Origin of the sequence: Actinomadura sp. 6K520, assembly GCF_004349245.1 — a bacterium.
Classification (GTDB): domain Bacteria; phylum Actinomycetota; class Actinomycetes; order Streptosporangiales; family Streptosporangiaceae; genus Spirillospora.
This window is the reverse complement of record NZ_SMLC01000008.1, coordinates 1-90,163: the sequence shown is the minus strand read 5'-3', so window position 1 is coordinate 90,163 and position 90,163 is coordinate 1. Positions and strand designations below refer to the sequence as shown.

Sequence of the window (90,163 nt, the reverse complement as noted above, 5' to 3'; positions counted from 1 at the left end):
GGACGGCGGGGGCGGGCGAGCCCAGGACGGAGCTGCGTTCGCGCAGGTCCATGCGGGCGTGCAGGCCCGCGAGGAAGCCCGGCAGCCACCAGTTGGCGGCGCCCATGAACCGCATGGTGGCCGGGACCAGCAGGGAGCGGACGAGCAGGGCGTCCACGACGACCGCGACGAACATGCCGACGCCGATGAGCTTGACGACGGTGATGCCCGCCGTGCTGAACGCGCCGATGACGACGAGGAAGAGCAGGGCGGCGCTGGTGATGATGCTGCCGGTGTGCTGCATGCCGCGGGCGACCGCGGCGCGGTTGTCGTGGGTGAGGTCCCATTCCTCGCGGATGCGGCTGAGGAGGAAGACCTCGTAGTCCATGGAGAGGCCGAACACGACCGCGAGGATGAGGATCATGCTGGTGGCCTCGACGCCGCCGGTGGGGGTGAAGTCGAGGATCCCGGCGAGGTGGCCGTACTGGAAGCCCCACACGATCGCGCCGAACGAGGCGCCGATCGACAGGACGTTCATCGCGATGGCCTTCAGCGGCAGGACGATCGAGCCGAAGAACATGAACAGCAGGACGAACGTGGCGAGGCCCACGACGAGCGCCATCTTCGGCAGGGACTCCATCAGGCTGGACATCAGGTCCATCTGCGCGGCCGTGCTGCCACCGACGTCGATGTGCATCGGGTAGCCGTCCTTGGCCAGGTGCATACCGCGGATCTCTGTGACGAGGTCCTGGGCGCCCTGCTCCATCGGCTCGTACTTGTGCGTGACGGAGATGCGCACACCGCCGTACGTGCCGGAGTAGCCGGTGAACTGCGCCTCCGACACACCGGGGAGCGACCCCAGCTTCTGCCTGAACTCTTCCAGGTAGGGAGGGATGGGGTCGTTGCCGCTGGGCGTCCAGTCACGCGGGATGAGGTCGCCGGAGACGACGACGTCGATGGGCTCGGCGGACCCGTTGGGGAAGTTCTCCTTGATGGTCTCCACCACGGCGCGGGTGGGACTGTCCTTGGGGAGGACGCGGGCGTCCACGCTGCCGAACTGGACGTTGAGGAACGGCACGAACATCACGCCCAGGATGACGATGACGATCGTGAAGTACGGCAGCGGATGCTTCATCACGCTCTGGCCGAGGCGGTACCAGAAGCCGCTGTGGGGGTCTCGCTGCGCGCGCTTGGCCGTGGGCCGCCGCCACGGCATCCGGCCGAATTCGACACGCGGGCCCAGGAGCGCCAGGAGGGTCGGCAGCAGGACGGTGGCGCCGAACACCGCGACCATGACGGTGGCGATGCCCGCAAGCCCGATCGTCCGGAGGAACATCTGCGGGAAGAGCAGGAGGCCCGCGAGGGCGGCCGAGACGGTGATGCCGCTGACCACGATGGTGCGGCCCGCGGTGGCCATGGTGGCGGACAGGGCGCTCTGCCTGACGGGACGCAGGGCCGCTGTGTACTCCTTCTTCGAGGCCTTGCGCGACTTCCGGTCGCGTTCCTGTTTCCAGGGTTTGCCTGGCGCGATCCCCTGCGCGGCCATGCCGCGGCCCAGTTCCTCACGGAAACGGCTGATGATGAACAGCGAGTAGTCGATCGCCAGACCGACACCCATCATCGTGACGACTTCCAAGGCGAAGGACGTCACGTCCGTGGTGTAGGTGACCAGGTGCAGGACGGCCAGTCCGCCGACCATCGAGAACAGGGCCACGATGAGCGGCAGGAACGAGGCGGTCAGGGCCCCGAACAGGATGACGAGGAGGATGAGCAGGGGCAGCGCGGTCATCATCTCCGCGCGGATGATGTCGTTGACGACCTGCTTACCGAACTCCTCGCCGAGGGGGACGCTGCCGCCGAACTCGACGGTGAGCCCTGGCGCCTCCAAGCGCTCCTTGATGGCGTGGTAGTTCTCGATCTGGGCGGCGCCGTCGTCGCCCTTCAGTTTCACCGCGACGAACGTGGAACGGCGGTCGCGGGAGGCGAACGTCTCGGCGGCCTTACCGTCGAACGACCAGTAAGAGATGATCTCTTCGACGTTGGCCTTGGGGAGGCGCGCGACGGTGGTGACCACGCTCGCCTGGTAGCGCGGGTCGTCCACCGTCATGGTGTCGCTGGTGTAGAGGACGAGGACGTCGGGGTTGGTGCTGCCGAAGTAGGTGGCGCCGAGCTTTGCGACGAGCGTCGAGGATGCGTCGGGGTCCTCGAAGCCGCCCTCCTTGAACTTGGCGAACACGCCGAGGCCCCAGACGCCCGCGATGCACGTCATGATCAGGATGAGCGCAAGGCTGGTCCAGCGTCGCCGGTGGATGAGACGCCCCAGCCCCGAAAGCATGATCCTCCTGTGTCGTCACGGCCGCGCGGGGCCGCGTCGCCCCGGCGGCCCGTCGCTCGCCCTGGACCGCCGACCGTCGACCGTCGACGTCGCCGCCGATCGTCCGTCCAGAACGGCACGTTCGTCCAGGATGGTACGTGCGCCCATCCCGGACGGGTGCGCCCTTCGCGCCCTTTGGCGCCTACTTACGAGACGCCAGACGAGCCTCTGTCGTTGGCAGCTCGCCGTCAAGGTAGCGCTGACGCGTGGCCGCACGAGCGATCTTTCCGCTCGACGTACGGGACACGCCACCCGGTTCGATCAACACGAACTCGTGGACGCTCATCTCGTGCTCGATGTTGATGGCGCCCCTTACCGCCGACTCCACCTCGTGGAGGTCCAGCCGTCCGAGCGGGACGCGGCGGTTGCGCTCGGCGACGACCACCAGTCGCTCGGTCTCCTCCCCAGGCAGCGCGAACGCGGCGACGTGATCGGGGCGGATCGCCGGGTGCCCCTCCTGTGCGGTGACCTCGATGTCCTGCGGGTAGTGGTTGCGGCCGTCCACGATGATGAGGTCCTTGATGCGGCCTGTGACGTACAGCTCGCCCTCGTGGACGACGCCATAGTCACCGGTCTTCATCCAAGGCCCGGACGGCAGGTCCCCCGGCTCGGACAGTTCGCCGCCGAACGTGTCCTGGCTGCGTTCGGAGTTGCGCCAGTAGCCGGGGGCGGTGTTGGGGCCGTGCACCCAGATCTCGCCGACCTTGCCGTCCGGCTGCTCGACGCGGGCGTCCGGGTCGACGATCGCCACGATCTGCCCGTAGGGCCGCCCGCACGACACCAGGGCGCTGGCCCGCTCGGAGTCCTCCCCGCAGAGCCGCAGCTCGCCCTTGGTGAGCGCCTCCCTGTCCACGGAGATGACCTTCGGCGGCGCGTCCTCGGCCGCCGCGGAGACGAACACGGTCGCCTCCGCCAGCCCGTACCCGGGCGCCTGCACGCCCGGACGCAGGCCGGCGGGCGCGAACGCGTCCGCGAACATCGTCAGCGTGGACGTGCGGATCGGCTCCGCGCCGTTCAGGCACGTCGTCAGCCCGGACAGGTCCAGCTGAGCGATCTTCTCCGGCGTCGCCTGCGACGCGACGTACTCGTAGGCGAAGTTGGGTCCCGCGGTGTAGACGTTCTTGCTCGGACGCTCCGCGATGAGTTCGAGCCACCGCATCGGGTTCATGATGAACGAGACGGGGTCGGTGTAGATGGCGTGGTCGCCGCGCACCAAGGGCAGTGCCATGGTGGCGATGAGGCCCATGTCGTGGAACAGGGGCAGCCAGCTCACCAGCTCTGGGTTGGGCTTGTCCGGCGCCCATCCGGCCCAGAGCTGAGCGGCGTTCGCCGTCACGTTCCCGTGGGTGATCTCCACTCCGGCCGGACGGCGCGTAGAGCCGGACGTGTACTGCAGGTAGGCGAGGTCGTCGAACGCGATCGGCTCGTCCTCCCACCGGTCCGCGAGGGAGAGGTCGATCTCGTCCGCGAAGACGATCTCCTTCGGGTTCGGGACGTCGTGGTCGGCGAGGAACTTCTCCACGTGCGGCAGCGCGTTCCGCGTCGTGACGATGACCGCGGGCTCCGCGTCGGCGTAGGCGCCGATCAGCCGGTCGGCGTGGCCGGGCAGGTCGGGCGAGAACAGCGGTACCGCGATGACGTGCGCGTGCATGGCGCCGAGCATGGTCATCATGTATTCGAGGGTCTGCGGCAGCAGCAGCGCGGCCCGCTCGCCCGGTCCGGTGACCTGGCGGAGCGTCACGGCCATGGCCCGTGCGTGCCGTTCCGTCTCGGCCCAGGTCAACGTGACATGGGCGCCGGACGGGTCGGTCGAGTAGTCGACGAAGGTGTAGGCCGGGGCGTCCGGCTTCTCCTTCGCCCACCTCGCGACCCGCTCGATCAGCGGGGTGCGGCCGGAACCTCCGGGCAGGAGGTCGGGAAGCAGCGAGCCCAATGCCATTGATCAATCTCCCGAGGGGACGAGCCGGGCGGGGCCGAGGGGGGATGCTACGGCCGGTCTGCTGCGCCGGCCGGACGACCGTGTCCGGCACCCCGGCGACCGGCGATGATCGTCAAGCTACCCGATGGTAGTCAGTGCGCGATATTAGCCCGCGGTCACATTCGCCAAAGCGGGGTTTGTCACCGCCGTGACAAGAGGAAAACACCTCTAACAGGGCGGCATCCGCCCGGTCACCGACCGTGCCCGCGGCCTAAAGGTCGCCGGAGAAGAGCTGCTGCATGATGCCCCTGCGGTGGCGTCCCTGGTACGTCGTCTCCGGGTTGACGTCGTCCGGAAGGGCGGCGAGGTAGCGGCTCTCGGCGTCGATCAGCTGTTCGAGTTCTCCGCGATCAAGAAAGACGCCCCTGCATCCCGGACATTCCTCGATCACGACCCCGTTGCGTTCATGTGTGCCGAGCACGGATTCGCACTTCGGGCAGCGCAGCGTCGCGTCTGACATACCGGATCCCCTGTCCGTCACGACCGCGTTTACTGGTCAGGCGGTTAGCCTACTGACAGAGCCCCCTAATTGGGATGGTACGGGGACAAACGTCCACGGATTCGGTTGCCCTGATCCGGCGAGGCCCCGTTCGGCTCGTCCGCGGGCCGCGGGAGAGACGATCATGTCAGCGCGCCCTCGGGGTCCGCGGCCGCGGCGCGGTACAGCGTGATCCGCCGCCGCCACAGCCCGACGCAGGCGATGCCCCACAGCAGGCCGATCTCGGCCACGAGCGCGATGCCGACGACGATCGCCCAGTCCGTCTCCTCCTGCTCGCTCATCGCGCTCGGAGACATCAGCGTCATCCGGCCCTTGCCGCCCCCCGCCGGTCCGGCCTGCTCAGGGGCGGTCAGGGGCGGCGGCAGGGAGACGTCGCCCGGTCCCGGCGCGGACGGCGCGGGGACGGACGGTGCGCCCGTCGGCAGCTCGGGCAGGAACGGCTCCGCCGCGCCCGGCGCTTCGGGCCCGGTCCCCGGTCCCGCCCCACCGGCACCGCCGGGCGGCAGCGGCAACGCGGCGCAGTCCTCACCGGGCCGGCATCCGTCACCGCCGAAGGACGTCTCGGGGCCCGCACTCGCCGTCCCGTGCCCATCGGGCTCATCGGCCGTCCTGGGTTTCACCCCGCCGCCGGGCGACGGCTTGCCGGTGGCCGCACCGCTCCCGCCAGGCCGCTTTCCCGGCTTCGCCGCACCAGCCCCGGACTGCCCACCGGCCTTCGGGCTCTCACCCGGTTTCGGCTTCCCGCTCACCTTCGGGTGGCCACCAGCCTTCGGGTGGCTACCAGCCTTCGGGGTCCCGCCGGCCTTCGGGCTCCCGCCCGACTTCGGCTGCCCACCGGCCTTCGGGGCACCACCGGTTTTCGGATTTCCACCGGTCTTCGGATTCCCACTGGCCTTCGGGTGTCCGCCAGACTTCGGGCTCTCACCAGCCTTCGGCTTGCCGCTCACCTTCGGGTCCCCACTCACCTTCGGGTTTCCACCGGCCTTCGGGTTTCCACCGGCCTTCGGGGTCCCGCCGGCCTTCGGGCTCTCGACCGGCTTCGGGTGTCCGCCAGACTTCGGGCTCTCGCTGGTCGTCGGCTCCCCGTTCGCCTTCGGCTCTCCGCTCGCCTTCGGCTTTCCGCTCGTCTTCGGCTTTCCGCCGCTGGGCATCCCTGCGTGGCACGGCCGACCGCCCTCACACGTCTCGCCGCCCCCACCGGTGGCTGGCTCAGAGCCGGACGCGCCGCCACCGGGCTTGCCCGAGTGGTCGGCCGGGCTCGGCTTGGGGCCGCTGGGTGTGCCCGCGTCGCAGGGGCGCAGGCCCGCGTCCTCCCGGCAGGGCTCGTCGTCCTTGCTCGGGCCAGGAGCGCCGGGCCGGTCGATCACCGCGCGGGTCGAGCGGCTGCCGGTGTTCGCGGCGTCCGCGACGGCGAAGACGCTCAGCGGCAGCCTGGGCAGCCCCGACTCCGTCCCCGACCCCGTCCCGCGCGGCACCTGGACGGTGGCCGTCCGTTCGACCACCTCCGTACCGACGTCGCCCAACGCGCATCGCAACTCGTCCGAAGCGGCCTTGACGCAGGCCGACGAGAAGTTCGTCCAGGACAGCGGCCGCTCGGCGGTCAGGCGCAGCGTCGCGTCCTTGGCGATGCCGCCCTGGGCGTGCACGCGGATCGTGTACGTCAGCGCAGGGCCCTTGCCCGTGGTGGTGTGTCCGGTCGCCGCCATGTCCATCAGCAACCGGACGCCGGACGAGCGCTCACCGAGTCCCGCGGCGGCGGTCGGGCCGGCGAGCAGCAGCGACGGTACGGCCAGTGCGATCGCAGCCCAGAGTGTCCTTCGGCCCCCCGTATGCAACCCGATCCCCTCTCGCGTTCCGCTGTCCCTATGGGTGCCAGGGGGGCGGCGATACGGCGCCGGGCACAGAGGGTTATTGCCAGGTTCGACGCGCGTGTAACGTGCATCACCCTGACGAGCACACTTCTTCCGCATAGCGAAATCGATTCTCCGTAGAATCGGGTGGATCGTCGGGGAGAGGAGACGCGGGGTGGCGGAGGCCGTTCGGTCGCTGGAGCGTGCGTTCGATCTGCTGGAGCATCTGGCGGACGCCGGAGGCGAGATGGCGCTGTCGGAGCTGACGGAGGTCTCCGGGCTGCCGATGCCGACGATCTACCGGCTGATGCGGACGCTGGTGAACCAGGGCTACGTGCGCCAGGAGCCGTCCAAGCGCTACGCCCTGGGCCCGCGCCTGGTCCGGCTCGGCGAGGGCGCCAGCCGCCTGCTGGGCACGTGGGCGCGCCCGGTGCTGTCCCGCCTCGTGGACGAGGTCGGCGAGACGGCCAACATGGCGGTGCTGGAGGGCGACGAGGCCGTGTACGTCGCGCAGGTGCCGTCCAGGCACTCCATGCGGATGTTCACCGAAGTGGGGCGGCGCGTCCAGCCGCACTGCACCGGCGTGGGGAAGGCGCTGCTGTCCCAGTTGCCCGACCAGCGCGTCACGGAGATCCTCGCCCGGACGGGCATGGCGGCGCACACGCCCAACACGCTCACCTCCCCGGACGCCCTGCTGTCCGAGCTGGCGCGGATCCGCGAGCAGGGGTACGCGCTGGACGACGAGGAGCAGGAGCTCGGGGTCCGCTGCGTCGCGGTGCCGCTGCGGGGCGCGCCGGCGCTGACGGCGATCTCCGTGTCCGGCCCGTCCGGGCGCATGACGCGCGAGGCCGTCCCGAACGTCGTGCCCATCATGCGGGAGGCCGCCGACCGCTTCGCCAAGGAACTCGGCCCGAGCACATGAGAAGGCGAGACCGCCGCACGGACGGTCTCGCCTTCCTGGAAGCCTTTGTCAGTCGACGGGCTCGCCCACGAGTACGGTCGGGCGCCCGCCGCGCTCCCAGGCGACGAAGTCGCCGGCGGACTTGACGAGGACCGTCGCCATCCACAGGGCGAGGCCCGTGTCGTCGGCGATGCCCACCACGGGGATCATGTCGGGGATGGCGTCGATCGGGGAGATGATGTAGACGAGACCCAGGGCGAGCAGCCCGAGCGTCCCGAAGGACATGCCCTTGTACTGGCCGCGGAGGACCGCCTTGAGCATCCGGGGGACGGCCCGAGCCCGCTCCCACAGACCAGGGGCGTCGGGTTCCAGGGTCTCGCGATAGACCTGCCAGGCCTGCCCTGCGGCGGCCGCACTGCGCTTCCTGTCCACGAGCACTCCTCAGACGGGCGTTCAGGAGGGCGCGCCCCCGCGGCGCCCACGTATGACTACGACGCCACGAATGCCGGAAATGTTCCCCTCGACCGGTCCTGCGGCGGAGCTCACAGCCGGCCCGTCCGAACCAGCGCCGGAATGATCCTGACATCGCCGGACGAAACACCGCCGGGCGCGTGAGAAGGCTCACTCTCGCCGCCCACGTGCGGCGGTTCACGGCGTGTTGCCCGGCGTTCACTGGAAGCATGTCGCCCGCCGGAGGAGCGCCGCCTCCCCCGGCACGACCGGCATCGCCCGTCGACCACCGCAGGAGCCGAAGACCGACATGAGCGGCGACGATACGCATAAACCCGTCCACGGCACCGCGGCGGGCGACCCCTACGTCGCGCTGCCCCCGACCGCGGTCGACGCGTCCGCCACCGGCCCGACCCGATTGATCGTGGCCTGGCCCGGCTTCGACCCGCCGCGCACGGCGCGAGCGCTGGCGGCGGCGATCCCGATGACGGGCGTCCCGGTGTGGCGCGTCTACCTCGACCTGCCCCGGAGCTCGCCCGGCGGGCTCGAATCGGGCGCGATCCTGCAGACCGCGACGATCGAGGCGTACTGCGAGGCGGTGGAGGAAGCCGTCCAGCGTCTCCCCTCGGCCCTGGCGGACCTCCGCCGCGACCTCGCGCTGCCCGACGGCCCGGTCGGCCTGGCGGGGTTCAGCGTCGGAGGCGCCGCCGCGTTCCTCGCCGCGGCGCGCGGCGTCGTGCCGGTGAGCACCCTCGCGCTCGTGGCGCCCGTCGTCGCGCCCTCGCATGCCGCGCGGGAGGTGGAGAAGCGCTCCGCTTCCGACCGTTCCTGGACGGACGACGTCCACCGGCTCGCCGACGCGCTGGACCTCGGCGCCGTCGCCGCGGAACTGGCCGGACGGGACGTCCCGACCCTGCTCATCGGCGGAGCCGCCGACCGGGTCGTCCCCGCCCGGGAGATCACCGCGCTGCGCGACATGCTGCGCCGGCATGACACCGGGCCCGTGGAGTCCACCACGTTCCGCATGGGGCACGCGCTCGCCGCGGAGCCCGGCACCGAGGCGCGTCCGCCCATCACCGAGGCCGTGCGGGTGGACGGCGTCCTCACCGACTGGTTCCGCGAACGCCTCGCCACCCCGGCGGACGACGCGCCCGCGGAGACGTCGCGGGCATCCGGGAACACGGACGCGCCGCCCGCCGAACCGGTGGACGCGGAGAACGGCGCATGGTCGCTCGATTCGGGCGGCGACCCGCCCGAGGCCCGGGAAACCGCCGAACCCTGGAGTGCGGGCGCCGGGAGCGGACGCTGAAAACCGCCCGGCGGGCACACTGGCGCGCCCGCCGGGCGGGTCGTGATCGATCGATCTATCGCGGGATCAGCCGCGCGCGAGGACCTCGTACCGGACCGGGATCACACCCGAGCCGGTGCCGCGGACCTTCTTCATCGCGGCCCTGGACAGGTCCAGGCAGCGGCCGCTCACGAACGGGCCGCGGTCGTTGATGCGGACGGTGACGGAACGGTCGTTGTTCTTGTTCGTCACGCGGACCTTGGAGCCCATCGGCAGCGTCTTGTGCGCGGCCGTCAGGTCGCTCGGGTCGAAGCGCTCGCCGCTGGCGGTCATCTGCCCCTGCCAGTAGTACGAGGCTTCACAGGACCCCGACTTCAGGACCTTCCGCTTCTTCTTCTTTCTGGCCTTCGGCTTCGGCCCCTGGCCGGCCTTCGCGTCGGACTTGCTCTTCGGAGTCCTCGTCTTCTTCCGGGACGGCTCCGGCGAGCGGGTCCCGCGGCGGGCCGCACGCGTCGGTTCGGCGCGCGGTTCGTCCGGGAGCGGTTCCGTGGCCTTCGGCTCCGTTTGCGCGACCCGCGTCGTCTTCGCTGGACCGTCGTTCTTGACCAGGGCGAACGCGCCCAGGGTGAGGACGGCTGCCGCGGCACCGGAGATGATCAGAATCGTTCGTAGGCGTGCTCGAAGAAGACGCCTGACAGGGCTACCCACAGAGGTGTCCTTTGATCGGGAACAGGTCCCCGGACGCCCGGCGTGTCGGCACGCCGTGCTCGCGGCGCGTTCAGGCGACGTCGACCGTCCCCGAATCCCCCGCCGCCGGCGGGCTCCTGGGCCCGCACGCGCCGATCTCAAGGCGCGTCCGCGTCATCGCGGTCTGGCGTCCGGCAGGTGCGGCTGGAAAGGCATCTTCTTTTTTGATCACTCAGACGCCGCACCGAGCGACCTCTTTCGCCCTTGACGGCCTCCGCCAGATGACCTCTCTGGCGTGCCGGCCGGACGAAAGCGGTCCGTGGATGACGGTACGTCGCGCCCCGCGGTAATCAAGACGCAGAGCCCTGGTTTGTGGGCTTTGTCACCCGACCTTTTGCCGTGCGGAGTCACTCACAAGCGGTCGGTAACCGGGCAAGATGATCGCCTTTACCCGCACGAGAACCGTGATCTCGGACATATAACTAGCAGCGCGCGGAAAATGAAAACGGAGCGTCCCGCAGATGTTACGACATCCGCGAAACGCCCCGTTTTGATCAGTGCCGGGGTCAGCCGAGACCGGGCACGGCGGGCAGCTCCAGACCGGACGAGTCCAGCAGGGAGACCGCGTCGTCCCCCTTGGTCGCGGCGCGCTCGCGTGCCTTCAGCACATGCACGACCTTGCCGACGCTGTTCCCGGCCCCGTCGAGCTCGCCGCCGGCCTGGTCGACCACGCCGTCGGCCTGCCCGAGGAGGTCGTCCGCCGGGCCCGGCTGCGCGGCCCGCTCGTTCGGCGGGAAGAGCGTCGTGCCCACCGGCAGGCCGGCCGGGCTGGCCGCGCCGAGCATGGACGGGACGTCCGTCATCAGCAGGCTCACCGGCGACTCCGCCCGGCGGGCTTCGCGGAGGCCGAGACCGCCGCCGCCCAGGGCCTGGCCGAGGCCGACGTTCCCGAGGACCGACTGCGACAGGCCGCCGAGGTCGCCGGTGGGCAGCGCGTTCCCGAGCGGGTCGGGGTTGGCGCGGAGGCCGGGCCCGGCCCCGGTGCTCCGGAGCACGCCGTCGACCTTGTGCGTGGCCTGCTCGGCGGTCTGCCCGGCGGTCCGGGTCACGGGCTCCGGGAGCGCCCGGGCGACCGGCGCGGCCGCGGCGTAGCTCTCGTAGAGGAGTGCGGTGGACGGGCCTGTCGCGGCGTTCGCGGGCACGGCCGCGACGGCGAGCGCGGCGGCCGGAACGAGGACGGAGACGCTCAGCAGACTCTTGACGGATCGGTTCATGCTTCCCCCCGGGAATTTCGGATGTGACCCTGCACGTGTGATGTGCGCCCGCGCGGTCGGCAGTTTCCGGCGCACCGTCGACCGGCGACGTTAGTACAGCCGGAAGACGCGCATGGCCATTTGGAGAAGCGATTGGTAAACACCATATAGATCTACGGAAGCCGGTGACCGAAAACCCAGGGCCGCCAAATGGCGACAAGCTCCGACAAAACAATCCGGGAAACGAGAACGGGGACGCCCCGCAGGGCGTCCCCGTCCGGCACGTACCGGCTACTCCGCGCTGCCGCCGAGCGCGATGGCCGTGTCCACCTCGTCCTTGCGCGCGGCGAGTTCGGCCGCGTAGCGCTCCTCGTCGACCTTCTCGGCGATCTCCTCGTCCTGCTTCATGAGCGCTTCGAGGTCGGCCTTGGCGTTGTCGAGCACGCCCATGTCGTCGTAGGCCGCCTGCACCTTGTCGCCCCACAGCCCGACGTCCCGGACGCACGGCACGATGCGGCTGAACAGCAGCGACTGATAAAGCGTGTACATATCCGAGTTGTCGACGTATTCCATGCACTTGTCGACCGGCATGTCGAGCTGCTCGAAGATCTCGCGCCCCTTGAAGCGGTCCCGCATCAGGTAGCAGCCCTCGACGACGAACTCCTCGCGCTCGGCCCGCTCCTTGTCGGTGAGCTCGGCGTAATAGTCCTTGAGCGCGAGCCGGCCGAACGCCACGTGCCGCGCCTCGTCCTGCATGACGTAGGCCAGGAGCTGCTTGACCAGCGGGTTCGTCGACATGTCGCGGTAGAGGCCGAACGCGGCGAGCGCGAGGCCCTCGATCAGGACCTGCATCCCGAGGTACGGCAGGTCCCACCGGCTGTCCTCCAGCGACTCGGCGAGCAGCTTCGCCAGGTCCTGGTTGATCGGGTAGTACATGCCGATCTTCTCGTGCACGAACTTCGTGTACAGCTCGACGTGGCGCGCCTCGTCCATCGTCTGGGTGGCGGCGTAGAACTTGGAGTCGAGGTCCGGCACGGACTGCACGATCCGCGCCGACACGTTGAGCGCGCCCTGCTCACCGTGCAGGAACTGGCTGAACAGCCACGACCCCTGGTGCCGCCCGAACTCGTCGCGCTCCTGCTGCGACATCTTGTCCCAGATGTCGGAGCCGAAGAGCGGGTTGAAGTTCTCCGGCAGGCCGGCGACGTTGATCGGATCGACCTCGAGATCCCAGTCGATGCGCTTCTGCGCGTCCCACTGCTTGTCCTTGCCCTTCTGGTACAGGCTCAGCAGCCGGTCGCGTCCATCGTCGTATTCCCAGGTGAAGCGGGTGTCACCGGCCATGGGGACGTCCCACGTCTCCGTAGGGACCGGTGTGGAGTAGAGCTCGTAGGAACTCACTGGGGATCCTCCTCGGGGGGATGACGCCGCGCGATCGCGACGCAAGTGTGCTCCGCCCACGGCTTTACATACCTTCGTAACATGTAAAGCTCCGAGAAACCAGACCCGCCGAGAACCCCACCCCTCAACCGACCACCCCTGCCTCCCTCAACTCAACGGGACTGGAGGGCGTCCAGGCCGACGGCTTGGGCTATCACCAGGCGGCGGTCCAGGCGCGGGTCGTGGATTTCGACGACGTAGCGGTCGCGGATGCCGAACTTCTTGTCGACGGAGAAGACGAGCTGGTCACCGGCGTAGAAGTCGAAGTGGTACGGCCACGCGAACGGAAGCGCCTCCACCCAGGGGATGAACTGCCAGACGCGCCGCAGCACGGCGAGGGCCTTGTTGCGTTCGCTGCCCGTCGTCACGCCGAGGCCGGGCTGTTCGAGGTGCCAGGTGGAGGCCAGGAGCGACTTCTTGAAGTCCTTGCGGAAGACGCCGATCGCCCGCCCGTCCGCGTCCGTGATGTCGTACGCGGAGGCGAGGTCGATGCGCTTGCGGGCTTTGAAGCCGAGGATCGGCCGGGACTTCGTGTCGTCCGTGTAGAGGGTGACCTGCTCCTTGAACGCCATGCGCTTCTGCTGGGCGAAGGCGAGCAGTTCGCCCTCCTTCCCGCCCGGCGCCTCGGCGCGCACTTCGTACTGGTTCACCATCAGGCGTATCCGCTGCCTGATCAGCAGCCTGTCGTGCGCCTGGAGCCCTTGTGCGTCCAGCGGACTCACCCGTTCCTCAGCATTCGCGAAATCTGTCACGGATGAGTGTGACAGGTCAGGAATCTTCGATGTGCGATGCGAGGTAGCTGTGGATGAGCCGCTCCGCCTCGGCGACGATCACCGGGTCGCCGGCGGGATCGCTGCGGAACGCCATCTTCAGGACGGCGTCGCCGGCCTCCACCGAGATGGCGAGGGCGGTGGCCAGGCCGGGGGTGTCCCGCAGGTCGAAGGTCTCGACGATCATCCGGCGGAGCGTCTCGGCCACGACCGCGTTGTTGTCGGCGTCGGAGTCGAGCAGGTTGACGTCCGCGACGTCGCCGAACCGCAGGACGCGGAAGCCGGGCACGGTCCGGTGCATCTCGACGAAGATCTCGATGATCGCGCCGACCGTGTCGGACCATTCGGCGAAGTCGTCCTCGGCCAGCCGCGCCGAGATCCGCTCCCCGAAGACCTCCAGGTTGCGCAGGGCGAGGGCCTGCGCGACCGCGCGCTTGTCGGGGAAGAACTGGTACACCGAGCCGATCGCCACGTCGGCGCGCTGGGCGATGCGCGTCGTGGTGAGGCCGTCGTAGCCGTCCTCGTCGAGGATGTCCGCGCAGGCGTCGAGCATCCGCTGGACGCGTTCGGCGCTGCGGCGCTGGGCTGGAAGGCGGCGGAGCGGAGTCCGGATCTCGGTCACCCCACCATTGTGACCCCGAACACGGTGGACCTCGGCGTCCGCGGACCGGCGGTCACTTACGGTGGACCAACCGAGTCTTCCGCGCACACCGTCCGAGCCCCTAATATCCGAAGGCTATTCGCGTTTTTCGCGCGGGTCAGGTGGAGGAGGGCGCGATGGGGCTGCCGGAAGCCGGGTTCCGCTGGGGTGTCGCCACCGCCGCGTACCAGGTCGAGGGCGCGGTGGACGAGGACGGGCGGGGCCCGTCCATCTGGGACACGTTCTCCCACACGCCGGGACGCGTCCGCGACGGCCACACCGGCGACGTCGCCTGTGACCACTATCACCGGTGGCCCGCGGACATCGCGCTCATGAAGGACCTCGGTGTCGGCTCCTACCGGTTCTCGATCGCGTGGCCGCGCGTCCAACCCGCCGGGATCGGTCCCGTCAACACCAGGGGGCTCGACTTCTACGACCGGCTGGTGGACGGGCTGCTCGCCGCCGGCATCGCCCCCGCCGCGACGCTCTACCACTGGGACCTCCCTCAGCCGCTCGAAGACGCGGGCGGCTGGATGGAACGTGACACCGCCTACCGGTTCGCCGAATTCTCCTACCTGGCCGCCGAGCGGCTCGCCGACCGCGTCGACATGTGGATAACCCTCAACGAGCCGGTGGTCGTGACGGCCTACGGGTACGCGTTCGGCGTCTACGCCCCCGGCCGGACGCTCATGCTCGACGCGCTCCCCACCGCGCACCACCAGCTGCTCGCCCACGGCTTGGCCGTGCACGCCCTGCGCAGCAGGAACGCCCGCAAGGTCGGCCTGACGAACCACTACTCCCCGGCGTGGGCGGCGACCCCCGAGGACCAGCCCGCCGCGGACGCCTTCGACGCCTTCATGAACCGGCTGTTCACCGACCCCGTGCTGACCGGCCGCTACCCCGATCTCCTGGACGGGGCACCGTTCGTCCGTCCCGAGGACCTCTCCGTCATCGCCGCCCCCCTCGACTTCCTCGGCGTGAACTACTACCAGCCGACCCGGCTGGCGACGCCGTCCGAAGGGCCGCTTCCCTTCGACATCGTGGACATCACCGAGTACCCGACGACCGGGATGGGCTGGCCGATCGTCCCCGACGCGTTCCTCTCACTGCTGCGTACGCTCCACTCCAGGTACGACCTGCCCCCGCTCTACATCACCGAGAACGGCTGCTCCTACCCGGACGAGATCGGCCCGGACGGCACCGTGGACGACTCCGCCCGCATCGACTTCCTGGACGCCCACATCAAGGCCGTGCGGACCGCCATCGACGAGGGCATCGACATCCGCGGCTACTACGCCTGGTCCCTCCTGGACAACTTCGAATGGTCGGAGGGCTACCACCCGCGGTTCGGCCTCGTCCACGTGGACTACGAGACCCAGAAGCGCACGCCGAAGAAGTCCTTCACCTGGTACCGCGACCTCATCGCGTCCTCCCGCGGGCCAGTCGGGTCGCGCTGACCTCGCGGACGGCGCCGCCCGGGTGCTCGCCGGTGGCCTGCTCACGCCCGCTTGCGCCCGGGAGGTCCGAATGCCCGGCATCCGCCCGCTGCGCCCGGCGGCGGTAGCAGTAGTGGACGGTCAGGACCGCCAGCAGCGGCCCCCAGGCGAGGCAGGGCGCGTAGGCGGCGGTCATCACGGTCTCCGCGAACCCGTCCGGGCTCCCGGGCAGCGCCATGGCCTCGCTCCAGACGAACGCCGTGTCCACGCTGAGGTACGTGACCGCGGCGGCGCCGAGCGAGGCCGCCCCGACGGCGAACGAGACGGGCACCCGGCGCTCGGCGACCAGCGGGAACCAGCGCGGGAAGACCTCGCCCCAGGGACGCACCAGCCCGATCGCGAGCAGCGCGAAGAGCTCCGCGAGGATGCTCAGGGAGAAGACGTAGGGCGTCCCGATCGGGTGCGGGAAGTCGGTGAGCTCGCTCCCCTCGGTGAATCCCACCGGCACCCCGAGGCCGAGCGCGATGCGCCACAGTCCGGACGGCAGCACGGTGAGCGGGATGATGTGGGCTACGACGTCGGCCCATCGGGGAACCGGGCGGGCGGTGGTCATGGCGTCCTCCTTCGTGTGAACGCCTTCATGCTCTGCGGCGCGCCCCTGCCGGGACCTCCCTCCCGGGACCGGCACCGATCCCCCGCGGGGGTGAATCGAGGTCAGCGGCCCAGCGTGCCCACGGGGTCCGCCAGCAGTGCGGCGAAGCCCAGCTCGGCCGCGCCCGCGAGGGTCGAGTCGTAGCCGAGGGCCGCCGTCCGGAGCGCGACGCGCTCCCGGGAGACGGGCAGGACGCCCGCCTGCACGCGGGCGTCCACCTGGGCCGCGGCGCCGCGGTAGATCTCGCTCAGCATGCCGCCGAAGACCACGACGCCGGGGTTGAACAGGTTGATCAGGTTGACGACGCCGATGCCGAGCCAGTCGCCGACCCGGTCCAGCGCCGCGCGGGCGGCCGCGTCGCCGTGCCGCGCCGCCCGCACGGCGGCCCGGACGCCTTCGCGGCCGAGCGGCCCGCCGGTGCGTCCGGCCGCCTCCAGCAGCGCCGCCTCGCCGACCTCCGCCTCCAGGCAGCCGCGCGAACCGCAGTTGCAGGGCCGCCCGCCGTAGGGGTTGACGATCATGTGCCCGAGTTCGGCGGCGTAGCCCTCGTCACCGTCCAGCAGCCTGCCGCCGACGATGATGCCGCCGCCCACGCCCACGTCGCCGTGGAGGTAGACGAGGTTCCGGCTGCCGGCGCCCGCGCCGCGCTCGTGCTCGGCCAGCGCCCCCAGGTGGCCCTCGTTGCCGACGGCCACGGGCAGCCCGAGCCCCAGGCGCCGGCCGAGCGCCGGACCGAAGTCGAGGTCGGTCCAGCCGATGGTGGGCACCAGCCGCACCTTCCCGTCCGCGGCCCTGATCAGGCCGCAGTAGGACGCGCCGACACCGACGCACTTCGCGTCCGGCGGCGCGGCGGCCACCAGCGCGGCGCCGAAGCCGGCGAGGACGGCGACGATCTCGTCGAGGTCGTCGTCACCGCGGCGCCGTGCCGCCTCCCTGCGCTCCAGCACCGTGCCGCCGAGCCCGACCCTGGCGGCGACGAGCCGGTCCACCGCGACGTCGAAGGCCAGCACGTACACCCGGCGGGTCTCGGGACGGACCACCAGCGACGGCCGCCCGGCGCGGCCCGTCGTCGCCGACGTCTCCTCGCGCACCAGGCCGGTGCCCGCGAGCTTGCTGATCAGCGTGAGGATCGTGCTCCGGTTGACGCCCATCCGGTCGGCGAGCTCGGTCCGCGACACGGCCCCGTCGCGGTGCACCTCCCGCAGCACCACCCCGAGGTTGCGCCGCCGTGCCGCCTGCGGAGCCCGCCGTCCCGTGCCGATGGCCCCCGACACGGTCGAGGACGACATGGCTCCTCCTCTCCCGACGTGACACCGCCAAGTTACCCAAGGGGACCCGTTCCGTCGCCCGCCCGGTCCGGCTTCGGCCCCCGCCGCGCAACGATCGGACACCGGACGTTCCGGTGATTCGCCTGCCCGTCCGGGCACGCCAGGTGGCGCGGGAAGGCGGCCGTAAAGATCCCGTAAACGGGTTCCGCCAGTGTGCGGGCCTGGGGAGGCGGGTCGGCCCGCCGCCCCGACCGGACTCGAAAGGACGAAACCCATGCGCAGGCTCAAGCTCCAGGTCCAGACCTCCCTCGACGGCTACATGGCCGCCCCGAACGGCGAGATGGACTGGATGACCTTCCCCTGGACCGACGACATCAGCGCCCACGTCAACGCGCTCACCGACTCGGTCGACACCATCGTGCTGGGCCGCAAGCTCGCCGAGGGCTTCATCCCCGCCTGGGAGTCCGAGCCGGAGGGCGAGGACCAGGCGTCCATCGACTGGATGAACAACACCCCCAAGGTCGTCGTCTCCGACTCGCTCACCGAGTCGCCGTGGAAGAACGCGACCATCGCGGGAGGCGACCTCACCGAGCTCGTGAACGGGCTGAAGGCGCGGCCCGGCGGCGACCTCATCGTCTACGGGGGCAGCACGCTCGTGACGGACCTGATCGCGCGGGAGCTGATCGACGAACTCCACCTGTTCGTCAACCCGTCCTCGCTGGGCGCGGGGCTGCCCGTGTTCCCCGGCCTGGACGGCCACCAGCGGTTCCAGCTCGTCACGGCACGCCCGTTCGACTGCGGGATCACCGCCCTGCACCTCGAACCGAAGCGCTCCTGACCGCGGCGCACCGCTCGCCGCGGCCGCAGGGGGGCGGTCGGGCCGGGATCAGGCGGCGGACGCGGCGGACAGGCGGTAGGTGGTGCCGCTGCTGCCCTGCACCCAGGCGTCGGGCAGGGCGGCGGCCAGCGCGTGCTGGGCCCGCCAGCCCGTGCAGTGGCCGGGGACCACGAGGCTCGGGGCGAACTCGGTCAGCGCCTGGACGGTGGGCGGGATGATCGGTTCGAAAGCGGGGCCGCCCAGGTGGAACCCGCCGAGGAGGGCGTGCAGCCGGTCGACGCCGGTCAGCCGCCGCGCGTGCCGCACGATGTTGACCGCGCCCGCGTGACCGCAGCCCGTCAGCACGACGAGGCCACGGTCGCGGACGTTCACGATGAGGGCCTGGTCGTCGGTCACCAGCGGGTCGTGCACCCACTCGCCGCCCGTCCACGCCTGGTGCGGGGGCGGCATGCCGCGCTCGAACTCGGTGGTGCGGTCGACCTCGCCGGTGATCAGCACGCTGCCGTCCAGGAGGAGCGAGGGCACCCGGCGTTCGACCACCGCGAAGCCCTCCCCCTCCAGGGCACGCTTGCTCAGCGTGGGGAGCTCCTCCACCTCCTTGCCGGGGACCGCCAGCCGGCGCCTCGTCCACACCAGGGGGTGCAGCACCATCGGCAGCGACCGGACGCCGCGGGAGCCCGCCAGCCCGGCCAGCCCGCCCGCGTGGTCGAAGTGCCCGTGGCTGAGCACCACGGCCTCGATGCCGCCGAGGTCGATGCCCAGCCGGTCGGCGTTGGTCACCATCGCGTCCGGGGACAGGCCCGTGTCGAACAGCAGCGTGTGGGAGCGGCCCGCCCGGCGCACGGTGACCAGCGCGGCGAACCCGTGCTCCGCGATCATCCCGGTGAAGGTCCGGTCGCCGTCGAACTGCCGCGCGGTCACCGCACCGGCGCCGAAGCCCGCGCGGCGGGTGCGCTCGTCGCCGGTGAGCAGGGCGTCGTACACGTTGTCGACCAGGGTCAGGATCTCGACCTCGTCCACCGGTTCCAGCGCGATCGGATCGACCGCCGTCCCCGCCGCCGGGCGCGGCATGGCCGCCGACGCCTCCCCGGGTGTCCCTGCCGTCTCGCACATACCGGCAGCCTAAACCCCGGGGAGGCGGGTCGACGATCATGACCGGCCGCGGCCCTACCCGGCCGCGCGGGTGGGGGCCGTGCCGCCACCCGTGCCGGTGGCGGTGATGGTGGCCTCTATGCCGTAGTGGTCGGACAGATACGTCTCGGTGCCATCGGGCAGGCGGATGCGGTCCTTGAAGACCACGCGGGCGGTGGCGTCCATGCCCGGCCTGATGAGCATCTGGTCAATGGGCCCGATCGAGGCATAGTCGGGGTTGAAAGTGGTGGCGGTGTCGCCGGCGAGGGCGTCCTTCAAACCGGCGGTGGACGCGAAGTCCCGGAAAAGGCGATGGTCGCGGGGGACGTTGAAGTCGCCCATGACGACCATGGTTTCCGCCGCGTCCATCCTGCCGATGTGTGCGGCGAGTTCGCGCAGTTCGGATTCCTCGGTCTTCGTGTACACGTTGGACGGGGCCCAGTCCATGTCCATGTTCGCGGACAGGTGCGTGTTCACGACCGTCAGGAAACCGCCGGGGCCGGGCAGGCGGACGCGCGTGAAAAGGGCGCCCTTGCGCATCAGCCATTCCGGGCGCGCCGGGCGGGTGGGGGTGAACGCGCGGTAGGTCCGGCGGACGATCGGCAGGCGGGAGAGGGTCACCAGACCGCCGCGCACCACCGGGAAGGCCGACGCGTGCGCGACATGCGGGTACGACTTCACGGCGCGCCGCAAACGGGTCAGGTTCAGCGGCGAAATGACCTCCTGGAGGCAGACCACGTCGTAGTCGGCGCTCTCCAGAATTCCGGCCAGCACGCCGAGGCGGGCTCGGGAATGGCCCTGGAACAGCGTGTTCAGGGTGAGAACGCGCACCCTCACGCCCGCTCCCTCCTCGTCCGGCGCGGCGTCGTCCCATGTGGCCATGCACGCACTCTACGGGGGCCCGCCAGCCGGGCTTGTTCTCCCCGAATACCGAATCGGGGCTTGCACGCGCAGTCGTTCACGTCCGAGATACTGCCCCGCTCGGCCGGGTCAGCCGTGGCGGCGTCCCACGTCCGCCAGGAACCGGTCTCCCGCGCGGCGGCCGATGCGGCCGATCGCCCGGTTCGCGGTCGGCGACACGCGAGATAGGGCGCGGCCCAGGCGGGCTTCTGCGGCGACGTAGACGACCGGGGTGTCCTGCCGGACCGCCCGCAAGACGGCCCGTGCGACCTTCTCTGGAGGGAATCCCCGCCGCTCTACCGCGCGTCCCATCCGCTCACGCAGTTCGTCGTCCACGCCGGGCGCCATGCCAATGAAGCGGGTCCGGCCGGTGATGGGCGTGTCGATCGCTCCGGGGCAGATGGCGGTTACGCCGACGCCGTAGCGGTCCATATCCAGGCGGAAGCACTCGGTCATCTGGAGCACCGCCGCCTTGGTCGCCCCGTAGGCGGGCAGTTCGGGGTTCGGCAGGTACGCCACCATCGACGAGATGTTGACGATGTGGCCGCCCTCGCCGCGCTCCATCATCTGCCGCCCGAACAGGCGGCACCCCCGGTACATGCCGTCCACGTTGATGGCGCGGATGCGCGCCCAGTCCTCCTCCGGTGTGTCGAGGAGTGAGCCGGCCATGGCGATGCCCGCGTTGTTGACGACGACGTCCGGTACGCCGAAGGAGTCGCGGACGTAGTCGGCGAACCGTTCCATCGCGTCCGCGTCGGCGACATCGACGCTGTACGGGTGGGCCTCGCCACCGGCCGCGGTGATCTCGTCCACGGTGCGCTTGGCCGCGCCCTCATCGATGTCTGCGACGACCACCCGTCCCCCTTCTGCGGCGAAGGCTTGGGCGGTGGCGCGGCCGATACCGCTGCCCGCACCGGTGACGACGACGAGATCGCCCCCGAAGTCCCTGCCGGGCACTCCCGCCGCGCGCGCTTGGGCGAGAGCCGGTGTCTCCGGTCCGCCCTCGATGTGCTCCACGAACTCGGTGACCCAGCGGGCGATGAGGTCCGGGTGGCTGCGCGCCACCCAGTGCCCGGCGGGCGCGCGCCGCACGTACAGCCGCGCCACCGGGCCGCGGGCCGACAGCAGCAGCGACCGCGACCCGTACCTGTCCTTGGTCGGCACGATGAGCTGCACGGGCACGTCCGTCCGGCCCTGGTCGGCACGTCCGGACCCGCCCGCACCGCGCCCACCGCGGCGGCCCATGTTCGCCCGGTACAGGCCGAGCCCGTTGCGCGCGTCCGCCGCCAGGGTGGCCGCCGGGTGACCGGACCGCGGCTCGGCGCCCTCGCGCAGCCCCAGCAGGCGCGGGAAGCCCGTGGCCAGGACGCGCGCCGCGGCCTCCCCCAGCTTCGGCGCCATCAGCACCGGCATGTAGACGCTCCGCCGCGCCTGCCCGACGACCTCCGCCACCCCGCGCGGCCCGGACCGGACGGCCTCCCGCGCCCAGCGCGCCATGTGCCGCCGGTCCGGGCCGGAGATCGAGGTGAAGGACGCGATGCGGCCCCGCAACCGGTCCCCGATGACGGCCTCCCAGCCCTGCACCGAGCCCCAGTCATGCCCCACCAGATGCACCGGCTCATCGGCACCGACCCCGTCGAGCACCGCCTTCAGGTCGCCCATCAGCGCGTCGAGCCGGTAGTCGAGCGGGTCGGCGGGGGTGCTCGACGCGCCGGCGCCCCGCACGTCGTAGGCGACGACGCGGAACCGCCCGCCGAGCCGCTCGGCCACCTCGTCCCACATCGCGCTCGTGTCCGGGTAGCCGTGGACGAGGACGACCGTCGGCCGGTGCTCCGCGCCGCGCACCCGCACCGCCAGCTCGATCTCGCCCGACTTCACCCGCAGGTCACCCATGACGCCGCCCACCCCGGTCCGTAAGAGCTCGTTCCCCGTGAAACTACGCCCGTCCGGGAGGCCGCCGACAGCGCGCGGTCCCGCCTACCGGACGGGCTGGCGGAGGATCGTGCGCATCTTCTCCGGGTCGGTCTCGCCGGGATCCGACAGGTAGATCTCGTGGTGCAGGCCGTTCCGGGTGCGGCCCTCCGCCTCGATGAGCGCGGCCATGCGGGCGAGGGACGCAGGCTCGTCCGAGTACGGCCCCCGGTGAAGCATCTGGACGCACAACCCGTCGGTGAACGTGACGTGCTGGACGCGGCACGCCGCGGGCATCCCTGGCCGTACCTGCTCGCAGGCCCGGTCGACCGGCATGGGGCCGTCCGGGAGCCGGAGGAACAGGTGCCACCACCACTCGTCGCGCGGCACATCGAACGGTGAGCGCTCGTCCTCGACCCACCAGCGTCCTTCCAGCGGCACCATCGGCGCATCGAGCGCACCCATGACGGCATAGAGCGCGCCCACGCTCTGGCTGTAGGCCGCGCCTCCCGGCTCACCTCGTCCGGTAACGGCCAGGCCCGACACGGGGCCGTGCTCCACCAGTTCCGGTTCTTCCGCCGCCTCGTACCAACTCACTGGGAGTCCTCCACTCGTATCTGCACCCGGGTCTCCAGGCGCTCGGGCGGCGTGGTCGCGGGGTCGCTGAGGTACACCTCGCGGACGGGCCCCGCGGGCGTGTGCCCGTGGTCGCCGAACCACGCGAGCACGCCATGGACGGTGAGCGGAATCTCCTCGTACGGGCCGACATGGAGGGCCGAGGCGAACGCACCGCCGGGCAGGAGGTCGTCGCCGTCCGCCGCCTCGACGGTCACCCGGACGTCGAACTCCTCCGCCATGTCCAGCGGGAACAGCCCGACCAGCAGGCCGCCGCGCGACATCCGGGGCAGCAGCCGGGCCACGCACGCCCCCGTCGCGTCCGGGATCGTCGCGGGCGTCGCGGGCTCGCGGGCGGCGAACACCCGCCGCGCCGGTTCCCGGACGACCGACACCTCGTGCTCCGGCAGCCCCTCGGCGAGCACCCGGTCCAGGAGCCGCAGCCCGCGCTGCCGCCTGGCGACATCGGCCTCGATGCGGTCCCGCGCCGCCTTCAGCTCGTCGCGCTCGTCCCCGGACAGGACGCGCGCCACGACCGGCAACGGGACGTCCATGGCCCGCAGCAGGCCGATCATCAGCGCGTCCCGCGCCTGGGCCGGCCGGTAGTAGCGGTAGCCGGACGCGGGGTCCGTCCACGCCGGGGCGAGCAGCCCCAGGTCGTCGTAGTGCCGGAGTTGCTTGACGCTCAGCCGGCACAGCCGGGCGAAGCGTCCGATCGGCAGGAGATTCTTGCTCACGGGCACCACCCTGACGTCTCCCCCGGTGGGAGAGTCCAGCTCAGCCCGCGGTCGGGCGAGCGTTGAGCCCGGTGCAGGCCCGCAGGTTGTCCCACCGCTGGACGGCCGCCTTCGCCTGGGCGCCCTTCAGCGGGATCGGGATGCCGCCGGAGATCTGGGCGGGGTCCCACTTGTCCTTGGTGACCTTGCCGTTCTCCACCTTCAGGTACAGCACACCGGACTCCGCCGTCTTGCCGTTCGCGGAGTAGAACACGAAGTTCCCCATGCCGTAGTGGACGTACGCGCCGTTCTGGTAACCGCCGCCGGCCAGGATGTGCTGGTGACCGCCAACGAGGATGTCGGCGCCCGCCGCGATGAGCTTCTCGGCGAGTTCCTTCTGCCGCGGCAGCGGGCAGGGCTCCAGCTCCGCACCCCAGTGCAGGTGGACGATGACGACGTCGGAACCCTTGCTGGCCTCCTTCACCGCCTGGACCATCCGCGGGACGTCCTTGGCAGAGGCAAGCCCGCCCTGGGTGTCCGTGGCCGTCCACGCCTGGATCAGGTGGTCATCCAGCACCTGTGTCGCCCCAACAATGGCGAGCTTGTTGCCCTTAACGGTCACCCGGTAGGGACGGTAAGCCTCGTCAGCGTTCTTGCCGATCCCAACGGTCGGGAGCCGGGCGCGCTTGATGGCGGCCAAGGAATCGCGTAGCCCGCCCTCCATGTAGTCCATGCCGTGGTTGTTGGCCATGGACGTGACGTCCACGCCGGCGGCCTTGAGCGCGGTGAGCGCGGTCGCCGGGGCGCGGAAGGTGAACTGCTTGCCGGGCGCGGGCGTACCGCCCGTCGTGATGGCCGTCTCCAGGTTGACCATGGCGAGGTCGGCGACGCGCAGCTTCTTGGCGATCGGCCCGAGCGCGGTCTTGGGGTTGCCGAGGCGGGGCCGCAGGATGCCCTCGAAGTGCACATCGCCGCCGAACGCGAGGATGATCGGCTCCTTGGCGGGCGGCGCCGGCCGCGCCCCGCCCGAGGGTGCGCCGGACTTCGCGGGCGGCGACGTCGCACCCGACGCCTCGGAGTCGCCCGAACTGCCGCACGCCGCCGCCGTCAGCGCCAGCGTCCCCGCCATGGCCGCGGCCACGGCCGTCCTTCCGCGCATGCTCATCGCCTCACCTGCGTCGTCCCGGCCCCCTTGGACCTCCCGGGTCGGACGCCCAAGCATGCCATGCGCACCCGGCACACTCACAAAGACATGCGTTTCAAAAACTTGAAGCGTTCAGGTACTTGGGGTTAGGTGGAGCCGAGCCCCAAGCCTTCTCCGGAGGGACGGCCCACTGCCTCGGGGCCTCCCTCACGGGGCGTGTCCTCTGCGGGGACACGCCCCCGAAGCGGCCGGGCGGCCTCCCCCGCCCGGCCGCTTCCCGTCCCCCACGAGCCCTGACGTGGCGCTATAGGCTCTGGCCAGGTACCGGACCGAGTGCTAGGAGCCGCACATGCCCCTCCCCGCCTGGGCAACGGACCCCTCGATCTTCTTCATCACCGAAGAGGAGTACGAGGCCCTGCCTTCCGAGGTCTGCAAGACCATCGAGGTCGTCGGCGGCAGGGTCGTCTTCTGCGAGTCCCCGAGCCTGGAACACCAGTATGTTTCCCTCAACCTGGCGATGGCGTTGAAGGCCGCTCGTCCGCCGAAGCCGTGTATCAGCGTCGTCCAGGACGCAGACATGCGCTACCGGTACTCAAATCCGCACGCAAGTCGACGAAACAGGCGTTTCACCCTGCGGCGGCCTGACATCAGTGTCATGCACTGCGTCGAGCGTGGCGCGAAGCTCTGGTCGGACGACGTCATTACCGCCATCGAGATCACATCGAGCGACGACGAGGTCGACTTCAACGACAAGCGCGCAGAATACGCGGCGCAACGCATCCCCGCCTACCTGATCGTCATCATGGAGGACGGGCAGATCGTAGCGATCGAAGAACACCGGCTCGACTGGAGTGCCCGGAACTACCAGCTCGTCGCCGTCCACCGCGGGGCCCTCGAAACCGAACTCCCAGAGGGCATGAAGGTGAGTGTGACGTTCTCCGACCTGGAAACCGCCTGACTCCGGCCTCCCCCCGCCCGGCCGCTTCCCGTCCCCACGCCGAGTTGGAGAGCGTCTGATCGGCCGGTCAGTGTTCTGCTTTCTGGCGGTTTCCCCGGGGTAGTTCGTAGGGGGCTTCGGGGTCGGGCAGTTCTTTGGGGTCGGTCTGGGCCGTGGTCTTTTCCAGCGCGGATGCGGCCTCGTCCAGGGAGCCGCCGAAGGCGCCGGAGACGGCCTTCAGCGCGGTCGTGACCTCGCTGGGGATGACCCAGAAGGTGCTGCCCTTGCCTTCGGCCAGTTTCGGGAGGGTCTGCAGGTACTGGTAGGCGAGGAGCTTCGGGTCCGGGTCGGCCTCGTGGATCGTGCTGAAGACCCGTTCGATCGCGGCGGCCTCGCCCTCGGCCTCCAGGATCGCGGCCTCCCGGGAGCCCTCGGCGCGCAGGATCGTCGACTGCTTCTCGCCCTCCGCGGTGAGGATCTTGGACGCGCGGGCGCCCTCGGCGGTCAGGATCGCGGCGCGCTTCTCCCGCTCGGCGCGCATCTGCTTCTCCATCGCGTCCTTGATGGACGGCGGCGGCTCGATCGCCTTGATCTCCACGCGGGTGACGCGGATGCCCCATTTGCCGGACGCGTCGTCCAGCACCCCGCGCAGCGCCGTGTTGATCCGGTCGCGGGAGGTCAGCGTGGCCTCCAGGTCCAGGGTGCCGATGACGTTGCGGAGGGTCGTCGCGGTGAGCTGCTCGATCGCCTTGATGTAGTCGACGATCTCGTAGTCGGCGGCGCGCGGGTCGGTCACCTGGAAGAACAGCACGGTGTCGATGTGGACGACGACGTTGTCCTCGGTGATGACCGGCTGCGCCCCGAACGAGACCACCTGCTCGCGCAGGTCGATGCTGGTCTTCACCCGGTCGACGAACGGGATGACGAAGCTGATGCCCGGTTCGAGCGTGCGGTGGTAGCGGCCGAGGCGCTCCACGTTGCGGGCCCGCGCCTGCGGGATGATCCACACGGCCCGCATCATCGCGCTGACGAGCAGGGCCAGCCCGGCGGCCAGGGCGATGAGGACGGTGACGGCGATGTCGGTCATGGCTGCCCCTCATTCGAGGACGAGACCGGATAGAGCAGTGCGGTCGCCCCTTCGATGGCGAGGACGTCGGCGACGGCGTCGGCCGGGATGACCAGGTCGGGGTCGTAGGGGCGGGCCGTCCACTCCTCACCGCCGATCAGGGCGCGCCCGCCGCGGCGGTTCACCTCGGTGAGGGTGAGCGCCTCGCGGCCGACGAGCGCGGCGGTGCCCGAGCGCAGCGGCGGCGGCCGGGTGATATGGCGGTGCGCGATGGGCCGGACGACGGCGAGCCCCGCGACGGAACCGATGGCGAACACCGCGACCTGGGCGGCGAAGGGGAGACCGAGCGCGCCGGCGAGGCCGGCCGCCAGGGCGGCGGCGGCCAGCAGGCCCAGCACGAACGTGAGCGTGAAGATCTCGGCGATTCCGAGCAGCGCGGCGACGACCAGCCAGACGACCCACGACTCCATAGCAGCTCCTCACGGCTGCCCGAAAGCCCTCCCCGCAAAGGTAACTCCAAAATCCACGTCTCGGCCATGCCCGGTCATGACGTCTCGCGTCATGGCGCCCCCAGGCCAGGACAGGCCATGATGGAAAGGAACTATTTACGAGGAGTGTCCCGATGGGCGACCGCACGGCTTTCCGCACCTGTCCCCTCTGCGAAGCCCTGTGCGGCCTCGAACTCACCCTTGACGACGCGGGAACCGTGACCCGCGTACGGGGCGACGGGAAGGACCCGTTCAGCCAGGGGTTCATCTGCCCCAAGGGCGCGACTCTCGGCAGTCTCGACGGCGACCCCGACCGGCTGGCCGCGCCACTCGTCCGGAGCGCCGCGGCGGACTGGGACGAGGTGGGCTGGGACGAGGCGTTCGAGACCGTCCGGCGCGAGCTGTCCGCCGTCATCGCGAAGCACGGCCGGGACTCCGTCGCCGTCTACATCGGCAACCCGACCGCGCATTCGCTTGCCGGTCCCCTCTACGCGGGCGCGATCGTCAAGGCCATCGGCACCCGCAACCTGTTCACGGCCAGCACCGCCGACCAGATGCCGAAGCACGTGTCGTGCGGGCACATGTTCGGCGACCCCCTCGCGATCCCCGTGCCGGACCTGGACCGCACCGACCATCTCCTCATGCTCGGCGCGAACCCCCTCGAATCGAACGGCAGCCTGTGCTCGGCGCCGGACTTCCCGGGCCGGCTCAAGGCGATCCGGGCGCGCGGCGGGAAGGTCGTCGTGGTCGACCCCCGCCGCACGCGGACGGCCGCCCTCGCCGACGAGCACCTGTTCCTCCGCCCCGGGACGGACGCGTTCCTGCTGATGGCGCTCGTCCACACGCTGTTCGCCGAGGACCTGACCGCGTCCCCGGAACACCTGGCCGGGCGCGTCAACGGCCTGGACGACCTGCGCGCCCTCGCCGTCGACTTCGCCCCCGAGCGCGTCGCGGAGATCACGGGCGTCCCCGCCGGCACGATCCGCCGGACGGCCCGCGAGCTGGCCGCGGCCGGGCGCGCCGCCGTCTACGGGCGCATCGGCACCTGCACCCAGGCATACGGGACGCTCAACAGCTGGCTCGTGGACGCCCTCAACGTCCTCACGGGGAACCTCGACCGGCCCGGCGGCGCGATGTTCCCGCGTCCCGCCCACGCGCCCGTGTACCGGCGCAAGAGGCCGTTCACGACCGGCCGGTGGCGCAGCCGCGCCCGCGGGCTGCCCGAGGTCAACGGGGAACTGCCCGTCGCGACCCTCGTCGACGAGCTGGAGACGCCCGGCGAGGGCCAGGTCAAGGCACTGATCACGATCGGCGGCAACCCGGCGCTGTCGGCCCCCAACTCCGCCCGGCTCGACCGCGCGCTCGCCGGCCTGGAGTTCATGGTCAGCGTCGACCCCTACCTGAACGAGACGACCCGGCACGCGCACGTGGTCCTGCCGCCGCCGCGTCCCGTGCAGACGCCGCACTACGACCTCGCGCTGGTCGGCCTCGCCGTCCGCAACTACGCGCGCTTCTCCCCGCCGGCGGTGCCGCTGCCGGACGGGCGGCCCAGCGAGTCGGAGATCCTGGCCCGCCTCGCCATGCTCGCCTCCGGCACGGACGGCGATCCCGCCGCCCTCGACGAGCTGGTCATCAACACGACGCTCACGAAGGCCGCCGCCGCCGAGGGCTCGCCCGTCCACGGCCGCGACCCCGGCGAACTGCGCAAGATGCTCGACGGCGGCACCCCGACCGAGCAGCGCCTCGACATGATGCTGCGCCTCGGCCCGTACGGCGACGGTTTCGGGGCCGAACCGTCCGGCCTCACGCTCACCCGGCTGCGCACCGAACACCCGCACGGCCTCGACCTCGGCGCCCTGGAACCGCGCCTGGACGAGGTCCTCTGCACCACCTCGGGACGCGTTGAGCTGTGCCCGTCCACGTTCGCCGCCGACGTGGACCGCCTCCACTCGGCCCTGCGCGACCCCGCGCCCACCGGAATGCTCCTGATCGGGCGCCGCCACCTGCGTTCCAACAACAGCTGGCTGCACAACGTCCCCGAACTCGTGCGCGGCTCCAACACGTGCACGCTCCAGCTCAACCCCGCCGACGCCGACCGCCTCGGCATCTCCACCGGCGACTGCGTCCGCGTCACGTCCCGCACCGGCACCGTCGAGGCCGTCGCCGAACCCACCGACACCGTCATGCCCGGCGTCGTCAGCCTCCCGCACGGCTGGGGCCACGACCGTCCCGGCACCCGCACGGAGGTCGCCCACCGCCACGCGGGCGTCAACGTGAACGCCGTCACCGACGACCAGGAGATCGACCCCCTGTCCGGCAACGCCGTGTTCAACGGCGTGCCCGTGACGCTTGAGCCCGTGACGCGCTGACCCCGTGGTTTAGCCCCATCCGCCATCAGGTAGGAATGACTGGCCACATACATACGCAGCAGACCACTGTCGCGACAGGCGTCTCACGCGGAGGAGGGGCATGAACCGCAGGACGGGCATCTTCCGGCGCATGTCCCGGCCGCAGGGCTCGGCACGGCTGGCGGACGCCACCGAGAGCCTCGAACAGGCCCGCGGCCTCGACCGCACGATCCGCGCCCTCTCCACGGCCGTCCGGCGGACGCTGCGCACCGGCCCGGTCAAGGACACTCTGCACGGCGTCCCGATCGGGCACCCCGCGCACCCGCCGCTGACCGACCTGCCCATGGGCCTCTGGATGTCCGCCGCCGTCCTGGACCTCATGCCGGGCACCCGCCGCGCGTCACAGACCCTCGTCGCCGCCGGGCTCGCCGGCGCCGTCCCGACCGTCCTCACCGGCATAGCCGACTGGTCGGCGATGCACCGCGAACAGCAGCGCGTCGGCCTGGTCCACGCGGCGGGGATGGCGACCGCGAGCGGCCTGTACTCGGCGTCCTTCATAGCCCGCTACCAGGGCCGCGACGCCGCCGGCCGCGCCTTCGGCTTCGCCGGCCTCACCGCCCTCCTGGCGGGCGGCTACCTGGGCGGCCACCTGGCCTTCCGCCAGGCCGGCGGCGCCAGCCATGCCGACCAGACCGCCCACCTGGTCAGCCTCGGCTGGCACGACCTGTGCAGCACCGAAGACCTCCCGGACGGCTGGCCGGTACACCGCCGCCTCGGCTACATCAGCCTGTTCGTCCTGCGCACCGGCGACGAGGTCCACGTCCTGACCGACCGCTGCAGCCACCTCGCCGGCCCCCTCCACCAGGGCCGCATCGTCACCGACGACAACGCCGACACCTGCGTGATCTGCCCCTGGCACGGCAGCACCTTCCGCGTCCGCGACGGCGCGGTCGTCCACGGCCCCGCCACGGCCCGCCAACCGTCCTTCGAAACCCGCGTAACCGAATCGGGAACGATCCAAGTCCGCCCCCTCGGCTAACCGTCCCGCAAGCTCAAGGCCACCCGACCACGCTCAGCCTCTACGCACCGGGCTCGGCCCCACCGCATAGACGACAAACGGGTAAAACGTCGTCCGCGGGTGTCGGCCGAGCCGATGGGTAGACCTGCCAGATGAGGGTGCCGCGGCTCGGAGACAGGCATACTTGGAGGATGCGAGCCCCCCGTCGTCGCCGTCCCCTTCGAAGGAGCGTGGTGGCTGTGCCAGAAGGTGTGAGCCTGGCTGCTCTCGCCGCGCGGGCATCGTACGTGGGGAGCAGCGAACACAAATCGTTCCCGTCGTTCGCCGGTCCGCCGAGGCTACGCGCAGATGCGAGCAAGTGCGATCCGGCATTTGCCGACCCGGACGAAATAACGGGATGGCTCCGTACCGCCATGGAAGCCGGTCGCATCGGAGCACCCTGGGAAGGAGACTTCCCGCGATACGTTTGGCATCGACTCGACACAGTGATCTATGAGGCGAGGCTTGTAAATCAAGAGCTTGGACAGTACAAGGGCTACCCACTTCAGCCCAGCGAACTGCCAGAGGGGCTGTCATGAGCTCACGCCCAGAACTGATGATCAAATGGGAATGGGAACCATCCGGGGCGGTGCGCGCACAAGAGCACGCCGCCACTTGGGCGCGCATTGAGATCTGGGTAGGCTCCGAATGTGTCACCCTGGTTGAGGATAGGGAATCCGGCAGTTCTCGTCGCTCTATCTACTGTCCGCTGTACCCACTGGCCGAGTGGATTGCCTATAACTGGTGGTTCATTCAGTCTGACGCCAGGCCCGCAAGCGGCCTTGCGCTCCGCTGGTCCTCTGATCAAACACAGGCCTCCAAGCTGCTACGCAGGCACTCAATTCGCGGAAGTGGGGACGGGTTCTTGTGGCCCAATCTCCTGATAGTCCCCGAAGGAAACCAAACACGCCTGGCCTGGCAACGCGACAGGTCAACGCCCACTGATCGAGTAATCAGCTACTTGAATCAAGGCGATGCCCTCGCCGATCCCGCCGCCGTGCTACGGGAACTCGCGTCCGTAGTATCGGAAGTGCTGACGAGGCTGGCAGAGAAGGGTATTCACGATACACCCCTGCACAAGGAGTGGGCGGCGGTCCAGCAGGCACATCCGGACGAGGTAGAATTCTGTCATGCCGCCGCAAGACTCGGCCTCGATCCTTACTCCGAAGCAGAGCCGTATCAGGAATCCATCCTGCACGCCTCTGAACTCTTCTCGGGAAACTTGCTAACTGACTTCCTAGATGCGGTTGATCCGAAGGGAATAGGTACGGCCATAGCTTGGATCGAGTCCGCAAGTGAACTCATCAGAGCAGGCCATAAGCGCGACACAAAAGTTCGGGATCTTCGACGGGAATTGCGCCGGGACCTCAATCCTCAATCTACCTTCCCCTGGGAAGTCGGGTGGGCGCAAGCAAGACGAGTCCGCCGTACACTGGAGATGCCCGACACGAATGCGTTTGAGCTCAAAGCATATATATCGGGCGTTGAACACATTTCTGCGGATCGAGGGCTTCTCGCTGCCGGAGGGCCAGTGGAGCAACATGGTCCTGCCGTCGTGACCGGCCAGTCTCAACCTGCGTCGGCACGTAGATTCACGCTTGCTCGCGCACTTTGGCACCACCTCTGGGAGGAGCAGAACACCCTTTTCCTCGTCACCACTGCTTACACTGATCGACAGAAGGTCGAACGCGCATTTGCGGCAGAGCTGCTAGCTCCTGCCGCTGGCGTATCTCAGGTGCTGGAGAGTGATCCAGAGACGGCGACCGTGGAGGATCTGGAGCGGGTAGCCGCTGCCTTCAAGGTTTCCCCGCTGGTCGTTCGCCACCAACTCCAGAACCAACTCCTATCGGATGCGGCGTAACAGCGGGCCACAGCAGGCCGTGACGCGCTCGGACGCGCTGAGAACGTCCATCTTGATCAACGTCGACACCAGGTTGTACCACCCCCGGCCACTACCGCCTGCCGACGCCGGCGGCCCACCCGCTGAGCGCGCCGCCCATCCTTCCATAGGCGCTCCGCTGCACCTGGCCACCATCGTCAGGCCAGAACGCTCGACACACAGCAATGAGCCCTCGCCCCCATCGGCCGAGGGCTCACACAGAGCTGTGACAGATTAGTTCAGGTCGTACTCACCGCGTTTCACACGGCGGACGAACACACGCCAGTCGGCGGCACCGAACGCCACGTGGGGAGCCGCGAGGGCTTTGGAGTCCCGCTCTCCGATGTTTGCTCCGAGGCACGCAACGTCCCACGCCATCGCTCGTTCCAGCGTCGGCTCCTCTTTGGCTGGAATTGCACCAGACGGGAGTCATCAGAAGCCTTCCATCACTTGCTGGATCAACTCGGCGGACGCGTCCACCGGAAGGCCCGATCTACAGAACCCGCGTGCCGTGCTCCAACTTCATGCCCTCGAATAGGACAGCCAGCTCACCAGGTGCCGGGGAACAACCGCTGCTTGAGAAAGCGGTCCACGCGTTCCGCCGCCGCTTTCGCGTCACCGCAGGGGGCCAGGAAGCCGTACCGACCCCACCGGGCGTCGTGATAACCCCACGTCCCCCCGGACGTCGCCAGGACGCTCACCAATACTCCGGCGTCGTCCGTCACGCCGCTGGCGTACACCCACAACAGGGGCACCGGAACCGCGAACTCTCCGCTCCCGTAGAGCCGGACATATCGCCAGCCGCGCGCTTTGAGTGCGACGGCCAGCAGATCCAGATGCCGCACCGCGACTTCGTGCCCACAACGCGTCCGCCACCGAAGGACCGGTTGCCACCGGCCCACGGCCCTGCGCAGCCCGCGAACCATCCGCCTCTCCTCCCGGCTCCACCGGCCACCGCACCACTCATGGCTCACGCGCCGACCCTCGCCCATACCCATTTCCCGCGTGGCTCCGTAGGCGTGACCCCGCACTCCAGCGACAACGCCTCTACGATCGGCAGGCCACGCCCGCCCAGGCCGTCGCCGTGGCCCGGGTCGAGCGACGCGGCGTCCGGAGCCACGTCACCCGCCACTACCTCCAGCCCGCGCTTGCGGACCGGCCGCGCATCCGAGCAGTCCCATACCGACAGCAGCACCGCGTTCAGCTCCCGCGTGAGAGTCACCCGGATCTTTCCGTCCGGGACGTGCAAGACCGCGTTGGTGACGAGCTCACTGGCGATCAACGAGACATCGTCGGTGAGCTTGGACAGCCCCCAGCCGGCCAGCCGCAGTTCGACGAGCATCCGCACCTCCCCCACGGCGGTCTTGGCCGCGAGGAAGGTCACGTCAAGGGCGCCCTGTGCGCTGGGTGTCGCCATCGTTGCCGCCTCCACTACGAATCCTTTACTCTTCGCACAGGTTCACACACTCACCGCTACCTTTGCTTTGTCTCGGGATGGATTCGAGAGTCACGGAGGAGTCATGGCCAGCACCGCTGAGTCGATCAACCCGATGGACGGCCTCTGGTCACTTCTGGCCTACATGCTGCGGAAACTCCGTCAGCAGCACCGCCAATCCCAGGCCGATGTCGGACGGCTCGTGGCGGCCGACCACAAGACGGTCTCGAATTGGGAGGCCGGGAGAAACCACCCACCTGTCGAAGCCCTCCGGGTCCTCGACCTTGAGTGGAAGGCAGGCGGGCTCCTGGAAGCCCTGCGCCACTACGCCAAGACCATGCAGGCCCCGGCACAGTTCCTCGCGTTCGTCGAGTACGAGTCACTGGCCGACGTGATCCGCATGAACGGCGTCGCTTTTGTGCCGGGCCTTCTCCAGACACCCGAATACGCGCGTGAAGCGTTCACCCTTGCGGGGGAGCCGGATATAGAAGACCAGGTCAGGCTACGGATGGAAAGACAGGCGGTCCTCACCCGAGCCGATCCGCCCTACGTCTCGATCCTCCTGTCGGAGATTGCTCTCACGGTCATCCCACCCACCCTCCTACCAGGCCAAATCGCAAGGCTCACAGAGGTGGCGGAGCTCCCTAACGTCACGCTTCGGCTGGTGTCCGCCGATGTCGGCCTGCAAGTGGGGCTTGGAGGGGCTTTTCATATCTTCACCACACCAGAGCGAGAGGTCGGGTTCGTGGAGACTCCTGCTCGTGGAAGACTGGTGACCGAGGTGGAAGACCTGCGCAAGCTCACCGTCGCGTTCGACCGAACCAGCGGGCGCGCCCTCTCGCCCGAGGTCACCCGCACCAGGCTCCGAGAAATAATGGAGGCTCACCAGTGACCCAGTGGAAAAAGTCAAGCCGCAGCGCCGACACCGGCCAGACAGACTGCGTTGAGGTGGCCCGTCTTACCCGGAAGGTCGCCATGCGGGACTCCAAGGCTCCCCAGGCAGGACACCTCACACTGTCCCCAGGGTGCTTCTCCGAACTGGTTGCTCGCATCAAGCGGGGCGAACTGAACCCGTGATCCGCAATGCGTGGCCAGCCTCGGAGGGGGTCTCACGCTCGCCGGGGAAGCTTCGCGCATGCCCATCGAACCCCTGAAGCGGAGCGACGCCTGTGACCATTTGGAGAAAATCCAGCCGCAGCGCCAGTTCCGGCCAGACAGACTGCGTCGAGGTCGCCCGGCTTGACGGGGTTGTCGGCCTTCGCGACAGCAAGTCCCCGGACTCCGGTCACCTCAGCCTGTCGCCTGCCGCCTTCGCTGAACTCGTCGCGGGCGTGAAGCGGAACGACCTGGACAGCTGACCCCTCACGCGATGGACCCCGGCTAGTGCCGCGTCAGGCAACGTTTGCGACGTTCGTCGTTGACCCTGAGCCGACGGCTAGGTGACGTGGCACCGTGCATCGAAGTCGAGCGTTATGGGCGCCGTCCCGTTGCGAACCTGAACACCCCGAGCGCCGAATCGGTCGCGCGCTCGGTCTGCGGTCTGGTTCGCATCACGGCGGTGTTGAGTGGGTGGGATCGGGCGCCGATGAGAAACGGCGCCGACAGGGGTCTAAGTACCGTCCAGTGAAAACGCGCTGCGCGCATCAGGGGAGAGCAACGAGATGAGACCACTTCGATACTCGATCAACGTCACGCTCGACGGCTGCTGCCATCACGAGGCAGGGCTCCCCCCGGACGAGGAGTCGATGCGCTACTGGACCGCTGAGATGAAGCGAGCCGATGCCCTGCTATTCGGCCGGGTGACCTACGAGATGATGGAGTCGGCGTGGCGGAAGCCGGCCACGGACACGTGGCCTGCCTGGATGGACGAGTGGCAGATCCCGTTCGCCGAGACCATCGACCGGGCGAAGAAGTACGTCGTGTCGAGCACGCTGAGCGGGGTCGATTGGAATGCCGAGCTGGTGCGAGGCGACTTGGGGCAAGCGGTGCAGCGGCTCAAGCAGGAGTCAGGCGAGGGCCTGTGGGTGGGTGGCGTGACGCTCCCCCTGGCGTTGGCAGATCTGGGACTGATCGACGAGTACGAGTTCCTTGTGCATCCGGTCCTTGCCGGACACGGGCCGACGTTGTTCGCCGGTCTGCGTGAGCGCATCCAGCTCGAGCCCGTGGCCCGCCATGAGTTCCGGTCGGGCGCGGTCGCCCTGCGATACCAGCCCACGCGAGTTGCGGCTTGACGTGATTTGTCCTGGCACGTTGGCCGCTCCCGCGCGACGGAACGACGGCTCGGGTCGCGTTGGCCGCGCGGGCCGTGCCCCCGAACGCGCGGACATATCGACGGGGGACATCGCCCCGAGGTGCCGGTAGCGGACAGGGCAAACGTTGCCTGACGCGGTACTGGCTAGTGACCCGGTGCCCTCCATCAGGGCCGCATAGTCACCGAGGACAATGCCGAGACCTGCGTGGTCCGCTCCCGGCACGGCAGCATCTTCCGCGACGGCGCGGTCGTCCATGGCCACGCCGCCGCCCGCCGACCGTCCTTCGAGACCGGCGGAATCAGGCTTCGGTGCCGACGCCCCGGTCGGGGGCGCTCATGTCTCCCGTTCCGGGGGTGCCGTCGGCGAGGCCGTAGCGCAGGTAGACGGTGCCCGTCGGGCTGGCCACCGGGGGTTCGAGGAGCTTGACGTTCGTGGGCACCGCGCCTCCGTCGAACACCTTCTTCCCGACGCCGAGCATGATGGGGTGCACCCAAAGGTCGAGACGGTCGAAGAGTTTCTCGCGCAGGAGGGTCTGCACCAGGTTCAGGCTCCCGACGACCTTGATGTTCTCGTGCCGGTCACGGATCTCGCGCACCTCGGCGGCCAGGTCCGGGCCGAGCTGAGTCGAACCTGCCCACGAGAGGTCGGGCTTTCCGCGGGAGGCCACGTACTTCGGGATGCTGTTGAAGAGCGCGGCGATCTCGCCGTCCTCGCCGCCCTTCTGGTGCGGCCAGTAGGCGGCGAAGATGTCGTACGTCCGCCGGCCGAGCAGCAGGGCGTCCGTGCCCTCGTACGCGGCACCGACCTGCCCCCCGGAGACCTCGTCCAGCAGGGGCGCCTGCCAGCCGCCGAACGGGAACCCCACCGGGTCCTCGTCGGGCCCGCCGGGCGACTGCCCGACGAGGTCGAGGGTCGCGAACATCTCGATCTGGATGAGGCCCATGTCTACTCCCGAGAATCAGTTGTCCTGGTCAGGAGGTTGACCTGGGGGCACCCGGATACTCATCGCTGCCACGGCACTTCCCATTGCCGGACAGCCCTGGCCGGCCGGGCCACGAGTCTGATGATCTTCGACCTGGGCATACCCGCTCAGCCGGTCGGCAGGCCAGAGATCATGCGCAGCCAGATCGCCTACCGCGGCACCACCGACACCCACGTGGTCTGCCCTGGGACGGGCGGGTTTCAGCGGGGTGCGGGGCGGTTGTTCGTGACCATGATGAGGCCGCCGATGACGGAGGCGAGCAGGGCGATGATCGTCGGCGGCACGGATATCACGAAAGCCAGCCGCCACCCGAACGACCTCGCCAGCGCCAGGCCGACGACGTGGCCGAGGACGGCGGCGAGCGCGCCGGCTCCGGCCGCCACTGCGATCCTCCGTCCCCGCAGGTGTCCGGCGCGCAGCGCGAGCACCACCGTGCTCGCGGCGAGCACGCCCGCGCCCAGGCCCGAGGCGATCCGGCCGACGGTCAGGAGCGAGAAGTTCGGCGTCAGGGAGTGCAGAGTCACCCCTACGAGGACCAAGCGCGACTGGGCTTGCGCCGAAGGCTACCTGGACTGCATGAACTTCCCTCCCGACTGATCTCCCCATTCCCACACTCGGACCGAGCCGTCATCGGAGCCGGTGGCAACCAGCAATTGCCCGTCCGATTGCAACGTGAAAGTCAATGATCGTACTGGCCCGGGATGGGAGATCACGCCGGCCGGTTCTCCGGTGGCCGCGTCCCACAACCGCACCGTCCTGTCATCCGACCCGGAGGCCAGCAGCAAGCGCCCCTCTACCGGACTCGGCGCGAACGCCACCGACCTCACCGCCCTGGTGTGGCCGGTCAAAGGCCGGCCGACGGGTTCTCCGGTGGCCGCATCCCACAACCGCACCGTCCCATCGACCGACCCGGAGGCCAGCAGCAACCGCCTGTCCACCGGACTCGGCGCGAACGCCACCGACCTCACCAGTCTGGTGTGGCCGGTCAAAGGCCGGCCGACGGGTTCTCCGGTGGCCGCATCCCACAACCGCACCGTCTCATCGACCGACCCGGAGGCCAGCAGCCAGCGCCCGCCGCACGGTCGGGACGCGAATGTCACCGAATGCACCGGCTCGGTATGGCCGGTCAATGGGTGGCCGACCGGCCGTCCCGTGGCCGCATCCCACAACCGCACCGTCTTGTCATCCGACCCGGAAGCCAGCAGCGACCGCGCACGGAACGACTTCGGAGCGAACGCCACCGACCGCACTGCCCTCGTGTGACCGGTCAAAGGCCGGCCGACGGGTTCTCCGGTGGCCGCATCCCACAACCGCACCGTCTTGTCATCCGACCCGGAAGCCAGCAGCGACCGCGCACGGAACGACTTCGGAGCGAACGCCACCGACCGCACCGCCCTCGTGTGACCGGTCAAAGGCCCACCGACCGGCCGACCGGTGGCCGCGCCCCAAAACCGCCCCAGCGCGCCGCGGTCGGTCCGGGCGGCCGGTTCTCCCGTGGCCGCGTCCCACAACCGGACCGTCTTGTCGTGGGAGGCGGAGGCCAGCACCGGCGGCTCGTCGTTTCCCTCCGGCCTGAACGCCGCCGCCTGCACCGAACCACTCTGGCCGTCCTTGTTCGGCGCCGGCCGGCCGACCCACCGGAGCCGCCAGGCGGGTTCCCGGCCGGTGACCGGAGGCCGGTGGCGCACCAGCGGACAGGGCGCGGACGCCCGCTGCCCGACGGCGCGGAGGCGATCGGCCACCGCAGACGCGGATGCGGGCCTGTGTGCGGGGTCCTCGGCAAGGAGATCGCGGATGAGGTCGTCAAGGGCGGGGCTGACGCCGGGCCGATGAGCGCTGGGCGGATCCACGGTCCTGGCCCCGCCGGTCAGGAGCCGGTAGAGCGTCGCGCCGAACGCGTACAGGTCGGCTCGGTGATCGACGGTGCGGCCCTGACGCTGCTCCGGAGCCATGTACGCGGGCGTCCCCACGGACGCCCCGAGTCCGGTCAGACCGGCGGTGGCCTCACGGATGAGGGCGATCCCGAAGTCGCAGATCTTGATGATGCCGCCGGACACGAGCATCAGGTTGGCGGGCTTGATGTCACGGTGCACCACACCGGCCTCGTGGGCCGCGGCCAGGCCCTCACATGTCTGGATGCCGTACCCGAGAACCTGGTCGACCGGCAGACCGCCTGCGGCCTTGCCCGGTAGCGAGTCCAGGTCATCGCCCTCCAGGAATTCGAGGATCAGGAACGGCAGGCCATGGGCTCCGTCGGCCGCGTCAGGCCGCCGGTGCTCACCGAAGTCGTGCACCGTGGCGATGTTGCGATGGTTCAGCCGGGCGGTGGCCTCTCCCTCGCGCCGGAACCGAGCCAGCACCTGCTCGGCGAGCCAGGGATCACCTCGCAGATCGGCACGGATCAGCTTGACCGCCACCCGGCGGCGCAGGGTCTGGTCGAAGCCCTCCCACACCTCACCCATCCCGCCGCCGCCAAGCCGCCGGACCAGCCGGTACCGATCCGCCAACACGGTTCCCTGCTCCATGCGGATCAACGTATCCGGGCTCCCGGAAGCACGCCGGTCGAACGATCGGGCCTGTCCGCCGCTAGCGTTGGACGCTGCTGTTCAGGACCTCTCTGGGGGCGGTGGTGTCCGTGCTGGGCTGCGAGGTCCGGAGGTAGGGGGCGGGGCCGCGGTCGGCTATGCGGGCCGACGTGATGGTCAGGTCGTAGTGAGCCCACGCCATGGCGGCGCCGGCCAGGCGGCGGGGCGTGGCGCGGATGAGATGGACGTCCGGTGAACCGGTGACGATCAGCAGGACGGGCTCGCCGCGGTCCAGGTCGTCCACGGTGGGGTCGTCGGGCCAAATCGCGACGCGCAGGCATCGGTCCTCGATCACCCGCAGCTCGCCGCAGTCCGGGACGCAGACCCAGGGCAGGCCGTCCGCGGCACAGGTGATCATGACGATGGGACGCTGCCGCGCCTGGGAGCTCCTGATCGCGTCGATGGAGGTTGCGAGGACGTCGGGTGAGGCCGCCATCGGGACGTCCGCCGGACGTCGAAGAGTCGGCCGCCGCCGTTCGGGTGTGGACCATTCCTGAACCCACTTGAACATACGTTCGATTTTAGGTGATGCCAGTGACTTCGCGCCCTACCTCGGGGGTGACATGAACGGGCGGCGGGCCGCTTGGCGACAGCAATACGAGATGGTGTCTCGCTTGACGGGATCTGGGAGGTTGGCTTACGGTTTGCGGGAGATCCTCCACAGTCGGGAGCACGCCATGAGCCGAGTCGCCTCGCGGGGCCTTGGGTCGGCTGTGCGCGCCTACTCTGAGCCGCTGCGCGTGCGTCCGCCGCGTACCGGCATGCGTCCCGGCACGGCGGCCGGCCTTCCGCAGACGCCCTTCTAACGCACGACGTCCGCCGCCCTGTCTCCCGGGCCGCGGCGTTCCGTCCGCGGTCCTGCCCTCCTTTCTGAAGTGCGAGGCATCATGTCCACGACCATTGGCCTGTCCCCGATTTCCGGGCCGTCCGCCTGGCGCGGCGACGAACTGGCCGGCTCCACCGAGTGGATCTACCACCTGTCCGACGCCGAGCGGGACGAGCTGGAGGCCGTCGGCCGCCGGTTCGTCGCCGACGACCCCGACCTGCGCACCGTCACCGCCGCCGACTACCCGCTGGACGCCTCCACCGGCCTCATCGAGGAGTGCGCCCAGCAGATGGACTCGGGCCGCGGGTTCATCCTCGTCCGCGGGCTCCGGACGGAGGAGTACGGCGACGCGGTCGCGGGAGCGATCTTCTACCTGATGGGCCTGCACCTCGGCTCACCCATGCCGCAGAACCAGTACGGCGACGTCCTCGACCACGTCATCGCCACCTCGAACAAGACCATGGACGACCCGACCGCGCTGCCGTCGCGGGTCCGGGACCGGCTGCCGTTCCACTCCGACAGCTCCGACGTCGTCGCCCTGATGTGCCTGCGCGGCGCCCGCGAGGGCGGCGCGAGCAGCCTGGTCAGCGGCACCACGATCTACAACGAGATCCTGCGCCGCCGCCCCGACCTCGCGCCGCTGCTGTTCGAGCCCTGGCACTGGGACTGGCGCCGGCAGGACCCCGACGCCCCGGCCAACACCTACCAGTCGCCGATCTGCAGCTACGTCGACGGTGTCTTCAGCACCTACGCCGGAGCCCAGATGATCTTCACGGCGCAGGAGTACCCGGAGGTGCCGCGGCTGACCGAGGCGCAGATCGAGGTGCTGCACCTGTTCGACGAGATCGCGCAGGAGCCCGGCCTTCCGCTGGACATGGACTTCCAGCCCGGCGACGTCCAGTGGCTCCTGAACTACGCCGCGCTGCACTCGCGCACCGAGTACGTCGACCACCCCGAGCCCGAGCGGCGCCGCCACCTGCTGCGGCTCTGGCTGCGCCGGGCAGTCGGCCGCCCGATGGTGCCCGGCTTCGGCAAGAACGTCATCAACACGCCGGACGGCAAGGCGAAGGAGCCCCTGCCCGGCGGCCGCTTCCAGATCGCGGACGCGGTCGTCCCCAACGAGACCTGGGGGCTGTGACCGTCCGCCCTGAAGCTCGTGGCCCCGTTCCAAGAGCGGTGTGAACGGGGCCACGACACCCCTGGCCGAAGCAGGCCGATCGGGTCGCGGCGGGATGCGGTCAGCGGGCCCGGTCGTAGACCATGGCCATCTCGCCCAGCTTGCCGGTCTCCTGGTGGGCGAGCGCCCAGCGCGTGGCCGGCAGGCCGTCCTCGAACAGGCGCCGCCCGCCGCCCGCGATCTCCGGGAAGATCATGAGGTACAGCCGGTCGACCATGTCCGCCGCCAGGAGCGGCTTGATGAGGCTGGCGCTGCTGTTGACGAGGATGTCGCCCGCACCGGTGCTCCTGAGCTCGGTGACGACGTCCGTGACGGGTGCGTTCACCAGGCGGGTCCGTTCCCATGGCGCTTCGGTCAGGGTGGTCGAGAACACCACCTTCTCCGTCTCGGTCAGCCACCGGGCGTACCCGCGGTCACGCGGGTCGGCGTCCTCGTCCGCGGCGACCGGGGGCCAATAGCCCATGAACCCTTCGGCGTTGATCCGGCCGAGCACCGCCGTCGTCGCGTCCTTCCAGATGCGTGCCAGCTGGTCTCGCGCGACCTCGGTGGTCACGTACGGGGCGAACGCCGCGAAATCGCCAGGCCCGCCAGGGCCGTGGTAGCGCCCGTCGAGGGTGAGGCCCAGGTTGGCGGTCACCCTGCGGCCACTGCTCTGCTCGCTCATTTCACGTGCTCCTTGTTTCAGTGTCGTGATCGGTGTCGTGCGGGTCGGCGGCGAGGACGGCCGCGAGCCTGTCGAGGCTCTGGCCGAAGCCGATCTCGATGCCCGCGATGAAGTCCGCGGAGTCGACCGTGCTGTCGGTGATCCGGTAGTGGACGTGCAGGTCGGTGCCGTCCGCGGCGCGCTGGAGATCGATGCCGACGTGGGCGGTGAAGGCCGTACCGCCATCGGGAAGCAGCGGGGCGAGCCGGTAGCCGAGGTGCTCGGCCGGGCGCACGTCCTCGACGACCCCCTCCGCGCGGCCCGCGACCGGCTCGGAGCCGTCGGCGTCCTCGGCGTCGCGGTACTCCTGGACGATCCGCCCGCCCGGCCGCGCCTCGAAGACGAGCTCGGAGACGCGCAGGCCGTCGGGCGTCCACCACCGGGCCAGCAGCCCGGCCTCGGTCAGGTGGCGCCACACCAGCGCGGGGCGCCCCGCCAGTGACCGGGAGAACCGGAAAGAGCGGTCGTCGGCCCACCCCGGCCGCTGCGCGGCGAGCCGCTCCGCACGGAGGCTGAGCCCGTACCGGTCGAAGGTCTCGCGCGGACCGCCGACCTCGTCGGCGGTGTCGGCGAGCCGCCCGAGTGCGGCCGCCAGCTCCCGCAGCGGGGCGGGCTGCAGCGCGTAGATGCGGCGCTGGCCGGTGCGCTGGGAAATGACCACGCCGGCCCGTTCCAGCGTCTGCAGATGCTTGGTCGTCTGCGGCTGGCGCGCCCCGGCGAGCCGCGCGAGCACCCCGACCGAGCGCGGCCGCTCGGCCAGCAGGCACACGAGCCGCCAGCGTGCGGGATCGGCCAGTGCGGCCAGCACGTCGTCCATGCGGCAAAGCATTCCTCATCACGAATATTCGTGTCAAGGAATAATTAGGGGCCAGCGACGGCGAAGTACAGGTCGGAGCCCACCGTCCGGAAGTCCTTCAGGAGAGGAGGCGGGCGTAGAGGCGGGCGTAGGCGGCCAGGGACGCGACGTCCAGGACGTCGCAGCGGGGGTCTTCCGGGGACGGGCGTGATGCGGGCCCGAGGCGGACGGTGTCGATTCCGTGGGCTCTGAGGACGACCCCGTCCGTCGAGCCGGTCCAGCCGGTGATCGGGGGCGGGGAGGCGCCGAACTCCGTTTGCCAGGCCGCGCGGGCGGCGCGGACGATCGGTGCGTCGGCGGCGGTCGCGGCGGCGGGGTGAATCTCGTCCACGTCCACTTCGACCGTGCAGGTGGCCAGGGGGCCGTTCGCGCAGGCCGTTTCGACATCGTGTCGCAGAGCGTCGGCTATTGCCTGCGGGTCGGCTCCCGGGACCGTCACGACGTAGATACCGGCCTCCAGCAGGGCCGGGAAGAGGTCGGGTTTGTCGGGGCGGCCCGCCGTGAGCGAGCCGATTCCGGCGGCGGCGCCCACCTGCGTGCCCGGGGCCTGGCCGGCGGCGACGTAGGCCGCGCGCCAGCGTTCGACGGCCTCGATGACCGGGGCCGCGTGGGCGATGACGCCGCCGGGCGGGTCGGCGGACTCGCGGGCCAGGACGGCGCCGTGCCGGCCGGCGACGCGCAGCCGCAGGTAGAGGGCGCCCGGCTCCTCCCAGAGGATCGTCGGCGGGCCGCCCTTGGCGACGATGGCGGCGGGCGGCCGGGGCGCCGTGGCGAGGTAGTGGTCGAGGCCGGTCCTGCGGGGCCTGCCGCCGGGGCCGTGCAGGGTGCTCCGGTGCGTGCCCGAGCCGGCCAGGAGGAGCCGTGCGGGTATGCCTCGGGACGCGGCGGAGACGAAACCGATCAGGGCGGCGGCGGCAGGAGCCCTTGCCACGCCCAGGCCGAAGCCCTCGGCCTCGGACGCCGTGACCTTCAGCGGGGGTGGCGCGTCGGCGCGGGCGGTGATCGGGCGGTCCTCGGACGGGTCGCCGCTGAGCGACGTGTCCAGGTGCGAGTAGAGCAGCACACCCCGCGGGTCGCCCGCCTGGAGGTTGGCGCCGCCCTTGCCGTACCGCTGGACGTCCCAGTCGAGCCACGGCCACCGCGCCGTGCACCAGGAGGCGAGGCGCACGGCGGCGGCGGCTTCGTGCCCGTACGGCGACGGGACGCCGTCCAGGACCTGGAGTACGCGGACGATGTCCGCGTACTCCGGTGCCGTACTCAGAAGCGGCCCCAGTCGTCGGAGGCCGGGCGCCACACGTCGATGTTGCGCGGGTCCGGCGGCATCCGGCGGGGACGGTGCGTCTCGTGCTCCTCCGGCGTGAACACGCGGTGCCGGTCGCACAGCTCGAACCGGGGGCCGTGCAGCGGCTCGTGCATGTAGAACGCGATGGACGTCGACGCCGAGTGGTTCACCAGGTCCGACGCGATCGGCTCGCCCTTGTACAGGGCGCGGGCCCGGAAGCGCATGACGTGGTCGAGGCTCTTCGTCGCGAAGCACAGGTGCGCGACGTAGTGCTCCTTGTTGTTCTGCAGGGCGAGGCTGTGGTGGTAGCGGTCCTCGCAGCGCAGGAACGTGGTGGAGCCCACGATCTCGTCCGACGGCAGGAAGCCCAGCACCTTGGTGTAGAACTCCAGCGACTCCTCGTACTTCGTCGTCGCGATGAACGGGTGGACGAGGTCGACCGGGCGCAGGTCCGTGACCGGCGGCTCGGCGTACTCCAGGAAGCCGGTGAACAGCTCCACGATCAGCCCGTCGGGGTCGCGGACCGCGAAGCCGTCCGCGCACAGGTCCTTCTGCCGGTCCTGCAGTTCGAGGATCTCCAGGCCGGCGTCGGCGACCCGCTTGCGCAGGTCGGCGAGGACCTCGTCGCTCTCCACGCTGTAGCCGATCGCGACGGTGTGCCCCACCTCGTGCCCGGGTGCGCTGATCAGCTCGATCGAGTGGTGCTCGATGTCGGTCCGCAGGTAGGCGTACTCGTCGGTGCGCTGTTCGAGCTGGAGCCCCACGTGGTACTGGAGGAAGTCGATCGTGCGGTCCATGTCGGGGACCTCGATGCGGGCGTACTCCATCCCGTACGGGCCGCGCGGCCGCCCCGGCCTACCGGGGATCTCGTAGGTGACGATGATGTGGTCGTCGATGACCGGACGCCAACGCTCCCGGACGAACCGCTCGTGCGACTCGCTCTCCAGGTAGGCGTTCAGGTCCGCCTGGGTTTCGAACTTCACCGAGAAGGCGTGGGTGTACCGGTCGCTGCGGGTGCTGATGTTGGGCCCGAGCGAGAAGTCGCGCATGGCCGGGTAGCGCTTCGGGAACGTGCGCAGCTCCGCGAGGATGGACTCGACGGCCTCCGCCGGCGCGTCCTCGCGGAACCGGAACGCGAGGTTGTGTTGGATCATCAGGGTTTCCTCAGAGGATGAAGCTCAGCCGGGCGCCGGCGGACAGGTGTTCGTGGCCGAGGATCGCCCGGCGCCGCCGGAAGCGCAGGCCCTCGGCGCCCGGGACGAGCAGGTGGTCGTAGCGCCCCACGTAGGCGTCGAACTCGCCGTCGCGGGCCCGGTGGACGATGAAGGACGCCGTGACCCGGAGCAGGCCCGGCTCGTCGTGCTCGCGCAGCCGGACGTTGGAGATCATCCGGTGCGTGCGGGACGGCGGGTTCTCCGCGTGCGCCTTGCGCGACTTGAGCCGCTTGACGCGCGCGCGCAGCAGGTCCCAGTCGTCGGTGACGAACGACCCGGACTCGAAGAACGACTCGCCCTTCCAGTCGGTGGCGGGCACCTCGAAGCGGGCGCCGGGCTCGAACAGCGCGAGCCAGTCGTCGTACTTCCAGGCGTCCAGGATCTCCGCCTCGGCGTAGAGGAAGTCCTCCACGTCGGCGCGGGTGATCTCACGGCCGCCGATGAGCGCGGTGCCGTCGGTGGGCGCGGTCATCGCACGTTCCTCCCCTCAAGGAAGCGCTCGGGACGGTGTCCGCCGACCACCAGGCCGTCCACGGCGCCGAGCGCGCCGACCCAGTGCCGCCAGAAGCCGCGCATCGCGCCCTCGTCGATGGAGCGGCCCTGGACGCCCTTGACCTCGTCGACCATGCCGCGGGACATGTCGCTGTAGTCCATCCCGTCGCGGATGTCGGCGGCGGTGGCCTCGATGCCCCGCTGCACCGCCTCGTACGCCTCGATGTCGTCGGGCGTGGCGAGCCCGCCGGGGCCGACGAAGCTGACCATCGTCTTCATCCGCAACGCGCGGGTGTCGGCGTCCTCGCCGCGGGGGGCGAGCTGCCAGGCGCGCACGTCGGTGCGGTCGGCCGCGACCGGTTCGAGCTGGCGGATCGACAGCCCTTCGAGGTCGAAGAGCAGCAGGTTCGGCCAGACGAACAGGATGTGGCTCTCGTCGGCGACGTACTTGGCGCGCTCGGGGCCGAGACGGCTGTCCATCTCGGCGCGGTGCGCCTCGGTGCGGACCTTCTCGTCCTCGCCGAAGCGCGGCTCCCACAGCATGCTGATGCGGCCGCCGTGCCCGGTGAGGACGAGGAGGCTGTGCCCGTTGCCGAGGTTGTAGGCGTACTGGTCGTCGTCGGTGACGGCGAAGCCGGTCTCGCGCAGGTACCCGACGAAGGTGTTGTGCGTGGGCGAGAAGTGGTAGCCGTCCATGGCGTTCTCGACGCCGAGCTTCCAGTTGCCGCGCACCCCGTACAGCTGCGTGCCGGGCAGGACCTCCATGCCGGCCTCGTGCTGCTCGGAGATCATCGTCATGTAGTCGGCGGCGTCCCCGAGGTAGTCCAGCAGCGGCGGGGCGTCCGGGTCGAACGAGACGAACACGAACCCCTCGTGGCTCTCCAGCCGGGGGACGGCGCGGAGCCGCATCGAGTCGAGGAAGCCCTCGCCCGCGGCCTCGTAGGCGTCCTTGCCGGGGATCGCCGCCACGTCACCGCTGTTGCGGAACGTCCACGCGTGGTAGAAGCACTGGAACAGCTTGGTGGACCCCTCGCGCTCGCGGCACAGGATGGTGCCGCGGTGCGGACAGGAGTTGAGCCACGCCTGGATGTCGCCCTCGGTGTCCCGGCAGAAGATCAGCGGCCGGCCGCCGAGCGTTCGCGTCTTGAAGTCGTTGGGCGTGGCGACTTCCGTCTCATGGCCCAGGTACAGCCATGTACGCGCCCATATCCGGTCGCGCTCCGCCTGGAAGATCTCCTCCGAGCGGTACGCGACCCGATTCACGCGGAAAGTCAGCGCGTCCCAGTCCTCGACGACCAGCCGCCCCGGAAGTCCCGCGCCATCCGGTCCGGGCATCGGGCTCCACCCCCTTCCACGCCGCTTCCTCAGCAGCATCGTTCAATAATTCGAGATACCATCTCGCATCGTGTACAGACTTCCCCAGTGCCGCTCGTCATGTCAAGGGGTTGTACGGAGGGATCCCAACCGGCTTGACTAGGAGCGTCACGTTCATCATGATTGCGTCTCGCAGTGAGAGATGGCATGCGGTAAGGCTACCGATACGTTATGCACTGGGCGCTTTACCCTTCGGTGTGGTGAATGACCCGCCATGACGCTCTCGCTCATGATGAGATGGCGTGTCATGCCGCCACGGAGCCGCCGCACGGCACGGGACGCGGCCGGTGGCCCAGGCAGAAGCGAGGAACGGATGGCGACGAGGACCGCACGAGACACGACGGCCGAGAGCTCCTCTTCGATCCAGACGGTGCAGCGCGCCGCGCTCATCCTGGACTCGTTCACGGTGAGTCGGCCGCATCTGAGCCTGAACGAGATCACCGCCCGGCTCGGCGCCAGCAAGGCGACCGCCCACCGGTACACCAAGGCGCTCCGGGCCGCGAACCTGCTCCGGTACGACGACCGCACCGCCCTGTACTCCCTCGGCCCGCAGGTGCTCACGCTCGCCGCCGCCGCCCGCGCCGCGCTGCCGATCGTGACCGCCGCCGAACCGTACATGGACCGGCTCGTCCAGCTCGCCGGGCAGACCGTCGTGCTGAGCATCTGGGACGGCGAGTCCCCGACGGTCGTGCGCTCGGCCGACAACACCGACCACCTGATCCGCATCAGCGTCCGCGTCGGGTCGCGGCTCGACCTGGCGACCTCCGCGCAGGGCCGGGTGTTCTGCGCGTACCTCCCGCCCGACCAGGTGCCGGCGCTGGGCAAGCTGCTGCGCCGCGCCCCGGAGCTGCGCGCGGAGCTCGACTGGATCCGCGAGCACGGGCTGTCGGTCAACTCGCCGTCCGAGAACGGCCTGCACACCATCGCGGCGCCCGTCTTCGAGGGGGACGCCATCATCGCGACGATGGCGATCGTCGGGACCTCCGTGGACGTCCCGCGCCAGGCCGACTCGCCGATGGCCGAGGCGCTGCTGGAGATCACCCGGAACCTGTCGCAGCGGCTCGGCAACAACGGCGCCCCGCACGCCGAGGCCGTCGGCTGACTCGGCACCGGACGTCGCGCCGGACGACCGGGACCGGGACCGCCGGGTCGCGGCGCACCGCCCCGGGCGGGTGCCTCGCGGGGGCGGCACGCCGCGGTCGGACCACTCAGGACAGGTCGTCCAGGTAGGTCAGCGACTTCGCGAAGTCCGCACGCGGCGGCACGAAGATGTCGATGTTGACGCACGGCTCTTCCAGCGGCTCGATGTAGTGCTCGGCCCCCGCGGGCACGAGCAGGAACGTCCCGGCCGTCATCTCGTGCGGGACGCCCTCGACGTAGTAGTTGCAGCGCCCCTCGGAGATGTAGACGAGCTGGTCGAAGTCGTCGTGGCTGTGCGGGTTGAGGTCCATGCCGACGTCGAGGGTGTGGTGGGCGACCATCACCTCGTCGGTGGAGTAGACCCGGCGCCGCACCCCCTTGCGCAGCTCGGTCTCCGGCATGTCGGCCCAGCCGATCACCCTGTTGTAGAGCTTGGCGTTGCGGCCCTCGTCGGTCATCTGTTCCCCTCTCGGCCGGCCGCCGCTTCCAGTCCGGCGGCCAGAATCTGCAGGTCAGAGCCCGTCACCAGGTAGCGCGCGGCGGCCAGCCCGTGGCCGTCCGCGGCGGTGGTGGACGGGACCCAGCCGCCGAACGCGATGCCCCGCCGTCCGGCGGCCTCCTCGATCTCGGTGACGGCCGCGCGCAGCTCGCCGCCGCCGGGGGCGGCGCCCAGGCTCACCGCGAGGTCGGTGCCGCCGACGAAGACGACGTCCAGGTCGCCGGTCACCGCGTCCCAGGAGTCGCCTCCCCGCCACCAGGGGGTCTCGATCTGGCCGACCAGCAGCGGCGGGTCGGCGCGTTCGGCGGCCAGGAACGCCGCCAGGCCGCCGGACGAGCGCAGCCCGAACCCGGCGGCCCGGTTGGCGAGGCTGACCGACCGGGCCCCCTCGGGCGCGAACCGCGTGGCCCGGACGAGCGCGCGGGCCTGCGCCGCCGAGCCCAGCATGGACAGCTGCAGCCCGGCGGCGCCGTTCTCCAGCAGGCGGCAGATCAGCGGCGCGTCGACCTCGGGGATCCGGACGAGCGCCGGCAGCCCGCAGCGTTCAGCGTGCCGGACGAGCCCGATGGCGTCGGCCTCGGTCAGCGTGGAGTGCTCCAGGTCGACGACGACGAAGTCGAAGCCGGCGAGGCCGCACACCTCGACCACGTCCGGCGCGGGCAGCTTGACGAAGGTCCCGGTGACCCGGGTGCCCTCCAGCAGCGCCGCCCGCAGCCGGGCCCGTGGTGATGCATTCCGCGGCGACGGGCCGCCCCCGGACGTCATAGGCCGCGCCACGGGACGGTCTCGACCTCCGCACCGCCGTGCAGGACCAGCGCGGGCTGCAGGAGGGGCGCGGTGATGGAGTTGCCCGCGGCGTCCGGGAGGACGACCGGGCCGGTCTCCTCGACCACGGTGACGTGGGCCGGGCCGCCGGCCTCCAGGCGCCCGTAGCCCTCGGCCTCCAGGCCGAGCAGCCGCGCCGGGTGCACGGTGGCGCGGGCGACCGCCTCGGTGAGCGGGAGGCCGAGCGCGACGAGCTTGGACATGCTGGTCAGCAGGTCGAACACCGGTCCGCGCCAGTTGCGGGCGCTGGTGTCGGAGCTGAGGACGTCGGGGTAGAAGCCCTTCTCGATCGCGGGACGCGCGACCTCGAAGCTGAGGTTGCTCTTGCCGTGCGCCGAGTCGAACAGGACGCCGCGCTCGCGGGCCGCCAGCACCGCGGGGTGCACGGCGTCGCCGTCCAGGATGCCGTGCTCCTTGCCCGTGTAGCAGTGCGCGACGACGTCGCCGGGGCGGAGGTGGTCCAGGACGACCGGGAGCGGCTCGGACGTCTCGCCGATGTGCACCATCAGCGGCAGGCCGGCCCGCTCGGACAGGTCGAGGGACTTCTTCAGCAGCATCTGCCAGTTGTCGCCGACCACGTCCTCCGACAGCCGGATCTTGAAGCCGCGCACCACGTCGGGGTTCTCGGCGGCGGTGGCGAGGGCGTCGTCCGGGACGAGCGTGTCGGGGTTCATCAGCTCGCCGAAGCGGAAGTCGATGAGGCCGAGCACCGAGACGTTCAGGAAGTTCACGATCCGCATCGGCGACGGCTCGACCACCAGCTTGCGGAAGGCGGCGAACGTGGCGGCGCCGGCCGTCCCGGCGTCCGCGGCGGCGACGACGCCGCGGCGCAGGTGCGCCTCGTCGGGGGGCGCGCCGACCGCGGACACGTACTGGAAGATGTGGGTGTGCCCCTCGACCAGGCCGGGCAGCACCCAGCGTCCGGTGCAGTCGATGACCTCCGCCGCCTCCGCGGCGAGCCCCGCGCCGACGGCCGCGATCGTGCCGCCGTCGACGGCGACGTCGAGCACGGCGTTCGTGCCGGACGCGGGATCGATGACCGTCCCGCCCCGGAGCACGCGATCGTAGCCGGGCTTCTTGTCTTCGGTCATCGGGGTTCTCCCTGTTCTGTGCGGGTGGTGAGGGAAACGTGGGTCCGCCGCCGCAGGCGAGGCGGCGCGGAGCGCGGGGTCACGCCCGGACCCGGGTGGTCAGTGGCAGCACGCCGTCGATCTCGACCCGGACGGTGTCGCCGGGCCGCAGGAAGTCGCCGCGGTCCTGGCCGGTCCCGGCGGGCGTGCCGGTCAGCACGACGTCGCCCGGGTGGAGGACGGCGTACCGGGAGATCCGGGCCAGCAGCTCGGGGATCGGGAAGATCATGTCGGCGCTGCTGGAGTCCTGGCGCCGCTCGCCGCCGACCCAGGAGCGGACGCCGATCGCGTCCGGGCCGGCGAGCCGGTCCCGGCTCAGCAGCGACGCGCCCAGCGGGGTGAAGCCGGGGAAGCTCTTGGCCAGGACGGGCCACCCGGTGCGCTTCATGACGTCGCGGCAGGTCATGTCGTTGGCCGCGGTGACCGCCGCGACGGCCGCCCAGGCGTCGGCCTCGGCGGCGTGGTCGAGGGTGCGGCCGATCACGACGGCGATCTCGGCCTCGTAGTCCATCTCGGCGGTCTGCTCGGCCGGCAGCCGGACGGCGGCACCGGGACCGCTCACCGACGACGGCGCGGCCAGGTAGAGCACCGGCTCGGCCGGGACGTCGCGTCCGGTCAGCCGCGCCTTCGAGTGGTAGTTCATGCCGATGCCCCACAGGGCGCGCGGGCGGAGGGGCGCGAGCAGCGGCCCGGGGCCGGCGGCGGCACCGGTGGCGCCGTCACCGTCGGCGCCGTCGCCGGTGACATCGGCGAGCGGGATCCGCCGGACGACCTCGGCCGCGGCGAGGGCGTCCAGCGAGCCGGTCGCCTCGATGAGGGCGCCCGCGTCGGCGTACGGGGTGTCGAGGAGGGCGATCGCGCCGTCCTCGATCCGGCCGAGGCCCTGCGAAGTCATTGCAACATGCACAACGTCATCTTTCGATGTGAGATGGACGGCTGTCAAGCAATGAGAGACGGTATCTCACAATGCAACACGACATCATCCGGGCAGCACCGTCCCGCCGCCTGGCGCGACCGGGCGGCGGCCGGGCGGCTGGACGACGCGCGGTCAGGCGTCCGCTTTGGGCGCCGCGGAGAGCTGCCGTGCCACGTCGGACCCGTCCCAGTAGTCGACGCGGCGCGCCACCAGACCCTCCGCGTCCACCCACAGGCGGAACACGCCGCGGACCCGTACCGGCGCGTATCCGGCCGAGACGAGCCGGAACGACATCGAGTACGCCAGCACCGCCCGCACGTCCCGGACGACCAGGTCCTCCATGACGTACTTCAGGTCGGCGAAGTCGGCCAGGAAGCCGTCCAGCCGTTCCCGGTACGCGGCACGGCCGACGACGCCCCGCCCCGTCGCCGCGGTGTGCTCGCTGACGAAGCCCTCGGCCACGCACGCGGCGACGGCGTCGGCGTCATGGCGGTTGAGGGCCGCGAGGTACCTGAGCACCGCCGCGCGGGTCCGCTCCTCGACCCGCGCGGCGGCCCCGGGTTCCGCCGGCCGGGGCCACCCGGTCAGGACCGTCCCCACTTGGCCCTGACGGTGTCGAACACCCGCTGGTCGTGGGAGATCTCGATGACGTTGCCGTCCGGGTCCTTGAGCGCGCAGATGTAGCCGACCGGGTCGGGCATGTCGCGCGGCTCCCAGTGCAGGCAGCCCAGCTCGCGGGCGCGCTCGGCCAGCTCGTCCACGTCGCCGCGCGCGGGCACCTCGATGCCGATGTGGGCGAACGGGTGCAGCAGCCCCAGCTGGTTGCCCCTGTCCTTGTTGAACGACACCAGCACCAGCACGAACGGCGTCTCCACCTGGCCCTCGTTGGACAGCCAGACGCTCTCGCCGTCGGCGTCCTTGAAGCGCTCGACCACCACCAGCGGGGTGAGCGAGGTGTAGAAGTCGATCGACTTGTCCAGGTCACCGCTGGGCAGCGCGACGTGCGTCCAGCGTGCGGCGGTCAGTCCGGTCACGTAGTCCTCCTCGGATTCGTCCGGGCCGGGATTCCCCTGGCCCGCTTGCTCTTCCAGGTCACGCCGTACCCCGCTGGAACGCCTTGCCCAGGGCCCGCGGCTCGCGGTCCTTGGCGGCGAACAGCAGCATGGCCACCAGCGCCAGCAGGTAGGGGGCGACGATCAGCAGCTGCGAGTTCAGCGAGATGCCCAGCGCGGGCAGCGCCAGCCGCATCGCGTCGGCGAGCCCGAACAGCGCGCAGCCGAGCAGCGTGCGGCCCAGCCGCCACGCCCCGAAGATCACCGCGGCGATCACGATGAAGCCGCGGCCCGCGGTCATGTTCTGGCTGAACGAGCCGACCTCGCCCACCGCCAGGTAGGCGCCGCCGAGCCCGGCCAGCAGCCCGCACCACAGCAGCGCCTGGCGGCGCCGCGCGTTCACGTCGATGCCGGTCACGTCCGCGGCCTGCGGATCCTCGCCGACCGCCCGCAGCTCCAGGCCCCACCGGCTGCGCTCGACCAGCCACCACGTCAGCGGGACCACCGCGATCAGCAGGTAGACCGGCCACCGCTCGACGAACAGCACCTGCCCCACGATCGGGATGTCGCGCAGCACCGGCACGCTCACCTGCCACACCTGGTGGCCGGTGAACGACCCGGTCACGACCAGGTAGCTGGTCAGCCCCAGCACCAGCGTGTTGAGGACGAGGCCGACCACGAACGTGTTCACCGCCGCGCGGTGCGACAGGTTGCCGTGCACGAACCCGATGAGCAGGCCGACCAGCATCCCGACGACCAGCCCCGACGAGGCGCTGCCGGTCACGGACGCGCCGGCGATCGCGCCGAACGCGCCGCCCAGCATCATCGCCTCGACGGAGATGTTCACCGTCCCGGCCCGCTCCGCGAGGTACTCCCCGCAGGCCGCGAACGCGAGCGGCACCGTCAGCCGGGCGCCGCTGGCGAGGATCGTGGAGATGTTGTCCGCGGCGCTCATGACGCCACCGCCTCCTTGGGCTCGGGTGCCGGGACGTCCGCGTCGGTCCCCGTCCCGCGGCCCGCGCGCCGGCGGCGCAGCGCCTCGGTCAGCACGGGCGGGACGACGAACGCGAGCACCAGCAGCGACTTCACCACGTCCACGAGGAAGTGCGGGACACCGGTCGACGCCAGGAACCCGCCCCCCGAACGCAGCACACCGAACAGCAGCGCGACGGGGATCGCCGCCAGCGGGCGGTTGCGGGCGACCAGCGCCACCAGCAGGCCGTCCCAGCCGATGTTGTTGGACAGGCCCTGCTGCAGCCGGTTGGTGCCGACCGGGCTGGTCAGCAGGACCGCCCCGGCCACGCCCGCGAACGCGCCGGACAGCGCGAGCGCCATCCCGCTGAGCGCCGCGACCCGCACCCCGGCGTGCCGCGCCGCCCGCGGGTTCAGGCCGAGCATCGTCAGCCGGAAACCCCACCGGCTCCGCGCGATCAGCACCGCGATGACCACGGCCGCGAGCAGCGCGATGAGCAGCCCGCCGTTGACTTGGAGCCCCGGGTACTCGCCGAACGAGCCCAGCAGGCCGTTCTCCGGCAGCCGGTTGGACTGCGGCGAGACCGTCGCGCCACCGCGCCGCGTCTCCTGCAGCAGCCACTCGGTGTTGACCGCGTACGAGACGAGCTGCTGCGCGAGGAACGTCATCAGCAGCGTGCTCACCACGATGTTGACGCCGCGGAACCGGTGCATCAGCGAGCTGATCCCGGCCCACGCCCCGCCCGCCAGCGCCGCCGCGACCAGCGCGATCACCAGCAGCGCCGGTCCCGGCACGGCCAGCCGCAGCCCGACCGCGGCCCCGGCCAGCGCGCCGATGAGCACCTGGCCCTCCTGGCCCAGGTTGAACACGCCGGCGCGGACGCACACGCACGTCCCGACCGCGACCAGCAGCAGCGGCGCCGCGTACAGCAGCGTCGAGCTGATCGCCGACGAGTTCGCCAGGCTGCCGTCGTACAGCGCCCTCACGGCCCCGCCCGGCGACCCCCCGGTCAGCGCCACCAGCACCGACGACAGCGCCAGTGCCAGTGCGACCGCGACCGCCGTGGCCAGCGCCACCTGGACCCCGCCGGGCCCGGGATTCAGGGCGGCGGCGAGCCGCCGCCCCATCCGGTCGGCGTCACTCGCGCCGTGCCCTCCGGTCACGCGGCCACTCCCCCCACGAGCATGCCGAGGCGTTCGGCGGTGGCCTCCGCGGTGGGGAGGAGTCCCGTGATGCGGCCGCGGGAGATGACCGCGATGCGCGAGGACAGGGCCATGACCTCCTCCAGCTCGGTGCTGATGAGCAGGACCGCCACCCCGCCGGACGCGGCCTTGCGCAGGCGCAGGTACATGTCCTCGATGGCTCCGACGTCCAGGCCGTGGGTGGGCTGGGCGGCGACCAGGACCGACGGGTTCGCCGACATCTCCCGGGCGAGGACCACCCGCTGCTGGTTGCCGCCCGACAGGCTGCGGACGGGGGTGTCCAGCGACGAGGTGATGATGTTGAACTCGGTCGCCAGCCGCCGGGCCAGCTCGTGGGTCTTCCGGCGGTCGATGAGGAACCGGCCGCTGACGCCGTCGAGGGACTTCATCACCAGGTTGTCCGCGACGCTCATGTCGAGGACGACGCCGGAGCCGTGCCGGTCCTCGGGGATGATGCCGAGGCCGGCCTGGTGCAGCGCGCCCGGCCTGGCCGGGTCGACCGGCGTCCCGCCGACCTCGATCGTCCCGGTGGCGGGCTCGACCAGGCCGGACAGCAGGTCGCCCAGCGTCGCCTGGCCGTTGCCCTCCACGCCGTACAGCCCGAGGATCTCGCCCGGCGCGACCTCAAGGCCGAAGTCGTCGAGGAGCGGGACGCCGTCGGTCTGGACGGTGATGCCGGACAGCCGGAGCGCGGGCTCGACGTCGGGTTCCGGCGCCTCCTCCCGCTTCCGGCCGCCGCGCCGCTCCACCGGGAGCATGCCGAGGGCGGCGGCCTCGGCGCGCAGCGAGACGTCCCGGCCGACCATCTGCCGGGCCAGCTCCTGCGCGCTGGTCTCCGCGGTCACGCTGTGGAACGCGACCCGCCCCCGGCGCAGCACGGTCACCCGGTCGGTGGCCGTGGTGATCTCCGCCAGCTTGTGGCTGATCAGGACCACCGCGCGGTCCTCGCCGGCGACGACCTCGCGCAGCACGCCGAACAGCTCCGCCGACTCGGCCTGGGTGAGCACCGAGGTGGGCTCGTCCAGGACGAGGACGGACGGGTCGCGGCGCAGGCACTTGATCAGCTCGACCCGCTGCCGCTCCCCGGCCGACAGCCGGGACACGGGCGCGAGCGGGTCGATCGGCAGCCCGTACCGGCCACCGACCTCCGCGACCTGCTCGCACGCCCGCGCCCGGTCGACCTTGCCGGTGTCGCCGAGCGTGACGTTCTCCCAGACGGTGAGCGGCTCGACGAGGCTGAAGTGCTGGTGCACCATGCCGATGCCGAGCGCGATCGCCGCCTGCGGCCCGTCGACCTCGACCGGCCTGCCGTCGTGGCCGATCGTTCCCCCGTCCCGCCGGACCAGGCCGAGCAGGATCTTCATCAGCGTGGACTTGCCCGCGCCGTTCTCGCCGAGCAGGCCGTGGATCTCCCCGCGGTGGACGGTCAGGTCCACCGCGTCGCAGGCCACGACCGGCCCGTACGACTTGCAGATCCCGCGCAGCTCCAGCGCGGGCGCCCGTGCCCCGCCGCGGTGACCGAGGCCGTCGCCGGGGAGGCCGTCACGATCGGTCATGTCACTTACCGAGCCTCTCCACTTCCGCGGAGGCGTTGATCTTCCCGCTCGCGATGTCCTGCATGAACGCGTCGATCTTCTGCTTCGCCTCGGGGTTGTCGCCGCACAGCTTGACCGTGGGGTACGGGTCCTTGCCGATCGTCCAGACCTTCTGCACGCCCATTTCGAGCTTGCCGTCGGCGAACAGCTTCAGCGCCTCGGTGAAGTAGTCGCCGGGGCTGAACAGCACCGACACGTCGAACTTCGGGTCGGTGGAGTCGCACCGGTCGGTGCCCGGGGTCAGCGTGATGAGCTTCTTGGTGTTGGCGAGCTTGGTGGCGGCGTCGGTGGAGCCGCCGAGGTACGGGTACACGGCCCCGACGCCCTGGTCGATCTGGGCCTGCACCGCCTCCTTGGCCTTGGCGGCGTCGTCCTGGTCACCCGCGTAGGTGGTGGTGACGTTCGCGTCCGGGATCACCGAGCGGATGCCGGCCTGGAACGCCTTGGAGGCGTTGATGTTGAAGTCGACCTCCATGCCGGCCACGAAGGCGGCCTTCTTGGTGTTGCGCTGCTGCATCAGGACGCCGGTCGCGTACCCGGCCGACAGGATGCTCTGCGCGGGGTCGTCGGTGGACAGCATGATCCGGGGGGTCTGCTCGACGTTGCCGGAGCTCGGGACGTACCAGGCGGTCTTCTCGCACACCGCCTCCTCCGAGGCGGGGATCGCGTCCTTGAGCTCGGAGGCGCCGAGGGCGACCATGTCGACCTTCTGCTGGCACAGCGCGCGGGCGGCGCTCAGCGCCTCGCTCTCCGGGACGCTGCCGCGCTTGATGATCTCCCAGCCCTTCTCCTTGGCGAAGGTCTCGGCACCGGTCACGAAGCTCTCGTAGTAGCCGTTGTCGTTGATGTCGCCGGGGCTGAGCACGCCGATGACGACCTTGCCGTCGCCGTTGACGTCGGGGTTCGGCACGACGCCGCCCCCGGCTCCGGAGGAGGAGTTCTGGTTGGCGGTGGCGTCGCCGTCGGCGCAGCCGGCGAGGGCGAGGAGGGTGGCGCACGCGACGGCCGCGCTCGCCATCCGCACCGTTTTACGGTTCTTCACCTCGGGGGTCCTTTCGATCGGACGGTGAGACGAGCAGGTTGCGGGAGCTCGGTGGGCCGGCGGTCGCGGTGACCACCGGCCAGCGGCGGGGGATCCGCAGTCCGGCCGCGCGCAGCAGCGCGGCCGATCTCGACTCCGCCTCCCGGCGGAGTTCCGCGGTGTCGACGGTCGTGATCCGGCGGTCGCGGACGACCGCCTTCCCGTCGACCAGGACGTCGCGGACGGTGTGGCCGGGTGCACCCCACACCAGGTGCGTGGCCAGGTCGCCGGGAGGCGTCCAGGCCGGGTCGTGCGTGTCGAGCACGACGAGGTCGGCGGCCTTGCCGACCTCTATCGACCCGATCAGGTCGCCGAGGCCGACGGCCTCGGCACCGGCGCACGTGGCCAGTGCGAACGCCTCGTCGGCGCGCAGCGGCCAGGTGCCCCGGTCGTTCTCCAGGCCGGCCAGCAGCCCGGCCGTGCGCAGCACGTCGGGTGCGTCGCCGGCGTTGTGGGCGTCGCAGCCGAGCGCGACGCGGCCGCCGCGGCGGACGAGTTCGCCGTGCCGCCCGGCCCGGGTGTACCCCTGGCCGAGCCGCAGGTACGCGCCCGGGCACGACGCCACCGCCGTGCGGGTCGCGAGGACGGCCTCGACCTCCGCGTCGTCCAGCCACACGGCGTGGCCGAGGAGCAGCCGCGGCCCCAGCACGCCCAGCTCGCGCAGGTGGACGAGCGGGCGGACGCCGGTGCGCCGCAGGTACGACTCGGCGTCGCCGGGGCCGGGCGACATGTGGCAGGTCAGGCCGGTGCCGAGGCGCTCGGCGAGCTCGGCGGCGCCGGTGAACAGCTCGTCGCTGACCAGGTCGTGGCCGACCAGCGTGACCCATCCGGTCACCGGGCCCGCGGCGGGGAGGCTCCGGACGATCTCCTCCTGGCGGGCGAGGGCCTCGGCGGCGGGCAGCGAGTGCGGCACGCCCGGGGCGTCCCAGCCCCAGCCGCCGACCCGGCCCCGGATCCCGGCCGCGGCCAGCCCCGCGGCGACCCGGCCGGGGTGCGCCACGGTGCCCGCCTCCAGGACGGTGGTGACCCCGCGCAGCAGCGACTCCGCGGCGGTCAGCGTCGCCGACAGCTCGTCGTCGTCGCCGGTCACGCGCTCGTGCAGGGGCACGGCCCAGCCGAAGATCGCCTCCTGGGCGTCGATGTCGTCGGGGATCACGCTGCGGATCAGCGGGTCCACGGTGCAGTGCTGGTGGGCGTTGACGAGGCCGGGGATCACGACGCAGCCGGTCGCGTCGAGTTCCGCGGCGCCGGGGTGGGCCGCGCGGAGCGTTCCATAGGCGCCGACTCCGGCGATGCGCCCGGCCGCGACCGCGACGGTGGCGCCGGTGACGACCTCGCGTCCGGGCGCCATCGTCACGACCGTCCCGCCGGTGACCAGGAGCGGTGACCCGTTCGACCCGGTCATGTTCGGCTCGGTCATGTTCGGCCCGGTCATGGGCGGACCAGGACCTTGCCGATGGCCGCCCGCGACTCGGCGGCGGCGAACGCGGCGGGCAGCTCGGCCATCCCGTACTCGGCCATCCGGACGGTCCGCAGGCCGCCGCCGAAGTAGGCGTCCAGCATCGCGGCGAACTCGGGCTCCGTGTAGGCGCCCGTGCCCAGCACCCGCAGGCCGCGGTGGTACACGCCCGCGAGGGAGATCGTGACCTCGTCGCCGGTGGTGTTGCCGAACGTCACCAGGCGCCCGCCCGCGCGCAGGCAGTCCAGGGAGGTCTGCCAGGTCGCCGCGCCCACGTGATCGAGCGCGAGGTCGGCGCCCTCGCCGCCGGTGAAGCGGCGCACGGCCGCGACGACGTCGGCGTCGTTGTGCAGCAGCAGGTCGGCGCCGAGGTCGGCGGCGAGCGCGAGCTTGGCGTCGCTGCCCGCGACCGCGACGACCCGCGCCCCGGCGCGCTTGGCGAGCTGCACCGCGGCGATGCTGACGCCGCTGGCCGCGGCCTGCACCAGCACGGTCTCGCCCGCGGCGACGGCGCCGACGGTGACCGTGGCGCGCCAGGCGGTGCTCCACGCCGACGGCAGCGCGGCGGCCTCGTCCAGCTCGATGTGCTCGGGGACGCGGTGGACGAGCCGGGCCGGCACCCGCACGTACTCGGCGAAGCCGCCGGCGGTGTTCCCGCCGACGACGCGGACGGCGGGGCAGTGGCCGGGGTCCCCGGCTCCGCAGCGCGCGCACGTCCCGCAGCCGTGCGTCGGGTCGATCACCACGCGGTCGCCGGGCGCGTACCCGGCCACCTCGTCCCCGGCCGCCGCGACGTGGCCGGCCACGTCCATGCCGGCGATGTGCGGGAGGCGGAAGCCGGGCAGCACCGCGGGGCCGCGGCGCTGCAGGACGTCGAGCCGGTTCAGCGCGCAGGCCCGTACCCGGACCAGCACGTCACGGGGACCGGGGACCGGGTCGGCGATGTGCCGCAGCGACACCACCTCCGGGCCACCGAACCCCGTCTGGACCAGCGCTTTCACCAGGGACCTCCGCCCTCAGCCGATTCAAGCCATCTCGCATTGTGAGTCACCGACTCGCAATGTGAGGGCAACTCTGAACCCCGCTCACGGGGCGTGTCAACACCCGCGCCGGAAATCGCGGCGCGGGCGGCTCAGCGGTCGAGCAGCCGCACCGCGACCGCCTTCTCCTGCGTGTACTCGCGCAGCGCCGCGTATCCGCCGCCCGCGCTGAACCCGCTGTCCTTCTGCATGTTGAACGGGAAGCCGATGACGCCCGCGTCGTGGAACTGGTTCACGGCGACCTGCCCGGACCGCACCTCCTTGGCCGCGCGCAGCGCCCGCGACACGTCGCCGGTCCAGATGCAGGCCAGCAGCCCGAAGTCGGTGTCGTTCATCATCTCGACGGCCTGCGCGGTCCCGGTGAAGCCCTGGATCGCGAGCACCGGCCCGAAGACCTCCTCGCGCACGACCCGCATCCCCCGGTCCACCCGGTCCAGGACGGTCGGTGCCACGAACCAGCCGTCGTCCGGCACCTCGGCCTTCGCCCCGCCCGTGACGACGCGCGCGCCCTCGCCGGGCGCCTCCTCCAGGAAGCCGAGCACGCGCTCGCGCTGCTCCCGGCTGACCAGCGGCCCCATGTCGAGGTCCTGGTCCCACGTCCCGAGCCGGACGGCGCGCATGCCCGCCACGACGCGCTCGGTCACCTCGTCGCGGATCGACTCCTCGACCAGGAGCCGCGAGCCCGCGTAGCAGTTCTGGCCCGCGTTCTCGGTGATCGAGCCGACGATCGCCGGGATCGCCGCGTCGAGATCGGCGTCGGCGAACACGACGTTGGGCGACTTGCCGCCCAGCTCCAGCTTGACCGGCACGAGGTTCTCGGACGCGGCGCGCATCACCGCGCGCCCGGTCGCGGTGGAGCCGACGAAGCTGATGTGGTCGATGCCCGGGTGGGAGGTGAGTGCCACGCCCGCCTCCGCGCCGAGCCCGGTCACGACGTTGAACACCCCGGGCGGCAGACCGGCCTGGCGGGCCAGCTCGGCCAGCGCCAGCGGGCCGAGCGGGGCGACCTCCGACGGCTTGAGCACGACCGTGTTGCCGGCCGCGAGCGCGGGCGCGACGTTGGCGGCCGACAGCAGGGTCGGAACGTTCCACGGAAGTGTCACCGCGCACACCCCGTACGGCTCCGGGATCGTGAAACCGAGGTAGTCGGGCGTGCGGGTCGGCAGCGTGACGCCGGTGAGCTTGTCGGCGGCGCCGGCGAAGTACTCGATGATCCCCTGCGCGATGAACGCGTTCATCCGCCCGCCGGACAGCGGCTTGCCGACGTCGCGCGCCTCGAACCGGGCGAGGTCCTCGACGCGCTCCATGACCAGTGCGGCCCAGCGGCCCAGCAGCGCGCCGCGCTCGGCGGGCGAGGTGGCGGCCCAGCCGGGAAAGGCGCGCCGGGCCGCGGCGACCGCGGCGTCGACGTCGGCCTGGCCGCCGCGCGCGATTTGCTGGATAACCTTACTGTTCGCCGGGTCCAGAACGGGAAGTTCGCCCTGGTCACGGGCCGGAACCCAGGCTCCGTCGAGCAGCTGGCGGGCGACCGGAATCTCAAGTGCGGACATACCGGAATCCTTGACCGGAACTATCCCACATGTCAAGATGCCGTATCTCTTTATGAAATGACCTTGGAGGCCGCATGCGGGTCACCGCCGCCGTACTGGACCGACCGGGAGAGCCCCTGGCCCTGCGGGACGTGGAACTCGGCCCGCCCCGCCCGGACGAGGTCCTGGTCCGGCTCAGCGCGGTCGGCATCTGCGCGACCGACCTGGAGTTCGCGACGTTCTTCGAGGCGCCCGCCGTGCTCGGGCACGAGGGCGCCGGCATCGTGGAGCGGGCCGGCGACCGGGTCACGTCCGTCGCGCCCGGCGACCACGTGGCGCTGTCCTTCACCTCGTGCGGGCGGTGCCGGCCCTGCCTGACCGGTTCGCCCGGCTACTGCCTGCGGTTCGACGCGCTCAACTTCAGCGGCCGGCGCCCCGACGGGTCCTCGGCCGTCTCGCTCGGCGGCACCGAGATCAACGCGCACTTCCTCGGGCAGTCGGCGTTCGCCGACCACGTCGTCGCGCCGGAGCGGGCCGTCGTGCCGATCGGCAAGGACGCGGACCTCACCCTGGCCGGGCCGTTCGGCTGCGGCTTCCAGACCGGTGCGGGCGGCGTGCTCAACGTGCTGCGGCCCGCCCCCGGCTCGTCGATCGCGATCTTCGGGGCGGGGTCGGTGGGCATCGCCTCCGTCCTCGCGGCGGCGCTCAGCGGATGCACGACCGTCGCGGTCGTGGACCTCAACGCCGAACGGCTGGCCACGGCCCGGTCCCTCGGCGCCACCCACGGCGTGACCGGGGGCGAGGGCGCCGCCGAAGAACTGCGCTCGATCGCCCCGGACGGGTTCGACTTCGTCCTGGAGACCACCGGCCGCGCGGACGTCCTCCGCACCGGCGTGGAGGCCCTCGCCCCGCTCGGCCGCTGCGGCGTGATCGGCGTCGGGCCGAGCGCGGAGATGAGCTTCGACTGGCGCAGCGTCCTCAACGGCCGCACGATCACCGGCATCATCGGCGGCGGCGCGATCCCGCAGGTCTTCGTGCCCGAACTGCTGCGGCTGCACGCCGCGGGCCGGTTCCCGGTGCACGAGGTCGTCGGGCACTTCCCGTTCGAGCGGATCGGCGAGGCCGTCGACGCGGCCAGGCGCGGGACGGTCGGCAAGGCCGTCCTGACCTTCTGACCCCGCGAAGCCGACCCCGAAGTTCCCAGAGGCGCGGCTGGGCAACACCGCGCGGAAACCATGCGGCACCTGGAGTCGCGCACATGACACAGCAGCAGATGACACAGCAGGAGCAGTTCGACCACCACTCGGACGAATGCAACGCCGACCCGGTCGCGTACTACGCCGCGTACCGGGAGGGCTGCCCCGTCGGGCGCACCTCGGCGCACGGCGGGTTCGTCTACACGACGCGGTACGCCGACGTCGCGCGGATCGCCCGGGACGACGCGGCGTTCTCCTCGTCGCGCGAGGCGACCGGCGTGGACGGCGTCGCCATCGTCATCCCGAGCGGGCCGGGCCTGGAGCAGTACCCGATCGAACTCGACCCGCCCCGCGCCACCGGCTACCGCGACCTGATCAACCCGCTGCTCACCCCGGCGGCGGTCGAGCGGCTGCGCCCGATGATCGCCCGGCACGCCGCGCGGGCCGTGGACGCGTTCATCGAGCTGGGCTCGGCGGACCTCGTCCGCGACCTGACCAACCCGGTCCCGGCCGCCGTCACCCTCGACTGGCTGGGCTTCCCCGAGGAGGACTGGGCGAAGCTCGCCGGGCCGGTGCACGACATCTTCGCCGCCCCCGCCGGCAGCGAACGCGCGCGGCGGGGCGCCGAGGGCCTCGCCTACATGGAGCGGCGCATCCGCGAGCTGATCCGGGACCGCCGCGCCGAGCCCGCCGAGGACGCGGTCAGCGCCCTGGTCACCGCACGCGACGAGCACGGGAACCCGTTCGGCGAGGACGAGCTCGTCTCGGTGATCGGGCTGCTCATCGCGGGCGGCGTCGACACCACGACCTCGCTGACCGGGTCGACGCTCGTCCACCTGAGCCGCGACCCCGGCCAGCGGCAGCGCCTCATCGACTCCCCCGACCTGCTGGAGCGCGCCACCGAGGAGTTCCTGCGGGCGTTCGCGCCGTCCCAGTCGATGGCTCGCACGGCGCTGGCCGACGCCGAGGTCGGCGGCTGCCCGGTCCGGGCCGGTGAGCGCGTCCTGATCCCGTGGGTGGCCGCCAACCACGACCCCGCCGTGTTCCCCGAGCCGGCGGAGATCCGGCTCGACCGCGACGCGTCCCGGCACCTCAGCTTCGGGATCGGCTCGCACCGCTGCGCCGGAGCCCACCTGGCCAGGGCGATGTTCCGGGAGATGATGACGCAGGTGCTGACCCGCCTCCCGGACTTCCGGGTGCTGGAGGACGGCCTCGTCGGGTATCCGACCAACGGCAACCAGAAGGGCTGGGACGCGATCCCGGCCGTCTTCACCCCGGGCCCGCGCGCCACCGGCACGTCCATGGCGGCGTCCCCGCTCGGCGCCGCCTACGACCTGACCGTGACGCGCGCCGAGACCGCGGCCGACGGCGTGCTCGCCCTGACGCTGGCGCGGGCCGACGGGGCGCAAACGCCCGCGTGGGAGCCCGGCGCGCACCTTGAGCTGCGGCTTCCGTCCGGCCGCGTGCGCCAGTACTCGCTGTGCGGCGACCCGGACGACCGCACGCGCTACCGCATCGCCGTGCTGCGCGAGCCGGACGGCCGGGGCGGCTCCGAGGAGGTGCACGCGCTCGCCCGCGACGGCGTCACGTTCGGCGTGCGGGGCCCGCGCAACCACTTCCCGCTCGTGGACGCCGCGTCCTACCTGTTCCTCGCGGGCGGGATCGGCGTCACGCCCATCCTGGCCATGGTGCGAGCGGCGGCCGCGCGGGGAGCCGACTTCCGCGTCGTGTACGGGGGCCGCAGCCGCGCAACGATGGCGTTCCGGGACGAGCTCGCCGGCCTCGCCGGCGACCGGCTGCGGGTGCTGCCCCAGGACGAGGCCGGCGTCCCGGACCTGAAGGCGATCCTCGCGGAGGCCGGACCGGACACCGCCGTCTACTGCTGCGGCCCCACCGGGATGATCGCCGCGGCGGAGGGGGTCTGCGACGAGCTGGGCATCCGTCCCCGCCTGCACGTCGAGCGCTTCACCGGCGACGACTCGCTGGAGGTGGCGTTCGACCCGGCGCTCAACACCGAGTTCGACGTCCACCTCGCGCGGACGGGCGCCACGCTGCGCGTCCCCGCCGACCGGCGGCTCATCGAGGTGGTCCAGGAGGCGGTGCCCGGCCTGTCGTACGACTGCGAGAAGGGCTACTGCGGCGCGTGCGAGACCCGCGTGCTGGCGGGCGAGCCCGAGCACCGCGACTCGCTGCTCACCGAGGAGGAACGGGCCGCGGGCAAGACCATGATGATCTGCGTGGGCCGCTGCACCTCGTCCCGCCTGGTGCTCGATCTGTAGCGCTAATACGAGACACCATCTCGTATAGTGCAGGTTTTACACGCGGTTAACGGTCTCGGAACGGTGCCGCACCACCGGGCGGCGAGCATGCGGCCATGCTTCAGCCCAAAGAAGGCCGGATCGACGGCGCGCACTACCTCCCGACCACCCCCGAGACCTGCCTGTGGGGCCGGCTCCCCAACCGGGACCGGCCCCCGGTGCTGCGGATCGCCTCCGGCGACACCGTCACCATCGACACGCTCAGCCACGAGGGCATCCTGGAGGACCAGGGCCGCGACCCGGCCGCGTACCTCGCGCGGTTCGGCGTTCCCGCCGACGGGGTCCTCGCCGACGCCCGCGACCTCGCCGCGTCCGCGGTCGCCCACGACTACGACACCGACGGCCCGCACGTGGTCACCGGCCCGATCGAGGTGGCCGGCGCGGAGCCCGGCGACGTGCTGCGGGTCGAGACGCTGAGCCTGCTGATCCGGGCGCCGTACGGCTTCATCAGCAGCAGGCACGGCTACGGGGCGCTGCCCGGCGAGTTCCCCGAGACCGCCCCCGACAGCGGCCCCCACAGCGGCCCCCACAGTGGCGCCGCCGGGGACGGCGTCCGCGCCTACAACAGCGTGTGCGAGTTCGTGGAGGTCATCGAGGAGGCCGGGCGCCTGCACGGGACGCTCCCGTACGGCGGCGGGCGCGCCGCGCGCTTCCCGCTCGCGCCCTTCCTCGGGCTGATGGGCGTGGCGGCCGACACCGCCGACCCCGTCCACTCGGTCCCCCCGGGAAGCCACGGCGGCAACCTCGACATCAAGGAACTCCAGGTCGGCTCGTCGCTCTACCTGCCCGTCCATGTTCCCGGCGCCGGCTTCTACACCGGTGACCCGCACTACGCCCAGGGGAACGGGGAGGTCGCGCTCACCGCCCTGGAGGCGCCGCTACGCGCGACACTGCGGCTGACCGTGCTCCCGCGGGCGGAGGCGTCCGCCCTCCTCGGCATGCTGGGCGAGCCGTTCGCCGAGACCGGGACCCACTGGCTGCCGCTGGGACTGCACGAGGACCTGGACGAGGCCGTGCGCCGCGCCGTGCGGGCCGCGGTCGGCTTCCTGTCGGCGACCCAGGGGATGCCGCGGCACACGGCCCTCGCCTATCTCAGCGGCGCCGCCGACTTCGAGATCAGCCAGGTGGTCGACGGGATCAAGGGAGTCCACTGCATGATCCGCAAGGCCGACTTCCGCTAGCCGCGCCCCTCCCCGCGCCCGTCTCCGGGGCGCTCGTCCTTCTCGTCGGCCACGGGATGCTCCACCAGGGCCAGGACCCGGTTGGACATGAAGCGGGCCGTGCGGATCGTGGTGCCCGTGCGGGTCACCTCGCTGACCTCCACCACCCCGCGCCGGTTGCCGATCTCCACGCGGCGCCCGGCGCGGGTGGCGGCGACCTCGTACGTCTTGGTCGCGGATCCGCCGACGTCCACCACGATCTCGACCCAGTCGCCCTTCATCGGGACCCCCTCGAACATCCGAACGGATGTTCGATATGTACCCGGGAACAAACGTCGGCAACCCCGCCGGAAGCCCGGATCAGCCGAAGAGCAACTGGGCGATCGCGGCCAGCCCCACGGCCACGATCACCCCGCGCAGCACCGCCGGCGGGATCCTGCGCGCGAGCCGGGCGCCGAGCAGCCCGCCGACCGTCGAGCCGACCGCGATCAGCAGCACCGCCCACCAGCTGATCTCGGTCTGGCCGAGCAGCCACATCGTGATGAACAGCAGCGCGGCCGTGCCGTTGACGATGGACACCATCGCGTTCTTGGCGCCGTTGAGCCGCTGCAGGTCGTCGTCCAGCGCGATCCCCAGCAGCGCGATGAGCACGATCCCCTGCGCGGCGCCGAAGTAGCCGCCGTACATGCCGGTGCCGAAGACACCGACCCACAGCCCGGGACCGCCCTCCGGACGGTGCCGCTCCCGCCCGTCGCGGCGCTCCCGCATCCACGCCTGGAGCCTCGGCTGGACGACCACCAGCACCAGCGCGACGAGGATCAGCACCGGCACGATGACGGCGAACGCCTCGGGCGGCAGCGTCAGCAGCAGGAGGCCGCCCGTGAGCGCGCCGGCGAACGAGGCGCTGCCCATCCGCACCAGCCGGCGGCGCTGCCCCCGCAACTCCTCGCGGTACCCGTACGTACCGCTGACGTTGCCGGTCACCAGGCCGAGGTTGTTGGACACGTTCGCCACGACCGGCGGGTAGCCGAGCGCGAGGAGGGTCGGGAAGGTGATCAGCGTGCCGGAGCCCACGACCGCGTTGATCCCGCCGGCGGCGATCCCGGCGGCCAGCACCGCGATCGCGTCCAGGACGTCCAAACCGCACCTACTCGTTCACAAGGCTAACAATGGCCTCACGATGGTAGAGAACCGTGCAGGTCAGGCTGTGAACCGGGGTACCCGGAACGGGCGACCCGGCCTGCCGCTCCCGATCTTCCGCCCCCGGCCTTCCGCTCCGGCTCACCGGACGGCGCGGGCGTACCACCGGCCGTTCTGGCGCTCCACGGTGAGCGGGAGCCCGAAGGTGTCCGACAGGTGCTCGGAGGTGAACACCTCGTCCACCTTCCCCTGCGCGACGAGCTCGCCGCCGCGGAGCAGCAGGGCGTGGGTGAAGCCCTCCGGGACCTCCTCCACGTGGTGTGTGACCATCGCCATCGTGGGTGCGGCGGGGTCGTCGGCGAAGGTGGACAGCCGGGCGACGAGGTCCTCGCGGCCGCCGAGGTCGAGGCCCGCGGCGGGCTCGTCCAGCAGCAGCAGCTCGGGGTCGGGCATGAGCGCGCGGGCGATCTGGACGCGCTTGCGCTCGCCCTCGGACAGCGTGCCGAACGTGCGCCGCATCAGGTCCGCGCAGCCGAGGGCCTCCAGCAGCGCGACCGCACGGCTCACGTCGGTCGAGTCGTACTCCTCCTGCCAGCGCCCCAGGATCGCGTACGAGCCCGTCAGCACCAGGTCGACGACGCGTTCCTGGGTGGGTATCTTCTCCGCGACCGACGAGCTGGCCAGCCCGATACGGGGACGCAGCTCGAAGACGTCCGTGCGGCCCAGCTCCTCCTCAAGGACCACCACCTCGCCCTCGGTGGGATGCAGCATCGCGCCGGCGATCTGGAGCAGCGTGGTCTTCCCGGCTCCGTTCGGACCCAGGACGACCCAGCGCTCGCCCTCGTTCACCGTCCATGTGACATCGCGCAGCAGGGTCGCCCCGCCGCGCCTGACCCCGACTCCGCGGAGCTGAAGCACCTCGCCGGCCATCGCGCGCCTTCGTCTCCCATCCCGGTGGTCCCGATCCTCAGACAAGAACCTATGTGATCCGGGGCGGCGGGCGCCTCCCCGCGCCCCACCGGAAACGACGGTTCCGCGATGCACCCCGGACGCAAGAGCTTGCTTACGTTCGGCGGCATCGGCCTCGCGAACGCTTATGGTGGATCGCATGCTCGTACGGGAGTGTTGGGAAAGCGAATGAGCAAGAACGTATGAGAGCGGCCGCCGCGACAGCGCTGGTCTCCTGGGGCAACGCCTGGCTGACCGGGCACGTCGGCCTGGACGAGGCGGTGGACGCCGTCGAGGAGAACGCGGGCCCGCAGATCCTGGGCGGCGAGCCCGCCGAGGTGACGCTGCGCCGCGGGCTCGGCGACCTGCGCGTCGGCGGGATGACGGCGCTGCGGCTGGCACTGCCCGAGCCGGGCGACCCGCTGGGCCTGGCCGGCCCGCCCCCGCTGAACCGCGCGGCGATCGAGGCGGGCGCCGCCGTCGTCGCCGCGCTGGGCGACCGGGCGATCGGCCTCGTCCCCGCCGAGGACCGGCGCGGATCGTCGTACGTCGGCGTCCGCTGGGCGGCGCACGACGCCTCCCCGGGGCTGCCCGACGTCCCGTCCCTCGCGGACGCCGACCGGCAGCTCACCCTCGCGATGCGGGACGCCACCGAGGCGCTGCTGACCGTGGACGACTTCGCCGGCGTGCCGCCCGAGATCGCCGACGCGCTCGTCGACCTGCGCGACCCGGAGCGCGGCGGCCACCCGCTCGCCCCCGGCTACCCGCCCCGCGCCCACCGCGTCGCCGCGCTCGCGGGCCGGCTGTCCCTCGTCGTGGAACTCGCCCGGCAGATGGACGACCGCGGCCTGGGCGCCGACCAGATGCGGCGCCGGACCGAGGCGCTGCGGCTGCTGGACAGGGCCGTCCGGCGGGCGCTCGTGGCCGCGTGCAACAGCGCGTTCGACACCGTCCCGTAGCCGAGGCCCGGACGCATCCCGGGAAACGGAAGCGGGGCGCCCCCGAAGGGACGCCCCGCTCTCATGGACCGATGATCAGGCGCGGACCACGATGGTGTTGCAGACCTTGTCGGCGAACGTCTGCTTGCGGTCGTCCCACAGCGGCCAGAGGAAGCCGAGGTAGCACAGCGCACTGTCGAGGAAGTGCGCGATCTTGCGGACGATGGCCATGCCGAAGCCGATCGGCTGCCCGGTCTGCGCGCCGACCAGGCGGATGCCCATCTGCCGCTTGCCGATCGACTGGCCGGTCGTGCCCTCCTGGTGGCAGATCCACAGGAAGAGGCCGAGCCAGACGGCGAGGCCGATCAGCATGAACAGCACGCCGATCGCGGCCGCGCCGCCGCTGCCGGACCCGCTGAGCAGGCTGCCGATCAGGTACAGCACGAAGAACGGGGCGACGACGATGAGGTAGTCGATGATGTAGCCACCGGCACGCGAGCCCCACTCGGCCAGCTGGCCGGTCGAGCCGTAGTGGTGGTGGTGCACCTCCTGCTGGTAGCCCTGGGCGGGGGGCGCCGCCTGGGGGGCGCCGTAGCCGTGCTGCGCGGGGGGCTGCTGGCCGTACCCCGGCTGGGCCGGGGGCTGCTGGCCGTACCCCGGCTGCGCGGGCGGCTGCTGGCCGTACCCGGGCTGCTGGCCGTAGCCGGGCTGCGCGGGGGGCTGCTGGCCGTACCCGGGCTGCGCCGGGGGCTGCTGGCCGTACCCGGGCTGTTGCTGCCCGTAGCCCGGCTGCTGACCGTACGGGTCGTAGGGGTTACCCACACTTGCTCCTTATTGATTGACCCTGTGGTTATGTGACGCCCGCCGGACCCGGTGGGCTCCGCAAGTCTGACCGAGGATCGACCGCGGCTCAAACGCGCAGAACACCGAACCGGACGAGCTGCCACAGCTCCGACCCCAGTAGGGCGGTGCCGAGCATCCAGGCACGGGTCTTCGGCTGGAGTGCCCACCACCGTCCTCCCAGCCCCAGCGGTGCGAACGCCATCGCGATCGCGCCGGTGAGGGCCACCGGGTTCGCCAGCACGGCCTGGGCGGGACGGCCCGAGCCGAGCTCGATGAACACGGTGGTGCTCCCGCATAGGGGGCACGGGATTCCGGTGAGCGCCCGAAGGGGACAGAGCACGCCGGGGTCGTTGACACGGTGGATCCAAGACGCGCCGATGGCCGCAACGGCCATCGCCGCGACACGCAGCACCACACCCTTGGGTCCATGCCGTGCCGCGGTGAGGGTCCGGCTCACGGTCCCGCCGAGCACACCGTTCGGTGCACCGGCGGCCGCCGCCCCGGGCGCTTCCCCCACGAATCCTCCGCCTCGATGACTGAACTGAGTGACCCGTATACCGGGTTCACCCCAAGGCGGGTCAAGCCCGGCAAACGATCCGCGATCGGACCGTTACCCAGGGCTCAGCGACACCACCTCACGGCAAGAGTAGGACAAATCGCCACCTGCGTGAGCACACTTTCACCCGACGAGTTCCATGAATCGTCTGGAAATTCGCGGCGGACGAAGCAAACGAGCGATGAACGGGACGGACGCGCATGGAGCGGAGCGGCGTCCCAGTAGGGCGTGCGGGCCGGAACGGGAGTCGTGCGAGGTGGGACGAGGTGTGATCAAAGGCATGCGCGGGCGCGCCGGACGGGCCGGTGCGCGCGGATGTGCGGGCGCGGGCGGAGTGAGCGGCGGGCCGGGTGCGAGGAGGACGGGGGTTGATGCGGCGTCGCCGGGTGGATGACCGGTGGCTCGGACGTGCCGGGCCGTGCCGTGCGTCATCGGCGGGATGGCAGGGTGGACGGGGTGGCGAGAGGTGGGGCGTGGCGTGGCGTCAGGCGTTGCCGGCCGCGCCCACGACGACGGGGGCACCGGGGCCGCTGACGTGCTCGGACTCGACGACGTCGGCGACGACCGCGGTGATGTTGTCGGGGCCGCCGTTCTCGCGGGCCAGCTCGATCAGGCGATCGACGGCCCGCTGCGGGTCGGCCTCCGCGGACAGCACCTCGTAGATCTTCTGCGCGTCGACCGGGCCGCTCAGGCCGTCCGAGCACAGCAGGTAGCGGTCGCCGAGCTGGGCGTCGCGCAGGCGCAGGTCGGGCTCGCGGTCCTCGCGTCCGTCCAGGACCCGGTAGAGGACGTGCGACAGCCGCGACGTCTCCGCCGGGTCGGCCTGCTGGCCGGCCTGCTCGGCCTCCGCCTTGAGCAGCTCGTCCATCGTGTGGTCCTGGGTCATCTGGTACAGCTCGCCGTCGCGCAGCATGTAGCCGCGCGAGTCGCCGACGTGTGCCAGCGCCACGGACTCCCCGTCCCAGAGCATGGCGGTGAGCGTGGTACCCATCCGGCTCAGGTCGGGACGTTCCTCCCGGACGATCCGCAATTTCTCGTTGGCCTCGGCCACCGCGCGGCCCAGCACGTCAACAAGATCGTCTTTGTGGGCGTCGGTGTCCAGCGAGCGCAGTGAGCCGATCACGGTGGAACTCGCGACCTCGCCACCCGCGTAGCCGCCCATGCCGTCCGCGACAGCGATCAACCGCGCACCGGCGTAACCCGAGTCCTCGTTGTTCTCGCGGTTGCAGCCGATGTCGCTGCCTGCTGCGTATCTGATTGCTACGTTCATACCAATTTCGATGACGATCCTGTCAGAGGAGTTGTATCAGCCGCGGGCCGTGGCTTCACCGGTTTCCCCGGCTGCGCCGACGCCGTGCCGGACGGCGTACAAGGCCGCCTGCGTCCGATCCTGGACTCCCAGTTTCATGAGCAGATTACTGACGTGCGTCTTGACCGTCTTTTCGGACACCACGAGCGCGCGGGCGATCTCCCTGTTGGACCTCCCCCGCGCGATGTGCACGAGCACCTCCCGTTCCCGTTCGGTCAGCGCGGCCAGGCCGCGGTCGTCTCGGTCGGCCCCGCCCCCCGGGCCGCCCGCCAGCATCGCCTCGGCCGCGTCGGGCGCGAACAGCACGTGCCCGTCCCGGACCGCCCGGATCGCCTGCACCAGCGCCTGCGGATCGACGTCCTTGTACAGATACCCGGCCGCCCCCGCCTGCACCGCCGGCAGCACGTGCCCGCGCTCGGTGACGCTGGTGAGGACCAGCACCCGTGCCGCCACCCCCCGAGCCCGCAGTTCCGTCAGCGCGGCCAAGCCGTCGGCGCCCGGCATCTTGAGGTCCATGAGCACGATATCGGGCTCCAGCGATTCGGCCAGTGTCACGGCCGACACGCCGTCCTCGGCCTCACCGACGACCTCGATGTCGTCCTGGATGCCGAGGAAGGTGCGCAGCCCCTGCCGGACGACCGGATGGTCGTCGGCGATCAGGACCCTGATCGTGCCATCGCGCGGGGCCGCGCCGTTCCCGGTCACAGCGGCACCTCCAGCCGGACGGTCGTGCCCTTCCCCGGCCGGGCGTCGATCGTGAGGCCCCCGCCGATGGAGTACGCCCTGTCCCGCATGGACGCGAGCCCCAGCCCGTTCTGGGGTTCGGCCGTGTCGGACGCGTCGAACCCCGAACCGTCGTCGGCGACCTCCAGGACGGCGTTCCCGTCGCTGGTCGCCAGGCGCACCTCGACCGTCTGCGCCCTGGCGTGTCGCAACGCGTTGTAGAGAGCCTCCTGGGTGATGCGGAAGGCGACGGCCTCGTGCTCCTCCGGCAGCACGACCGCCTCGTCTGCGGCGATGCGCACGCTGGCCTCGTGCGCCCGGTCGAGGACCTCGACGTGCTTGCGCAGCGAGGGGACCAGCCCGTCGGCGAGGTCGGCCGGGCGCAGCTCGAAGATCACGGCGCGGAGCTCGTTGAGCGCCTCGGCGGCCAGCCGCTCGACCTGCTCCAGCTCCCGGACGGTGCGGGCCGGGTCGCGCTCGGCCAGCGTCGCCGCGGTGCGGGCGGTGAGGCGCAGCGAGAACAGCTTCTGGGCGACGGCGTCGTGGAGTTCGCGGGCCATGCGGTTGCGTTCGGCGACGACCGTCAGCTCGCGGTTGTGCTCGTAGAGCCGCGCGTTCGTGATGGCGATCGCGGCGTGCGCGGCGAACAGGGTGAGGAGTTCCTCGTCGTTCCCGGTGAACCCGCCGGGGCTGCGCTTGTTGGCGAGGAACAGGATGCCGAGGACGTCCTCGCCGTCCGGGATCGGCACGCCCAGGAAGTCCTTCAGGACGGGATGCGCGGCCGGCCAGCCCTCGAACTCGGGCTCCTTGCGGATGTCGTCGAGCCGCTTCGGCGCGTCCCCGTGCAGCATCGCGGCGAGCATCCCGTGCTGGCGGGGCAGCGGCCCGATCCGCTCCCACTCCTGCTCGGAGATGCCCTCGACGACGAACTCCGCGAACGAGCCCTCGTCGTCCGGCACGCCGAGCGCGGCGTAGCGGGCGTCCAGCAGCTGCGCGGCCGCCCGGACGATCACCTGGAGCACCTCGTGCACGGACAGGTGCCGGGTCACCGCGAGCACCGCCGAACTCACGGCGTGCAGGGTCGCGCCCTGGTCGCCGCAGCCGCCGCCCTCGGTCTCCATCCCGGCCTCTCGTCACCCGTGGTACGAGCGCCTTCCGGCACTCACTGTGAAGACGGTACTCGGTGCCCGGGTCTTCTCGCTTCCCCCATGAAAGGCGAGCCTGCGGACGGTTCCACCCCATCTGGAACGCCGGCCCGCGACGGGACGCCTCCGGACGGGTCGTACAGGGGTCGCGGACCAGGGTCCTAGGACCATCTGACCATCGTGCGGGGACCCGTCGGCCGATGCCCTGAACTGCGCAGATTCGTAGCGTCGGTGGCATGGCAACAGCACTGATCACCGGGGCCTCCCGGGGGCTCGGCCGGGCCCTGGCCCGCGCACTCGCCCGGGACGGCTGGCACCTCGTCGTCGACGCGCGCGACGCAGACGCCCTGTCGGCCGCCGTCCGGGAGATCGGCGGCAGCGTCACGGCCGTCGCCGGGGACGTCACCGATCCCGCGCACCGCGCCGACCTCGTCCGGGCGGTGGACGGCGGCCTCGACCTGCTCGTCAACAACGCGAGCACCCTCGGCCCGACGCCGATGCCGCGGCTGGCCGAGCTGCCCGTCGCCGACCTCGCGGACACCTTCGCGACGAACGTCCTGGCGCCGCTCGCGCTCATCCAGGACTTCCTGCCCGGCCTCCGCGAACGCCGAGGCGCGATCCTGAACATCACCTCGGACGCGGCCACGGAGGGCTACGAGACGTGGGGCGGCTACGGGTCGTCCAAGGCGGCCCTGGAGCAGCTCTCCAACATCCTGGCCGCCGAGGAGCCCGGCGTAGCCGTGTGGTGGGCGGACCCGGGCGAGATGAACACCGCCATGCTGCGCGCGGCAGGCGAGGACGCCGACTCCGCCCCGCCTCCCGAGCGGACCGCCGCCGTGCTGCGGAGGCTGGTCACGGATCGTCCGCCCAGCGGCCGCTACCGGGCCGCCGACCTCCCCGCCGACCCCGACACCGCGCGATGACCACCGCCGTCGACCCCGATCACGTGCCCGGCCGGGCCCCCGAACACGCGAAGGCCGCGCCGGGCGCCGGCCGCGGCCTGCTGGGCGCCGGGTTCCGGGGCGCGACGTTCGGCATCGTCACGGTCGTCACGCTGCTGGCGTTCGAGAGCATGGCCGTCGGCACGGTCATGCCGGTGGTCGCCGGCGACCTGGACGGGCTGGCGCTGTACGCGTGGGGGTTCAGCTCGACCCTGATCACGAGCCTGCTGTCCACCGTCCTGGCGGGCGGCTGGGTCGACCGGTCCGGTCCGGCCCGGCCGTTCATGATCGGGCTCGGCACGTTCGTCGCGGGCCTGGTCGTCGCGGGCGTCGCCCCGTCCATGTGGCTGTTCGTCGTGGGCCGCGCGGTGCAGGGCCTCGGTTCGGGCATCGCGCTGGTCTCCCTGTACGTCGTGATCGCCCGCGTCTATCCGGAGGAGCTCCGCCCCCGGGTGTTCGGGGCGCTCTCGGCGGCCTGGGTCCTCCCGTCGCTGGTCGGCCCGGCGGTGGGCGGCGCCGTCGCCGAGCACGCGGGCTGGCGGTGGGTGTTCCTCGGGCTGGTCCCGCTGGTGGTCCCGCCGGTGCTGCTGCTCGTCCCGGCGCTGCGCGGCGTCGGGCCCGCGGGCACCGGCTCCGCGGCGGCCCGGAACCGGTATCTGGCCGCGATCACGGTCTCGGCGGGGGCCGGGATCTTCCTGTACGGCCTGGACAGGCCCGGCTGGACGATGGCGGCGGCCGCGGTCGCCGGCCTCGCGGGACTCGGCTACGGGCTGCCCAGGCTGCTGCCCGCCGGGACGCTCCGGTTCCGGCGCGGGCTGCCGAGCGTCGTCCTCGTCCGGGGGCTGCTGGCCGGCGCGTTCTTCGGCACCAGCGTGTTCATTCCGCTGGCGCTCACCCGGCTGCACGGCTTCAGCGCGGCGCAGGCGGGGATCGTCCTCACGGTCGGCGCCCTCGGCTGGTCGGGGTCCGCGCAGATCCAGAGCAGGTCGAAGCGGTCCCGCGTGTTCTTCGCCCGGCTCGGCGCCGGGCTCGTCACCGCCGGGATCGTCCTCTCCGCCGGCGCGCTCCAGTTCTCCGGCTGGCTCACCGCCCCCGCGTGGGTGATCGGCGGTGCCGGGATGGGCTTCGCGATCAGCAGCCTCTCCGTCCTGCTGCTGAACCTGTCGCCCGCGGCAGAGCAGGGCGTCAACTCGTCCGCGCTCCAGATCAGCGACACCCTCGGCTCGTCCCTCGTGGTCGGCGTCGCGGGCGCGCTGGTCACCGGCCTCGGCGGCGCCCGGCTCGACACCGGGCTCGCCGTCGCCGGGACGCTGTTCGCCGCGATCGCCGCCCTCGGCGTGGTCGCCGCACTCCGGCTGGAGGCCCGCACATGACCGTCGAATTCACCCTCCCCGCGGCCCTGGAGGCGCACGAACCTCCCGAAGCGCGCGGCCGGGCCCGGGACGGCGTCCGGCTCCTCGTCTCGCGCCGCGCCACCGGAGAGGTCTCCCATCACGAGTTCCGCGACCTTCCCTCGCTGCTCGCCCCCGGGGACCTCCTCGTCGTCAACACCTCGGCCACGCTGCCCGCCGCCGTCCGGCTCGACCGGATCAGCGTCCACTTCTCCACGCCCGTGCCCGGCGGGGACGACCGGCTGTGGATCGTGGAGCTGCGGCGCCGCGCCGGGAAGGCCGACCTGCCCTACTCGGGCGGCTGCTGCGGCGAATGGATCCCAATGCCGGGCGGCGCCACGCTCACCCTGGTCAGGCGGCACGCGAGCGGGCGTGCCGGGTCGTCGCCCCGGCGGGAGTCCGACCGGCTCTGGGAGGCCAGGCTCAGCACCGACGTCGTCCCGTACCTGCGGGGGCACGGGACGGCGATCCGGTACGGGTACGTGCGCCGCGACTGGCCGGTCGCCGCGTACCAGACGGTGTTCGCCCACGACCGGACGGCGGGCGGCGCCGAGATGCCGAGCGCCGGACGCCCCTTCACCCCCGAACTCGTCACCCGGCTCGTCTCGGGCGGCGTGCTCGTCGCGCCGATCACGCTGCACACGGGCGTGGCGTCCCCCGAGGCCCACGAACCCCCGTACGCCGAACGCTACGAGGTCCCGGAGCCGACGGCCGCGCTGGTCGAGCACGTCCGTTCCCGGGGCGGGCGGGTGATCGCCGTGGGCACGACCGTCGTCCGCGCCCTGGAGACGTCCGTGGACGCCTCAGGACGCGTCCAGGCGTCCGCGGGGTGGACCGAGCACGTCGTGACACCAGAACACGGCGTCACGGCCGTCGACGGCCTTCTCACCGGGCTGCACGAGCCCAGGTCGTCTCACCTGATGATGCTGACCGCCATCGCGGGCACCCGCCTGCTCGCCGCCACCTACGAGGCCGCCCTGGCCGAGGGCTATCTCTGGCACGAGTTCGGGGACGCCAACCTCCTGCTGCCCGCCTAGCGCCGCGTCTCGCATGGCGGACCTGACGCACGGGCCGCACGTCACGGCCGGTACCGTTGGGAACAGCTATGGACGGGTCAGGACAGCGCACGCTCCTCATCACACTCACCGGCCGCGACCGCCCCGGCGTGACGTCGCGTCTCTTCAGGACACTCGCGGAGTTCCCGCTCACCGTCGCCGACGTGGAGCAGGTCGTCATCCGCGGCCGCCTCATCCTCGGCGTCCTGCTCGCCTACAGCGAGGGCGCCGACATCGGCCGCGTGTGGAACGCCGCCGAACGCGTCGCCAACGACCTCGACATGGAGATCGAGCTGTCGACGGGTCGCAACAAGCGGATGCCGAAGCGCCGCGGCCGCCTCCACGTCACCGTCCTCGGCGCGCCGCTGAAGCCCGCCGCCATGGCGGGCATCGCGGGACGCATCTCCGCGCACGGCGCCAACATCGACCGCATCGAGCGGCTCGCGCAGAACCCCGTGACCTGCATCGAGATGGACGTCTCCGGCGCCGACCCCGACGCGCTCCGCGCCGCCCTCACCGCCGAGGCCGCCGAACAGCAGGTGGACGTCGCCGTCCAGCACAGCGGCCTGCACCGGCGCGCCAAGCGGCTGATCGTGATGGACGTCGACTCCACCCTCATCCAGGGCGAGGTCATCGAGCTGCTCGCCGAGCACGCCGGCTGCCTCGGCGAGGTCGCCAAGGTCACCGAGGCCGCCATGCGCGGCGAACTCGACTTCGAGGGCTCGCTGCGCGAGCGGGTCGCGCTCCTCGCCGGGCTCGACGCGTCCGCCATCGACGACGTCCGCGACAAGGTCCGCCTGGCCGCGGGCGCCCGCACCATGGTCCGCACCCTCAAGCGCCTCGACTACAAGTTCGCCATCGTCAGCGGCGGCTTCACCCAGGTCACCGACGCCCTCGTCGAGGACCTCGGCATCGACTACTCCGCCGCCAACACGCTGGAGATCGAGAACGGCAAGATCACCGGGCGGGTGCACGGCCCGGTCGTCGACCGCGCCGGCAAGGCCGCCGCCCTGGAACGCTTCGCCCGCGAGGCCGGCATCCCCATCAGCCAGACCGTCGCCATCGGCGACGGCGCCAACGACCTCGACATGCTCCAGGCGGCCGGCCTCGGCATCGCCTACAACGCCAAGCCCGTCGTCCGCGAGGCCGCCGACACCGCCGTCAACGTCCCCTACCTCGACACGATCGTCTTCCTCCTGGGGATCTCGCGCGAAGAGGTCGAGGCCGCCGACGCCCTCGACGCCCGGGGAGACGATCCCCCGGCCGCACGGTAGGCATCGGAGACGCCCCGTGCACCCGCAGGCCGCGCGGCACACGCCAGCCGCCTCGTGGGGCTGCGGGGACAGATGGCGTTGAGGGTGCGGCCCCGGCTGCGGGCCGCGCTGCGGCGGGGCCGGGCGGCCCTGCGAAGCCCGGCTGACGGCGAGCGGTCCCCGGTCCTGCAGCGGGCACGGGACGCCTACGCCCAAGCCCATGGGCACGCGACGCCCATGTACGGGGTGGCCGCGGCGCTCGCCATGGCGGTGCCGCTGTTCCTCGGGACGATCACCGGGCACGCCGCCCAGGGGTCGATGATCGCGCTCGGCGCCTACCTGGTCGCGCTGCGCGCACCCGAGGGACCCTACGGGACGCGGGCCCGGGACCTCGCGGTCGGCGTCCTGGTCGTCGCGGTGGGATCGGGGATCGGCGGGCTGCTGAGCGAGCGGACGTGGCTGCCCGTCCTCGTGGTGCCGCCGCTGGTCGCCCTGGGCACCGCCATCCCGCGGATCGGGGCGACGGCCGGGCTCGCGGTCCTGCTCAGCGCGGTCCGGCCGCCGTCCGACGTCATCCTCATCGGGGTGCTGGAGCTCATCGGCGGGCTGCTCGTCGCCGTCCTGCTGCTGGCGCCGTGGCCCGCGCGGCGGCTGCGCCCCCTGCACACCGCGCTGAGCGAAACCGCGGACGCGGTCGCCGAGGCACTAGACGCCGTCGCGCAGGAGGTCGGGGCACCCGACCCCGCCCCCCTCGACGAGGTCGACATCACGAACCCCGACCTGCTCGCCATCACCCGCATCCCCGACTGGGAGGCCAAGCGGCGGGCGGCGTCGGAGGCGCTCACCGCGGCACGCGCCACGTACGGGCTCTACAGGTCCGGGCGGGGACGCCAGGACCCCACCCGGCCCGAACGGCTCATCGAGGCCCTGGCCCGCGTGCTGCACGAGACGGTGACGCTGCAGGCCGTCCTGGAGGCCACCAGGAACTACCCGCCCGACCGCGCGTGGCAGGAGGAGACGCAGACGGCGATCTGGGCGCTGGCGGCGCGGCTGCGGCTGATCTCCGGCGCGATCGCCAGCGGCGGCCAGGCACCGCTGGGCCGGGAGGAGTCCGCCGCCGTCCGGCGCATGGGCCGCGCCGCCGAGCACATCAGGCGCGCCGGGCTCGCCGGGGACGAGGACCTCGTCGCGGTCGCGCTGATCGGCCAGGTCCGCCGGTCCGTCGACCGCATCGCCGGCGAGGTCGCCCGCACCCGCCGCATCACCGCGGGCGGGCTGCGGATCGGGGTGGCGCCGCCCCGGCTGCCCGAGACCCTCGACCCGACACCGGCGCTGAACCGGGTCCGCGGCGCCGTCCGCACCCGCTCCCCCCGCTTCCGGCAGGTGTCGCGCGTCTACCTGACGGCGCTGGTCACCATGGCGCTGGCCGCCGCGCTGCACCTCGAATTCGGGCACTGGATGACCATCACCGCGATGCTGAGCCTGCGCGCCACCTACGGCGAGACCGTCGAACACCTCGTCCAGCGCTTCGGCGGCACCGCCGCCGGATCGGCCATCGCCGCGGTCATCCTCGCGATCGCGCCCGGCCAGTCCACCCTCGCGGTGATCGTCTTCTGCTTCGCCGTCGCCGGCTACGCGATGCGCGCCGTGAACTACACGTACTGGGCCCTGTTCGGGACGCCCTTGGCGATGATGCTGCTGGAGTTCAGCACGCCCTCCGACTGGCTCACCGCGGGCCAGCGCATCGTCCTGACCCTCGGCGGGACGGTCATCGCGTACCTCGCCGTCCGGCTGCTGTGGCCCGCCGGGCACCTCGAACGCCTGCCCGTGCTCCTCGGCCGCCTCCTCGACCGGCACGCCGACCTCGTCCGCGCCACCGCCGACGTCCTCGCCGGGGAACGCACCCGCCTGCCGCACGACAAGATCGTGGCCGCCGAACGGTCCGCGGAGGCCGTCGCCGAGACCCGCACCCGCCTCGGCCAGGAGCGGCTGCCCGACACCGCGCTGACCACCGAGCTGGGCACCGCCGTCGACGCCGCGCACCGCGTCCGCGACCACCTCATCACCGTCGCGAAGCTGTCCCGCGAGGAGGCCGTGGACACCGGCCCGATCCCCGAGATCCTCGACCGCCTCGCCGACCAGTTCGAGGAGACCGCGGAACTGCTGGAGGAGGACGAACACGCCCCCGAGGCCGCGACGCCCGCCGAAGAGCTGAACGAGGAACTCGCCGACCTCGACACCCACCTGTCCAAGCTCACCAAGCGCCGCCGCGCCGAACTCGGCTCCGGTGTCGACCGGGACGAGTTCACCCCGCTCCGGCACGCCCTCCTGCAGGTCTCCGGCACCCGCCACGTGATCCGCCTGCTCCGCGAGGACACCGGGACGGTCATCCACTCGTCGCTCCGGGCCGCCGAACCGCGTCCCTGACGTCAGTCCTTCGGAGTACGGGTGGCGCGGAGCGTCCCCGAACCGGGATGCACGTCCGCCCACGCGCCCGACAGCTCGATCACGGCGAACGCACACGTTGGAAAGAGGGCCGGCGCGCTCCCGGCGAGATCGTAGACGAGCTGGTGCACCGACGGGTTGTGCCCCACGAGCAGCAGCCTCCCGACCTCGTCCGGCGTCCGGCTCACCAGTTCGAGAAGCTCACGGGGGTCGTTGTCATAGATCCCGGACTCGAAACTCACCTCGGCGTCGACATCCAGCAGCGCCAGCGTCTCCCGCGTCCGCGCCGCCGTGGAACACAGCACCAGATCCGGGACGAGACCGTTCGCCCGCAGCCACTCCCCGGCCGCCACGGCATCCCGCCGCCCACGATCGTTGAGCGTCCGGTCGATGTCCGCGACCCCCAACCCGGCAACGGCCTTGGCATGACGAAGCACGACAAGCGCCGGCGTACCCACTTCCATCTCTCTCCTTTCTCATTGCATTGCCCTTGGCGGTCAGGCGCCAGAGCGCCTTCCCTTCGGCGGGGCAATGCGCGCGATCGCTGCATCGCTCCGGCTCGCCCAGGGGCTCGCTGCGCGATCAGGTTTCTCGCTTCGCTCGCCACCTGCCTTCGGACGCGATCGCAAGCCTTCAGGTTGTTGCGGGGTCGGGGTGGTGGCTGGGGTCGGCGGCCCATTACCGAACCGCGCCCCAGGCGCTGAAGCGCCTTCCTGCGGCGGGCACCGCGGTGCGAACGCCGCATCGCTCCGACTCGCCCAGGGGGCTCGCTGCGCGATCAGGTTTCTCGCAAGCTCGAAACCTGCCTCCGGGCGCCGAGATTGCAGTGGTTGTGGTCGCCGGGTGGCTGGGGTTCTCGTGTCTCGCGTTCGGGTCGGGTGCCTCGCGTTTCCAGGCTCCTGTGGCGAGGGCTTGAGGGGGCCTGAAGCAACGGCGGTGGCCGGGAAGGACGGTTGGTGCCGTGCGGTCGCGGGTGATGCCGGGAACGCCTGGGAGTGCCGCAAGGGCGTGCGGGCTTGTTGTGCCGTGCCGGTGGGGGCCACGGTCGCGGGGTTACGGCGCGACGAGAGCCGCGAGAGCCCAGAGCAGGAGGATGATCCCCAGCATGCCGCCGAGCACGATGGCGAAGCCCTTGGCACCCGACATGGTCGACTTACCGTCGCCGCTCGCCACAACGCCTCCCGAGTTGATCTCATTTCGCCTGACCGGCACGTACAGCGTATGACCGATTACGGGAGTTCCATGCACGACCCCCGGCGTGCGGAGGGGCCGGCGACTGAGCGCCGCCGGCCCCCGCGCGTTACCGGTCAGTTCTTCTTGGTGGACGACTCGTCTTTGCCGGACTCGGCCTTGGCGGAGTCGGCACCGACCGCGGCCTCCTCCGGGGTGCCCTCCTCGACGGCGCCGCCCTTGGCCTCGCCGCCCTCCGTGGCGGCCGGGCCGGGCGAGGCGCCTTGGATGGCGGGGTCGGCGATCGGGTCGGCACGCCGCTTGGAGATCACGATGGCGGCCACCACGATCCCGACGGACAGCACGGTCACCACGACGCGCAGCAGGGTGTTGCCCGCGTACGTCACGACCGCGGGCGCGATCAGCAGCGCGACCAGGTTCATCACCTTGATCAGCGGGTTGATCGCGGGGCCGGCGGTGTCCTTGAACGGGTCGCCGACCGTGTCACCGATGATCGTGGCCTCGTGCGCGTCGCTGCCCTTGCCGCCGAGCTGGCCCTCCTCGACGAGCTTCTTGGCGTTGTCCCAGGCGCCGCCGGAGTTGGCGAGGAACACCGCCATCAGCACGCCCGCCGCGATCGCACCGCCCAGGTAGGCGCCCAGCGGCGCGTACCCGAGCGCGAAGCCGACCGCGATCGGAGTCATGATCGCGAGCAGTCCGGGGGTGGCGAGCTCGCGCTGCGCGTCCCGGGTGCAGATGTCCACGACCCGGTCGTAGTCGGGCTTCTCGGTGTAGTCCATGATCCCGGGCTTGGTGCGGAACTGCTCGCGCACCTCGACCACGACCCGTCCGGCCGCCCGGCCGACCGCCATGATGGCCAGCCCGGAGAACATGAACACCACGGCCGCACCGATGATCAGCCCGATCAGCACGTTCGGGTTGTCGATCGACAGGCTGAAGGTGCTGAACCCGCCGAGCGCGTCCCTGGCCTCGTCGGACGCGTCGTTCAGCGCCGAGATCACCGTCGTGCGGAACGAGCCGAACAGCGCGGTCGCGGCGAGCACCGCCGTCGCGATCGCGATGCCCTTGGTGATGGCCTTGGTGGTGTTGCCGACCGCGTCCAGCCGCTCCAGGATGGCCGCGCCCTCGCCCTGCACGTCCCCGGACATCTCGGCGATGCCCTGGGCGTTGTCGGAGACGGGCCCGAACGTGTCCATCGAGACGATCACGCCGACGGTCGTCAGGAGGCCGGTACCGGCCATCGCCACCGCGAACAGCGCGACGGTGGTGTTGCCGAAGCCGAGCAGGAACGCCCCGTACACCGCGCCGCAGATGACGAGGGCCGTGTAGACGGCCGACTCCAGGCCGAGCGAGATACCGGACAGGATGACGGTCGCCGGGCCCGTCCGGGCGCTTCCGGTGACCTCCTGGACGGGCTTGCGGTTCGTCTCCGTGAAGTACCCGGTGAGCAGCTGGATCGCGCTGGCGAGCACGATTCCGATGAGGACCGCGCCGAGCGCCACCCAGCGCGGGTCGGCGTCCAGCGCCTGGATCTCGGGGTCGGTGACGCCGTTCAGGTCCGCGAACGACGCGGGCAGGTACACGAACGCGGCGATCGCGACCAGGATCGCGGAGATCCCCGCCGAGATGAAGAAGCCCCGGTTGATCGCCGTCATGCCGGACCGGTCGCCGGCCCGCGGCGTCACGGCGAAGATGCCGATCACCGCGGTGATCACACCGATCATCGGCACGATCAGCGGGAACACCAGCCCCTCGGTGCCGAACGCGGCGGTACCGAGGATGAGCGCCGCGACGAGCATGACCGCGTACGACTCGAACAGGTCGGCGGCCATGCCGGCGCAGTCACCGACGTTGTCGCCCACATTGTCGGCGATGGTCGCCGCGTTGCGGGGGTCGTCCTCGGGGATGCCCTGCTCGACCTTGCCGACCAGGTCGGCGCCCACGTCGGCGGCCTTGGTGAAGATCCCGCCGCCGACCCTCATGAACATGGCGAGCAGCGCGGCGCCGAAACCGAAGCCCTCCAGCACCTTCGGCGCGTCGCCCTTGTACGCCAGCACGACGACCGCGGCACCGAACAGGCCGAGCCCGACGGTGAACATGCCGGCGACGCCGCCGGTGCGGAAGGCGATCCGCATCGCCGTCTTCTCGCCGCCCTCCTCCCGGGCGGCCGCGGCGACCCGGACGTTGCCCCGGACCGCCAGCCACATGCCGACGAACCCGGTGACGGCCGAGAACAGCGCGCCGATGACGAAGAAGACCGACCGTCCGATGCGTTCCCCGGTGGAGTCGGCCGGTAGCAGGAGCAGAACGAGCGGGATCAGGACCACGAAGACCGCGACCGTTCGGAACTGGCGTTTCAGGTAGGCGCTCGCTCCTACCTGCACGGCCCGCGAGATCTCCTGCATTTTGTCGGTGCCCTGGCCAGCGGCCAGGACATCGCGCACGAGACCCGCGGCGACGGCCAGTGCCAACAGTGCGATCACGGCGACGACGACGACCAAAGAGAGGTCGCCGCCGCCGAGATCCACGTCTGCGCTGACCGGGCTTGACAGGGAAAGCCCAGACATCCGTCCTCCTCGACAAGGGGTGCTGCGATCGCGATCGTCAAAGACGATCTTTACCGCGTACCCCGCGAGTCATGATTTCGAACGCCTCGCACGGCAGCGCGGGTTCCGGGAGTCTACGCAGGCGTAGGTCGAATGTTAAGGCCGCAGGGCCCTTGAAGCGGATGTCGCCAAAACGCAATGAAAGATACGCCCGGAATTTGCCCCTTATCCCAGGCCAGGGGTCATTTCCCCAGGTCAGCCCGGGATAGCTCACTATCACCTCACCGGCACCTTGACGTGCGCAGCACGTCTCGGGCGCCTCGATGAGAGCATCGGCGTCGGTGTTAAAGCTAGGCATTAACACGGATTATGTCCAGACCCAAATCGATCCAGTCCGAGATCATCCGGATGAGTTTCCCACACCGTTCTCATCGCTCATCACTTTCTCCCCACCAGTCCCACGCGTCCCACCAACCCCAACTCGGACATAACGCCCAGTCCTCGTGAGCTCGATCAGAACGAAGCGTTCCGTTCTGATATGATCCCCGGACACCGCGCAGAACCCACGGCGCCGACAGCGAGGAGTCAACGATGGCGAGCACCGAAGTCCAGCCGGTTCCGGACGGCCAAACCTCAGTCACACCCTGGATCGTGACTCGCGACACCGCGAAGGCGATCGACTTCATCGTCGAGGCGTTCGGAGGGGAGGAGCTCTTCCGCTACTTCAACGAGGACGGCTCCATCGGCCACGCCGAGGTCCGCATCGGCGATTCCATCGTCCTGCTCTTCGACGCCAGGGACACCTGGCCGGACACCCCGGCCCTGCTGCGGCTCTACATCAAGGACGTGGACACGGTCTTCGCCAAGGCCGTCCAGGCCGGCGCGGTCGCCGTCACCGAACTGAGCACCGCGGCCTGGGGCGACCGCGGCGGCCGCGTCCGAGACCCGCTCGGCAACATCTGGTGGCTCATGGAACGCGTGAAGAACGTCACGGACGAGGAGACCCAGACCCGCTGGAACCAGCCGGAGTACGTCGCCTCCATGCGCGACGCCCAGCAATCCCTCGACCGCGAACTAAGCGCCCGCAAGCCCCGCCTGACCGCGACGTCGTCCGGCGCCTGACCGAGCGGTTCTCCGGCTTCCCGGCCTCCGGCGCCGGTGACGGTCGTGGCGTTCCTGCGGTCAGGGTCGCTCGCCACCGCCGCGTCCGACGGCACGACCGGGAGCCGGCATCGACCTACCCTGGGGAGCCGTCGGTCGGCGCCCAGCCCCCCTCACCGCCCGCTCAGAACGCCGGCATCGACCCTCCCCCAAGATGACCTCGGCCCCGCACGCGAGCGCGTGACCTGACGGCGGGGCGAAGCCGAAGGCGAGCCACACCGGAAGATCGCGAAGCGACGGCCGAGCGAAGTTCGTCGATTGAATGGTGGTGGGCGGGGGCTGGCGGACGGTGCCGCGCTCGCACAGGCCAACTCGCGTAGCGAGCGCCAGCGAGCGAAGTGGGCCTGGACTGCAACAAACACAGCGAAGGCCCCGCCTGGGGTGGCGGGGCCTTCGAGGGTCTTCGGGAGTGCGCGCGTCAGATGGTCGCCTCTGCTTCGGCCGGCCAGCTCATCCGTATCTGGACCCCCTTGGGGGTTGAGGCGATCTCCACGTCGTCGGCGAGGCCGGCGATGACGGCCAGTCCCAACTCCGCGGTGCCCTCCCCGGCGAGGCCGTACTCGAACTCCTCAGCGTCCGGCGCCTTGGGGAGGCCCCCCGCCTCGTCCTCGCCGGGGACGGTGTCGCTGACGGTCACCTCGAAGCGCCGGTCGGCACCGCTCAGTTCCAGCCGGACGGGTTCGTCCGGGCAGTGCCGGCGGTGCGCCTCGACGGCCCGCGAGCACGCCTCGCCCACCGCGAGCCTGACCTCGTCCAGCAGGGGTTCGGCGACGCCGCTGCGGCGGGCGACGGCGGTCACGATCAGGCGGGCGGTCCGGACGTGGACGGGCAGCGCGCTGAAGGAGAGTTCAACGGTCGACATCTCAGCTGCTGGCCGCTACTTGGCGCCCTTGCGCTTCTCCTCGGCCTCGGCGATCGAGTCGTGGATGCCGAAGACCTTGGTCAGCCCCGTGATCCGGAAGATCTTGAGGATGCGCTCCTGGGTGCACACCAGCTCCAGCGAGCCGTCGTGCGCGCGCACGCGCTTGAGCCCGCCGACCAGCACGCCGAGACCGGTGGAGTCGAGGAACTCCACCTTCTCCATGTCCACCAGGAGGTGGAATTTACCCTTGTTGACCAGGTCGATGAGCTTCTCGCGAAGCTTCGGCGCCGTGTAGACGTCGATCTCGCCCTCCACGTTGATGACGGTGAGGCCATCGTCGGTGGTGTAGTCGTTCACCTTCAGGTCCACAGATCCTCCACGCGCCGTGCAGCACTATCTGATCTCGATCACCGGTCGCCCGGACGGGGTTCGGCCATCGAGACTTCGCCGTGATTCAACCACGCTCCGGCGTGGTACACGCACGTTATCGCCCACACGGGCGAAAGTTCGCGCCATCCCGTCTGACCTGCTGATCCAGTGGCCAGGACAGGGGTACGGGCTCACCGGCGCCGGGGCGTTCCCGTTGTTTTGCCCCGGCTGGCAAACTGAAAACCTGATGGGCGCCCAAAGATCTTCAACTCCCCTGGACCGGCTGCTCGCCGACCCGACGAGGCGCGAACGCATCACCCATGTGGAGAGCGTTCCCGCACGTCAGGGCCGTCGTGCCGACTGGCCTGCCTGGTCGCCGCCACTGCTCGTCGAGCGGCTGGCGGCGTCCGGCATCGCGGCCCCCTGGGAGCACCAGGCCGCCGCGGCCGAGCACGCCCGCGCGGGACGCTCTGTGATCCTGGCCACCGGCACGGCGTCCGGGAAGTCCCTCGCGTACCTGCTGCCCGCCATCGAGGCGATCTACGACGGGGACGACACTCCTCGCCACCAGGGGACGATTCTCTACCTGGCGCCCACCAAGGCGCTCGCCGCCGACCAGCTCCGCGCGTTGCGCTCGCTGCGCCTCACCCGCGTCCGCGCGGCGACGTACGACGGTGATACGCCCCAGGATGAACGCACCTGGGTCCGGCAGCACGCGAACTACGTCCTCACGAATCCGGACATGCTGCACCGGTCGATCCTGCCGAGCCACGCCCGCTGGTCGTCGTTCCTGCGCCGCCTCCGCTACGTGGTCATCGATGAGGCGCACGGATACCGCGGCGTCTTCGGGTCGCACGTCGCGCACGTTCTGCGCCGGCTGCGCCGGCTGTGCGCCCGCTACCACGCCGACCCGACCTTCATCCTTGCCTCGGCGACGACGTCCGAGCCCGCCGCCACCGCGTCCCGCCTCACCGGACTGGACGTCGTCGCCGTCGACGACGACGCCTCACCACGCGGACCGGCGACGTTCGCACTGTGGGAGCCGCCCCTGACCGAGCTGCGGGGCGAGCGTGGCGCCCCCGTCCGCCGCACGGCCACGGCCGAAGCGGGAGACCTCCTGGCGGACCTCGTCGTAGAAGGCGTGCAAACACTCGCGTTCGTCCGGTCCAGGCGCGGTGCAGAGTCAGTGGCATTAAGCGCCAAGCGCGCCCTGCACGAGGTCACCCCTGCCCTGGCGGAACAGGTCGCCGCCTACCGCGCCGGCTACCTCCCCGAGGAACGACGTGCACTGGAAGCCGCTCTGCGTTCCCGCTCGATCATCGGCCTGGCGAGCACGAACGCCCTGGAACTCGGCGTGGACGTCTCCGGTTTGGACGCCGTCGTCGTCTGCGGCTGGCCCGGTACCCGCGCGTCCCTCTGGCAGCAGGCAGGGCGTGCCGGACGCTCCGGCCAGGCGGCCCTGTCGATCCTGGTGGCCCGGGACGACCCGCTCGACACGTTCCTCGTCCACCACCCGGAGGCGATCTTCGGGAGGCCGGTCGAGGCCACCGTGCTCGACCCGGACAACCCGTACGTCCTTGAACCGCACCTTTGCGCCGCGGCGTCCGAGATGCCGCTCACCGAGGACGACCTTCCCCTCTTCGGCCCCTCGACCGTCGATCTGCTGCCCGACCTCGTCCGCCGCGGCTTCCTCCGCCGCCGCCCCGCCGGCTGGTACTGGACACGTCGCGACAGGGCCGCCGGCCTGGCCGATATCCGGGGTGCGGGGGGCGACCCCATCCAGGTCGTGGAACTGGGCACAGGACGCCTTCTCGGCACGGTCGATGAGGCCTCCGCGCACACCACCGTCCATGAGGGCGCCGTCTACATCCACCAAGGCGACTCGTTCATCGTCCACACCCTCGATCTGGACGACTCCGTCGCACTGGTGGAACCGGCCGACCCCGACTACTCGACGACCGCCCGCGACGTGACCGACATCGCCATCGTGGAACGGCTCCGCTCCACCGCCTGGGGCGAGGCCACCCTCTGCTTCGGAACCGTCGAAGTCACCCGCCAGGTGGTCGGCTACCAGATGCGCCGCATGCAGACGGGCGAGATGCTCGGCGAGAAGCCCCTGGACCTCCCGCCCCGCACCCTCCGCACCCGCGCCGTATGGTGGACGCTCTCCGAAGCACAGATCTCCGCCCTGGACGACCTGGACCTGCCCGGGGCCGCCCACGCCGCCGAACACGCGTCCATCGGGCTGCTCCCCCTCTTCGCCACCTGCGACCGCTGGGACATCGGCGGCGTGTCCACGGCCGTCCACCCCGACACGGGCCTGCTGACCGTCTTCGTCTACGACGGCCACGAGGGCGGAGCGGGCTTCGCCGAACGCGGCTACGCCGACGCCGCCGAATGGCTCCACGCCACCCGCGACGCGATCGCGTCCTGCGAGTGCGACTCCGGCTGCCCGTCCTGCATCCAGTCCCCCAAATGCGGCAACGGCAACGACCCCCTGGACAAACACGGCGCCCTAACCCTCCTGGACCTCCTCCTAACCCACTCCCGCCCCTGACC

The 90,163-nt window shown here is 71.3% G+C and carries 82 protein-coding genes; 25 read left to right on the top strand and 57 right to left on the bottom strand.

The window, feature by feature from the left end:
* The 4 genes from E1289_RS04430 to E1289_RS04415 form a co-directional block, all read right to left on the bottom strand.
* Positions 1–2,314: MMPL family transporter (locus E1289_RS04430; protein WP_131975511.1), on the bottom strand; the 2,314-nt coding region annotated here is incomplete at its 3' end.
* 181 nt (positions 2,315–2,495) lie between these two features.
* The gene (locus E1289_RS04425; RefSeq protein ID WP_131975509.1) at positions 2,496–4,292 is read right to left on the bottom strand and encodes a fatty acyl-AMP ligase; all 1,797 of its coding nucleotides are present in this window, start codon (positions 4,290–4,292) and stop codon (positions 2,496–2,498) included.
* A gap of 250 nt (positions 4,293–4,542) precedes the next feature.
* Positions 4,543–4,791, bottom strand: coding sequence for a zf-TFIIB domain-containing protein (locus E1289_RS04420; RefSeq protein ID WP_131975507.1), 249 nt, complete (start codon positions 4,789–4,791; stop codon positions 4,543–4,545).
* Between the two features lie 161 nt (positions 4,792–4,952).
* Positions 4,953–6,665 carry a hypothetical protein gene (locus E1289_RS04415; RefSeq protein ID WP_131975505.1) on the bottom strand — a complete coding sequence of 571 codons (1,713 nt, stop codon included), beginning with the start codon at positions 6,663–6,665 and terminating at the stop codon, positions 4,953–4,955.
* A 190-nt stretch (positions 6,666–6,855) separates the two neighbouring features.
* On the opposite strand from E1289_RS04415, the gene E1289_RS04410 reads away from it, so the two are divergent.
* Entirely contained in the window at positions 6,856–7,602 is a 747-nt protein-coding gene (locus tag E1289_RS04410; protein ID WP_279486759.1) for an IclR family transcriptional regulator, read from the top strand.
* A 48-nt stretch (positions 7,603–7,650) separates the two neighbouring features.
* On the opposite strand, the gene E1289_RS04405 is transcribed toward E1289_RS04410, so the two are convergent.
* Positions 7,651–8,013, bottom strand: a complete 363-nt coding sequence (locus E1289_RS04405) for a YkvA family protein (protein WP_131975503.1) — start codon at positions 8,011–8,013, stop codon at positions 7,651–7,653.
* A 328-nt stretch (positions 8,014–8,341) separates the two neighbouring features.
* Here E1289_RS04405 and E1289_RS04400 point away from each other — a divergent pair, with 328 nt between their 5' ends.
* Positions 8,342–9,340 (top strand): hypothetical protein, encoded by a 999-nt coding sequence (locus tag E1289_RS04400; protein WP_207928784.1) that lies wholly within the window; start codon positions 8,342–8,344, stop codon positions 9,338–9,340.
* Positions 9,341–9,406: 66 nt separating this feature from the next.
* Here E1289_RS04400 and E1289_RS40030 read toward each other — a convergent pair whose 3' ends face one another.
* The 5 genes from E1289_RS40030 to E1289_RS04375 form a co-directional block, all read right to left on the bottom strand.
* On the bottom strand, positions 9,407–10,027 hold the full coding sequence (locus E1289_RS40030) for a septal ring lytic transglycosylase RlpA family protein (protein WP_131975501.1): 621 nt from the start codon (positions 10,025–10,027) through the stop codon (positions 9,407–9,409).
* A gap of 545 nt (positions 10,028–10,572) precedes the next feature.
* Positions 10,573–11,280 (bottom strand): hypothetical protein, encoded by a 708-nt coding sequence (locus E1289_RS04390; RefSeq protein WP_131975499.1) that lies wholly within the window; start codon positions 11,278–11,280, stop codon positions 10,573–10,575.
* Positions 11,281–11,550: 270 nt separating this feature from the next.
* Entirely contained in the window at positions 11,551–12,660 is a 1,110-nt protein-coding gene (locus E1289_RS04385; RefSeq protein ID WP_131975497.1) for a ferritin-like domain-containing protein, read from the bottom strand.
* A gap of 152 nt (positions 12,661–12,812) precedes the next feature.
* Positions 12,813–13,421 (bottom strand): hypothetical protein, encoded by a 609-nt coding sequence (locus E1289_RS04380; RefSeq protein WP_243712599.1) that lies wholly within the window; start codon positions 13,419–13,421, stop codon positions 12,813–12,815.
* A 46-nt stretch (positions 13,422–13,467) separates the two neighbouring features.
* A complete protein-coding gene (locus tag E1289_RS04375; protein WP_131975495.1) occupies positions 13,468–14,091 on the bottom strand; it encodes a TetR/AcrR family transcriptional regulator in 624 nt (207 codons plus the stop codon).
* 155 nt (positions 14,092–14,246) lie between these two features.
* Between E1289_RS04375 and E1289_RS04370 the strand changes: the two genes are divergently transcribed.
* Positions 14,247–15,566, top strand: coding sequence for a GH1 family beta-glucosidase (locus E1289_RS04370; RefSeq protein ID WP_131975493.1), 1,320 nt, complete (start codon positions 14,247–14,249; stop codon positions 15,564–15,566).
* On the opposite strand, the gene E1289_RS04365 is transcribed toward E1289_RS04370, so the two are convergent.
* Positions 15,529–16,158 carry a hypothetical protein gene (locus E1289_RS04365; RefSeq protein WP_207928783.1) on the bottom strand — a complete coding sequence of 210 codons (630 nt, stop codon included), beginning with the start codon at positions 16,156–16,158 and terminating at the stop codon, positions 15,529–15,531. The genes E1289_RS04370 and E1289_RS04365 overlap by 38 nt on opposite strands.
* A 101-nt stretch (positions 16,159–16,259) precedes the next feature.
* Entirely contained in the window at positions 16,260–17,486 is a 1,227-nt protein-coding gene (locus E1289_RS04360; protein WP_131975491.1) for an ROK family transcriptional regulator, read from the bottom strand.
* A 253-nt stretch (positions 17,487–17,739) separates the two neighbouring features.
* Between E1289_RS04360 and E1289_RS04355 the strand changes: the two genes are divergently transcribed.
* Positions 17,740–18,303 (top strand): dihydrofolate reductase family protein, encoded by a 564-nt coding sequence (locus E1289_RS04355; RefSeq protein ID WP_131975489.1) that lies wholly within the window; start codon positions 17,740–17,742, stop codon positions 18,301–18,303.
* Between the two features lie 48 nt (positions 18,304–18,351).
* On the opposite strand, the gene E1289_RS04350 is transcribed toward E1289_RS04355, so the two are convergent.
* The 6 genes from E1289_RS04350 to E1289_RS04325 form a co-directional block, all read right to left on the bottom strand.
* On the bottom strand, positions 18,352–19,416 hold the full coding sequence (locus E1289_RS04350) for an MBL fold metallo-hydrolase (RefSeq protein WP_131975487.1): 1,065 nt from the start codon (positions 19,414–19,416) through the stop codon (positions 18,352–18,354).
* Positions 19,417–19,470: 54 nt separating this feature from the next.
* Positions 19,471–20,316: an endonuclease/exonuclease/phosphatase family protein gene (locus E1289_RS04345; protein ID WP_131975485.1), complete on the bottom strand. Its 846-nt coding sequence runs from the start codon at positions 20,314–20,316 to the stop codon at positions 19,471–19,473.
* A 108-nt stretch (positions 20,317–20,424) separates the two neighbouring features.
* Positions 20,425–22,227, bottom strand: a complete 1,803-nt coding sequence (locus E1289_RS04340) for an SDR family oxidoreductase (protein WP_131975483.1) — start codon at positions 22,225–22,227, stop codon at positions 20,425–20,427.
* A gap of 84 nt (positions 22,228–22,311) precedes the next feature.
* Positions 22,312–22,842: a GyrI-like domain-containing protein gene (locus tag E1289_RS04335; RefSeq protein WP_131975481.1), complete on the bottom strand. Its 531-nt coding sequence runs from the start codon at positions 22,840–22,842 to the stop codon at positions 22,312–22,314.
* On the bottom strand, positions 22,839–23,597 hold the full coding sequence (locus tag E1289_RS04330) for a MerR family transcriptional regulator (RefSeq protein ID WP_131975479.1): 759 nt from the start codon (positions 23,595–23,597) through the stop codon (positions 22,839–22,841). The genes E1289_RS04335 and E1289_RS04330 overlap by 4 nt, the downstream gene beginning before the upstream one ends.
* A gap of 40 nt (positions 23,598–23,637) precedes the next feature.
* Positions 23,638–24,735, bottom strand: coding sequence for a CapA family protein (locus tag E1289_RS04325; RefSeq protein WP_131975525.1), 1,098 nt, complete (start codon positions 24,733–24,735; stop codon positions 23,638–23,640).
* Positions 24,736–25,069: 334 nt separating this feature from the next.
* Here E1289_RS04325 and E1289_RS04320 point away from each other — a divergent pair, with 334 nt between their 5' ends.
* Entirely contained in the window at positions 25,070–25,678 is a 609-nt protein-coding gene (locus E1289_RS04320) for a Uma2 family endonuclease (RefSeq protein WP_131975477.1), read from the top strand.
* 67 nt (positions 25,679–25,745) lie between these two features.
* Here the strand turns inward: E1289_RS04320 and E1289_RS04315 are convergent, their stop codons facing one another.
* Together E1289_RS04315 and E1289_RS04310 are read right to left on the bottom strand one after the other, a co-directional pair.
* A complete protein-coding gene (locus E1289_RS04315) occupies positions 25,746–26,744 on the bottom strand; it encodes an SPFH domain-containing protein (RefSeq protein WP_131975475.1) in 999 nt (332 codons plus the stop codon).
* Entirely contained in the window at positions 26,741–27,193 is a 453-nt protein-coding gene (locus E1289_RS04310) for an NfeD family protein (protein ID WP_131975473.1), read from the bottom strand. The genes E1289_RS04315 and E1289_RS04310 overlap by 4 nt, the downstream gene beginning before the upstream one ends.
* A gap of 152 nt (positions 27,194–27,345) precedes the next feature.
* On the opposite strand from E1289_RS04310, the gene E1289_RS04305 reads away from it, so the two are divergent.
* From E1289_RS04305 to E1289_RS04295, 3 genes are all read left to right on the top strand, one after another.
* Positions 27,346–29,580 carry a molybdopterin oxidoreductase family protein gene (locus E1289_RS04305; protein WP_131975471.1) on the top strand — a complete coding sequence of 745 codons (2,235 nt, stop codon included), beginning with the start codon at positions 27,346–27,348 and terminating at the stop codon, positions 29,578–29,580.
* A gap of 100 nt (positions 29,581–29,680) precedes the next feature.
* Complete coding sequence (locus E1289_RS04300; RefSeq protein WP_131975469.1) at positions 29,681–30,598, top strand: Rieske 2Fe-2S domain-containing protein; 918 nt, start codon at positions 29,681–29,683, stop codon at positions 30,596–30,598.
* Positions 30,599–31,151: 553 nt separating this feature from the next.
* On the top strand, positions 31,152–32,477 hold the full coding sequence (locus tag E1289_RS04295; protein WP_131975467.1) for an ImmA/IrrE family metallo-endopeptidase: 1,326 nt from the start codon (positions 31,152–31,154) through the stop codon (positions 32,475–32,477).
* A 566-nt stretch (positions 32,478–33,043) separates the two neighbouring features.
* Here the strand turns inward: E1289_RS04295 and E1289_RS04285 are convergent.
* Both E1289_RS04285 and E1289_RS04280 read right to left on the bottom strand, forming a co-directional pair.
* On the bottom strand, positions 33,044–33,340 hold the full coding sequence (locus E1289_RS04285) for a hypothetical protein (protein WP_131975463.1): 297 nt from the start codon (positions 33,338–33,340) through the stop codon (positions 33,044–33,046).
* Between the two features lie 125 nt (positions 33,341–33,465).
* On the bottom strand, positions 33,466–33,912 hold the full coding sequence (locus tag E1289_RS04280) for an ATP-binding protein (protein ID WP_131975461.1): 447 nt from the start codon (positions 33,910–33,912) through the stop codon (positions 33,466–33,468).
* Between the two features lie 103 nt (positions 33,913–34,015).
* Between E1289_RS04280 and E1289_RS04275 the strand changes: the two genes are divergently transcribed.
* The 4 genes from E1289_RS04275 (at position 34,016) to E1289_RS04260 (ending at position 36,161) form a co-directional block, all read left to right on the top strand.
* The gene (locus E1289_RS04275; protein WP_131975459.1) at positions 34,016–34,822 is read left to right on the top strand and encodes a helix-turn-helix transcriptional regulator; all 807 of its coding nucleotides are present in this window, start codon (positions 34,016–34,018) and stop codon (positions 34,820–34,822) included.
* Positions 34,819–35,007: a DUF397 domain-containing protein gene (locus E1289_RS04270; RefSeq protein ID WP_131975457.1), complete on the top strand. Its 189-nt coding sequence runs from the start codon at positions 34,819–34,821 to the stop codon at positions 35,005–35,007. The genes E1289_RS04275 and E1289_RS04270 overlap by 4 nt, the downstream gene beginning before the upstream one ends.
* Positions 35,008–35,099: 92 nt before the next feature.
* Positions 35,100–35,288 carry a DUF397 domain-containing protein gene (locus E1289_RS04265; protein ID WP_131975455.1) on the top strand — a complete coding sequence of 63 codons (189 nt, stop codon included), beginning with the start codon at positions 35,100–35,102 and terminating at the stop codon, positions 35,286–35,288.
* 303 nt (positions 35,289–35,591) lie between these two features.
* Positions 35,592–36,161: a dihydrofolate reductase family protein gene (locus E1289_RS04260; RefSeq protein ID WP_131975453.1), complete on the top strand. Its 570-nt coding sequence runs from the start codon at positions 35,592–35,594 to the stop codon at positions 36,159–36,161.
* A 319-nt stretch (positions 36,162–36,480) separates the two neighbouring features.
* Here the strand turns inward: E1289_RS04260 and E1289_RS04255 are convergent, their stop codons facing one another.
* The 4 genes from E1289_RS04255 to E1289_RS04240 form a co-directional block, all read right to left on the bottom strand.
* Positions 36,481–37,125, bottom strand: a complete 645-nt coding sequence (locus E1289_RS04255; protein WP_131975451.1) for a dihydrofolate reductase family protein — start codon at positions 37,123–37,125, stop codon at positions 36,481–36,483.
* Between the two features lie 239 nt (positions 37,126–37,364).
* Complete coding sequence (locus tag E1289_RS04250) at positions 37,365–37,688, bottom strand: MFS transporter (protein WP_165970336.1); 324 nt, start codon at positions 37,686–37,688, stop codon at positions 37,365–37,367.
* 39 nt (positions 37,689–37,727) lie between these two features.
* Complete coding sequence (locus E1289_RS04245) at positions 37,728–39,689, bottom strand: serine/threonine-protein kinase (protein WP_131975447.1); 1,962 nt, start codon at positions 39,687–39,689, stop codon at positions 37,728–37,730.
* 61 nt (positions 39,690–39,750) lie between these two features.
* On the bottom strand, positions 39,751–40,260 hold the full coding sequence (locus tag E1289_RS04240) for a hypothetical protein (protein ID WP_131975445.1): 510 nt from the start codon (positions 40,258–40,260) through the stop codon (positions 39,751–39,753).
* A gap of 376 nt (positions 40,261–40,636) precedes the next feature.
* On the opposite strand from E1289_RS04240, the gene E1289_RS04235 reads away from it, so the two are divergent.
* Positions 40,637–41,713: a TauD/TfdA family dioxygenase gene (locus E1289_RS04235; RefSeq protein ID WP_131975443.1), complete on the top strand. Its 1,077-nt coding sequence runs from the start codon at positions 40,637–40,639 to the stop codon at positions 41,711–41,713.
* Between the two features lie 100 nt (positions 41,714–41,813).
* Here E1289_RS04235 and E1289_RS04230 read toward each other — a convergent pair whose 3' ends face one another.
* The 6 genes from E1289_RS04230 to E1289_RS04205 all read right to left on the bottom strand — a co-directional run bounded on the left by E1289_RS04230 (position 41,814) and on the right by E1289_RS04205 (position 47,634).
* The gene (locus E1289_RS04230; RefSeq protein ID WP_131975441.1) at positions 41,814–42,416 is read right to left on the bottom strand and encodes a dihydrofolate reductase family protein; all 603 of its coding nucleotides are present in this window, start codon (positions 42,414–42,416) and stop codon (positions 41,814–41,816) included.
* Position 42,417: 1 nt separating this feature from the next.
* Entirely contained in the window at positions 42,418–43,272 is an 855-nt protein-coding gene (locus tag E1289_RS04225) for a metalloregulator ArsR/SmtB family transcription factor (RefSeq protein WP_131975439.1), read from the bottom strand.
* Positions 43,273–43,369: 97 nt separating this feature from the next.
* Complete coding sequence (locus tag E1289_RS04220) at positions 43,370–44,605, bottom strand: M20/M25/M40 family metallo-hydrolase (RefSeq protein WP_165970335.1); 1,236 nt, start codon at positions 44,603–44,605, stop codon at positions 43,370–43,372.
* Positions 44,569–45,747, bottom strand: coding sequence for a Dabb family protein (locus E1289_RS04215; RefSeq protein WP_131975435.1), 1,179 nt, complete (start codon positions 45,745–45,747; stop codon positions 44,569–44,571). Before E1289_RS04215 ends, E1289_RS04220 begins: the two co-directional genes overlap by 37 nt.
* Positions 45,748–45,757: 10 nt before the next feature.
* Positions 45,758–46,279 (bottom strand): aromatic-ring-hydroxylating dioxygenase subunit beta, encoded by a 522-nt coding sequence (locus E1289_RS04210; RefSeq protein ID WP_131975433.1) that lies wholly within the window; start codon positions 46,277–46,279, stop codon positions 45,758–45,760.
* Positions 46,276–47,634, bottom strand: a complete 1,359-nt coding sequence (locus E1289_RS04205) for a Rieske 2Fe-2S domain-containing protein (protein ID WP_165970334.1) — start codon at positions 47,632–47,634, stop codon at positions 46,276–46,278. Before E1289_RS04205 ends, E1289_RS04210 begins: the two co-directional genes overlap by 4 nt.
* 352 nt (positions 47,635–47,986) lie before the next feature.
* On the opposite strand from E1289_RS04205, the gene E1289_RS04200 reads away from it, so the two are divergent.
* Entirely contained in the window at positions 47,987–48,775 is a 789-nt protein-coding gene (locus E1289_RS04200) for an IclR family transcriptional regulator (protein WP_165970333.1), read from the top strand.
* 106 nt (positions 48,776–48,881) lie between these two features.
* On the opposite strand, the gene E1289_RS04195 is transcribed toward E1289_RS04200, so the two are convergent.
* The 13 genes from E1289_RS04195 to E1289_RS04135 form a co-directional block, all read right to left on the bottom strand.
* On the bottom strand, positions 48,882–49,271 hold the full coding sequence (locus E1289_RS04195; RefSeq protein ID WP_131975427.1) for a cupin domain-containing protein: 390 nt from the start codon (positions 49,269–49,271) through the stop codon (positions 48,882–48,884).
* Complete coding sequence (locus E1289_RS04190) at positions 49,268–50,077, bottom strand: aldolase/citrate lyase family protein (RefSeq protein ID WP_131975425.1); 810 nt, start codon at positions 50,075–50,077, stop codon at positions 49,268–49,270. The genes E1289_RS04195 and E1289_RS04190 overlap by 4 nt, the downstream gene beginning before the upstream one ends.
* Positions 50,074–51,228, bottom strand: coding sequence for an amidohydrolase family protein (locus E1289_RS04185; RefSeq protein ID WP_131975423.1), 1,155 nt, complete (start codon positions 51,226–51,228; stop codon positions 50,074–50,076). The genes E1289_RS04190 and E1289_RS04185 overlap by 4 nt, the downstream gene beginning before the upstream one ends.
* Positions 51,229–51,307: 79 nt before the next feature.
* Positions 51,308–52,162 (bottom strand): fumarylacetoacetate hydrolase family protein, encoded by an 855-nt coding sequence (locus tag E1289_RS04180; protein ID WP_131975421.1) that lies wholly within the window; start codon positions 52,160–52,162, stop codon positions 51,308–51,310.
* A gap of 153 nt (positions 52,163–52,315) precedes the next feature.
* Complete coding sequence (locus E1289_RS04175) at positions 52,316–52,783, bottom strand: nuclear transport factor 2 family protein (protein ID WP_243712598.1); 468 nt, start codon at positions 52,781–52,783, stop codon at positions 52,316–52,318.
* Positions 52,768–53,217, bottom strand: coding sequence for a VOC family protein (locus E1289_RS04170; protein ID WP_131975419.1), 450 nt, complete (start codon positions 53,215–53,217; stop codon positions 52,768–52,770). Before E1289_RS04170 ends, E1289_RS04175 begins: the two co-directional genes overlap by 16 nt.
* A gap of 58 nt (positions 53,218–53,275) precedes the next feature.
* A complete protein-coding gene (locus tag E1289_RS04165; RefSeq protein ID WP_131975417.1) occupies positions 53,276–54,190 on the bottom strand; it encodes an ABC transporter permease in 915 nt (304 codons plus the stop codon).
* On the bottom strand, positions 54,187–55,371 hold the full coding sequence (locus E1289_RS04160; RefSeq protein WP_207928782.1) for an ABC transporter permease: 1,185 nt from the start codon (positions 55,369–55,371) through the stop codon (positions 54,187–54,189). The genes E1289_RS04165 and E1289_RS04160 overlap by 4 nt, the downstream gene beginning before the upstream one ends.
* Positions 55,368–56,966, bottom strand: coding sequence for an ABC transporter ATP-binding protein (locus E1289_RS04155; RefSeq protein WP_131975415.1), 1,599 nt, complete (start codon positions 56,964–56,966; stop codon positions 55,368–55,370). Before E1289_RS04155 ends, E1289_RS04160 begins: the two co-directional genes overlap by 4 nt.
* Before the next feature lies 1 nt (position 56,967).
* Positions 56,968–58,047, bottom strand: coding sequence for a BMP family ABC transporter substrate-binding protein (locus tag E1289_RS04150; protein WP_207928781.1), 1,080 nt, complete (start codon positions 58,045–58,047; stop codon positions 56,968–56,970).
* A complete protein-coding gene (locus tag E1289_RS04145; protein ID WP_207928780.1) occupies positions 58,034–59,521 on the bottom strand; it encodes an amidohydrolase family protein in 1,488 nt (495 codons plus the stop codon). Before E1289_RS04145 ends, E1289_RS04150 begins: the two co-directional genes overlap by 14 nt.
* Positions 59,518–60,546: a zinc-binding dehydrogenase gene (locus E1289_RS04140; RefSeq protein ID WP_131975413.1), complete on the bottom strand. Its 1,029-nt coding sequence runs from the start codon at positions 60,544–60,546 to the stop codon at positions 59,518–59,520. Before E1289_RS04140 ends, E1289_RS04145 begins: the two co-directional genes overlap by 4 nt.
* 131 nt (positions 60,547–60,677) lie before the next feature.
* A complete protein-coding gene (locus tag E1289_RS04135; RefSeq protein WP_131975411.1) occupies positions 60,678–62,135 on the bottom strand; it encodes an aldehyde dehydrogenase family protein in 1,458 nt (485 codons plus the stop codon).
* Positions 62,136–62,209: 74 nt separating this feature from the next.
* On the opposite strand from E1289_RS04135, the gene E1289_RS04130 reads away from it, so the two are divergent.
* The 3 genes from E1289_RS04130 to E1289_RS04120 all read left to right on the top strand — a co-directional run bounded on the left by E1289_RS04130 (position 62,210) and on the right by E1289_RS04120 (position 66,809).
* Positions 62,210–63,289, top strand: coding sequence for an NAD(P)-dependent alcohol dehydrogenase (locus tag E1289_RS04130; protein ID WP_131975409.1), 1,080 nt, complete (start codon positions 62,210–62,212; stop codon positions 63,287–63,289).
* Between the two features lie 83 nt (positions 63,290–63,372).
* Positions 63,373–65,589: a cytochrome P450 gene (locus E1289_RS04125; protein ID WP_131975407.1), complete on the top strand. Its 2,217-nt coding sequence runs from the start codon at positions 63,373–63,375 to the stop codon at positions 65,587–65,589.
* A 95-nt stretch (positions 65,590–65,684) separates the two neighbouring features.
* Positions 65,685–66,809, top strand: coding sequence for an acetamidase/formamidase family protein (locus tag E1289_RS04120; RefSeq protein WP_131975406.1), 1,125 nt, complete (start codon positions 65,685–65,687; stop codon positions 66,807–66,809).
* On the opposite strand, the gene E1289_RS04115 is transcribed toward E1289_RS04120, so the two are convergent.
* From E1289_RS04115 to E1289_RS04105, 3 genes are all read right to left on the bottom strand, one after another.
* Positions 66,806–67,087, bottom strand: coding sequence for a hypothetical protein (locus E1289_RS04115; protein WP_243712597.1), 282 nt, complete (start codon positions 67,085–67,087; stop codon positions 66,806–66,808). The genes E1289_RS04120 and E1289_RS04115 overlap by 4 nt on opposite strands.
* A gap of 61 nt (positions 67,088–67,148) precedes the next feature.
* Positions 67,149–67,928, bottom strand: coding sequence for a sulfite exporter TauE/SafE family protein (locus E1289_RS04110; RefSeq protein ID WP_131975405.1), 780 nt, complete (start codon positions 67,926–67,928; stop codon positions 67,149–67,151).
* Positions 67,929–68,069: 141 nt separating this feature from the next.
* A complete protein-coding gene (locus E1289_RS04105; RefSeq protein WP_131975403.1) occupies positions 68,070–68,858 on the bottom strand; it encodes an ABC transporter ATP-binding protein in 789 nt (262 codons plus the stop codon).
* A 221-nt stretch (positions 68,859–69,079) separates the two neighbouring features.
* Between E1289_RS04105 and E1289_RS04100 the strand changes: the two genes are divergently transcribed.
* Entirely contained in the window at positions 69,080–69,835 is a 756-nt protein-coding gene (locus E1289_RS04100; protein WP_131975401.1) for a hypothetical protein, read from the top strand.
* A 75-nt stretch (positions 69,836–69,910) separates the two neighbouring features.
* On the opposite strand, the gene E1289_RS04095 is transcribed toward E1289_RS04100, so the two are convergent.
* The 5 genes from E1289_RS04095 to E1289_RS04075 all read right to left on the bottom strand — a co-directional run bounded on the left by E1289_RS04095 (position 69,911) and on the right by E1289_RS04075 (position 74,366).
* On the bottom strand, positions 69,911–70,636 hold the full coding sequence (locus E1289_RS04095) for an RDD family protein (protein ID WP_131975399.1): 726 nt from the start codon (positions 70,634–70,636) through the stop codon (positions 69,911–69,913).
* An 88-nt stretch (positions 70,637–70,724) separates the two neighbouring features.
* Positions 70,725–71,051 (bottom strand): DUF2752 domain-containing protein, encoded by a 327-nt coding sequence (locus tag E1289_RS04090; RefSeq protein ID WP_131975513.1) that lies wholly within the window; start codon positions 71,049–71,051, stop codon positions 70,725–70,727.
* Positions 71,052–71,697: 646 nt separating this feature from the next.
* The gene (locus E1289_RS04085) at positions 71,698–72,483 is read right to left on the bottom strand and encodes a protein phosphatase 2C domain-containing protein (RefSeq protein ID WP_131975397.1); all 786 of its coding nucleotides are present in this window, start codon (positions 72,481–72,483) and stop codon (positions 71,698–71,700) included.
* Between the two features lie 36 nt (positions 72,484–72,519).
* Positions 72,520–73,227 carry a response regulator transcription factor gene (locus E1289_RS04080; RefSeq protein WP_131975396.1) on the bottom strand — a complete coding sequence of 236 codons (708 nt, stop codon included), beginning with the start codon at positions 73,225–73,227 and terminating at the stop codon, positions 72,520–72,522.
* A complete protein-coding gene (locus E1289_RS04075; RefSeq protein WP_131975395.1) occupies positions 73,224–74,366 on the bottom strand; it encodes a GAF domain-containing sensor histidine kinase in 1,143 nt (380 codons plus the stop codon). Before E1289_RS04075 ends, E1289_RS04080 begins: the two co-directional genes overlap by 4 nt.
* A 260-nt stretch (positions 74,367–74,626) precedes the next feature.
* On the opposite strand from E1289_RS04075, the gene E1289_RS04070 reads away from it, so the two are divergent.
* The 5 genes from E1289_RS04070 (at position 74,627) to E1289_RS04050 (ending at position 81,457) form a co-directional block, all read left to right on the top strand.
* Positions 74,627–75,313 carry an SDR family oxidoreductase gene (locus E1289_RS04070; protein WP_131975394.1) on the top strand — a complete coding sequence of 229 codons (687 nt, stop codon included), beginning with the start codon at positions 74,627–74,629 and terminating at the stop codon, positions 75,311–75,313.
* Positions 75,310–76,704, top strand: a complete 1,395-nt coding sequence (locus E1289_RS04065; protein ID WP_131975393.1) for an MFS transporter — start codon at positions 75,310–75,312, stop codon at positions 76,702–76,704. The genes E1289_RS04070 and E1289_RS04065 overlap by 4 nt, the downstream gene beginning before the upstream one ends.
* The gene (locus E1289_RS04060) at positions 76,701–77,759 is read left to right on the top strand and encodes an S-adenosylmethionine:tRNA ribosyltransferase-isomerase (RefSeq protein WP_131975392.1); all 1,059 of its coding nucleotides are present in this window, start codon (positions 76,701–76,703) and stop codon (positions 77,757–77,759) included. The genes E1289_RS04065 and E1289_RS04060 overlap by 4 nt, the downstream gene beginning before the upstream one ends.
* 68 nt (positions 77,760–77,827) lie before the next feature.
* Positions 77,828–79,051 carry a phosphoserine phosphatase SerB gene (gene serB / locus E1289_RS04055; RefSeq protein ID WP_131975391.1) on the top strand — a complete coding sequence of 408 codons (1,224 nt, stop codon included), beginning with the start codon at positions 77,828–77,830 and terminating at the stop codon, positions 79,049–79,051.
* Positions 79,052–79,123: 72 nt separating this feature from the next.
* Positions 79,124–81,457 (top strand): FUSC family protein, encoded by a 2,334-nt coding sequence (locus tag E1289_RS04050; protein WP_131975390.1) that lies wholly within the window; start codon positions 79,124–79,126, stop codon positions 81,455–81,457.
* 2 nt (positions 81,458–81,459) lie between these two features.
* On the opposite strand, the gene E1289_RS04045 is transcribed toward E1289_RS04050, so the two are convergent.
* Positions 81,460–81,939, bottom strand: a complete 480-nt coding sequence (locus E1289_RS04045) for a histidine phosphatase family protein (protein ID WP_131975389.1) — start codon at positions 81,937–81,939, stop codon at positions 81,460–81,462.
* 843 nt (positions 81,940–82,782) lie between these two features.
* The gene (locus E1289_RS04040; protein ID WP_131975388.1) at positions 82,783–85,233 is read right to left on the bottom strand and encodes a sodium-translocating pyrophosphatase; all 2,451 of its coding nucleotides are present in this window, start codon (positions 85,231–85,233) and stop codon (positions 82,783–82,785) included.
* A 630-nt stretch (positions 85,234–85,863) separates the two neighbouring features.
* On the opposite strand from E1289_RS04040, the gene E1289_RS04035 reads away from it, so the two are divergent.
* Positions 85,864–86,334: a VOC family protein gene (locus E1289_RS04035; protein WP_243712595.1), complete on the top strand. Its 471-nt coding sequence runs from the start codon at positions 85,864–85,866 to the stop codon at positions 86,332–86,334.
* 457 nt (positions 86,335–86,791) lie between these two features.
* Here E1289_RS04035 and E1289_RS04030 read toward each other — a convergent pair whose 3' ends face one another.
* On the bottom strand, positions 86,792–87,235 hold the full coding sequence (locus tag E1289_RS04030) for an ATP-binding protein (RefSeq protein WP_131975384.1): 444 nt from the start codon (positions 87,233–87,235) through the stop codon (positions 86,792–86,794).
* A 15-nt stretch (positions 87,236–87,250) separates the two neighbouring features.
* Complete coding sequence (locus E1289_RS04025; protein WP_021597910.1) at positions 87,251–87,604, bottom strand: STAS domain-containing protein; 354 nt, start codon at positions 87,602–87,604, stop codon at positions 87,251–87,253.
* Positions 87,605–87,851: 247 nt separating this feature from the next.
* Between E1289_RS04025 and E1289_RS04020 the strand changes: the two genes are divergently transcribed.
* On the top strand, positions 87,852–90,161 hold the full coding sequence (locus E1289_RS04020) for a DEAD/DEAH box helicase (protein WP_131975382.1): 2,310 nt from the start codon (positions 87,852–87,854) through the stop codon (positions 90,159–90,161).
* Positions 90,162–90,163: the final 2 nt, after the last annotated feature.

Bases quoted from the DNA above. Each gene is read 5' to 3' on its own strand.
- E1289_RS04425 (WP_131975509.1), bottom strand. From the start codon at position 4,292: ATGGCATTGGGCTCGCTGCTTCCCGACCTCCTGCCCGGAGGTTCCGGC.
- E1289_RS04420 (WP_131975507.1), bottom strand. From the start codon at position 4,791: ATGTCAGACGCGACGCTGCGCTGCCCGAAGTGCGAATCCGTGCTCGGC.
- E1289_RS04400 (WP_207928784.1), top strand. From the start codon at position 8,342: ATGAGCGGCGACGATACGCATAAACCCGTCCACGGCACCGCGGCGGGC.
- E1289_RS04390 (WP_131975499.1), bottom strand. From the start codon at position 11,280: ATGAACCGATCCGTCAAGAGTCTGCTGAGCGTCTCCGTCCTCGTTCCG.
- E1289_RS04370 (WP_131975493.1), top strand. From the start codon at position 14,247: ATGGGGCTGCCGGAAGCCGGGTTCCGCTGGGGTGTCGCCACCGCCGCG.
- E1289_RS04365 (WP_207928783.1), bottom strand. From the start codon at position 16,158: ATGACCACCGCCCGCCCGGTTCCCCGATGGGCCGACGTCGTAGCCCAC.
- E1289_RS04360 (WP_131975491.1), bottom strand. From the start codon at position 17,486: ATGTCGTCCTCGACCGTGTCGGGGGCCATCGGCACGGGACGGCGGGCT.
- E1289_RS04355 (WP_131975489.1), top strand. From the start codon at position 17,740: ATGCGCAGGCTCAAGCTCCAGGTCCAGACCTCCCTCGACGGCTACATG.
- E1289_RS04350 (WP_131975487.1), bottom strand. From the start codon at position 19,416: ATGTGCGAGACGGCAGGGACACCCGGGGAGGCGTCGGCGGCCATGCCG.
- E1289_RS04345 (WP_131975485.1), bottom strand. From the start codon at position 20,316: ATGGCCACATGGGACGACGCCGCGCCGGACGAGGAGGGAGCGGGCGTG.
- E1289_RS04340 (WP_131975483.1), bottom strand. From the start codon at position 22,227: ATGGGTGACCTGCGGGTGAAGTCGGGCGAGATCGAGCTGGCGGTGCGG.
- E1289_RS04325 (WP_131975525.1), bottom strand. From the start codon at position 24,735: ATGCGCGGAAGGACGGCCGTGGCCGCGGCCATGGCGGGGACGCTGGCG.
- E1289_RS04320 (WP_131975477.1), top strand. From the start codon at position 25,070: ATGCCCCTCCCCGCCTGGGCAACGGACCCCTCGATCTTCTTCATCACC.
- E1289_RS04315 (WP_131975475.1), bottom strand. From the start codon at position 26,744: ATGACCGACATCGCCGTCACCGTCCTCATCGCCCTGGCCGCCGGGCTG.
- E1289_RS04310 (WP_131975473.1), bottom strand. From the start codon at position 27,193: ATGGAGTCGTGGGTCGTCTGGCTGGTCGTCGCCGCGCTGCTCGGAATC.
- E1289_RS04305 (WP_131975471.1), top strand. From the start codon at position 27,346: ATGGGCGACCGCACGGCTTTCCGCACCTGTCCCCTCTGCGAAGCCCTG.
- E1289_RS04300 (WP_131975469.1), top strand. From the start codon at position 29,681: ATGAACCGCAGGACGGGCATCTTCCGGCGCATGTCCCGGCCGCAGGGC.
- E1289_RS04295 (WP_131975467.1), top strand. From the start codon at position 31,152: ATGAGCTCACGCCCAGAACTGATGATCAAATGGGAATGGGAACCATCC.
- E1289_RS04280 (WP_131975461.1), bottom strand. From the start codon at position 33,912: ATGGCGACACCCAGCGCACAGGGCGCCCTTGACGTGACCTTCCTCGCG.
- E1289_RS04275 (WP_131975459.1), top strand. From the start codon at position 34,016: ATGGCCAGCACCGCTGAGTCGATCAACCCGATGGACGGCCTCTGGTCA.
- E1289_RS04260 (WP_131975453.1), top strand. From the start codon at position 35,592: ATGAGACCACTTCGATACTCGATCAACGTCACGCTCGACGGCTGCTGC.
- E1289_RS04255 (WP_131975451.1), bottom strand. From the start codon at position 37,125: ATGGGCCTCATCCAGATCGAGATGTTCGCGACCCTCGACCTCGTCGGG.
- E1289_RS04245 (WP_131975447.1), bottom strand. From the start codon at position 39,689: ATGGAGCAGGGAACCGTGTTGGCGGATCGGTACCGGCTGGTCCGGCGG.
- E1289_RS04240 (WP_131975445.1), bottom strand. From the start codon at position 40,260: ATGTTCAAGTGGGTTCAGGAATGGTCCACACCCGAACGGCGGCGGCCG.
- E1289_RS04235 (WP_131975443.1), top strand. From the start codon at position 40,637: ATGTCCACGACCATTGGCCTGTCCCCGATTTCCGGGCCGTCCGCCTGG.
- E1289_RS04230 (WP_131975441.1), bottom strand. From the start codon at position 42,416: ATGAGCGAGCAGAGCAGTGGCCGCAGGGTGACCGCCAACCTGGGCCTC.
- E1289_RS04225 (WP_131975439.1), bottom strand. From the start codon at position 43,272: ATGGACGACGTGCTGGCCGCACTGGCCGATCCCGCACGCTGGCGGCTC.
- E1289_RS04215 (WP_131975435.1), bottom strand. From the start codon at position 45,747: ATGATCCAACACAACCTCGCGTTCCGGTTCCGCGAGGACGCGCCGGCG.
- E1289_RS04210 (WP_131975433.1), bottom strand. From the start codon at position 46,279: ATGACCGCGCCCACCGACGGCACCGCGCTCATCGGCGGCCGTGAGATC.
- E1289_RS04205 (WP_165970334.1), bottom strand. From the start codon at position 47,634: ATGCCCGGACCGGATGGCGCGGGACTTCCGGGGCGGCTGGTCGTCGAG.
- E1289_RS04200 (WP_165970333.1), top strand. From the start codon at position 47,987: ATGGCGACGAGGACCGCACGAGACACGACGGCCGAGAGCTCCTCTTCG.
- E1289_RS04195 (WP_131975427.1), bottom strand. From the start codon at position 49,271: ATGACCGACGAGGGCCGCAACGCCAAGCTCTACAACAGGGTGATCGGC.
- E1289_RS04190 (WP_131975425.1), bottom strand. From the start codon at position 50,077: ATGACGTCCGGGGGCGGCCCGTCGCCGCGGAATGCATCACCACGGGCC.
- E1289_RS04185 (WP_131975423.1), bottom strand. From the start codon at position 51,228: ATGACCGAAGACAAGAAGCCCGGCTACGATCGCGTGCTCCGGGGCGGG.
- E1289_RS04180 (WP_131975421.1), bottom strand. From the start codon at position 52,162: ATGACTTCGCAGGGCCTCGGCCGGATCGAGGACGGCGCGATCGCCCTC.
- E1289_RS04165 (WP_131975417.1), bottom strand. From the start codon at position 54,190: ATGAGCGCCGCGGACAACATCTCCACGATCCTCGCCAGCGGCGCCCGG.
- E1289_RS04155 (WP_131975415.1), bottom strand. From the start codon at position 56,966: ATGACCGATCGTGACGGCCTCCCCGGCGACGGCCTCGGTCACCGCGGC.
- E1289_RS04145 (WP_207928780.1), bottom strand. From the start codon at position 59,521: ATGACCGGGCCGAACATGACCGAGCCGAACATGACCGGGTCGAACGGG.
- E1289_RS04135 (WP_131975411.1), bottom strand. From the start codon at position 62,135: ATGTCCGCACTTGAGATTCCGGTCGCCCGCCAGCTGCTCGACGGAGCC.
- E1289_RS04130 (WP_131975409.1), top strand. From the start codon at position 62,210: ATGCGGGTCACCGCCGCCGTACTGGACCGACCGGGAGAGCCCCTGGCC.
- E1289_RS04125 (WP_131975407.1), top strand. From the start codon at position 63,373: ATGACACAGCAGCAGATGACACAGCAGGAGCAGTTCGACCACCACTCG.
- E1289_RS04120 (WP_131975406.1), top strand. From the start codon at position 65,685: ATGCTTCAGCCCAAAGAAGGCCGGATCGACGGCGCGCACTACCTCCCG.
- E1289_RS04115 (WP_243712597.1), bottom strand. From the start codon at position 67,087: ATGTTCGAGGGGGTCCCGATGAAGGGCGACTGGGTCGAGATCGTGGTG.
- E1289_RS04105 (WP_131975403.1), bottom strand. From the start codon at position 68,858: ATGGCCGGCGAGGTGCTTCAGCTCCGCGGAGTCGGGGTCAGGCGCGGC.
- E1289_RS04100 (WP_131975401.1), top strand. From the start codon at position 69,080: ATGAGAGCGGCCGCCGCGACAGCGCTGGTCTCCTGGGGCAACGCCTGG.
- E1289_RS04090 (WP_131975513.1), bottom strand. From the start codon at position 71,051: ATGGCCGTTGCGGCCATCGGCGCGTCTTGGATCCACCGTGTCAACGAC.
- E1289_RS04085 (WP_131975397.1), bottom strand. From the start codon at position 72,483: ATGAACGTAGCAATCAGATACGCAGCAGGCAGCGACATCGGCTGCAAC.
- E1289_RS04075 (WP_131975395.1), bottom strand. From the start codon at position 74,366: ATGGAGACCGAGGGCGGCGGCTGCGGCGACCAGGGCGCGACCCTGCAC.
- E1289_RS04070 (WP_131975394.1), top strand. From the start codon at position 74,627: ATGGCAACAGCACTGATCACCGGGGCCTCCCGGGGGCTCGGCCGGGCC.
- E1289_RS04065 (WP_131975393.1), top strand. From the start codon at position 75,310: ATGACCACCGCCGTCGACCCCGATCACGTGCCCGGCCGGGCCCCCGAA.
- E1289_RS04060 (WP_131975392.1), top strand. From the start codon at position 76,701: ATGACCGTCGAATTCACCCTCCCCGCGGCCCTGGAGGCGCACGAACCT.
- serB (WP_131975391.1), top strand. From the start codon at position 77,828: ATGGACGGGTCAGGACAGCGCACGCTCCTCATCACACTCACCGGCCGC.
- E1289_RS04050 (WP_131975390.1), top strand. From the start codon at position 79,124: ATGGCGTTGAGGGTGCGGCCCCGGCTGCGGGCCGCGCTGCGGCGGGGC.
- E1289_RS04045 (WP_131975389.1), bottom strand. From the start codon at position 81,939: ATGGAAGTGGGTACGCCGGCGCTTGTCGTGCTTCGTCATGCCAAGGCC.
- E1289_RS04040 (WP_131975388.1), bottom strand. From the start codon at position 85,233: ATGTCTGGGCTTTCCCTGTCAAGCCCGGTCAGCGCAGACGTGGATCTC.
- E1289_RS04030 (WP_131975384.1), bottom strand. From the start codon at position 87,235: ATGTCGACCGTTGAACTCTCCTTCAGCGCGCTGCCCGTCCACGTCCGG.
- E1289_RS04020 (WP_131975382.1), top strand. From the start codon at position 87,852: ATGGGCGCCCAAAGATCTTCAACTCCCCTGGACCGGCTGCTCGCCGAC.